At 71.2% G+C, this 115,343-nt stretch carries 92 protein-coding genes, 1 tRNA gene and 3 pseudogenes (2 of these 96 cut by a window edge); 59 read left to right on the plus strand and 37 right to left on the minus strand.

Going from position 1 to position 115,343, the window contains the following annotated elements; all coding sequences use genetic code 11:
- The 8 genes in view from KQY30_RS21470 to KQY30_RS21505 are tightly spaced (at most 32 nt apart) and all read left to right on the plus strand, a layout consistent with a single transcriptional unit that may run on beyond the window.
- On the plus strand, window positions 1–1,265 hold the 3' portion of the coding sequence (locus tag KQY30_RS21470; protein ID WP_254407261.1) for a glycosyltransferase. 40 nt of this gene lie to the left of the window's left edge; only the last 1,265 of its 1,305 coding nucleotides appear in the window; its start codon lies off the left edge, out of view; the stop codon is at window positions 1,263–1,265.
- Window positions 1,262–2,851, plus strand: coding sequence for a sugar transferase (locus KQY30_RS21475; RefSeq protein WP_217308238.1), 1,590 nt, complete (start codon window positions 1,262–1,264; stop codon window positions 2,849–2,851). The genes KQY30_RS21470 and KQY30_RS21475 overlap by 4 nt, the downstream gene beginning before the upstream one ends.
- Window positions 2,851–4,275, plus strand: a complete 1,425-nt coding sequence (locus KQY30_RS21480; RefSeq protein WP_217308239.1) for an O-antigen ligase — start codon at window positions 2,851–2,853, stop codon at window positions 4,273–4,275. The genes KQY30_RS21475 and KQY30_RS21480 overlap by 1 nt, the downstream gene beginning before the upstream one ends.
- Before the next feature lie 32 nt (window positions 4,276–4,307).
- A complete protein-coding gene (gene murJ, locus KQY30_RS21485) occupies window positions 4,308–5,936 on the plus strand; it encodes a murein biosynthesis integral membrane protein MurJ (RefSeq protein WP_254407645.1) in 1,629 nt (542 codons plus the stop codon).
- On the plus strand, window positions 5,926–6,711 hold the full coding sequence (locus KQY30_RS21490; RefSeq protein WP_217308241.1) for a polysaccharide deacetylase family protein: 786 nt from the start codon (window positions 5,926–5,928) through the stop codon (window positions 6,709–6,711). The genes murJ and KQY30_RS21490 overlap by 11 nt, the downstream gene beginning before the upstream one ends.
- A complete protein-coding gene (locus KQY30_RS21495; protein WP_217308242.1) occupies window positions 6,708–7,880 on the plus strand; it encodes a glycosyltransferase in 1,173 nt (390 codons plus the stop codon). The genes KQY30_RS21490 and KQY30_RS21495 overlap by 4 nt, the downstream gene beginning before the upstream one ends.
- A complete protein-coding gene (locus KQY30_RS21500) occupies window positions 7,877–8,605 on the plus strand; it encodes a lipopolysaccharide biosynthesis protein (RefSeq protein ID WP_254407262.1) in 729 nt (242 codons plus the stop codon). Before KQY30_RS21495 ends, KQY30_RS21500 begins: the two co-directional genes overlap by 4 nt.
- Window positions 8,605–9,957 (plus strand): GNAT family N-acetyltransferase, encoded by a 1,353-nt coding sequence (locus KQY30_RS21505; RefSeq protein ID WP_254407263.1) that lies wholly within the window; start codon window positions 8,605–8,607, stop codon window positions 9,955–9,957. Before KQY30_RS21500 ends, KQY30_RS21505 begins: the two co-directional genes overlap by 1 nt.
- Before the next feature lie 12 nt (window positions 9,958–9,969).
- On the opposite strand, the gene KQY30_RS21510 is transcribed toward KQY30_RS21505, so the two are convergent.
- Window positions 9,970–11,202, minus strand: a complete 1,233-nt coding sequence (locus KQY30_RS21510) for a glycoside hydrolase family 26 protein (RefSeq protein ID WP_217308243.1) — start codon at window positions 11,200–11,202, stop codon at window positions 9,970–9,972.
- 176 nt (window positions 11,203–11,378) lie between these two features.
- Here KQY30_RS21510 and KQY30_RS21515 point away from each other — a divergent pair, with 176 nt between their 5' ends.
- Entirely contained in the window at window positions 11,379–12,746 is a 1,368-nt protein-coding gene (locus KQY30_RS21515) for an ATP-grasp domain-containing protein (RefSeq protein WP_217308244.1), read from the plus strand.
- Window positions 12,747–12,950: 204 nt separating this feature from the next.
- Window positions 12,951–14,279 carry an NAD(P)-binding domain-containing protein gene (locus KQY30_RS21520; protein WP_217311219.1) on the plus strand — a complete coding sequence of 443 codons (1,329 nt, stop codon included), beginning with the start codon at window positions 12,951–12,953 and terminating at the stop codon, window positions 14,277–14,279.
- A gap of 117 nt (window positions 14,280–14,396) precedes the next feature.
- On the opposite strand, the gene KQY30_RS21525 is transcribed toward KQY30_RS21520, so the two are convergent.
- The 3 genes from KQY30_RS21525 to KQY30_RS21535 form a co-directional block, all read right to left on the minus strand.
- Window positions 14,397–15,467, minus strand: a complete 1,071-nt coding sequence (locus KQY30_RS21525; RefSeq protein WP_217308245.1) for a chaplin — start codon at window positions 15,465–15,467, stop codon at window positions 14,397–14,399.
- Window positions 15,468–15,560: 93 nt separating this feature from the next.
- Entirely contained in the window at window positions 15,561–15,797 is a 237-nt protein-coding gene (locus KQY30_RS21530) for a chaplin (protein ID WP_217308246.1), read from the minus strand.
- Between the two features lie 307 nt (window positions 15,798–16,104).
- Entirely contained in the window at window positions 16,105–16,512 is a 408-nt protein-coding gene (locus KQY30_RS21535; RefSeq protein WP_217311220.1) for a rodlin, read from the minus strand.
- 207 nt (window positions 16,513–16,719) lie between these two features.
- Here KQY30_RS21535 and KQY30_RS21540 point away from each other — a divergent pair, with 207 nt between their 5' ends.
- From KQY30_RS21540 to KQY30_RS21550, 3 genes are all read left to right on the plus strand, one after another.
- Window positions 16,720–17,130, plus strand: coding sequence for a rodlin (locus KQY30_RS21540; RefSeq protein ID WP_217311221.1), 411 nt, complete (start codon window positions 16,720–16,722; stop codon window positions 17,128–17,130).
- A 167-nt stretch (window positions 17,131–17,297) separates the two neighbouring features.
- Window positions 17,298–17,705: a rodlin gene (locus tag KQY30_RS21545; RefSeq protein WP_217308247.1), complete on the plus strand. Its 408-nt coding sequence runs from the start codon at window positions 17,298–17,300 to the stop codon at window positions 17,703–17,705.
- A 74-nt stretch (window positions 17,706–17,779) separates the two neighbouring features.
- Window positions 17,780–18,592: an exodeoxyribonuclease III gene (locus KQY30_RS21550; RefSeq protein WP_217308248.1), complete on the plus strand. Its 813-nt coding sequence runs from the start codon at window positions 17,780–17,782 to the stop codon at window positions 18,590–18,592.
- Between the two features lie 47 nt (window positions 18,593–18,639).
- Here KQY30_RS21550 and KQY30_RS21555 read toward each other — a convergent pair whose 3' ends face one another.
- Window positions 18,640–19,272: a MerR family transcriptional regulator gene (locus KQY30_RS21555; protein ID WP_217311222.1), complete on the minus strand. Its 633-nt coding sequence runs from the start codon at window positions 19,270–19,272 to the stop codon at window positions 18,640–18,642.
- A gap of 148 nt (window positions 19,273–19,420) precedes the next feature.
- On the opposite strand from KQY30_RS21555, the gene KQY30_RS21560 reads away from it, so the two are divergent.
- Genes KQY30_RS21560 through KQY30_RS21570 form a run of 3 tightly spaced genes read left to right on the plus strand, consistent with a single transcriptional unit; the run spans window position 19,421 to window position 22,766 of the window.
- On the plus strand, window positions 19,421–20,947 hold the full coding sequence (locus KQY30_RS21560) for an NAD(P)/FAD-dependent oxidoreductase (RefSeq protein ID WP_217308249.1): 1,527 nt from the start codon (window positions 19,421–19,423) through the stop codon (window positions 20,945–20,947).
- Window positions 20,944–21,873, plus strand: coding sequence for an alpha/beta fold hydrolase (locus tag KQY30_RS21565; protein WP_217308250.1), 930 nt, complete (start codon window positions 20,944–20,946; stop codon window positions 21,871–21,873). Before KQY30_RS21560 ends, KQY30_RS21565 begins: the two co-directional genes overlap by 4 nt.
- On the plus strand, window positions 21,870–22,766 hold the full coding sequence (locus KQY30_RS21570) for an SDR family oxidoreductase (RefSeq protein WP_217308251.1): 897 nt from the start codon (window positions 21,870–21,872) through the stop codon (window positions 22,764–22,766). Before KQY30_RS21565 ends, KQY30_RS21570 begins: the two co-directional genes overlap by 4 nt.
- 495 nt (window positions 22,767–23,261) lie before the next feature.
- Here KQY30_RS21570 and KQY30_RS21575 read toward each other — a convergent pair.
- Window positions 23,262–26,647: pseudogene (locus KQY30_RS21575) on the minus strand (S41 family peptidase); the annotation flags it as partial.
- 156 nt (window positions 26,648–26,803) lie between these two features.
- Here KQY30_RS21575 and KQY30_RS21580 point away from each other — a divergent pair.
- Window positions 26,804–27,376 (plus strand): TetR/AcrR family transcriptional regulator, encoded by a 573-nt coding sequence (locus KQY30_RS21580; protein WP_217308252.1) that lies wholly within the window; start codon window positions 26,804–26,806, stop codon window positions 27,374–27,376.
- A 140-nt stretch (window positions 27,377–27,516) separates the two neighbouring features.
- Window positions 27,517–29,730 carry an MMPL family transporter gene (locus KQY30_RS21585; RefSeq protein WP_217308253.1) on the plus strand — a complete coding sequence of 738 codons (2,214 nt, stop codon included), beginning with the start codon at window positions 27,517–27,519 and terminating at the stop codon, window positions 29,728–29,730.
- Between the two features lie 268 nt (window positions 29,731–29,998).
- Here the strand turns inward: KQY30_RS21585 and KQY30_RS21590 are convergent, their stop codons facing one another.
- Complete coding sequence (locus KQY30_RS21590; protein ID WP_217308254.1) at window positions 29,999–30,412, minus strand: SsgA family sporulation/cell division regulator; 414 nt, start codon at window positions 30,410–30,412, stop codon at window positions 29,999–30,001.
- Window positions 30,413–30,603: 191 nt separating this feature from the next.
- On the opposite strand from KQY30_RS21590, the gene KQY30_RS21595 reads away from it, so the two are divergent.
- From KQY30_RS21595 to KQY30_RS21610, 4 genes are read left to right on the plus strand one after another with little or no spacing between them, the layout of a single operon-like run.
- Window positions 30,604–31,662: an energy-coupling factor ABC transporter permease gene (locus KQY30_RS21595; protein WP_217308255.1), complete on the plus strand. Its 1,059-nt coding sequence runs from the start codon at window positions 30,604–30,606 to the stop codon at window positions 31,660–31,662.
- Between the two features lies 1 nt (window position 31,663).
- Window positions 31,664–32,425, plus strand: a complete 762-nt coding sequence (gene cbiQ / locus KQY30_RS21600) for a cobalt ECF transporter T component CbiQ (protein WP_217308256.1) — start codon at window positions 31,664–31,666, stop codon at window positions 32,423–32,425.
- Complete coding sequence (locus KQY30_RS21605) at window positions 32,422–33,216, plus strand: energy-coupling factor ABC transporter ATP-binding protein (protein ID WP_217308257.1); 795 nt, start codon at window positions 32,422–32,424, stop codon at window positions 33,214–33,216. Before cbiQ ends, KQY30_RS21605 begins: the two co-directional genes overlap by 4 nt.
- 53 nt (window positions 33,217–33,269) lie before the next feature.
- Complete coding sequence (locus KQY30_RS21610) at window positions 33,270–34,583, plus strand: serine hydrolase (protein WP_254407264.1); 1,314 nt, start codon at window positions 33,270–33,272, stop codon at window positions 34,581–34,583.
- Window positions 34,584–34,702: 119 nt separating this feature from the next.
- Here KQY30_RS21610 and KQY30_RS36620 read toward each other — a convergent pair whose 3' ends face one another.
- Window positions 34,703–34,984: a DUF1259 domain-containing protein gene (locus KQY30_RS36620; RefSeq protein ID WP_254407646.1), complete on the minus strand. Its 282-nt coding sequence runs from the start codon at window positions 34,982–34,984 to the stop codon at window positions 34,703–34,705.
- Window positions 34,882–35,826, minus strand: a complete 945-nt coding sequence (locus tag KQY30_RS21615) for a DUF1259 domain-containing protein (RefSeq protein WP_254407265.1) — start codon at window positions 35,824–35,826, stop codon at window positions 34,882–34,884. Before KQY30_RS21615 ends, KQY30_RS36620 begins: the two co-directional genes overlap by 103 nt.
- A gap of 169 nt (window positions 35,827–35,995) precedes the next feature.
- Between KQY30_RS21615 and KQY30_RS21620 the strand changes: the two genes are divergently transcribed.
- A complete protein-coding gene (locus KQY30_RS21620; RefSeq protein WP_217308259.1) occupies window positions 35,996–36,766 on the plus strand; it encodes an SDR family NAD(P)-dependent oxidoreductase in 771 nt (256 codons plus the stop codon).
- 84 nt (window positions 36,767–36,850) lie between these two features.
- Here KQY30_RS21620 and KQY30_RS21625 read toward each other — a convergent pair whose 3' ends face one another.
- The 3 genes from KQY30_RS21625 to KQY30_RS21635 form a co-directional block, all read right to left on the minus strand.
- Entirely contained in the window at window positions 36,851–37,726 is an 876-nt protein-coding gene (locus KQY30_RS21625) for a DMT family transporter (protein WP_217308260.1), read from the minus strand.
- Window positions 37,723–38,229, minus strand: coding sequence for a YbaK/EbsC family protein (locus tag KQY30_RS21630; protein ID WP_217308261.1), 507 nt, complete (start codon window positions 38,227–38,229; stop codon window positions 37,723–37,725). The genes KQY30_RS21625 and KQY30_RS21630 overlap by 4 nt, the downstream gene beginning before the upstream one ends.
- A 222-nt stretch (window positions 38,230–38,451) precedes the next feature.
- Window positions 38,452–40,719: a M4 family metallopeptidase gene (locus KQY30_RS21635; protein ID WP_217311223.1), complete on the minus strand. Its 2,268-nt coding sequence runs from the start codon at window positions 40,717–40,719 to the stop codon at window positions 38,452–38,454.
- 508 nt (window positions 40,720–41,227) lie between these two features.
- On the opposite strand from KQY30_RS21635, the gene KQY30_RS21640 reads away from it, so the two are divergent.
- Window positions 41,228–41,425, plus strand: coding sequence for a hypothetical protein (locus KQY30_RS21640; RefSeq protein WP_217308262.1), 198 nt, complete (start codon window positions 41,228–41,230; stop codon window positions 41,423–41,425).
- Window positions 41,406–41,942, plus strand: a complete 537-nt coding sequence (locus tag KQY30_RS21645) for a DUF6879 family protein (protein ID WP_254407266.1) — start codon at window positions 41,406–41,408, stop codon at window positions 41,940–41,942. Before KQY30_RS21640 ends, KQY30_RS21645 begins: the two co-directional genes overlap by 20 nt.
- A gap of 79 nt (window positions 41,943–42,021) precedes the next feature.
- Here the strand turns inward: KQY30_RS21645 and KQY30_RS21650 are convergent, their stop codons facing one another.
- A complete protein-coding gene (locus KQY30_RS21650; RefSeq protein ID WP_217308263.1) occupies window positions 42,022–42,540 on the minus strand; it encodes an NUDIX domain-containing protein in 519 nt (172 codons plus the stop codon).
- Between the two features lies 1 nt (window position 42,541).
- A complete protein-coding gene (locus KQY30_RS21655) occupies window positions 42,542–43,897 on the minus strand; it encodes a tetratricopeptide repeat protein (protein ID WP_217308264.1) in 1,356 nt (451 codons plus the stop codon).
- A gap of 304 nt (window positions 43,898–44,201) precedes the next feature.
- Here KQY30_RS21655 and KQY30_RS21660 point away from each other — a divergent pair, with 304 nt between their 5' ends.
- Together KQY30_RS21660 and KQY30_RS21665 are read left to right on the plus strand one after the other, a co-directional pair.
- Complete coding sequence (locus tag KQY30_RS21660; protein WP_217308265.1) at window positions 44,202–44,621, plus strand: ATP-binding protein; 420 nt, start codon at window positions 44,202–44,204, stop codon at window positions 44,619–44,621.
- A 27-nt stretch (window positions 44,622–44,648) separates the two neighbouring features.
- Complete coding sequence (locus KQY30_RS21665) at window positions 44,649–44,990, plus strand: hypothetical protein (protein ID WP_217308266.1); 342 nt, start codon at window positions 44,649–44,651, stop codon at window positions 44,988–44,990.
- A gap of 75 nt (window positions 44,991–45,065) precedes the next feature.
- On the opposite strand, the gene KQY30_RS21670 is transcribed toward KQY30_RS21665, so the two are convergent.
- From KQY30_RS21670 to KQY30_RS21680, 3 genes are all read right to left on the minus strand, one after another.
- The gene (locus KQY30_RS21670) at window positions 45,066–46,703 is read right to left on the minus strand and encodes a penicillin-binding transpeptidase domain-containing protein (protein ID WP_217308267.1); all 1,638 of its coding nucleotides are present in this window, start codon (window positions 46,701–46,703) and stop codon (window positions 45,066–45,068) included.
- 227 nt (window positions 46,704–46,930) lie between these two features.
- Window positions 46,931–48,913 carry a pentapeptide repeat-containing protein gene (locus tag KQY30_RS21675; RefSeq protein ID WP_217308268.1) on the minus strand — a complete coding sequence of 661 codons (1,983 nt, stop codon included), beginning with the start codon at window positions 48,911–48,913 and terminating at the stop codon, window positions 46,931–46,933.
- An 87-nt stretch (window positions 48,914–49,000) separates the two neighbouring features.
- Entirely contained in the window at window positions 49,001–50,722 is a 1,722-nt protein-coding gene (locus KQY30_RS21680; RefSeq protein ID WP_217308269.1) for a dolichyl-phosphate-mannose--protein mannosyltransferase, read from the minus strand.
- Between the two features lie 70 nt (window positions 50,723–50,792).
- On the opposite strand from KQY30_RS21680, the gene rsmI reads away from it, so the two are divergent.
- The 16 genes from rsmI to KQY30_RS21760 all read left to right on the plus strand — a co-directional run bounded on the left by rsmI (window position 50,793) and on the right by KQY30_RS21760 (window position 70,034).
- Window positions 50,793–51,668 (plus strand): 16S rRNA (cytidine(1402)-2'-O)-methyltransferase, encoded by an 876-nt coding sequence (rsmI, locus tag KQY30_RS21685; RefSeq protein WP_217311225.1) that lies wholly within the window; start codon window positions 50,793–50,795, stop codon window positions 51,666–51,668.
- A 236-nt stretch (window positions 51,669–51,904) separates the two neighbouring features.
- Entirely contained in the window at window positions 51,905–52,366 is a 462-nt protein-coding gene (locus tag KQY30_RS21690; RefSeq protein WP_217308270.1) for a hypothetical protein, read from the plus strand.
- 89 nt (window positions 52,367–52,455) lie between these two features.
- Entirely contained in the window at window positions 52,456–53,325 is an 870-nt protein-coding gene (locus KQY30_RS21695; protein WP_217308271.1) for a TatD family hydrolase, read from the plus strand.
- A gap of 219 nt (window positions 53,326–53,544) precedes the next feature.
- Entirely contained in the window at window positions 53,545–54,486 is a 942-nt protein-coding gene (locus tag KQY30_RS21700; protein ID WP_254407267.1) for a transglycosylase family protein, read from the plus strand.
- Window positions 54,487–54,581: 95 nt separating this feature from the next.
- A complete protein-coding gene (gene rsmA / locus KQY30_RS21705; protein WP_217311227.1) occupies window positions 54,582–55,463 on the plus strand; it encodes a 16S rRNA (adenine(1518)-N(6)/adenine(1519)-N(6))-dimethyltransferase RsmA in 882 nt (293 codons plus the stop codon).
- The gene (locus tag KQY30_RS21710) at window positions 55,460–56,488 is read left to right on the plus strand and encodes a 4-(cytidine 5'-diphospho)-2-C-methyl-D-erythritol kinase (RefSeq protein WP_217308272.1); all 1,029 of its coding nucleotides are present in this window, start codon (window positions 55,460–55,462) and stop codon (window positions 56,486–56,488) included. Before rsmA ends, KQY30_RS21710 begins: the two co-directional genes overlap by 4 nt.
- A gap of 64 nt (window positions 56,489–56,552) precedes the next feature.
- Entirely contained in the window at window positions 56,553–57,353 is an 801-nt protein-coding gene (locus KQY30_RS21715; protein WP_217308273.1) for a MerR family transcriptional regulator, read from the plus strand.
- The gene (locus KQY30_RS21720; RefSeq protein ID WP_254407268.1) at window positions 57,350–58,252 is read left to right on the plus strand and encodes a hypothetical protein; all 903 of its coding nucleotides are present in this window, start codon (window positions 57,350–57,352) and stop codon (window positions 58,250–58,252) included. The genes KQY30_RS21715 and KQY30_RS21720 overlap by 4 nt, the downstream gene beginning before the upstream one ends.
- 63 nt (window positions 58,253–58,315) lie before the next feature.
- On the plus strand, window positions 58,316–60,160 hold the full coding sequence (locus KQY30_RS21725; protein WP_217308274.1) for an ABC-F family ATP-binding cassette domain-containing protein: 1,845 nt from the start codon (window positions 58,316–58,318) through the stop codon (window positions 60,158–60,160).
- Window positions 60,161–60,416: 256 nt separating this feature from the next.
- Window positions 60,417–62,354, plus strand: a complete 1,938-nt coding sequence (locus KQY30_RS21730; RefSeq protein ID WP_217308275.1) for a PQQ-binding-like beta-propeller repeat protein — start codon at window positions 60,417–60,419, stop codon at window positions 62,352–62,354.
- Between the two features lies 1 nt (window position 62,355).
- Window positions 62,356–64,284, plus strand: coding sequence for a PQQ-binding-like beta-propeller repeat protein (locus tag KQY30_RS21735; protein WP_217311229.1), 1,929 nt, complete (start codon window positions 62,356–62,358; stop codon window positions 64,282–64,284).
- 295 nt (window positions 64,285–64,579) lie between these two features.
- Window positions 64,580–65,272, plus strand: a complete 693-nt coding sequence (locus KQY30_RS21740) for a LuxR C-terminal-related transcriptional regulator (protein ID WP_217308276.1) — start codon at window positions 64,580–64,582, stop codon at window positions 65,270–65,272.
- A 301-nt stretch (window positions 65,273–65,573) separates the two neighbouring features.
- Window positions 65,574–66,617: a galactose-1-phosphate uridylyltransferase gene (gene galT, locus KQY30_RS21745; RefSeq protein WP_217308277.1), complete on the plus strand. Its 1,044-nt coding sequence runs from the start codon at window positions 65,574–65,576 to the stop codon at window positions 66,615–66,617.
- Complete coding sequence (gene galE / locus KQY30_RS21750) at window positions 66,614–67,594, plus strand: UDP-glucose 4-epimerase GalE (protein WP_217308278.1); 981 nt, start codon at window positions 66,614–66,616, stop codon at window positions 67,592–67,594. The genes galT and galE overlap by 4 nt, the downstream gene beginning before the upstream one ends.
- Window positions 67,595–67,659: 65 nt before the next feature.
- A complete protein-coding gene (galK, locus tag KQY30_RS21755; RefSeq protein ID WP_217311230.1) occupies window positions 67,660–68,832 on the plus strand; it encodes a galactokinase in 1,173 nt (390 codons plus the stop codon).
- A gap of 380 nt (window positions 68,833–69,212) precedes the next feature.
- Entirely contained in the window at window positions 69,213–70,034 is an 822-nt protein-coding gene (locus KQY30_RS21760) for a response regulator transcription factor (RefSeq protein WP_217308279.1), read from the plus strand.
- A gap of 57 nt (window positions 70,035–70,091) precedes the next feature.
- On the opposite strand, the gene KQY30_RS21765 is transcribed toward KQY30_RS21760, so the two are convergent.
- Complete coding sequence (locus KQY30_RS21765; RefSeq protein WP_217308280.1) at window positions 70,092–70,589, minus strand: MarR family winged helix-turn-helix transcriptional regulator; 498 nt, start codon at window positions 70,587–70,589, stop codon at window positions 70,092–70,094.
- Between the two features lie 141 nt (window positions 70,590–70,730).
- Between KQY30_RS21765 and KQY30_RS21770 the strand changes: the two genes are divergently transcribed.
- Window positions 70,731–71,582, plus strand: coding sequence for a trans-aconitate 2-methyltransferase (locus KQY30_RS21770; RefSeq protein WP_217308281.1), 852 nt, complete (start codon window positions 70,731–70,733; stop codon window positions 71,580–71,582).
- Window positions 71,583–71,730: 148 nt separating this feature from the next.
- Here KQY30_RS21770 and KQY30_RS21775 read toward each other — a convergent pair whose 3' ends face one another.
- Both KQY30_RS21775 and KQY30_RS21780 read right to left on the minus strand, forming a co-directional pair.
- Window positions 71,731–72,417 carry a TetR/AcrR family transcriptional regulator gene (locus KQY30_RS21775; protein WP_217308282.1) on the minus strand — a complete coding sequence of 229 codons (687 nt, stop codon included), beginning with the start codon at window positions 72,415–72,417 and terminating at the stop codon, window positions 71,731–71,733.
- An 8-nt stretch (window positions 72,418–72,425) separates the two neighbouring features.
- A complete protein-coding gene (locus KQY30_RS21780; RefSeq protein WP_217308283.1) occupies window positions 72,426–73,418 on the minus strand; it encodes a fatty acid desaturase in 993 nt (330 codons plus the stop codon).
- Window positions 73,419–73,712: 294 nt separating this feature from the next.
- On the opposite strand from KQY30_RS21780, the gene ppc reads away from it, so the two are divergent.
- Entirely contained in the window at window positions 73,713–76,442 is a 2,730-nt protein-coding gene (ppc, locus tag KQY30_RS21785; protein WP_217308284.1) for a phosphoenolpyruvate carboxylase, read from the plus strand.
- A gap of 131 nt (window positions 76,443–76,573) precedes the next feature.
- On the opposite strand, the gene KQY30_RS21790 is transcribed toward ppc, so the two are convergent.
- The 7 genes from KQY30_RS21790 to KQY30_RS21820 all read right to left on the minus strand — a co-directional run bounded on the left by KQY30_RS21790 (window position 76,574) and on the right by KQY30_RS21820 (window position 82,482).
- On the minus strand, window positions 76,574–77,059 hold the full coding sequence (locus KQY30_RS21790) for a hypothetical protein (protein WP_217308285.1): 486 nt from the start codon (window positions 77,057–77,059) through the stop codon (window positions 76,574–76,576).
- 137 nt (window positions 77,060–77,196) lie between these two features.
- Entirely contained in the window at window positions 77,197–77,808 is a 612-nt protein-coding gene (gene pth / locus KQY30_RS21795) for an aminoacyl-tRNA hydrolase (protein ID WP_217308286.1), read from the minus strand.
- A gap of 100 nt (window positions 77,809–77,908) precedes the next feature.
- Entirely contained in the window at window positions 77,909–78,508 is a 600-nt protein-coding gene (locus KQY30_RS21800; protein ID WP_217308287.1) for a 50S ribosomal protein L25/general stress protein Ctc, read from the minus strand.
- 304 nt (window positions 78,509–78,812) lie between these two features.
- Complete coding sequence (locus KQY30_RS21805) at window positions 78,813–79,790, minus strand: ribose-phosphate diphosphokinase (RefSeq protein WP_217308288.1); 978 nt, start codon at window positions 79,788–79,790, stop codon at window positions 78,813–78,815.
- A gap of 111 nt (window positions 79,791–79,901) precedes the next feature.
- Window positions 79,902–81,356 (minus strand): bifunctional UDP-N-acetylglucosamine diphosphorylase/glucosamine-1-phosphate N-acetyltransferase GlmU, encoded by a 1,455-nt coding sequence (gene glmU, locus KQY30_RS21810; RefSeq protein WP_367997482.1) that lies wholly within the window; start codon window positions 81,354–81,356, stop codon window positions 79,902–79,904.
- 179 nt (window positions 81,357–81,535) lie between these two features.
- Window positions 81,536–81,607, minus strand: a tRNA-Gln gene (locus KQY30_RS21815).
- Between the two features lie 17 nt (window positions 81,608–81,624).
- Window positions 81,625–82,482: a hypothetical protein gene (locus KQY30_RS21820; RefSeq protein WP_217308290.1), complete on the minus strand. Its 858-nt coding sequence runs from the start codon at window positions 82,480–82,482 to the stop codon at window positions 81,625–81,627.
- 154 nt (window positions 82,483–82,636) lie between these two features.
- Between KQY30_RS21820 and KQY30_RS21825 the strand changes: the two genes are divergently transcribed.
- Window positions 82,637–84,043, plus strand: coding sequence for a sensor histidine kinase (locus tag KQY30_RS21825; protein ID WP_217308291.1), 1,407 nt, complete (start codon window positions 82,637–82,639; stop codon window positions 84,041–84,043).
- Window positions 84,044–84,208: 165 nt separating this feature from the next.
- Here the strand turns inward: KQY30_RS21825 and KQY30_RS21830 are convergent, their stop codons facing one another.
- Together KQY30_RS21830 and KQY30_RS21835 are read right to left on the minus strand one after the other, a co-directional pair.
- Window positions 84,209–84,700 carry an SUKH-3 domain-containing protein gene (locus tag KQY30_RS21830; RefSeq protein ID WP_217308292.1) on the minus strand — a complete coding sequence of 164 codons (492 nt, stop codon included), beginning with the start codon at window positions 84,698–84,700 and terminating at the stop codon, window positions 84,209–84,211.
- Window positions 84,701–84,702: 2 nt separating this feature from the next.
- Entirely contained in the window at window positions 84,703–85,203 is a 501-nt protein-coding gene (locus KQY30_RS21835; protein WP_217308293.1) for a YwqJ-related putative deaminase, read from the minus strand.
- 388 nt (window positions 85,204–85,591) lie between these two features.
- On the opposite strand from KQY30_RS21835, the gene KQY30_RS21840 reads away from it, so the two are divergent.
- A complete protein-coding gene (locus KQY30_RS21840; RefSeq protein WP_217308294.1) occupies window positions 85,592–86,569 on the plus strand; it encodes an SMI1/KNR4 family protein in 978 nt (325 codons plus the stop codon).
- Window positions 86,570–86,574: 5 nt separating this feature from the next.
- A pseudogene (locus KQY30_RS37165) lies at window positions 86,575–89,173 on the plus strand (SUKH-4 family immunity protein).
- Window positions 89,174–89,346: 173 nt separating this feature from the next.
- Here KQY30_RS37165 and KQY30_RS21850 read toward each other — a convergent pair.
- Entirely contained in the window at window positions 89,347–90,870 is a 1,524-nt protein-coding gene (locus KQY30_RS21850) for a short-chain fatty acid transporter (RefSeq protein ID WP_217308295.1), read from the minus strand.
- A 185-nt stretch (window positions 90,871–91,055) separates the two neighbouring features.
- Here KQY30_RS21850 and KQY30_RS21855 point away from each other — a divergent pair, with 185 nt between their 5' ends.
- A complete protein-coding gene (locus tag KQY30_RS21855) occupies window positions 91,056–93,134 on the plus strand; it encodes a GAF domain-containing protein (RefSeq protein ID WP_254407649.1) in 2,079 nt (692 codons plus the stop codon).
- Between the two features lie 42 nt (window positions 93,135–93,176).
- Here KQY30_RS21855 and KQY30_RS21860 read toward each other — a convergent pair whose 3' ends face one another.
- On the minus strand, window positions 93,177–94,685 hold the full coding sequence (locus KQY30_RS21860; protein WP_254407650.1) for an MFS transporter: 1,509 nt from the start codon (window positions 94,683–94,685) through the stop codon (window positions 93,177–93,179).
- A gap of 564 nt (window positions 94,686–95,249) precedes the next feature.
- On the opposite strand from KQY30_RS21860, the gene KQY30_RS21865 reads away from it, so the two are divergent.
- Complete coding sequence (locus tag KQY30_RS21865; RefSeq protein WP_217308298.1) at window positions 95,250–96,038, plus strand: ABC transporter ATP-binding protein; 789 nt, start codon at window positions 95,250–95,252, stop codon at window positions 96,036–96,038.
- Window positions 96,035–98,611, plus strand: coding sequence for an ABC transporter permease (locus KQY30_RS21870; RefSeq protein ID WP_217308299.1), 2,577 nt, complete (start codon window positions 96,035–96,037; stop codon window positions 98,609–98,611). Before KQY30_RS21865 ends, KQY30_RS21870 begins: the two co-directional genes overlap by 4 nt.
- 90 nt (window positions 98,612–98,701) lie before the next feature.
- Here the strand turns inward: KQY30_RS21870 and KQY30_RS21875 are convergent, their stop codons facing one another.
- Window positions 98,702–100,222: a putative glycoside hydrolase gene (locus tag KQY30_RS21875; RefSeq protein WP_254407270.1), complete on the minus strand. Its 1,521-nt coding sequence runs from the start codon at window positions 100,220–100,222 to the stop codon at window positions 98,702–98,704.
- A 308-nt stretch (window positions 100,223–100,530) separates the two neighbouring features.
- On the opposite strand from KQY30_RS21875, the gene KQY30_RS21880 reads away from it, so the two are divergent.
- The 4 genes from KQY30_RS21880 to mfd all read left to right on the plus strand — a co-directional run bounded on the left by KQY30_RS21880 (window position 100,531) and on the right by mfd (window position 106,127).
- Entirely contained in the window at window positions 100,531–101,526 is a 996-nt protein-coding gene (locus KQY30_RS21880; RefSeq protein ID WP_217308300.1) for a polysaccharide deacetylase family protein, read from the plus strand.
- A gap of 144 nt (window positions 101,527–101,670) precedes the next feature.
- A complete protein-coding gene (locus KQY30_RS21885) occupies window positions 101,671–102,240 on the plus strand; it encodes an RICIN domain-containing protein (protein ID WP_254407271.1) in 570 nt (189 codons plus the stop codon).
- Between the two features lie 105 nt (window positions 102,241–102,345).
- Window positions 102,346–102,537, plus strand: a complete 192-nt coding sequence (locus KQY30_RS21890) for a hypothetical protein (protein WP_217308301.1) — start codon at window positions 102,346–102,348, stop codon at window positions 102,535–102,537.
- Window positions 102,538–102,584: 47 nt separating this feature from the next.
- Window positions 102,585–106,127 carry a transcription-repair coupling factor gene (gene mfd, locus KQY30_RS21895; protein ID WP_217308302.1) on the plus strand — a complete coding sequence of 1,181 codons (3,543 nt, stop codon included), beginning with the start codon at window positions 102,585–102,587 and terminating at the stop codon, window positions 106,125–106,127.
- 31 nt (window positions 106,128–106,158) lie between these two features.
- On the opposite strand, the gene KQY30_RS21900 is transcribed toward mfd, so the two are convergent.
- Window positions 106,159–106,410, minus strand: a complete 252-nt coding sequence (locus KQY30_RS21900; RefSeq protein WP_217308303.1) for a type II toxin-antitoxin system RelE/ParE family toxin — start codon at window positions 106,408–106,410, stop codon at window positions 106,159–106,161.
- Window positions 106,407–106,682 (minus strand): type II toxin-antitoxin system Phd/YefM family antitoxin, encoded by a 276-nt coding sequence (locus tag KQY30_RS21905; RefSeq protein WP_217308304.1) that lies wholly within the window; start codon window positions 106,680–106,682, stop codon window positions 106,407–106,409. Before KQY30_RS21905 ends, KQY30_RS21900 begins: the two co-directional genes overlap by 4 nt.
- Before the next feature lie 180 nt (window positions 106,683–106,862).
- Here KQY30_RS21905 and KQY30_RS21910 point away from each other — a divergent pair, with 180 nt between their 5' ends.
- Window positions 106,863–107,537 (plus strand): HNH endonuclease family protein, encoded by a 675-nt coding sequence (locus KQY30_RS21910; protein ID WP_254407651.1) that lies wholly within the window; start codon window positions 106,863–106,865, stop codon window positions 107,535–107,537.
- A gap of 58 nt (window positions 107,538–107,595) precedes the next feature.
- Here the strand turns inward: KQY30_RS21910 and KQY30_RS21915 are convergent, their stop codons facing one another.
- Complete coding sequence (locus KQY30_RS21915; RefSeq protein WP_217308306.1) at window positions 107,596–108,465, minus strand: hypothetical protein; 870 nt, start codon at window positions 108,463–108,465, stop codon at window positions 107,596–107,598.
- A gap of 270 nt (window positions 108,466–108,735) precedes the next feature.
- On the opposite strand from KQY30_RS21915, the pseudogene KQY30_RS21920 reads away from it, so the two are divergent.
- From KQY30_RS21920 to KQY30_RS21930, 3 genes and pseudogenes are all read left to right on the plus strand, one after another.
- Window positions 108,736–110,858: pseudogene (locus KQY30_RS21920) on the plus strand (N-6 DNA methylase).
- 204 nt (window positions 110,859–111,062) lie between these two features.
- Window positions 111,063–111,656, plus strand: a complete 594-nt coding sequence (locus KQY30_RS21925; RefSeq protein ID WP_217308307.1) for a hypothetical protein — start codon at window positions 111,063–111,065, stop codon at window positions 111,654–111,656.
- On the plus strand, window positions 111,653–113,185 hold the full coding sequence (locus KQY30_RS21930) for a serine/threonine-protein kinase (RefSeq protein ID WP_217308308.1): 1,533 nt from the start codon (window positions 111,653–111,655) through the stop codon (window positions 113,183–113,185). Before KQY30_RS21925 ends, KQY30_RS21930 begins: the two co-directional genes overlap by 4 nt.
- Window positions 113,186–113,261: 76 nt before the next feature.
- On the opposite strand, the gene KQY30_RS21935 is transcribed toward KQY30_RS21930, so the two are convergent.
- Together KQY30_RS21935 and KQY30_RS21940 are read right to left on the minus strand one after the other, a co-directional pair.
- Complete coding sequence (locus KQY30_RS21935; RefSeq protein ID WP_217311233.1) at window positions 113,262–114,329, minus strand: chitinase; 1,068 nt, start codon at window positions 114,327–114,329, stop codon at window positions 113,262–113,264.
- Between the two features lie 307 nt (window positions 114,330–114,636).
- Window positions 114,637–115,343 carry the 3' portion of a class I SAM-dependent methyltransferase gene (locus KQY30_RS21940; RefSeq protein WP_217308309.1) on the minus strand. 232 nt of this gene lie beyond the right edge of the window, so the window shows 707 of its 939 coding nt (coding positions 233–939); its start codon lies beyond the right edge, outside the window; the stop codon is at window positions 114,637–114,639.

Here is a 115,343-nt window from a genome sequence, read left to right on the forward strand (position 1 = left end):
CACTCCATCTCGTTCAGCCGGTCGACGGCGGAGTGGCCCGGGTGGTTCTCGATCTGGTCGGCGCACAGCGGAGTGCCGGAGTCCGGGCCGTTGTCGCCTGCCCCGCCGAAGGCGCGCTCGCCGAGGAGGCGGCACGCCAGGGCGCCGAGGTCCATGTCTGGCACGCGACACGTGCCCCGGGGCGCGGACTGCTGGACGAGGTACGGCAGGTCGAGCGGCTGGTCGGGCTGATCCGCCCGGATCTGGTCCACGCCCACAGCGCCAAGGCCGGCCTCGCGGGGCGGCTCGCCGTCCGGGGCCGGGTGCCGACGGTCTTCCAGCCGCACGCCTGGTCGTTCGAGGCGGTCGGGGGAGTGACGGGCCGGCTGGCGCGGCACTGGGAGCGGTGGGCGGTCCGGTGGACCGACCGGGTCGTGTGCGTGAGCGAGGCCGAACGGCTCACCGGCGAGCGCGCCGGGATTCGCGCCTCCTGGTCCGTCGTCCACAACGGCGTGGACACCGGCCGGTTCGCGGGCGTGTACGACACCCCGGCCGGCACCGACAGCATCCCGACCGGCCCGGGCACCCGTACGGGCAGCGGCCCGACCGGCACCGACACCGGGTCGGGCACCACCACCCTCACACGCACCCCCCTCACGAACACCGCCGCCGGTCGCGCCGCCGCCCGTGCCTCCCTCCCGCTGCTCGCCACCCTGGAGCCGACCACTCCGCTGGTGGTCTGCGTCGGACGGCTGTGCAGGCAGAAGGGGCAGGACATCCTCCTGCGGGCCTGGCGGCCGGTCGTACGGCAGATGCCGCAGGCGCGGCTCGTACTCGTCGGGGACGGTCCCGACGCCGACGTCCTGCGCGCCATCGCCCCGCCCTCGGTGCTCTTCGCCGGGGCCGTGGCGGACACCGCGCCCTGGTACCGCGCGGCCGATCTCGTTGTCCTGCCGTCCCGTTGGGAGGGCATGGCGGTGGCCCCGCTGGAGGCCATGGCCAGCGGCAGGCCCGTCGTCCTCAGCGATGTGGACGGCGCGCGGGAGAGCCTGCCGCCCGGCCGCGAGAACCTCTGCCTCACCCCGCCCGAGGACCCGCCCGCGCTGGCCGCCGCCGTGAGCACCCTGCTCCGGGACGGGCCGCTGCGCGAAACCATCGGCCGCCAGGGCCGGCAGCACGTACTCAGCACCTATGACGTGCGGCAGACCGCGCGGGCCATCGCGGACGTGTACCGCCAAGTGGCCGCCGTGCCGCGCCCCGAGCACAGAGAGCCGATCGCCCAGTGACCACGGAAAGCACCAGCGTTCCCCCACCGTCCGGGCCCGCGAGGGCCACGGGACAGCGCCTCGCGCGTGTCCCGATCGCGCCGCCCCGGGACGCCCCCGACCGCGTGGCACTGCCGTCGCGCCGCCGCACCCGCGGCCCGCTGGGCTTCGGCCTGCCGCTGCTCCTGGCGGACGCGCTCGCCGCCGTACTGTCCACCGCCGTGCTCAGTGACGAGGAGCGGGAGGCGGTCCTGGCCGTGCAGCTCGTCGTCTGTGTGACCGTGCTGAACGCGCTCGGCGGGTTCTACCGGCCCGGTGTCGTACCGTCGGCGCTCGACCAACTGCCCGCGCTGGCCGCCCGTGTCGCCGCGTCGTGGTGCGCCGCCGCGGCCGTGCTCGCCGCGTTCCCGCCCGCCCGTACGCTGAGTGCCGCGGCGCTGCTCGGCGGCGCCGCCGTACAACTCGTCCTGGCCTGCTGCGGCCGTTCGCTGGTCCATGCACGGCGGCGGGCGGTGGCGCGGAACCGGCTGCGGTCCGCGCTGGTCGTCGGTACGGGCATGGCGGCGCGGCGGCTGGCCGCGCTGCTCGGACAGCATCCGGAGTACGGGCTGCGGCCTGTCGGGATCGTCGCGCCGCCGGGCGACGGCGGGCGCGGCGGCGGAGGCACGGACGCTCCGGCGCTGCCGGTGCTGACCTCGGCCGAGGAGATCCACCGGGCCGTCATCCAGAACGGTGTGCGGGAGGCGCTGTTCATCGGCTCGGGTGTCCCCGGTGCGGAATCCGCCGGCTTCCCCGAACCCGGCTTCCCGGACGCGGCTTTCCACGAGCCCGGTTTTCCCGACTCCGGTTTCCCCGGCTCCCGCGACCGTACGGACCGGACGGCGCTCATCGCGCTGTTCCACGAGTACGGCTGCGCCACCTCGTTTCTCGGCCCCGGCCCCTGGGACACCGGCGCCCCGGCCCCCGGCATGGCCCAGCACCTGTGGGGGTACGCCTGGCGCCGGGTGGAGCCGCCCGCCGCGCGCCGCCCCGGTACGGTCGCCAAGCGCCTGCTGGATGTGGTGATCACCGCGCCCGCGCTGCTGGCCATCTCCCCGGTGCTGCTGATCTGCGCGCTCGCCGTACGGTTCGGCGACGGCCCCGACGTGCTGTTCCGCCAGGAGCGTGTCGGCCAGAACGGCCGCCCGTTCACCCTGCTCAAGTTCCGTACGCTGCGCCCGGCCGACGACCATGAGGCGGCCACCCGCTGGAACATCGCCAACGATCTGCGGATGAGCCCGGTGGGCGGCTTTCTGCGCCGTACCTCCCTCGACGAACTGCCGCAGCTCTGGAACGTCCTGCGCGGCGACATGAGCCTGGTCGGGCCCCGGCCCGAACGCCCCTTCTTCGTCGCCAACTTCAGCAAGACCCACCCCGGTTACGCGACCAGGCACCGGATGCCCGTCGGCATCACAGGACTGGCGCAGGTCCACGGGCTGCGCGGGGACACCTCCATCGAGGACCGGTCCCGTTTCGACAACCACTACATCGACCACTGGTCGCTCTGGCAGGACGTCTGCATCCTGCTGCGGACCGCCGTCTCCCTGGTCCGTCCGGCGGGAAGCTGATGACCGCCGACACCGCCGCGGCCCTGCTGCCCGCCGCCCGCCGCCCGCACCAGGACGGCCGGGCGGCGGGCGGCGCGGCGGACCGGTGGCGGGGCGCGCTGCGCCGGTCGGCGCCGGTGCTGCCCGCCGTGGCGGTCGTCGCGCTGGTGGCCGTACCGGCGGCTCCCGCCGGGGACGGCTCCGCCGGTACGGGCAGCGTGGCCGACGCGGCCTCGGCGCTGCTCGTCGCGTACTGCCTCGTACGGCTGGCACGCGAGCGGGCCCGGCCGCTGACCCGTACCGCCGCGCTGGTGCTGGGACTTCCGGTGCTGGGCGTGACCGTCGCCGCGCTGACCTCCGGCGATCCTCCGGCGGCGCTTCCCGGGGTGGCACGCTATCTGCAGATCTTCGTGCTCGTACCGGCCGCGCTGCTGCTGCTGATCCGTGACCGGCGGGACTTCCGGCTGGTCGCGGGGGCGGTCGTGGCGCTCGCGCTGGTGGAGGGCTCGATCGGGGTGACGCAGTATCTGACCGGCACCGGCGCCTCGTACATGGGCGAGAACATCCGTGCCGTCGGCACCTTCGGGCCCACCGATGTGATGGGCATGGCCACGGTCGTCGCGTACGGACTGGTCATCTGCGTCGGGTACGCGCTGGCTCCGGTACGCGGGCCGGGCCCCCGGCGCCGTACCGTCGCACTCGTCTGTGCCGGGCTGCTGCTCGTACCCCTCGCGCTGTCCTTCAGCCGGGGTGCCTGGATCGCCACCGCCGTCGCGGTCCTGCTCCAACTCGTCATCTCCGGGCCGCGCAGGGCCGCGACGGTCGTACTGGCCGCGGGGGCGCTCGGGATCGTCCTCGTCGGCGGGCTCGGGATCGGCTCGCAGATGATCAGCGAGCGCCTCAGCAGCATCACCCGGGTCACCGAAGCGCCCGACCAGTCGGTCGCCGACCGGTACACGATGTGGGCCGCGGCCACCGACATGTGGCGGGAGCGGCCGGTCACCGGCGTTGGGCTGAAGGGCTTCCCCGCGCACCGCGACAGCCACGCGTCGCTGGGGCTCTCAGCCGCCAGTGACACCGCGGGCGCCGGGCTCGGCTTCCAGCGCCAGCCGCTGCTCTCGCCGCACAACATGTATCTGCTGGTGCTCAGCGAGCAGGGGCTGCTGGGGATCATGGCGCTGGCCGGAAGCTGGGCCGCGCTGCTCGTCCTCGCGCTGAGACGGCTGCCGCGGCACGGACGCGGCGGCAGCGGCTGCGCGTTCGTCGTGGCCGGGCTGCTGGTCTGGCAGTTGGTGGACTTCGGTTACGCGGACATCGGCGGCCCGTCCACCGTACTGATGGCCGTGATGTTCGGGCTGGCCGCGTGGTGGGCGCTGAGCCCGGACCCCGGCCGGCCCGGGCCGGGGCGGGGCCGCGAGACCGGGAGCGGGGCTGCCGCCGCGTGACCGGTACGAGTCAGTCGCCACGCCCGCCCACGGTGCCCCGGCAGGCCGGAGGGGACCGGGGTGACCGCGGTGCTTCCTCCTCCGGGGGGTTCCTGGCCAGGGCCGCCTTCCTCACCGCCCTGCTGACCGCCGTCGGTGCCCTGCTCGGTCTGGTACGCGACCAGACCATCGCCCATCTCTACGGCGCGGGCCCCGACACCGACGCCTTTCTCGTCGCCTGGACCGTGCCCGAGGTGGCCGCCACGCTCCTCATCGAGGACGCCATGGCCCTGATCCTCGTACCGGCCTTCAGCCTGGCCCTGGCCCGCAGGGCCGCCGGATCCGCACCGCCCGGGCAGGATCCCGTACGGCTGCTGCTCCGTACGACCCTGCCCCGGCTCTTCCTCGCCCTCAGCGCGGGCGCCGCGCTGCTGATCGCCGCCGCGCCGTGGGTGGTGGCGGTGCTCGCGCCGGGGCTGCCCGAACCGGGGCTGGCCGTCGACTGCACCCGGCTCACCGCCACCTGCGCCCTGACCTTCGGCATGGCCGGATACTGCAGCGCCGCGCTGCGCGCGCACGGCAGCTTTGTGGCGCCCGCGGTGATCTACGTCGTCTACAACGCCGGGATCATCGCGACCATGCTGGCGGCCGGGGGCCGGTGGGGGGTACGGGCCGCCGCCGCCGGGGTCGCGCTCGGCGGGGTGCTGATGGTGCTGATCCAAGTGCCTTCGCTCTGGCGGAAGCTGATGGAGCGTCAGGTACCGGCCGGCGGCGGGCCGAAAGTCACGCGGAGCGGACCGGCCGTCGCACTCGCGCTGCTCGCGCCCGTGATCGTCTTCGCGCTCAGCAGACAGTCGCAGGTCCTCATCGAACGGTTCCTGGCCGCACCGCTGCCCCCCGGCGCGATCTCGCATCTCAACTACGCGCAGAAGGTCGCGCAGATCCCGATGACCCTCTCCATGATGCTGTGCACGGTCACCTTCCCGGTGGTCGCCCGCGCCATGGCGGCGGGCGAGACCGGCCGGGCCCGCCGCCGGGTCGAGCGCGATCTCGCGCTGGCCGGGACGGTCGTCCTCGTCGGCGCCGCCACCGTCATCGCCTGTGCGCCGCAACTCATCGAAGTGCTGTTCCAGCGCGGCGCGTTCGACCCCGCCGACACGGCCGCGACCGCCGCCGTGATGCGGGTGTACGCGCTCGGACTGCTCGGCCACACCCTTGTCGGGGCACTGGTGCGCTGCTACTTCTCCGCCGCGCGCCCCCTCTGGTTCCCCGCCCTCGCCATGCTCACCGGCCTCGCGCTGACCACCGGCGCGGGCGCGCTGCTGGTACGGGTCTGGGGCGTGCTCGGCATCGCCGCGGCCAACGCCCTCGGCATCACCCTCACCGCCGCCCTGATGCTGCACGGCGTCGGCCGCCACAGCGTGCCCATCGCCCTCCGGGCCGTCGCCGGCGGACTGCTCAAGCTCAGCTCCGCGGCCGCCGCGGCCACCGGCTCCGGCTGGCTCTGCGCGGTCCTGATCCCCTCGCCCGTCCTGGGCACCGCGGCGGCCTGCGCGGCCGTCACCGCGGTGTTCCTCGTCATCGCGCGCGCCCTCGGGGCGCCCGGGACCGACACCGTCCTGCGCACCCTCACCCGCGTTCTTGTCCGCCCCCTCACACGAAAGCTCGCACATGCCCGCTGACACGGAGTCCCCAGGCCCCTTGTGGACAGCCATGTACCACTCCGTCGCCGACACCGCCGACGACCCCTACCAGGTGACGGTCTCCCCGGCCCGTCTCGAACGGCAGCTCGGCTGGCTGCGCCGGCGCGGACTGACCGGCGTCGGCATGGAGCGGCTGCTGCGCGCACGCGCCGAGGGCCGCGGCGCCGGACTCGTCGGGCTGACCTTCGACGACGGGTACACGGACTTCCTGGACCATGCCGTACCGCTGCTCAGGAAGCACGGGTTCACCGCCACGGTCTTCGTCCTGCCCGGCCGGCTCGGCGGTACGAACGAGTGGGACAGGCCCGGCCCCAGCAAGCCCCTCCTCACCGGGCCCGGCATCCGCGCCGCCGCCGCGGCCGGCATGGAGATCGGCTCGCACGGCCTGCACCACACCGATCTCACCCGGGCCGACGACGACCTGCTCGCCGCCGAGACCCTCCGGAGCAGGGAGATCCTCCGTACCCTCACCGGCGCGGAGGTGAGCGGCTTCTGCTATCCGTACGGCGCGGTCGACACCCGGGTGATCGGTGCCGTACGGGCCGCCGGTTACGCGTACGCCTGCGCCATCAGCCCCGGGCCGCTGACCGGGATGTTCGCGCTGCCCCGGGTCCATGTCGGCGAGAAGGACAACGGACCGCGGCTGCGCCTCAAACGCGGACTGCACCGCTGGCGCCGCGAACCCGTCCCGGCGGCGGACTACGCGGCATACGCCGGCGCACTGGCCGGACCTCGCGGAGGGACGGGCCGGTGAGGGTGCTGCACATCATCACCGGGCTCGGCATCGGCGGCGCCGAGCAGCAGCTCCGGCTCCTGCTCCGCAGACTGCCGACCGACAGCGAGGTCATCACCCTGACCAACCCCGGCCCGGTCGCCGAGGGCATCGTCGCCGACGGCGTGCCCGTCACGGACCTCGCCATGGCCGGCAACAAGGACCTCGGCGCGCTGCCCCGGCTGACCAAACTGGTCAAACAGGGGCGGTACGACGTGGTGCACACGCATCTCTACCGGGCCTGTCTGTACGGGCGGTTCGCCGCGCGGCTCGCGGGCGTACGGACCATCGTGGCCACCGAACACTCCCTGGGCGCCGTCCAGATCGAGGGCAGACAGCTCTCCACCAGCGCTCGCTCGCTCTATCTCGCGGGCGAACGCCTCGGCACCGCGACGGTCGCGGTCTCCGCCACCGTCGCCCGCCGCCTGGAGCGCTGGGGCGTGCGCCGCGACCGTATCCATGTCGTACCCAACGGCATCGACGTGGGGCGCTTCGCGTACGACGAGGACGCCCGCCGCGCCGCCCGGAGCCGGCTCGGGCTGCCGCAGGACGCCTTTGTGGTGGGCGGTGTCGGCCGGCTCACCGGCAGCAAGCGCTTCGACGCGCTCGTACGGGCCGTCGCCGAACTCCCGCGCGCCCGGCTGCTCCTGGTCGGCGACGGGCCGGAGCGGGAGCGGCTGCGGGGGCTCGCGGCGGAACAGGGGGCGGCCGGACGGGTGCTGCTGCACGGGGCGTGCGAGGACCCGCCGCGGTCCGGAACCGGCGGGGCCCCGGACCAGGGCAAGTCCCCGGGCCCCGATCTGCCTTCCCTGCTCGCCGCCATGGACGTCTTCGTCTCCACCTCCTACGACGAGGCCTTCGGGCTCGCCGTCGTCGAGGCTCTCGCCGCCGGGCTGCCGGTGCTCCATGTCACCTGCCCGGCCCTCCACGACCTGCCTGCCGAAGACGCCCCGGGAGCACGGCAGATCAGCGGCTCCGTACCCGAACTGGCCGCCGAGCTAAGACGGTTCGAGGACGCCCCGCCCCAACGGCTGCCGGTGCCCCGGGCAGCGCGCCACTACGACATCTCTCACAGCGCCGACCAGTTGATGGCGGTGTACGAGCACGCCGTCCGAGGTACGGCCCCCACCCGAGAAGCGAGTTGCTCATGAACCAGTCGCACCAGTCGAGTCCGCCGCCGCGCCGGGCCGCGAGGCGCAGCCCGGTGGCGGCGAGGCTGAAGGCGCTGCCGGCCTGGGGGATCGTGCCGGCGGCGGCGCTGGCAGGGGCGCTGGCCGGGGGCGCGTACGGGCTGCTCCGCACCCCCGAGTACTCCGCCACCAGCTATGTCCTCGTCGTACCGACCGAGAAGGCGGACCCGGCGGCGGCGCTCGGGTTCGCGACGGCGTACGGGCGGATCGCCTCGCATGTGGCACTGCTCGGGGACGCGCCGGTCTGGGCCGGGGTGTCGCCGCGGACCCTCAAGGAGAGCGTGCGGACCACGACTTCGCCGGACGCGCCGATGATCTCGGTGACGGCGACCTCGCCGGACGCGTCGACCGCGGTGGACATGGCGGACGGGGTGACGCGCTCGCTGGTCGTCAACGGCGCGCATTTGCAGAGCAGTACGAACGTACGGGTCATCCAGTTCTCGCGGGCGGTCGCGCCGATGAGTCCGGTCTCGGCGTCCGCGCCGCTGGCGGCCCTGGTGGGTGCCGGGGCGGGCGGGCTGCTCGGCGGGCTCGGGCTGCTGGTACGGCCGGGGCGGCGGACCGGGCAGCAGGTGCACGCGACCGTGCCGGCCCCGGCGGCGGCGCCCGAGCCGCAGCCCCAGCCACAGCCCAAGTCCAAGACACAGTCCAAGGCGCAGTCCAAGTCACGGACGGAGACGGTCTGATGGCAGCCGAGTCGAGGCCCGCAGCGGCCATGTCCCCGATCGCGGCCCGCCCGGGCCCCTCCGTACCCCCCGCGTCCCCTGGGCCGGCCAAGCAGGCCAACCGGGCCAAGTCCGTCAAGCCCGCGGGGCCGGTCAAGCCGGCCAACGTACCGGCCAGGCCGGCCCCAACGTCCCCCGCATCCCTTGTGCCGCCCAAGTCACCACCCGCGGCCTCCGCCCCGCCGATCTCCACCTCCCCCTCCGCGCCCGCCGCCTCGTCCGTCTCCGGCTCGGTCTTCACCACCGAGCTGTGCCGGGACATCGGCCGCTTCGGCGCGCTGGGGCCCGCCTGGCAGGAGCTGCACCGCCGGTCCCGTACCGCCACGCCCTTCCAGAGCCACGCCTGGCTGCACTCCTGGTGGCAGTCGTACGGCACACCGGGACGGCTGCGCATCGTGCTCGTACGCCGGGCGGGGCGGCTCGTCGCGGCGGCGCCGCTGATGCTCGTCCACCGCCCGGTCCCGGTCCTCGTACCGCTCGGCGGGACCATCTCCGACTTCTCCGACGTCCTGCTCGACGACGGCTGCCCCGACGCCGCCGCGTCCGCGCTGGCCAGAGCCCTCAGGAGCGTCGCGCGTACGGCGGTGATCGATCTGCGCGAGGTACGGCCGGGAGCCGCGGCCGAGCGGCTCTACTCCTGCTGGAACGGGCCGCGCCGGCAACTCGCCGACTCGCTCTGTCTGGAACTGCCCGCCGTCCCCATGGACGAGCTGCTCGGCAGGCTCGCCTCGTCACGCGCCCAGCGCTTCCGCGCGAAGCTGCGCAAGCTGGACTCGCTCGGGATCGAGGAACGGGTGGTGCCGGAGGGCGAGATCCCCGTCGCGGTCGCGCGGCTGCTGGAACTGCACCGGCGCCAGTGGCAGGGCCGCGGGGTCACCCCCGAGCATCTCTCCGCCCGGTTCGCGGACCACCTCACCCGCGCGGTCGGCGCGATGGCCGGCTGCGGGGACGCGCGGGTCACCGAGTTCCTGCTCGGCGGTGAGGTGGTGGCCGCCGATCTGACCCTGATGTCCGGGCAGCTCGCGGGCGGCTATCTGTACGGGGCCGATCCGGTGCTCCGCGCCAGGAAGGTCGATGTGGCGACGATGCTGCTGCGGAGCGGGGCGCGCTGGATCGGCGGGAGCGGGCGCACCGTGCTGAGCATGCTGCGCGGCAACGAGCCGTACAAGCACCACTGGCGCCCGGAGACCGTCCACAATCGGCGCTATCTGCTGTGCCGGACGTATCTGGAGCCGTCGCTGCGGCTGCTGACCGGGCGCGCGGCGGCCCGGGGACGGGCCGCCGCGCTGGTCAAGCGGCTGCGCAAGGAATGAGACCGCCGTGTTTCAGGAGCCCAGCCGCCGCCACCACTCCAGGGGAAGGCAGACCTTCCCGCCGAGCCATTTCTCGATCCACGGGCCGAGATCCATCGGTGTGCAGGCGGGCCGGCCGGGCGCGGGCGCCGGAGGCTGTGCCGGTGCCTGCGTGGGCCCCGGAGGCGGCGTCGGAGTGGGTGTGGGTGCCGGACTGGGTGTCGGCGCGGGTGTCGGCGCCGGTTCCGGCCCGCGGCCGTAGAGCATGGACCGGTACACCTTCGACGATTCGGGATTCTGGTCGCACTGCCATACGCCGTGCGGGCAGTAGTCGGTGACGGTGTTGTAGAGCGGCTTGTACGTGTCGAACCACCGGAGCATGCCCCTCATGTATTCGGGGTTGTCACCATTGCGGAAGAGACCCCACTCCGGATAGGAGATCACCTTTCCATGCGCGGCGGCGAAGTCCACCTGGTCCTGGAGTCCGTAGGGTTCCTCGACCTGTTCCCGGAAGGTCCGGCCGGGCGGCTGGTCGTACGAATCCATGCCGATGATGTCGACGAAGTCGTCGCCCGGATAACACGAGGTCCAGGGAATGTCGTCGCGGCCGCGGTTGGGTGCGAAATCGAACCGGAATTTCTGGCCCGGAACGGCGCGCATGACGGTGACGATGCGGCGCCAGTACATTTTCCACGCCGTCGGGGCGGGCCCGCAGCGATGGGTGTACATGGCTCCGTTCATCTCCCAGCCCAGCACGATCACCGTATCGGGCACACCGAGACCGACCAGCCGTCGCGCCAGGGTGCTGAAGTGCTCGTCGTACTGGCCTGCCGCGCCTTTGTACAGCTCACGGCGGACGACCGAGTCCTGGATGCGGCCCTCGTTGCGCTCCAGCATGGGAACGTTGAGTACGAACAGCCGGTCGTCCCGGGCCTTTCGCCACTCGGCCCAGTGCTCCATGAAGTCCGGGGCGCCCTCGATGTTGGACCACACGTCCCCGGGGAGATAGGTGTGCCCGACGCGGACATCCGCACCGCCGAGCCAGTTCTTGAGGGCGGGAATGCGCTCGATTCCTTTGCGGCCGTAGTCGAGATAGGCGCCCATCGCGGGCGAGGGTGCCTGCGGCGGTCTGTGTCCGCCCGACGTACGGTCAGGATCTGGCGCTCCGTCAGGATCGGCCGGTGCCGCGCCCGAGGAAAGGAGGGCGGCCGTGACCACACCCAGGCAAGTGACCGTCAGCCTTCTGCGACGGGGTCGTTGGAACATATATGCGCTCCTTGCGAGTCGGAACCACTTCCGCGGCCACGGATGGTCACGCTCGCTCAAAAGTATTTCTAATAAGCCGAATGGGAACCCGGTCTGGCACTCCAGTAGTCCGTCCGTGCGTTTCATCCCCCGCTTGGGCCATCGCATTGGGCCATCGAATTGAAGGACACACCACCGTGGCGAGCTTGGACACCCGCGTTCCCGCCGTACTGCTGAGGCTCGACCAGAACCCTTTCCACCACGGGACGCTGGGCGCCGTCCGGTCCCTCGGCCGGGCCGGGATCGAGGTGCACGCGGTGGTCGAGGCGGCGCGTGGCCCCGTGGGGCACTCCCGATATCTGCGCCATACGCATCCACGGCCCGACGGCTGCCGGGATCTGGCGGAGATTCAGCGACTGCTGCTCGATGTCTCGGACCGGCTCCGCACCCCGGCGGTGCTCATTCCCATGGACGATCTGAGCGCGATCGCCGTGGGACGCCTCCAGACCTGTCTGACCGGCCGCTATCTGCTGCCTGAGCAACCGTCAGGACTGCCCGAACGGGTCGCGGACAAGGCGGAGCTGGTGGAGATCTGCGCAGATCTCGGGATTCCCCACCCGCGAACGGTGATCCCCGGCTGCACGGCGGAGGCGGCGACGGCCGCGCGGACGCTGGGGCTGCCCGTGGTGGCGAAGTGGAGCCGACCGTGGCTGCTTCCGGAGGCGGGCGGGCTGCGCAGCACGCAGCTCGTACGCTCCGCGCGCGAGGCCGGCGAACTGTACGGGCGGAGCGCCGAGGCGGGCAGTCGGCTGCTGCTCCAGGAGTTCCTGCCGCACGGCCGGGGCCTCGACTGGTTCTTCCACGGATACAGCGGGGACGGCGGCGAGTGCCTGGTCGGGGCCGCGGGACGCAAGGAGCGGTCCTGGCCGGCCGGGGCGGGCCTGACCGCGGTGGGCACCTGGCTGCCCAATCCGGCGGTCGAGCGGACGGCCCGTCAGATGATCGCCGCACTCGGCTACCGGGGGATCCTCGATCTCGACTTCCGCCGTCACACCACGACCGGCGACTACCACCTGCTGGACTTCAACCCCCGGCCCGGCGCGCAGTTCCGGCTCTTCACGGACCGGGCGGGCACCGATGTCGTACGGGCGCTCCATCTCGACCTGACCGGCAGGCCCGTACCGGCCCAGGCCGCCGCGCACGGCAGGACGTTCATGGTGGAGAACTACGCGCTGCTGTCCGCGCTCACCGTCCTGCCCTCCGGCCGTGCGGACGGACCCCGCAGGACGGGGTCCGTGGAGACGGCGTGGTTCGCGCCGGACGACCCGTCACCCGCGTATGCCATGGCCGTCGCCTGGGGACTGCACGCGGTACGGCGGGGACAGCGCGGCCTCGGGCGCGGCCTGGAGCGGGCGCTCGGGCGCGCGACGGGCGGCCGGCGTACGGGCGAGGCGGGCCGGCCCGAGCCGGTCCTGCCGCGGACGAGCCCGGTGATCCGCGCGCCGCGGGGGCGCAGCCCGGACGGCACGGCCCCCGGCGCCGCGGTCCCGCACCGGTCCGGATGACCGACGGACGCGGCGCGGCGGACCGTACCCGCCGATTCCCACGACGGACCGACCGGACCGTCGGACCGGCCCGGCCATCGCTTCGGCAGACCGCCTGAGCGATCTGACCGACCGACCCGACTGACAGACCCGACTGACCACTCCGACACAGACCACTCCGGCCGACCCCGGCTACCGACCCCGGCACAGAGAGCGGGACACATGATGCACGACCTGGCAGTGGTGGGCGCAGGCCCCTATGGACTCTCCGTCGCCGCGCACGCCGCGGCGGCCGGACTCGATCTGCGCGTGTTCGGCAGGCCGATGGCCTCCTGGCGGGACCATATGCCGCCCGGGATGTTCCTCAAATCCGAACCCTGGGCGTCGAATCTCTCCGACCCGGTGGGCGCCTTCGGACTCGCCGACTACGCGGCGACGCAGGGGATGGAGGTCCGGCACGGCGTTCCGCTGCCGGTCGGCTTCTTCGCCTCGTACGGACTCTGGTTCGCGAAGCACGCGGCCCCGCCGGTCGACGAGCGGATGATCGCGTCCGTACGGCCCTGCCCCGGCGGATTCCGGCTCTCCACCGAGGACGGCGAGAACGTCCTCGCCCGTACGGTGGCGCTCGCGATCGGCGTGATGCCGTTCATCGACATCCCCGGGCCGCTGCTCGGGCTGCCCCGCGAGCAGGTCTCGCACAGCAGCCACCACGCGGATCTCACGCGCTTCAAAGGGCGGGACGTGACCGTCATCGGCGCGGGCCAGGCGGCCCTGGAGACCGCGGCGCTCCTCGCCGAACAGGGCACGTCCGTCAGGGTGGTGGCCCGGTCGGGGCAGTTGAACTGGAACACCCTGCCGCCGCCCCTGAGCCGCCCCTTCAGGGAGACGGTCCGTCAGCCGCACACCGGGCTGGGCTGCGGCTGGAAGAACTGGCTGTACGCGGAGTCGCCCGGCCTCTTCCGCCGGCTGCCCGCCGCGACCCGGGCACGCGTCTTCACCTCGGCACTCGGCCCGGCGGGCGCGTGGTGGCTGCGGGAGCGCTTCGAGCCCGTGGTGGAAACGGGTCTCGGCGAGAGCGTGGCGAACGCGGACCCGGTGGACGGCGGGCGCGTACGGCTCGAACTGGTCTCCACCGCGGGCCGGGTACGGGTCGTCGAGACGGACCATGTGATCGCGGCCACCGGATTCACCCCGGGGCTCGAACGGCTCGGTGTGCTCGACTCCGGTCTGCGGGCCACCCTCGCCACGGTCCGTCCCAGCAGCGCGCCCGAGGCGAGCCCGGTCTTCGAGTCCTCGCATCCGGGGCTCTTCCTGGCCGGGCTGCTGAGCGCGCCGTCGTTCGGCCCGTCGATGCGGTTCGTGTACGGAGCGGCCTACACGGCGGAGCGGCTGGTGGCGGGCGTACGGCGGCGGCTCGGGGCCCGGGGCGGAGCAGGCGGGGGAGCGGTCGGCGGCCCGGTGGGCGGATCGCTCGGTACGGTCCGGCAGCGGCAGGCGTCCGGGGCGGACCGCTCACCGGAACCGACAACAGCCGGGAAATCGCGGCTCTCCTGAGTGCTGCTCGGACGGTCCGTCAGTTCTGCTCGTCCGATTCGGATCGTCAATTCCCTTTGGAAACGCCTCGGCCGGGAGAATCCCCGTGATTCTCCCGGCCGGAGGGCGCTTCTCGGATCAGCGTCGGGCGGCGGTGCCGCGCCGGTAGAGGATCCCGCCTCCGAGCAGCAGGCTCGCGCTGATCGCCGCCATGGCGAACAGTCCGGTGTCGCTGCCGGTGGACGCGAGCATGGCGGTGCCGGAGGAGGCGCCCGCGCCCGGGTACCCGGCGGGGGTGCCCGCGTTCGGGGTGGTCCGGGTCACGCCGGGTCCGCCGGGTCCGCCGGGTCCGGTGGTCCGGCCGTCGGGGGGCGTGGATGCCTCGGGTGTGCCAGGCGTCCCGGGTGTTCCCGGGGCTTCGGGAGTGCCGGGCGTCCCGGGGTTCAGCGGCGTCACCTCGACGCCGGGGCCCTCATGCGCACCGGGGTTCTCATGGGTGCCGGGACCCCCCTCATGCGCGCCAGGACCTTCGTGGGCGCCGGGCCCCTCGTGGGAACCAGGGCCCTCATGCCCGCCGGGGATCTGTGGGCCCCCGTGGGCCGCCAGCGGCGGGTTGTTGGCGCAGCCGTTGCCGAAGGCCGGGTTGAGGACACCGACCAGATCGGCCGAGTTGCCGCAGGCGTTCACCGGGAGGTCGAGGGGCGCCTGAAGGACGTTGCCCGAGCCGACGCCCGGCGACCCCTTCGCGATGGCACTGGCACTGGAGCCGGAGGGCTTGCCGTACGAGCCGTGCGAGCCGTGCAGACCGTGCGAGGCGCCCGGACCGGACTGGCCGTGCGGACCCTGCGCCTCGTGGGAATCCCGTACGGGGGCGTGGGCGCCCGGCGGCGTACGGTCGTCGCCGTGCCCGGGGGCCGGGTGCTGGGCATGCGCCGGGGCCCCGTGCGGGGCCGCGTGTCTCGCGGCGCCCGACGCGTTGGCACAGGCGTTGCCGAAAGCGGGATTGCCCGCCCCGACGACATCCGCGGTGTTGCCGCAGACGTTGACAGGGACCTCGATGGGTACCTGAACACTGTTGCCCGACAGCACTCCCGGTGATCCGGCGGCCACCCCTTCGCTCTCCACCGCGATGGCGTAGCCACCGCCGATGGCCAGCACGCCCGACGCCGCCGCGGCGGTGAGCAGCCCCTTGCTGATGCGGTCTCGCATTTCTCTTTTCTCCTCCTGCTCTGACTTCGGGACCGACTGAGACCGGTCCCGAAGCAGGGGGAACCCCCATGCTCCGGGACCGGACGGGAAGCGTCAGCCGGCGTTGACGCAGGCGTTGCCGAAGGCCGGGTTCAGCAGAGCGAGGATGTCGACGGTGTTGCCGCACAGGTTGATCGGAACGTGGATGGGCACCTGGATGGCATTGCCCGAGAGGACGCCCGGGGAGCCGACCGCGGCCGCCTTGGCCTCGGAGTCGGCCGTGGCCGGGGCGGCGGCGCCCATCGTCATGAGCAGACCTGCGACGATGGTTGCGGCCTTCTTGCACTTCATCGTGAGCCCTTTCCGCAGCGGCGAATTCGTCCGTACGACTGTCGTGGCACGGGGGCATCGACTTCTCGGCCCTTACGTCCGCTGCTGGAACTCCAACGATGAGGCGCGCGGCAAGGAAACTGCCCTGTTTTATGGCTTCGCTGGTTCACCCGAATGCCGCGCGAAGCGATTCCGGGGCTTTTCCGTTTCCGCCCGGCAGGGGTCCGTACGGAACCGTCTGGAATACGGGACGGGCCGGCCGGGGCACCGTCGCCCCGGCCGGCCCGTCGGCCCGGAGCGCCGTCCGGGCGGTGGCAGGCGGTACCGGTCAGTGGTTGCCGGTGCCGTTCCCGGACAGGACCGGGATGTCGTCCAGGATGTGCGACAGCGGCTCGTCGCCCTTCGCCTGGGTGGAGTTCTCCGCGCACTGCTGGTTCTGCGGCGACGATAGGACGTTGACGTCCTGGACCGTGACCGGGATGAGGCCGACGAGGGAGCCGGCGTTGACCTTGACGGGCACACCGAGGCAGAGCTTGTTGAGCGAGCCCTGGATCAGTTCGAGCTGCGGGCTCATGTCGCCCTTGGTGGAGGAGTTCCCGAAGGCCTGCTTGGCGCCGTTGCCGCTGAACGACGTGGTGCCATGGTCGTCGCCGATGGCGAGCGCGGTGGGCGCCGCCGCAGCAGACATGCCGACCACGGAGGCGGCGACGGCGGCGCCGGCCATAATCTTCTTGATCACGATGGGTTCCTTTTCTCAGGAAATGCAGGTGGGGCGACTTGGACAACCGCATGTCAGCGGTTTGGTTCCGCTGCTTCACCCGATCGGCTAGTTGATCACCGGTAATAGACCATTGGGGTGAAGCGCCAGAACCAAACACACGGTGGGAAGTTGCTCAGGGGGCTCCGCAGTCTTGGGGCATCCGTCAGAAGGGGACTCATCGTGATGATCAAGAAGGTCATGGCCGGTGCGGCTGTCGCCGCCTCGGCCGTCGGCTTTTCCGCCGCCGCCGCTCCGCAGGCACTCGCCGTCGGCAACGACACCGGGACCACGTCGTTCAGCGGCAACGGCGCCTGGCAGGCCTACGGCAACTCGGCGACGTACGGCCACATGAGCCCGCAGATGGCGCTCATCCAGGGCTCGCTCAACAAGCCCTGCATCGGTCTGCCCGCCAAGCTGAACGCCGGCTCTCTCATCGGCCTCATCCCGGTCTCGGTCCAGGACATCAATGTCCTGTCCTCCCCGCAGAACCAGCAGTGTGTCGAGAACTCCACCCAGGCGAAGGGTGATGAGCCGCTGTCGCACATCCTGGACAACATCCCGATCCTGTCCGGCAATGGCACGGGCAACCACTGAGAAATCGGTCGGTCGGCCGGACCGTCGCTGAAATCCCGCGGCGGTCCGGTCTTTTCGCTGTTAATGCGATACGCCGTTCGAGGGAACGGCCGCAACTATTCCGTCCATCGGCGGGTTGAGCAATCGGACTCCACCGGTGGGGTCCGACTTTCCGGAAAGGCATTTACATGAAGAAGCTGTGGGCAACCGCCGCGGTAGCGGCCACGATCGTCGGGGCGTCCGCCGCGGCCGTGTCGCCGGCCCTGGCGATCGGTGACGACCATGGCACCACGTCGTTCAGCGGCAACGGTGCCGAGCAGGCCTTCGGAAACTCTTCCACCAAGGGCGACATGAGCCCGCAGCTCGGCCTGGTCCAGGGCTCGCTGAACAAGCCCTGCATCGGTCTGCCGCTCAAGGCCAATCTGGGCTCTCTCATCGGCGCCGTCCCGATCACGGTCCAGGACATCAATGTCCTGTCGTCGCCGCAGAACCAGCAGTGTGTCGAGAACTCGACCCAGGCCAAGGGCGACGAGCCGCTGTCGCACATCCTGGACGACATCCCGGTCCTGTCCGGGAACGGCGCCAACAACCGCTGACGCCCCCTCGCGGAGGCCCGGTCCGGCAGTACGCCGGACCGGGCCTCCGTTTTTCGGGTCGGTAGGGTGCCGGGGTGCTCACTGTGACGACCGTGAATGTGAATGGCCTCCGCGCCGCCGCCAAGAAGGGGTTCGTGGAGTGGCTGGCGGAGACCGCCGCCGATGTGGTCTGCCTCCAGGAGGTACGGGCCGAGCCGGAGCAGCTTCCCGAGTCCGTGCGGGCGCCCGAGGGCTGGCACGTGCTGCACGCCCCGGCCGCCGCCAAGGGCCGTGCCGGTGTCACGCTCCTCTCGCGCCGCGAGCCCGACCGTACCCGGATCGGCTTCGGCGGCACGGAAGCCGGGGGCGCCGAGTTCGACACGAGCGGGCGGTACGCCGAGATCGAGCTGCCCGGGGTCACGGTGGCCAGCCTCTACCTGCCGTCCGGCGAGGTGGGCACGGAGAGGCAGGACGAGAAGGTCCGTTTCATGGACGCGTTCCTGCCGTATCTGGAGCGGCTGAGGAAGAGCGCGGCGGCCGACGGGCGTGAGGTGCTGGTCTGCGGCGACTGGAACATCGCGCACCAGGAGGCCGACCTCAAGAACTGGCGCGCCAACCGCAAGTCCTCCGGGTTCCTGCCCGAGGAGCGCGCCTGGCTGACCCGGCTCTACGACGGGGCCGGCTATACGGATGTGATGCGCGCCCTGCACCCGGACCAGGAGGGGCCGTACTCGTGGTGGTCCTACCGGGGCCGTGCCTTCGACAACGACACGGGCTGGCGCATCGATCTGCATGTCGCGACCCCCGGTCTGGCCGGGCGCGCGGTCAAGGGGTGGGTCGAGCGGGCGGCGGCGCACGAGGAGCGGTGGAGCGACCACGCGCCGGTGACGGTGGTGTACGAGAGCTGAGTCCCACGGCTCGCACAGATCGCGGCAGCCGGATCCCGGGAGCGCTGTCAGGCGTCGTTCGGCGCGGGCTCGCGCAGCCGGCGGTCCAGTGCCATCGACAGCTCCGCCTCCACGACGCCCTTGGCCAGCGGCCGGAGTCCGGCGGTGTCCGGGGTGGTGATGTGGGCGGAGAGGACCGTGGCGAAGAGATCCGCCAGGGCCTCCGCGTGGACGCGGACCCGGCGGGCGGTCTCCAGGATGGTGGCGAGGGGAATCCCCGCGCGGACCAGGGCCGCCGAGGTGTCGAGCAGCCGGCGGCTGATGTGGACGATCTCGTCGCCGTCCGTGGCCAGATAGCCGAGTGAGAGGGCGGCGGCCAGATTCTCCGCGGTGGCCTCGCCCTCGAAGTAGTCCGCCAGTTCCTCGGGGGAGAGCCGGACCGGGGTCTCCTCGGTCGGTATGCCGAGGCCGAGCACTTCGCCGACATCGCGCCCGCTCTCGAAGGCGGTGGCGAGGTCGGCGATGCCGTTCAGGGTGTGGCCGCGTTCCAGCAGGGCCGCGATCGTACGGAGCCGGGCGAGATGGTGGTCGTCGTACCACGCGATCCTGCCCTCGCGGCGGGGCGGCCGTATCAGCCCGCGCTCGCGGTAGAAGCGCACGGTGCGGACCGTGATGCCCGCCTCGCGTGCCAGCTCCTCCATGCGGTACTCCATGCCGGGCAGCTTATGTCGTACCCCCGGTAACGTGTTTCGGCCCGCCCCCTACCCATGAGTACGGAGCTGCTCTACGCTCCGGATTGCGCCAGTGATCGCTGGCGTGGTTCGTGATGTTCCGGCGTCAGGAGGCGGTATGGGCCAGCACGTGCGCGTGGCGGTGGTCGGATCCGGATTCGGCGGCCTGGGGGCGGCCATACGGCTGCGCAGAGAGGGAATAACCGACTTCGTCGTCCTGGAGCGGGCCGGTTCGGTCGGCGGGACCTGGCGCGACAACAGCTATCCCGGGTGCGCCTGCGATGTGCCGTCGCATCTCTACTCGTTCTCCTTCGCGCCCAACCCCGACTGGCCGCGCGTCTTTTCGGGGCAGCGGCACATAAGGGCCTATCTGGAACGGATCACGGACGCCTTCGGGCTGCGGCCGCATCTGCGGACCCGTCACGAGGTCCGGCTGATGCGCTGGGACCCGGACGCCCTGCACTGGGAGCTGGAGACCTCGCGGGGGACTTTCACCGCCGATGTGGTGGTCTCCGCGGCCGGGCCGCTCTCCGATCCCCGGATCCCCGACATCCCCGGGCTCGACGGATTCCCCGGGAAGGTCTTCCACTCGGCGCGCTGGGACCACGACTACGAACTGCGCGGCAAGCGCGTCGCGGTGATCGGCACCGGTGCCTCCGCGATCCAGATCGTCCCCGCGATCCAGCCCGATGTGCGCAGGCTGACACTGTTCCAGCGGACCCCGCCCTGGGTGATGCCACGCGCCGACCGCGCGATATCCGCGGCCGAGCGCCGACTGCACCGCGCGCTGCCCTTCACGGCGGCCGCCCGGCGCAAACTGCTCTGGGGCATAAGGGAGTTGCAGGTCCAGGCGTTCACCAAGCGGCCCAACGAACTCGGGCTCGTCGAGTCGCTCGCCAAGGCCAATATCGCCAGGGCCATCCAAGACCCCGCGCTCCGCGCCGCGTTGACACCTTCGTACCGCATCGGGTGCAAGCGGATCCTGCTCTCCAGCTCGTACTATCCGGCGCTCGCGCAGCCCAATGTCGATGTGGTGGCCTCGGGTCTCGCCGAGGTGCGCGGCTCCACGCTGGTCGCGGCCGACGGTACGGAGTGCGAGGCGGACGCGGTCGTCTTCGGGACCGGCTTCCATGTGACGGACATGCCGATCGCCGAACGGGTCGTCGGCGCGGAGGGCAGCACGCTCGCCGAGACCTGGCGGAACGGTATGGAGTCGCTGCGCGGCGCGACCACGGCCGGCTTTCCCAACTGGATGACGATCATCGGCCCCAACACCGGTCTCGGGAACTCCTCGATGATCCTGATGATCGAGTCCCAGCTCAACTACATGGCGGACTTCCTGCGGCAGTTGGACGGCCTGGACGCCTTCGGCGGGCGCGTGGCACTCGCGCCGCGGCCCGCTGCCGTCCGTACCTGGAACCACCGGGTGCAGGAGCGGATGAAGCGGACCGTGTGGAACACCGGCGGCTGCACGAGCTGGTATCTGGACGCGAACGGCCGCAACACCACCATCTGGCCTGGTACGACAGCCGAGTTCCGCCGCGCCACGCGCCGCGTCGATCTCTCGGAGTACGAGGTGATCCGCGCCGCCGGGCCGGGCCAAGGTGTGCGGTCGGCGGCGGGCGAGCGGGAAACGGTCCGGTGAGCGGGCTGCCCAGGGGCGGTGAACGGCGTGAGCTGACCGCCGTCTCCGCCGACGGATCCCGTATCCACACCGAGGTGTACGGCCGCGCCGGCCGGCCCGCGGTCGTCCTGGCCCATGGCTGGACCTGCCGTATCGGCTTCTGGGCGGACCAGATCGAGGACCTGGCCGCGGACCACCGGGTGATCGCCTACGACCAGCGCGGGCACGGCCGTACGGCGCTGCCGGGCCGGGGCGGGTACTCGGCCGGGGCGCTCGCCGACGATCTGGAAGCTGTGCTCGCCGCCACGCTGGAGCCGGGCGAGAAGGCCGTACTGGCGGGGCATTCGATGGGCGGGATGGCACTGATGGCCGCCGCGCGCAGGCCCGCGTTCCGTGAGCACGCGGCGGCCGTTCTGCTGTGCAGTACGGGCAGTTCGCGGCTGGTCGCCGAGGCGCGCGTGGTGCCGATGCGCGCCGGACGGGTACGGACCCGTCTCACCCGGCTCGTACTCGGCGCCCGCGCACCGCTCGGCCCGGTCACACCGCTGTCCCGACGGATCCTGCGCTACGGGACGATGGGCCGGGGAGCCGCGCCGGAGCGGGTCGCCCGGTGCGCGCGGATCGTGCACGCCTGCCCGCGGCGCTCCCGGGTGGGCTGGTCGCATGTGCTCGGCGGGCTCGATCTCGACGCGGAGGTACGGGAGTTGAGGTTGCCCGCCGCCGTGCTCGTGGGGACGGCCGACCGGCTGACCCCGCCCGTCCAGGCGCGGGCGCTGGCCGCCGCGCTGCCCGACTGCGCCGGGCTGACCGAACTCCGCGGGATCGGCCACATGACCCCGGTGGAGGCCCCGGACACCGTCACGGCCAGGATCCGTGAGCTGGTGTGCGTCCACCTGAGCGGCAGGAGTACGAAGGGTCCGAAGGGCGCGAAGGAGGGTGCCGCGTGAGGGGCTTTCCGAAGCGGCGCGCACCGCTCGACGGGCAGGTCGCGGTCGTCACGGGCGCGGCGCGCGGTGTCGGTGAACTCCTGGCCCGCAAACTCTCGGCACGCGGCGCCAGGGTGGCGCTCGTCGGTCTGGAGGAGGAAGAGCTGAAGCGCGTCGCCGCCCGGCTGCACTCCGACCGCGCGCACTGGTACGCGGACGTCACCGACCACACGGCGATGGCCGGGGTGGCGGCGGAGGTCGAGGAGTGTTTCGGGGCGGTGGACATCGTCGTCGCCAACGCGGGCGTCGCGTCCGGCGGGCCGTTCGCCGACTCGGATCCGGAGGTGTGGCGGCGGGTCGTCGAGGTCAATCTGCTGGGCGGCGCGGTCACGGCGCGGGCGTTCCTGCCGGCGCTCATGGAGAGCCGCGGCTACTTCCTCCAGATCGCGTCGCTGGCCGCGCTCGTCCCCGCGCCGATGATGACCGCGTACTGCGCGTCAAAGTCGGGTGCCGAGGCCTTCGCGCACAGCCTGCGCGCCGAGGTCGCGCACCACGGAGTGCGGGTCGGTGTCGGCTATCTGTCCTGGACGGACACGGACATGGTGCGCGGCGCCGACCAGGACGAGGTGATGCGGGAGCTGCGCGGACGGCTGCCCTGGCCGGCGAACCGCACCTATGCGCCCGGTCCCGCGGCGGAACGGATCGTCGCGGGGATCGAGCGGCGCTCCGCGCAGGTGTACGCGCAGGGATGGCTGCGCGCGATACGGCCGGTACGGGGCTGTCTGCCGGGCCTTGTCGCCATGGCCGGGACGCGTGAGATGCGGCGTGCGGAACCCCGTATGGCGGGCGTGCGCAAGGGACTTGTGGGGGCGGGCGGGGCCGCGGACGAGAGGGAGCGCACACAGCGTAACTGATCGAAATGCGCGGAATGTCGGGGCGTGTAAGTCTGGTCGAGGCCCCACCCCCCACCTCTTCCAGGAGTGAAATTCCATGGGTATTTCCGACCAGTTCAAGGACAAGGCGCAAGAGCTCGGCGACCGGGCGAAGTCTCAGATGGGCGACAACCAGCGCGACGAGCAGTCGCAGCGCGGGCAGCAGAACCGTCAGGGCCAGCACGGCCAGCAGGGCCAGGGCAGCCAGGGTCAGCAGAACCGCCAGCACGGCCAGCCGGGGCAGCACGGGCAGCAGGGCCAGCGTTCCCCGCAGGGCAATGACCGTGCGCAGGAGGGCCGCGACCCCGGGGCGCGCAGGACGCAGGACGCGCGTGACGAGTTCGACGACCACTTCGACGCCTGATCGAAGCGCTTGAGGGCCTGACAGGAGGCGCACCCGGTTCGCCGGGTGCGCCTTTTGTCCGCCCGCGGGCCGTGCCGCTCGGAAACGGCGACAGCGCTAGTCGGTGGCGCGCGGGGGAGTTTCGGCCGGCGCAGGTCGGGGACGGCCTCGTACCCCGGCGGTGTCGACGCCGGATGCCCGGCCAGCAGATCCAGCGCCACCCACACCGCGTCGTCGAGCTGGGCGTGCCGCCCCTCCGCCCAGTCGAGCGGGGTGCGCAGGGCCTCGATGTCCGGCTCGACGCCGTGGTTCTCTATGGACCAGCCGTACGCGTCGAACCAGGCCGCGTTCATCGGCACCGTGATGACCGTACCGTCGCCGAGGCGGTGGCGGCCGGTGATGCCGACCACCCCGCCCCAGGTCCGCTGGCCCACCACCGGGCCCAGATTGAGCAGCCGGAACGCCGCGGTGATCATGTCGCCGTCGGAGGAGGTCGCCTCGTCGGCGAGCGCGACGACCGGGCCGCGCGGGGCGTTGGAGGCGTACGAGACGGGCTGGGCGTCACGCGTCAGGTCCCAGCCGATGATCCTGCGGGTCAGCTTCTCCACGACCAGCTCACTGATATGGCCGCCCGCGTTGCCCCGTACGTCCACGATCAGCGCGGGACGTGAGACCTCCAGACGCAGGTCGCGGTTGAACTGCGCCCAGCCGGAGCCGCCCATGTCGGGGATGTGCAGATAGCCGCACTTGCCGCCGCTGATCTCCCGTACCACCTCACGGCGTTTGGCCACCCAGTCCTGGTAGCGCAGCGGGCGTTCGTCGATCAGCGGGACGACCGCGACCCGGCGGGGAGCGCTGTCGCGCCCGGCGGGTCTGAAGGTCAGCTCGACCGTGGTGCCTCCGGCGGCGGCCAGCAGCGGATAGGGACCCGCCACCGGGTCGACGGGCCGGCCGTCGACATGGGTGAGGACCGCGCCCGCGCGGATGCCCGTACCGGCCAGCGGGGAGCGGGCCTTGGAGTCCGAGGAGTCGCCCGGCAGGATCCGTTTGATCATCCAGGCGCCGTCCCGGGGGACCAGATTGGCGCCGAGCAGGCCGATCGGGCGCTGGTAGTGCGGCGGGCCCTCGTTGCGGCGGGCGGGGGTGACATAGGCATGGGAGGTGCCCAGCTCGCCGAGGACCTCGCGGAGCAGATCCGCGAACTCGTCGGGGGAGGCGACCCGTTCGACCAGCGGACGGTATTGGGCGAGGACCCCGTCCCAGTCGATGCCGCACATCCGCGGCTCCCAGAAGTACGCGCGGATCAACCGCCCCGCCTCCTCGAAGGCCTGGCGCCACTCGGCGCCCGGATCGACGTCGTGCAGTATGCGGCGCAGATCGAGCAGGACCGTCGAGTCGCCGTCACCGGGCTCGGTGGCGGGTACGGCGCGCAGCTCGCCGTCGTCCACGACCACCAGCCTGCTGCCGTCGCCGCTGACCGCGAACCAGTCCAGATGGCCCACGAGTTCGCTCTTACGGGCCTTCGCGATGTCGAAGTGTTCGAGGGTGGGGCGGCCCGACATGTCCGCGGGGTTGGCGAAGGTCTCGCCGAGCGCGCCGGAGATCGGCCAGCGCAGCCAGACCAGACCGCCGCCGCTGACCGGGTGCAGCGCCGAGTACTTGGACGCGGTGACCGGGAAGGGGGTGACCCGGTCGGCCAGGCCTTCGACCTCGACCGTGACCGTCCCGCCCCCGGCGCCCGTCTGTGCCGCTGCCTCCTCCGGCTCGCTGTCCAGCGGATCGAGCCCGCCCGCCGCGGGCCGGCCGTCCGGCGACAGCGCGAAGGGCGACGGGGTCGCGGAGGACAGCGGTACGAGATAGGGGCGGCAGCCCAGCGGGAAGGAGAGGTCGCCGGTGTGCACGTCGTACACCGGGTCGAAGCCGCGCCAGGACAGGAAGGCGAGATAGCGGCCGTCGCTGGTGAAGACCGGATTCTCGTCCTCGAAGCGGCCGTTGGTGACATCGACGACCGTACGCGCGAAGCTGCCGGAGATCTTGGCGAGCTTGATCTGGCGCAGGGAGCGGCCGATACCGGGATGGGACCAGGTGAGCCAGCCGCCGTCGGGGGAGAAGGCCAGGTCGGCGACGGGGCCGTTGACGGAGTGGATGAGTTCGGTGACGGTGGCGGGAGTGTCCTTGGCGGTCTCGCCCGGAGCCCCGTCGGCGGACCCGGCCGGTCCGGGACGCGCCGCCGGTTCGGCGGGCTCCTCCGGTATGTCCTCCGTGTCCTCCGGGACATCGATCAGCAGCAGCCGGCCGTCGTGCGAGGCGATCGCTATCCGCTCGCCCTCCGGGTCGGCGACCATCTCCCGGACCCGGCCGAGCCGGCCCGACGCCAGCCGGAGCGGCTCCCGGTCGCCGCTCGCACGCGGCAGATACGCGATCTCTATGGCGTCCTCGCCGTCCGCGTCGGTGATGTACGCGACCTTGCCGCCGCTGCCGAGCATCTCGGGGAGCCGTACCCGTACGCCATGGGTGTCGGCGATCGTACGGGCCGGGCCGTCGCGGTGCGTGAGCCAGTACAGGCTGCCGCGTACGGACACGGCGCTTGCCCGGCCCGTGGTGTCCACGGAGATCCCGTTGACATGGCTGGCGGCGGGGACCTGGTAGGGGCGCCGTCCCGCGCGCTGCCCGCCGAGCCGTACGTCCAGCCTGCGCGGCACCGAGCCGGCGGTCAGGTCGTCGACCAGCCAGAGTTCGCCCGCGCACTGGTAGACGACCCGGCGGCCGTCGGAGGAGGCGTGGCGGGCGTAGAAGGCGTCGTGGTCGGTGTGGCGCAGCAGACCGGTGCCGTCGGGGAGGCAGGAGTACAGATTGCCGATGCCCTCGTGGTCGGAGAGGAACGCGATGCGTCCGCCGACGAACATCGGGCAGTCGAGGTGGCCCCCGAGGTCCGGGAGCAGCCGCTTGCCGTGCAGCCAGAGCCGTCCCATGGCCCCGCCGCGGTAGCGCTTCCAGGCGGCCGGCTCGTGCGGGGGTTTGCCGGTGAGCAGGAGCGTACGGTGCTCGCCGCTGATGTCCGCGACGGCGATGTCGTTGACCGGGCCCCAGGGCAGCGCACCGCCGGGGGAACCGTCGGTGGGCAGGCTGTAGGCCCAGGCGAAGTAGGAGAAAGGCTGGCCGTGCGAGGAGACCGCGAGGATCTGGGGCTCGCCGCCGGTGCCCGGGGCGGGGGTGTCCAGCCGCAGACGCGGGTGTCGGTGGCGCCCCAGTAGGTCAGCCGGCGGGCCGGGCCGCCGTCCACCGGGGCGAGATGGATCTCGGGATCGAGGCTGCGCCAGGTCGTATAGGCGATGTGGCGGCCGTCGGGCGAGAAGCGGGGATGACCGACTCTGGTCCGGTCGACGGTCAGCCGCCAGGCGCGTTCGGGCCGGTGCCCGGCCGGCACGAGGGGCGCGACCCAGAGGTCGTCCTCGGCGGCGAAGCACAGCAAGTCGTCGTGGAGGTGCGGGAAGCGTAGATACGCGACGTCGTCACTCACCCCCCAATGCTGCCCTTTTTGAGCGCGAAGCGCCTCTGACAGGTGTTATGCGGCCACTGGACAGGTGTGGTGCAAGCCACAAGCGAAACGGGGTCGTTTCGCTTGGCGGCCGGGTTATCTTCGTACTGTACGAAACCGTTTCGTTCGGAGGTTGGCATGGCACGCAGCAGGCTCACGCCGGAGCGCGAGGCCGAGCTGTACGGTGCCGTGCTCGATCTGCTGCGCGAGGTCGGTTATGACGCCCTCACCATGGACGCCATCGCCGCCCGTACCCGGTCCAGCAAGGCGACCCTCTACCGCCAGTGGGGGAGCAAGCCCGAGCTGGTCGTCCGGGCGATGCGGTACAACAAACCCGTCCACACCGACCAGATCGACACCGGCTCGCTGCGCGGCGACTTCCATGCGATCGTGGGCCGCACCGACGACTGCCGGGTGGAGAAGGACTCCGCGCTGATGCGGGGCCTGATGCATGCCGTCCATGACAATCCCGACCTCTACCAGGCGTTCCACGAGCTGCTGATCGAGCCCGAGATGCAGGGGCTCCAGGAACTGCTCCAGCGCGCGGTGGACCGCGGCGAAGTGGCCGCGGACAATCCGGCGCTGCAATACATCATGCACATGCTGGTCGGCGCCTTTGTGGCCCGCCAGTTGATCGAGGACCGGTTGGTCGACCGCGCTTTCCTCGCCTCCTATTTCGACGCCGTGGTCCTCCCCGCGCTCGGCGTCTGACCACCCCCCCGCAGTCCCCAGTCCCCTCCGCCTCGGCGGGACTCTCCCCAGCAGTACCCCTGTACCTGACGCGTGCCGCTCTCTCGTCGTCGGGCCGGCTCCCCATGCCCTTTCCGTCGACAGACCGGGAGTACGCCCTCGTGGCCACGTTCCTCTACAAGATCGGAAGGCTCGCCTTCCGGCGCCGCCGTTTCGTCGCCCTGCTGTGGGTGGCCCTGCTGGCGCTCGCCGGGGTCGGCGCGGCCTCCGCGTCCGCCCCCGCGGCCAGTTCCTTCTCCATTCCGGGAACGGAGGCCCAGAAGGCCTTCGACCTGCTTGAACAGCGCTTCCCAGGAGCGAGCGCCGATGGCGCGACCGCCCGGGTCGTCTTCAAGGCGCCCGCGGGCGAGAAGATGACCGACGCCGCCAACAAGGCCGAGGTCCGCTCGGTCGTGGACGAGCTGTCCGCGGGCTCGCCGCAGGTCTCCTCGGTGTCCGACCCGTACACCGCCAACGCCGTCTCCAAGGACGGTACGACGGCCTACGTCTCGGTCGCGTACAAGGTCAGCGGGATGGAGCTGACCGACGAGACCCGCGGCGCGCTCGAAGAGACGGGTGCGGACGCGCGGGCGCAGGGGCTGTCGGTGGAGATCGGCGGAGACGCGCTCCAGGCGGCACCTGAGACCGGGGCCACCGAGATCATCGGGGTGGCCGTCGCCGCGGTGGTGCTCGTGATCACCTTCGGATCGCTGATCGCGGCCGGGCTTCCGCTGCTCACCGCGCTGATCGGGGTCGGTGTCGGGATCTCCACGATCACCGCGCTCGCCAATGTCCTGGACCTGGGCTCCACCACCTCCACCCTGGCGATGATGATCGGCCTCGCGGTCGGAATCGACTACGCGCTGTTCATCGTGTCCCGCTACCGGGCCGAGCTGACCGAGGGACGCGAACGGGAGGAGGCCGCCGGGAGGGCGGTCGGCACCGCCGGGTCCGCGGTGGTCTTCGCCGGGCTGACGGTCGTCGTCGCGCTGGTCGGGCTGGCCGTGGTCAATATCCCGATGCTCACCAAGATGGGCTTCGCCGCCGCCGGTACGGTCGTGATCGCCGTCCTCATCGCGCTCACCCTCATCCCGGCGCTGCTCGGTTTCGCGGGCAAGCGGGTGCACGGCCGTAAGGCCCGTACCGCGCTGGAGAACGGTACGCACCACCACAAGGCCAACATGGGCACCCGCTGGGCGCGGTTCGTGCTGCGCCGGCCGGTCGCCGTCCTGGTCACGGCGGTCGTGGGGCTGGGAGCGATCGCCGTTCCCGCCGCGTCGCTGGAGCTGGGCCTGCCCGACGACGGGTCGCAGCCGGTGAGCACCACCCAGCGCAAGGCGTACGACCTGCTGTCCGACGGCTTCGGCCCCGGCTTCAACGGGCCGCTGATGGTCGTGGTGGACGGCAAGGCCAATGACAACGCCAAGGCCGCGGCCACCGAGGTCGCGGACACCGTACGGGAGATGGACGGGGTGGCCGCCGTCACCCCGTCCACGGTCAACAAGGCGGGCGACACCGCGACCATCACGGTGATCCCCGAGGACCGCCCGTCCTCGGTCGACACCGAGAACCTGGTCCACTCCATCCGTGACACCGGCGGGGAGATCAAGGCGGACAACGGCGCCGAGGTCCTGGTCACCGGTGCCACGGCGATGAACATCGACTTCTCGGAGAAGATGAACGCGGCGCTGGTCCCGTATCTGGCGCTGGTCGTCGGGCTGGCCTTCCTGCTGCTGATGCTGGTCTTCCGGTCCGTACTCGTACCGCTGAAGGCGGCCCTCGGCTTCCTGCTCTCCGTCGTCGCGGCGCTCGGCGCGGTGGTCGCGGTCTTCCAGTGGGGCTGGCTGGGGAGCCTGTTCGGGGTCGAGCAGACCGGGCCCGTGATGTCGATGATGCCGATCTTCATGGTGGGCGTGGTGTTCGGCCTGGCCATGGACTACGAGGTGTTCCTGGTCACGCGGATGCGCGAGGCGTACGTCCACGGGGAGCGGCCCGGTGAGGCGGTCGTCACCGGCTTCCGGCACGGGGCGCGGGTCGTCTCGGCCGCGGCGGTGATCATGATCGCGGTCTTCGCGGGCTTCATCGGCTCCAGCGAGGCGATGATCAAGATGATCGGCTTCGGGCTGGCGATCGCCGTCTTCTTCGACGCCTTCGTGGTGCGGATGGCGATCGTGCCCGCGGTGCTCGCGCTGCTCGGCAGGAAGGCCTGGTGGCTGCCGCGCTGGCTGGACCGGGTGCTGCCCAACGTGGACGTGGAGGGTGAGGCGCTGCGCAAGCGGCTGGAGACGGCGCCGGAGGGCGGTCCCGAGCCGGAGCGCGAACTGGTGGGTGTCTGAGCCGGTATCCGACGGCTGGGACAGGGCCCAGCCCGAGGCACGGTTCTCCGGGGGCGCTGGAGAACACGCCTCACCTGAAGACGCCGGGGCCGACGCGTGAGCGGCGCGCGGACCCGGTACGCGCCGGCAGCCGTGGGGACGGGAGCCGGAGCGGTGCACGCGGCCCGGTCGCACACCTCTGGGAGGTGCGGGACCGGGCCGCCGTGCTGTGCGTGCCGGTGTCGGCCGCGACGCGCGCGCCAATACGCGCCGGTGTCCGGGCGCGGGCTCAGGTCCGGTGGAGGAGCCTGCCCAGCTCGTTCTCCACCTGGACGTCGTGCCGCTCCTCGCCCGCGGGCACCATCGCGTACGAACTCTTCAGGAACCGGCGCAGCGGCATGGCGTCGAACTGCACCATCGCCACCCCCTCCGGCGAGTGGAATTCGAGGATGGTCTGAGCCCGGCCGCAGGGCCACACCTGTACGTCGCCGGTCCCCGAGGGCATGCGCAGCCCCTGGTCGAGGAGGTCGCGCGCGAACGCCCACACCACCTCTTTGCCGTCGAGGGAGACCGTGGCGGGGAAGACGATGCGCATGGCGAGTGGATCGGCACCGTCATAGCGGAGGGTGACGGAGACGGCCTTGGAGTGGGGGGCGTCCGTGATGAGACGGCACTTTGCGGGCTGCTCGACGACGGGTGACATCGGCTGTCTCCTCTGCGGCTCATGCTGCTCGACTGCTCGTGCTGCGCACAGGACATTTAGTACTTAATTGTACAAACATTCTGAATTAGTCCGCAGTTTTACCGTCGGCTCATTCGGCGAGCACTAGTGCGGCAACTCGCGTACAACCTGCTCTTGCGAACTGTTCGCAACAGGTGCCTACTATCACGTCCATGCATGTACCTGATGGATTCATCGATGTCCCCGTCTCCGTCGCCACCGGTGTCGTCGCCGCGGGCGCCGTGGCCGTCAGTCTGCGTGGCGCGCGCCGTGAGCTGGACGAGCGCACCGCGCCGCTCGCCGGACTGGTCGCCGCCTTCATCTTCGCCGTACAGATGCTCAACTTCCCCGTGGCGGCCGGGACGAGCGGCCATCTGCTGGGCGGGGCGCTGGCGGCGATACTCGTCGGCCCCTATACCGGCGTCCTCTGTATCTCCGTCGTCCTGCTGATGCAGGGCATCCTCTTCGCGGACGGCGGGCTCACCGCGCTCGGCGTGAACATCACGGACATGGCCGTGGTGACCACCGTCGTCGCGTACGCGCTCTTCCGCGGCCTGGTCAAGGTGCTGCCCCGCACCCGCCGCTCGGTGACCATCTCCTCCTTCGCCGCCGCGCTGGTGTCCGTACCGGCCGCGGCCCTCGCCTTCACCGCCCTCTACGCCGTCGGCGGGACGACGGACGTACCGCTCGGCAAGGTGCTGACCGCGATGGTCGGCGTCCATGTGCTCATCGGGATCGGCGAGGCCGCGATCACCGCGCTGACGGTCGGCGCGGTCATCGCCGTACGGCCCGACCTGGTGTACGGCGCGCGGGGGCTGTCCGCGCCGCTGAAGCTGCGGGTGGGCGGGGAACTGGTCGACGCGGCGCCCGCCGCCCCGGCCCCGGTCGCCGCCCGCTCGGGCGCCTCGCCCCGTACGCTCTGGGCCACCGGCCTGGTCACCGCCCTCGTGCTGGCCGGCTTCGTCTCCTTCTACGCCTCCGCCAGCCCCGACGGCCTGGAGAAGGTCGCCGCGGACCACGGCATCGACAAGAAGACCGAGGAGCACGCCACGGCCGACTCGCCGCTCGCCGACTACGGGGTCAAGGACATCTCCGACGCCCGGATCTCCGGCGGTCTCGCCGGGGTGATCGGGGTCGGCGCCACGGTGGCCGTGGGCAGCGGGATCTTCTGGACGGTACGCCGCCGCCGTACCGCCGCCGGTGCCGGCACCGTACCGGCGGGGAACGCCTGACATGGGCGCGGGCCATGCCCACAAGCTCTACCGGCACGGGCACTCCCCCGTCCATGAACTGCCCCCGCACTGCAAGCTCGCCGCGGTCTTCTGCTTCGTCATCGTGGTGGTCTCCACCCCGCGCGAGGCGGTCTGGTCCTTCGCGCTGTACGGGGTGCTGCTCGCGGCGGTCGCGTCGGTGGCCCGGATCCCCGTCGGGTTCCTGCTGCGCCGGCTGCTGATCGAGATCCCGTTCGTGGCCTTCGCGCTGCTGATGCCGTTCGTGGTGCCGGGCCATCAAGTCCGGTACCTGGGGCTGTCGTTGAGCGTGCCCGGACTCTGGGGCGCCTGGAACGTGCTGGCCAAGGGGACGCTGGGGGTCGGTGCCTCCGTGATCCTCGCCTCCACCACCGAACTGCGCTCGCTGCTGCTCGGCCTCCAGCGGCTGCGGCTGCCGTCCCTGCTCGTACAGATCGCGTCCTTCATGATCCGGTACGGCGATGTCATCACCGACGAGATGCGCCGGATGTCGATCGCCCGGCGCTCGCGCGGCTTCGAGGCGCGGGGCGTACGGCACTGGGGCGTCCTCGCCAAGTCGGCGGACGCGCTCTTCATCCGTTCCTACGAGCGGGGCGAGCGGGTCCATCTGGCGATGGTGAGCCGGGGGTACGCGGGCACCATGCCGGTCATCGACGAGGTGACCGCGTCCCGGGCGCAGTGGACGCGTGCGGCGGCCCTCCCGCTGTCGGCGCTCGCGGTGTGTCTGCTTGGCTGGACCCTATGACCGTATCCTCCGTTTCTCCCGCAGAACCGGCGCCGCCGCCGTCCCTTGAGGTCAGCGGGCTCGCGTACGCCTATCCGGACGGGCATCAGGCCCTCTTCGGTGTCGATCTGACCGTCGGGCGCGGCGAGCGGGTGGCGCTGCTCGGCCCCAACGGCGCCGGAAAGACCACCCTCGTCCTCCACCTCAACGGGATCCTCACCGCCGGGGCCGGCACCGTCGCGGTCGCCGGGCTGCCGGTCGCCAAGCGGAATCTGGGCGAGATCCGGCGCCGCGTCGGCATCGTCTTCCAGGACCCGGACGACCAGCTCTTCATGCCGACGGTGCGGGAGGACGTGGCGTTCGGCCCGGCCGCCGCCGGGCTGCGCGGGTCCGAGCTGGACGCGCGCGTCGTCACCGCGCTCGGCCAGGTCGGGATGTCGGAGTACGCGGACCGGCCGCCGCACCATCTCTCCTTCGGGCAGCGGCGCCGGGTGGCCGTCGCGACCGTGCTGGCGATGCATCCGGAGATCCTGGTCCTCGACGAGCCCTCGTCCAATCTGGACCCGGCGTCCCGGCGTGAACTGGCGGACATCCTGCGCATGCTGGACATCACCGTGCTCATGGTCACGCACGATCTGCCGTACGCGCTCGAACTCTGCCCGCGCGCGGTGATCCTCAGCCAGGGCGTCATCGTGGCTGACGGGCCGACCGGGAGTCTGCTCGGCGACCAGGACCTGATGGCGGCCCACCGGCTGGAGCTGCCCTTCGGATTCGACCCGCGTTCCGTGTCGCCGGGGCACGTTGCACCATAGAGGGGGTCGCGCCGCAGGGGCGTGGCGGTATGCGGTGCGACGGGGTGGATGGCGTGGGCGTGGACGTCCAGGGCACGGTGGCGGCGGGCTTCGAGCCGGTCAGGGACGCTTTCGTACGGAACTTCGAGCGGCTCGGCGAACAGGGCGCGGCGGTCGCCGTGTTCCAGGACGGGCGGAAGGTCGTCGACCTGTGGGCGGGGACACGGGACGTCGACGGAGCGAGGCCACGGGACGCGGACGGAGCGGCGGTGCCGGACCCGGCCGCGGACCGGGCGCCGGGGGCCGGTGCGGGTTCCGGCCCGGGGACCGTGCAGGGCTTTCCGGGTGCCGCCACCGAACGGGCGCCGGGGGCCGCGCCCTGGGCCGTGGACACCGCCCAGATCGTGCGCTCGGCGACCAAGGGGGTCACCGCCGCCGTACCCCTCCTGCTCCACCAGCGCGGCCAGATCGATCTCGACGCCCCGGTCGGCACCTACTGGCCGGAGTTCAAGGCCGCGGGCAAGGAGCGGGTGCTCGTACGGCATCTCCTCTCGCACCGCGCCGGGGTGCCCGTACTCGACCGGCCGCTGACCCCGGCCGAGGCGCTCGACGGGGAGTCGGGGGCGCGGGCGATGGCCGCCCAGCGGCCCGTCTGGGAGCCGGGCACCGACCACGGCTACCACGCGCACACCTATAGCTGGCTGATCGCCGAACTGGTCAGGCGGGTGACCGGCCGGGGCGTCGGCCGGTGGATCGCCGAGGAGATCGCCCGGCCGCTGGGGCTGGACTTCTGGGTCGGGCTGCCCGCCGAGGAGGCACACCGGGTCGGCCGGATCGGACGGCTGGGCGAGCCGACCGCCGTCGGGGGCGAGCTGCGGCTGCGGCCGAAGCGGTCGGTCTCGGAGGCGTACCGCGACTCGGGATCGCTCACCCGGCGCGCCTTCGGGGTGATCGACCCGCGGCCCGACGAGAACGACCCGGCGTACCGGGCCGCCGTACTCCCCGGCTCGGGCGGTATCTCCACGGCGCGGGCGCTGGCCCGTTGCTACGCCGCGATGATCGGGCCCGTCGACGGGCACCGGCTGTTCGCGCCCGCCACGCTGACCCTCGCGCGTACGGAGGAGTCGGCGGGCCCGGACCGGGTCCTGGTCGTCTCCACCCGCTTCGGCCTGGGCTTCATGCTGCACGGCCCGGCGGCGCCGCTGCTCGGTCCCGGCTCCTTCGGACACCCCGGGCGCGGCGGCTCGCTGGGGTTCGCGGACCCCGAGTCGGGGATCGCGTTCGGCTATGTGACAAACGGGATGCGCAAGGGGGTCACGGCGGACCCCCGCGCACAGGCGCTGGTACGGGCGGTGCGGTCCGTACCGTCGGTGGCGTCGGCGCTCTGAGGACGGTCGCGGCGCGCTTGGCCGGCGTCGTGGGTGGTCGCGTCGCTGCCGTAGGTGGTACGTGGTTCCGCCGGTGTCGTGCGTGGTCGCGCCGGTGCCGTACGGTCGCGTTGCTCGCGTTACTCGCGCTCCGAGTTGACCGGGACCACATTGGTGACGTCCAGCGCGGGGCGCAGGGCCCTGGCGAGCTTGACGGCGTCGTCCACGGCCCACAAGTGGGTGAAGAACAGACGCGGTTCCTCGTACAGGCCGTGGTTGTGCACCTCGACGAGCTGGATCCCGCCCTTGCGCAGGATCGTCAGGACCTCCTGGACCTCGTCGGCGACCATGGCGAAGTCGCCGTTGAGCGCGGCCCGGCCGCGCCCCAGGGGCTGGAAGTTGAAGGCCGAGGTCGCGCCCAGACCGGGGGCAGCAACCGGCCACGCTCGATGATGGGCTCGCGGCGGGCGAAGATGCACTTGTAGATCCCGCCGTCGTTGGAACCCTTGACCCCCAGCACCTTCTCGACCTCCGGGACGTCCAGATCGGGGCGCGGCGGTGTGCCCGGCGGCCTGCCCGGTGCCCTGGCGGGCGGGCTCGCCGTCCGGTCCATCGCCACCCGAAGACCGCGGGCGAGCTCCGCCACGTCGTGTCCGTGCCCGTGGATGTGGCACCACCAGACGTCGGGGGAGTGGGAGAGCAGGTGCTTGTGCAGGGCGGTCACGGCGATGCCGTGCTGCGTCAAGGCGTCCAGCACGCCCTGGAGTTCCTTCTCGGTGACATTCAGATCACCCATGACCAGGTGGCTGTGGTCGGCGTACCGGACGAAGCCCATGTGCGAACCCAGGGCGAGTCCGGGGCTGACCTTGACCCCGTACGAGACCACCTTCAGGTCGCTGCGCGGGAACCGGGTGTGGTAGAAGACGCCGCGTACGAGTTCGCCCGTGCGGCCGAGCGCGTCGGACACGCCCTTCCAGTCCGCCAGCGTGGTGGGCACCGGTTTGAGGAGTTCCTTTCCGCCGTCTCCGTCCCCGTCGTCGTCCCCGTCCCCGTCCCCGCCGTTCTCCCCGGGGACCGCGGTCACTTTCGCCGCCTCGGCCCTCTTGGGGGGCTCGGTGAGGGCGATGACGGTTCCCGCCCCGGCCAGTACCGGAGCCAGTGCGGCCGCGATCACGAGGCGCCGGCGCGGCGGGGTGGCCGCGTCATCGGCGCGCGTACCGGTATCGGTGCGTCTGTCGGGTTCATACCGCGATTCTCGGCTCATCACATTTGCACCTCCGTGACGAGATGAAAGCATGATCCGCCGGAGCGCGCGATCCATGGAACGGCGCTTGGGGGAGGAGGGGGACGGAGCCCGGGGCACGGGAGTTCGGCCGGGGCGGACCGGCCGTCGGACCCTGGTGCGGGCGGTGCGCCGGCGACATGATCGCCCGATGAGACGTTTCGAGGGATACGGCGTACTGATCACCGGAGCGGGCCGCGGCATCGGCGAGGCCACCGCGCGCCGGCTGGCCCAGGAGGGAGCGCGCGTCCTGGTCACCGACCTGGACGAGGAACGGGCGGCGCGGGCGGCCGGGGCCATCCCGGGCGCCGTACCGTACGGCTGCGACGTGGCCGACCGTACCTCCGTGGACGCGGCCGTCGCGTACGCCGTCGAGCGCTTCGGCGCGCTGGACGTCCTGGTCAACAACGCCTACTCGTGCGCGCTGGACGCCCCGCTCTTCGAGGACGAGCCGGACGAGTCCTGGGCACGGGATCTGGACATCACCCTGACGGGCGCGTTCCGCTGCGCCCGCGCGGCGCTTCCGCACCTGGTGGCGTCGGGCCGGGGCGCGATCGTCACGATCGGTTCCGTCAACGGCGAGCAGGACTTCGGCAACCACGCCTACAGCGCCGCCAAGGCGGGCCTCGCCGCGCTCACCCGTACCCTCTCCGGCCATGCGGCCCGACGGGGCGTCCGCGTCAACCTCGTGGCCCCCGGAACGATTCACACAGACGCCTGGGCGGGCCGCGAGGAACGCCTCGAACGCGCGGCGGCCCACTACCCGATGGGCAGGGTCGGCACCCCGGACGACGTGGCGTCGGCGGTCGCGTTCCTGGCGTCGGCGGACTCCGCGTGGATCACGGGGGTGACACTCCCGGTGGACGGCGGGCTGCTGACGAGCAATGTGGGACTGAGACGGGCACTGGGCGCGGAGGTATGAGGGGCGAGTAGCGAGGAGCGCACGTACGGGTACGTGCCGCCGCGCCCGGTCGGGTCGGCCGGGCGCGGCTCGCGCGCCCGGCCCTCAGTCGGCAAGCAGCATCAGGCCGATGCCCACCACCATCAGGCCCGCCGCCGCGATCCTGGGGGTGCCGAAGCGTTCCTTGAAGAAGACCGTCCCGATGGCCGCGCCCACGATGATGGAGGATTCGCGCAGTGCCGCGACCGGGGCGAGAGGCGCGCGGGTCTGAGCCCACAGGACCAGACCGTAGGCCAGCATGGAGAGGGCCGCGCCGAGAAGGCCGAGAAGGGCGTGGGGGCGGAGTTGGGTGAGGAGCAGGGCGCGGCGGGTGTACACGGCGTACGCCGGGATCAGCAGGCCCTCCAGCACCATCAGCCAGGCGATGTAGCCGATCGGTGAGCCCGCGTTCCGTACGCCCACGCCGTCCACGACCGTGTACAGGGCGATGGACAGGCCTGTCGCGAGAGCGGCCAGCACCGCGGACCAGTCGGGTCCGGTCCGGGGGACCCCCGTGCGACCGCCGTACGACCCCCGTATCCCCCAGAGCGCGAGGCCCAGCAGCCCCGCCGAGGCGACCGCGACGCCCGTCGCCTGCCAGACGTCCAGCGACTCGCCGACGAACACCGCCGCCAGCACGGTGACCACCAGGGGCGCCGTGCCCCGCGCGATCGGATACATCTGGCCGAAGTCCCCGAGGCTGAACGACCGCATCAGCAGGAGCAGATAGCCGACATGCAGCAGCGCCGAGACGATCAGATACGGCCAGGCCGCCGCGTCCGGCAGTGGCGCGAAGCACGCGACGACCGCACCGAGCACCGTCGCGCCCCCGGCGATCAGGGTGCAGGCGACGAGCTGGTCCTTCATGGAATGCGCGATGGCGTTCCAGCTCGCGTGGGTGAGGGCGGAGACCAGGACCGCGACGGCGACGAGCGGTGTCACGCCTCGCGCTCGCGTACGTCCACGAGAGTGCCGCCCGCGTGCGTGACCAGGGACACCGGGTCCATGGGGAACACCGTGTGCGGGGTGCCCGCCGCCGCCCACACCACGGCGTGTGCCAGCAGCCCCCGGTCGGCGAGCACACGGGTCTTCGTACGGTGGCCGAAGGGCGGGACGCCGCCGATTGCGTATCCGGTGGTCTCCCGTACGGCGTCGGCGCCGGCCCGCTTCACGCCGGCCGCTCCCAACTCCCGCCGTACCCGCTCCACATCGACCCGTGAGGCGCCGTCCACCAGGACCACTACGGGTACCCCGTCGGCATCGAAGACCAGCGACTTGACGATCTCGCCGAGACCGCAGCCGATCGCGGCGGCGGCCTCAGCGGCGGTACGGGTGGCATCGGGGAAGCGGCGGATCCGCGTTGTGACTTCGTCCAGGCCCAACTCGCCCAGGGCTTTGGCGAACCGGGGGTGTGCGGCTGACGGATCGGTGCCGGGAGTGCTCATGCGCCGCACGCTAGCGGTCACGGTACGCCCCGTACCACCGCCTTTACCCGGAGACGGGGGCGAGGCGCGGTGCCGGGGCACGCGGCGCCACCGTGCGGGCGACCACGGAGGCGACGGGCGCCGCCACTGCCGACTCCGTGCCGCCGCGCCCGGTCGGGTCGGCCGGGCGCGGCGGGTGTGGCGCTGAACGCGGGGCGGGTCAGGTCGCCGGCTGCCGGGCGGTCAGAAGGTCATGCTCCAGCGGTCCAGGTAGCCCGGCGGAACGGTGAAGATACCCGGGGTGTCGTCCTCGACCCGCAGGGTCCAGGTGCCGTTGGCGGGGACGGCCGAGGCGTCGACGGTGTAGGTCGCGTCCAGCTCGGGACCCGGGCCGTAGACGAAGTCCTTGACCCGGATCACCGTGCCGTTCTCGCTGATCAGGTCGATCACCTGGCCGCCCGCGAAGGCGTGGAAGAGATGGACCGAGACCTTGAGGTCGCCGGAGGCGTTGCCCTCGCGGCCGGTGACCGTGATCGGGGAGGTCGCGACGCCCCAGTTGGGGATGTCGTACCGCGCGGGGTTGACGAAGAAGTCGCCGCCGGACGCCAGGACGGTCCAGGTGAAGGGGACCTTCAGAGTCTCCGCCGCGGAGTTCCTGATCGCGATGACGGGCGTGAACTCGCCGGCCGTCGTCGGGGTGCCGGAGATCAGGCCCGTACCCGGGGCGATCGACAGGCCGCTGGGGAGACCGGTCGCGGAGTACGTCAGACTGCCCGGCCGGGAGGTCGTCGCCTCGATCTGCCGGGTGGTCGGCTGGCCGACCGCCGCGTCCCGGGTGGAGGGCGCCACGACCGCGATGTGGTTGACGTAACGGGGACCGACATTGACGGCGGCCCAGGCGTTGCCGACGGCCTCGTACGCCTCGCTGGACCGGCCGAACAGATCCGCCGCGGCCTGGAGGGTGGCGGTGCGGGCGCCCGCGTAGTCGGTGTCGCTGGTCATGTACAGGGTCAGGGCGCGGTACCAGACGTTGGTGGCGTTGTGCAGACCGAGACCGGCGACGGGCTTGTTGTCGTAGGTCGGGCTGTCGTAGCCGACGCCGTTGACGGTCTTCTTCCCGCTGCCCTCGGCGAGCAGATAGAAGAAGTGGTTGCCGACGCCGGAGCTGAAGTGCGGGTCCAGCGAGTCGGTTTCGGGGGTCCAGTAGTCCTGGGACGTGCCCTTGGCCGAGGCGTCCCGGGACGGGTGGTCCATATAGCGCAGGGGCCCGCCCGTACCGCGGACGTCGTCCAGTTCGCCGACCTGGTAGTCGGGTACGTCGGTGGCGCTGTCGGCGTAGAACTCCACGGCGGCGGCCATGATGTCGCTGGTCGCCTCGTTCAGGCCGCCGGACTCGCCCTCGTAGTCGAGGTCGGCGGTGGCGTAGGTGACGCCGTGGGTCATCTCGTGGGCGGCGATGTCGAGGGAGGTCAGCGGGCGGGCGTTGTTGAGGCCGTCCCCGTACGTCATGCAGAAGCAGCCGTCGTCCCAGAAGGCGTTGGCGTATCCGTTGCCGTAGTGCACGCGGGAGTACGCGCCGACGCCGTCGCCGGCTATGCCGTTGCGGCCGAACCGGTCGTGGTAGAAGTCCCACGTCTTCTGTGCGCCGTAGGCGGCGTCGACGGCCGCGGTCTGGCGGTCGGCGGCGGTGCCGTCGCCCCAGATGTCGTCGGCGTCGGTGAGCAGGGTGCCGTACCCGCCCTGGGTCAGGTCGTAGGTCTTGTGGCCGCCGCGCTGGGTGTCGGTCAGCTCGTACACATCGCCGTCGCGGACCGAGCCGAGCTGCACCTTGCCGCTGTACTGGCTGTTGCCCGTACCGGCGTGGATCTGCTCACGGCTCTGGAGCCGGGCGCCGGTCGTGGCGTCGGTCACGACGCGCAGCTCGCTGGGGGTGCCGTCCGGCTGGACACCGGTGACGACGGACTCCCAGGCGAGGGCGGGCTTGTCGTCGGTCATGTGGACGACGAGTTCGGGGGAGCCTTCGGGGGCGGCCTCGCCGGTCTGCTCCGCCTGCGCGGCGGCGAGGGCGGACTTCTTCGCGGCGGTGGAGGTGAGGGCGGCCTTGGTGGTGGGGAGCGTGACCTTGGCGTCGGAGGCTTTGGTGACGGTGGGGGCGTTGCCCGGGCGGTCATGGACGACCAAGTCGCCGCCGAGGACGGGGAGTCCGGCGTACGTACGCTCGTAGCGGGTGTGCAGAGTGCCGTCGGCGTCCTGGACGACGTCCTTCGGTATGAGCTTCTCCTGGTCCCCCAGCTTGAGTGAACGGGCAGTCGCGGCGGCCGAGTCGGCGGCGGCCTTGAGCAACTGGGCGCGCCGGGCGGGAGACAGCGCGACGACGGCGGCGCCGGGTCTTGGCTCGGCCGTGATCCGCGGCGGTGCCTGATCGGCGTTGCTGGTCGCTGTTCCCGGGGCTCCCGGGGCTGCTGCCGTGGCTCCCGAGGCGGGGAGCGCGGAGACGAGGAGCGCGGCCATGGCGAGCGCCGAGGTCACCGCTGTTACTGCCGTGCGCCGACGTGCGGGGGCGCCGTGCGACAACGTTGTCCGGGTACGGAAGATATTCGTCACTCCTGCTGCTTCCTTCGGTCCGGCCCTGTGGCGGGGGCTGGTGGGGAGGGGGCGATGCGACGTCCGTGCGGTGTGCAGATAGTTTCAGCGGGAGATCCGAAAGTCATCACAGCGGAGACCGTTGTCCGAAAGCCGGTCAGCAGCCCGCGCACTGATCCTTTGTCATATGCCAGGACCCACAAGGCCCCTTTACCCCCCGGCAACACAGCGCTTACCAGTCACTTTGGCTTGTTCCAACGCAACGCGTCCGCTCATGTGACGCGTTCGGCGCCCCTGGCCCGCGGCCGGGACACCGCGCCCGCCCGCACCGGCTCGCCGCCGGAATTATGCGAGTACGTGACTGGACACCTGACCGTGCTTGCCGGGCGGGTAGTTCCTTCGTAGCTTGCTGGCCACAGAGGATTGGAGGGGCCACATGGAACTGGTCTTGATTGCTGGCGGCGATGACAAGTGCGGCAATGGGGACTGTCCGACCGTGTACGCCACGGAGCGGCCTGACATGCTTGCCGTACAGGGCTATGACGTGGCTCATCGGACGCCCGAAGGCGAGTCGGTTGTGCTGATCCCGGAAGAGACCTTGAAGGAGGCCGCCCGTGCCCGTGGATGGCTCTAGCCCCGTGCTGTTGGACGGGGACGAATGGCAGTCGTACTTCAGGGACTTCAAACGTTCGGCATTCCGGCTTGAGGCGCATCAGATCTACACCATGCCCGGTGAGACCGAGACGGTCCGGGCGTTTCTCGCCGGAGACCAAAAGCCAGGTGACTTCAACTCCGACTGGCACAAGCTGATAAGCGACCATGCCGCTGCCGGCCGCACCATGACGCGCGCCAAACTGGTCCGCAGGCCGCTCACGGACTACAGCCGCTACTTGTTCGAATGGTGCATCCCGGGGAACGTCGCGGCCGGCGAGAACTACCAGATCGTTGATCTTACGGACAAGGAAAACCCGGGGCTTCCCGAGCAGGACTTCTGGATGTTCGACGAAACGACCATCGTGCATCTGAACTATCGTCCTGACGGGACACAGGTGAACCGCGAGCTGATCCAGGACCCCGACCTGGGAAAGTATCTCGCCTGGCGGGACCTGGCTCTGGAGAACGCGGTCCCCTTCAGTGGCTATCGAACCTGAGCGCCAGGCATCGGAACGCAGGAGTCTGGCGGAGGCTCTTCGGGGCCTTCGCCGTGCTTTCGGTCGGCGCGACAGCTCGTCAACGCCAGCCGTCGAGTGAGACCTCCGACCCGCCGGTGAGGTAACGCCGGAGCGCACCGGCGGTGGTGTCCACGAACTCCTCCGGGATGGCATCGGCGTCGACCCAGCGGACTTGGGCGTGCTTGTGCGGTTCGCGATTCTTGAGTTCACCGGCCCATTCGTGTGCGGCGAAGACGACGGTGAGGAAGCCATTGGGGGCTTCGACGCCCCAGGCACTGTGGATGATGTGAGCGACCTTCAGGGCCTCCGGCTTCACGGTCAGGCCCGTCTCTTCGCACAACTCGCGCACGGCCGTCTCGGTGATGGGCTCGCCGGGCTCGCTCTTACCTACGGGGAGATCCCACATGCCGCGGGCGAACTTGGCGTACTCGCCGCGCTGGAGAAGAACGACGCGGTTGGTGGCCTTGTCATGGACGATGACCGCGGCAACCAGGAGAGTCATGGATCCGATGGCGGGCTTGAGGGCTGGTGAGCGGTCATCGGTCTGCTGAGCCACAGCGTTCCCTTCGTCGGGCATATTAGGCGAGGGCCTCTCGGGCACGGCGGGCGAGATCAGCGGCGCCGGGGACACGGCGGCGCTGATAGACCGCAAGGGTGGAACGGATCGAGGAGACGGCCTTGTGGGTACGGTGGGAGGTCATGCCCTTCATGAGAGTCAGTGCCTGGGACCAGGCGGCGACGGCCTCATCGGCGCGGGCCTGGGCGGCGAGGCCGTCTCCGAGGTCGGCGTAGGTGAGGGCGTGGACGCGCTTGTACCTCTCTCGGTCCCAGCAGGTCAGGGCGTCACGGTGTTGCTGTTCGGTGCCGACGTGGTCGGCGAGGTCGGTCAAAGTGCGGGCAGTGTGGCTGGCCACGGTGCCCGCGGCCGGGCCGCTGACCCGCGAGTAGCTGGGCTGAGGGCCGTCGTCTCGGAGCAGGGAGTCTTCGGCCGCGAGGAGGGCTCGGGCTGCGGAGGGTTTCTCTCCGACTGCGGCGTAGGCACGGGCGTGGGTGATGTGGAGCAGAGCTTCTGTCCGGCCATCGACGTGACCGAGACCCCGGGTGAGAGCGCCCTCGACGAGGCCGACGCAGTGGTGGGGCTGCTTGAGGCTCAGGGCCTGGTGGGCCAGGGCTCGCATCATCCAGGCGGCATGGCCGTGCGGGTCGGCTTCGCAGGCAAGCTGGTAGCCGACCTGGTAGTAGCGTTGGGCAGCGCCTTCCTGGCCAAGGTCATGGTGTTTCCAGCCTGCCAGGTAGGCAAGTTCGGCCACCGCGCCGAAGGCGGCTCGCCGTAAGGCTTCGTTCGGGAAGCGCCCCCGGAGCATGGGCGCTGCGGTGTCGGCGAGGTAGGCGGTGACGGTGGTCAGCCCGTGGCCGCCGCCGAGAAGTTCGTCGGCTGCGCTGAAGGCGGCGCTGATCTGGCGTACGACGTCCACGTCCTCCGTGCCGACCACGGATTTGCCGGTGCGGGCGCGGAGCATCCGGGCGGTGGCCCCATGGTCGTAGGCGAGCGGCATGGTGACGCCGGCGGTGGTGAAGGCGGCGACCGCGAGAAAGCGGCTGCGTTCTACGTCGGCGCGGCCCAGATCGGTAGCGGCGAGGACAGGGTCGGGCTCGTCCGGCCCTTCGGCGTGGGGTGCACACAGGCCGATCTCGGTCTGCGTGACCGTACGGCCTGCTCGACGCGACAGCGCCTCGGCGAGGTACTGTCCGGTCCGGCCGCTGGGTCGACGCGTGCCATTCACCCAGTGGGAGACGGCCGACTTGTTGGTGCGGGCGATCTCGCCGTTCTCGGCGGCGACGCGCCGGACGTCCTTGGCCAGGGTCTCGTACGTACAGCCGATCGCGTCGACGGTCTCACGCAGGCGGGAGTTGGGTTCTCTCTGCGCTGCCATGATCTTCTCCACCTCGGGGCTGTAAACCGCGTATACCGCTTCAATTGTCTCTCACCGTACCCACTGTGCGTAATGACCTGTTCACTGAAATGGAGCCGCCCGGAACGGTCCGACCTGATCCAGGCTTCCCCGGTTGGTCCGGTCGGCCTCCTCAAGTTCCGCAATGCTTAGTAAGGAGCGTCGACGTGGTGCGTCACCGGTCAATTGCAGATTGTTCGCTCCCGGCCGAGGCGGTCTTACGGCCCTGTGCACAGGCTGAGTTCGACGGCCGGTCGTGTGGCGCCAGCAGGGCGGGGGTGGCCTGATGGAGCAGCGGCAAGGCAGCCGTGCCGTGGTGCTGCGATGGAGTCGGCATCCCAGTTGTGTGGGGCTCGCGCGGGTGGAGTTGCGCAAGGCGCTGGTGAGTTGGGGGCTGACCTCACTGGAGGACTCGGCGGCGCTCGTACTCGCCGAGTTGCTGACCAACGCCGGGCGGCACGCCCATGTATCTCTGGGGCAGGCGATCGAGACTTGTTACGTGCCCATGACCTGTGGGCTGCGTATTGAGGTGCACGATCCGTCGGCCGTACAACCGGAGCTGCGATCGGCCGACGTTGACGCGTGCGGCGGGCGCGGGCTCGTTCTGGTGGCCGCCCTCGCTGATGCGTGGGGTGTGGGTGAGCGCGACGGCGGCCGTCCGGGCAAGGTGGTCTGGGCGGAACTGTTCGCCGGGGGTGCTCGCTGATCGCACGCGCAAGGTGCGCTGTGGCTGGTGGGCCAGAACGCGGGTGACCGCAAAACATGGGGTACGGCGCTGACCAGCGCCCACCCGCCGGTCTGCCTGCCCTGCGCGGTTACATCCGTACAGGCGTGCCCCCACCTGCGCAAGCGATATACCGCCCTGCGTGTCGGGCTGGTCACGGTGGCCGGGGTTCAGGGCGAGTTGTACCGGCCCGGCAGCCTCTTTCCGCGGCCGTACGACGCCGGAGGGGTCGCGTTCGACGACTGGCGTGTGCGGTGGACTCTGGCCGCGCAACTCCTTGTGGAGTTACGGCATTTCACCATTGTGGACCTGGAAGAGGAGTGCTCCGCTTACGCGGGACAAGCGGGGTAGGCCGTGCTCGCCCGGAGGCGATCGGCTCCGGGGCGGCGGCCCGTACCGTATCCGCCGCCCCCGGCCGGAGCCCGGTCAGCCCGCTCGTAGTACCGCTGCCACCACCGGGCCCGCCGCGTCGCCTCCGTGGCCGCCGGACTGGACCACTGCTGCCGCGGCCACGTCGTTCTGGAAGCCGGTGAACCAACTGTTCGAGGTGGCCTGGCCGTCGACCTCCGCCGAGCCGGTCTTCGCGCCCTTGTCGCCGCCCAGGCCCGACATCGCGTTCGCGGCCGTACCGCTCGTCGCCGTCAGCCGCATCATGTCGCGGAGCTGCCGGCCGACGGAGTCCGGGAGCGGGCGCGAGGCTGTCGCCAGGGTGCGGTCGTCCAGTGAACGGGACACGATGATCGGCTGCTTGAAGCTGCCGTTCTTGGCGGTGGCGGTGATGGACGCCATGTTGAGGACGTTCATCTGGACCGTGCCCTGCCCGATGTACTGCGCCGCCGCCTCGCCGCCCGTCGCCGCCGGCACGCTTCCGTCGAAGGACGCGACGCCCGTCTTCCAGTTGTCGAGGCCGATGCCGAAGACTTCCTCGGCCTCGCTCTTGAGCGCCGAGTCGTCCTGGGTGTCGTCGATCAGCTTGATGAAGGCGGTGTTGCAGGAGCGGGCGAAGCTCTGCGCGAAGGTGCCGTTCTCGATGGAGAACCCGTCCAGGTTCTGGAACGTACGGCCCTCGTACATCACAGTCTTCGGGCACTCCGCCGGCCGGTCGGGCGCGGCCAGGTCCTTCTCCAGCAGCATCGCCGCCGTCACGATCTTCATCGTGGAACCGGGCGCCTGCTTGCCGAGCATCGCCGCGTTGAAGCCGTCCTTGCGGTTGTTGGCGACCGCCAGGATCTCGCCCGTACTGGGCTTGACCGCCGCGACCGACGCCTCGCTGAACTTCCGTACGGCCTCCTCCGCGGCCGCCTGTACGTCCGCGTCCAGCGTGGTGTGCAGCGTGCCCGCCTTGCCCTTGGCGAGGGTGAGCAGGGTCTGCCCCGGCACGCTGTCGCCGTCGCTCCGCAGCGACAGCTCGATGCCCGGCGAACCGCCCGCGTCCGCGCCGTACCGCTCCCGGAGCTGGTCCAGGACGGAGCCGAGCGACGGGTACTTCTCCTTCGTCAGCTCGGTGCCGTTGCGGTCCACCGCCTTGATCGGCGGGACCGCCGCCTCGGAGGTCACGAGGTTGGTGGTCGCGGTCAGTTGGGGGTGGATCACGGACGGAGCCCAGTCGACCAGCGGGCGCCCGGTGGTCAGTCCGCGCACCACCGTCAGCTCCGAGCTGTACGACCAGGGCTTGCTCTTCCCGTCGAACGCCACCGTCGCCCTGACGGTGAACGGCACCTTCGCCCCGACCGCCCGGCCCGGCGTGATCACCGCGTCGGTGACACGGGCCTCGTCGCGGTAGGCCTCGATGACGGGCGCGGCGGCGGTGGGGTCATTGGTGAGCTGCGCGACCTCCGCCGCCTCGCCCCCGTCGGCCCACCCGGCGAGAAACGCCTTGGCCGCCTTGTCGATCTCCTCGGCGCTCAGCGGCCCGGTCTTGACCTCCTGGGTCGCGGAGGTCGTGGTGCTGCCGGAGTCCCCGCCGGTGATTCCGTTGTAGACGTTGTACGCCCCGTACCCCACGCCGCCGGCGACCACGGCGAACACCCCGCCGACTATGGCGACCTTCGCTCCACTGCGCATGGTGCAGTCCCCCTCCCCAGGAGCCCCCGGAACATCCGAACCGCGGAACATCTGAACATGTTCAACGCGGTACCGGACGGCACTCTACGGGACGGACGAGGCAAGAGCGGAAGGCGTTATCGGACTGCGACGCTGAGTTTCCTTCGCGGCCTCGGCGGCGGTCGCCTGCGGGCTGTCAGCGGCTCGGGCCTCACAGGACACGTACCGCAAGACCCGCCGGACACCCCCTAGGGCAGAATCGCCCCGTCCCAGACGGCCCTCCGCCGGTCGGTGCCGTCGAGCGACGCGCCCGTGAGGTCCGCGTCCGTGAAGTTCGTACCGGTGAGCTTCGCGGCGGGGAGTTTCTGCTCACTGTCTTTGCCGAGATCAGCCTCCATGAGGTAGGCGCCCGTCAGATCGGCATTGGTCAGGTCCGCGCCGGAGAGTTCCGCGTACCTGAGGTCGATGACCGCCACGTCCTCCCGCTCGGCGAGGCTCGCGCCGACGAGGTCGGCGTCTGTGAGATCGGCGTTCTCGAAGTCCGCTCCGTCCCACTGGACATCCCTGAGATGTGTTCCGATGAAATCGCAGTCTTCGAAATCCCCGTCGCTCAGAACGGCTCCTGACATCTGGGCTTCGTCGAACCAGACGTCCTCGAACTCCCCGCCTTGCAGAAACGCGTGAGTCAGGTCGACTCCACTCAGATCCGCGTTCACGAAGTTCACATAGCTCAGATCGGCCCCGACGAGAAAGGTGTCGCGAAGGTTGATGATCGGGTCCGATTCTGTGTTCACTTCGCGTCCCCCCAGGACGGTCAGTGCTGCCTGCACATCATCGGCAGGTCTCGTTTTTGCGTTCTTCCGAAGTTGCTCGGCCTTCTTCTTTTCGGGCATCTTGGCATGCTCGCGAATATAGGAACTCAGCACTTCCATGAGTGCCGGCTGTTCTTTCGGGGATTCCCGCATGATCCGCTGAATTGCGTAGATGGTGCTGATTCTGACGTTGATGGACTCGTCGCCCAGTTGTGCCACGGTCTCGTTGTAGGTGGAGCCGACCTGACCCCGCTCGGTAAGTTTCAGCATGTCGTTGGCCTGGCTGATCGTCACCGTGGTGAAGGCCAGCGCGAGCAGTGCCGGAACCGTGGGCAACGCCGTCGCTATGGCCGTATACCGTTGCCAGCGGCCGGAGTCGGCGACCGGCGGGGGCGGTGCGGACCCCGGGGCGGGAGCTGGTCCCGGGCCGGGCGTGCCGGTGAGCATCGATTGGTCCAGCAACGCCAGCCACCGCGAGTCGGCGAGCCGGTCCTGAATGACTGCGAGCAGCTCTATGAGCGTGGGCAGGGCCGCGGTGCCGTCTCTCAGGACCTGGCCCATCGCGTTGTGAAGTGCTCCGGCCGCCTGCGCGGCGTGCTCTTCCAGATCGGCGCGGCGATCCGGATCGGCCGGCGGGCCCTGCCGGGCAAAGTCCCGCAATGCCGCACGCAACTCGGCGATACACATGTCGAGAATCGACGCTTCCGGAGCCAAGGGGCGCAAAGCGTCACGGCAGGCGACCAGGGCGCGCAGGCAGCCAAGGATGGGAGGTTCGTCCTTTTCCCAGGAATTGAATCGCCGGGTGGCTGCCCAACGGAGCGTCAACGCGCCGAGAAGCCATGCTACGGCAATTCCGAAGGCCAATCCCGATTCGGTGCCGCTCCACCACGGGGCCGGCCAGGATTCGCATCCCCGCAGAACGGTCCACGAGGGACATTCGCTGTCGCCCTCTACGTACCATCCGTCCGAACCCAGCGTGTCATAAAGTATGTCGTCCAGGTCCAACAATTCCGAGGCAGGGCCGTCGTCGGCAACGAGAAGCCATAGGGCCAGAGCCGCGCCGCAGAGGAACAGCAGGAACGGGATGACCTGGGCCCATACCCGACGGCCCGCCTGTAACACGCGTTCTGAGCGATCCAGTTCGACAAGGCGGTTCACGAACCGGGCCGTGGGGCGCGTGCCGTTCAGTCCTTGGTGCCGCCGCAGGGCCATGGAAACGCGAAGCAGGCGCCCGACCGTCTCGGTACGTGGGCGTATGAGCCGGCGCGGAACCAGAACGACATGGCGTCCCGTGCGTCGGTGCGGGTCACTGAAGGCGGCGGCCTTCACCACCACTCGCCATATCAGCACCAGTGCCGCGGACATGACTGTCGCGCCCACCAGAGCGCGTGCCCAGTCGCCCCAGGAAGTGAAGTCCACCGTTCCCGCTCCCCCTGCGGTCCCCATCCCCTGAGCGGACCGCCCCCGTGGAGTATGCCTCCCCGCTCGCGGCCGCGGATCCGGATCTCACACCCAGGTGTCGAACCACATCCGGGAGCGCCACGCGTCGATCGGGATCGGGGAGCCCGTGTACAGCGGCCAGAAATAGATGAAGTTCCAGATGATCAGCAGGACCAGCACGCCCGCGCCCACCGCGCCGATCGTTCTGCGGCGTTCGTCCGAGCCCGGGGGGCCGACCAGCGCGCCGACCATCATCGCGACCGCCAGGCAGAGGTACGGGACGAAGACGACCGCGTAGAAGAGGAAGATCGTCCGCTCCTGGTAGAAGAACCAGGGGACCCAGCCCGCGGCGACACCGCAGGCGATGGCGCCCGCGCGCCAGTCGCGGCGGAAGAACCAGCGCCACAGGACGTAACAGAGCGCCAGCCCCGCCGCCCACCAGAGCAGCGGCGTCCCGATCGCCAGCACTTCGCGGGCGCAATTGCCGGCCGTGCCCGCCGGGCAGCCGTCGGCGCCGGCCTTCGGGTCCTCGTAGAAGTACGAGACCGGGCGGCCCAGGACGATCCAGCTCCAGGGGTTCGACTGGTACGTGTGGCCCGAGGTCAGATTGACATGGAACTGGTAGACCTCGTTCTCGTAGTGCCACAGGCTGCGCAGCCAGTCCGGCAGCCAGGTGAAGTGGCCGCCCTTGCCCTGGGTCGTCGCCCAGTTTCTGAAGTACCCCTTGTCGGTGACGATCCAGCCGGTCCAGGAGGCGATGTACGTTGCGATCGCGACCGGCACCGTCGAGAAGAAGGCCGGCACGATGTCCCGGCGGAGCACTGTCAGATACGGCCGTACCGCACCCGCCGTGCGGCGCGCGCCCACGTCCCACAGGACGGCCATGACCGCGAAGGCGGCCAGGATGTAGAGCCCGTTCCACTTCGTCGCGAAGGCCAGGCCCAGCATCAGTCCGGCCGCGATCCGCCAGGGCCGCCAGCCGAGCCGCAGCCGTTCGGCGATCTCGGTGTCCGGGCGCAGCAGGCCCTCGTCGTCGACCGGGAGCGCCGAGGCCAGCCGCCGCCGCGCCCAGTCGCGGTCGATCACCAGACACCCGAAGGCGGCCAGCACGAAGAACATCAGCACCAGGTCGAGCAGCGCGGTCCGGCTCATCACGAAGTGCAGCCCGTCGACCGCCAGCAGCGCGCCCGCCAGACACCCCAGGAAGGTGGAACGGAACAGCCGCCGCCCGATCCGGCACAGCATCAGCACCGAGAGCGTCCCGAGCACCGCCACCATGAAGCGCCAGCCGAACGGTGTGAACCCGAAGAGCTGCTCACCGAGCCCGATGATCCACTTGCCCACCGGCGGATGGACGACATAGCCGGGGTCGGTCGGCAGCGGCACCGACGACGGGTCGGCCAGGATCTTCTTGTCGATGTCCTTGGGCCAGCTCCCCTCGTACCCCTGGTTGACGAGCGCCCAGGCGTCCTTGGCGTAGTACGTCTCGTCGAATATCACCGCCTTGGGGCTGCCCAGATGCCAGAACCGCAGCACTCCCGCCACGGCCGCCACCAGCAGCGGCCCGCCCCACGCGGCCCAGCGGAGCAGCCGCTCGGCCGTCGCGGGCGGCACCGCGAGCACGGCCCAGAGCCGGTCGGAGGGCCGGGTGTACGGGGGTACCAGCCGCTCGCGCAGCCCGGTCACCGGCCGGGGCACATGGCCGAATCGGCGCAGCCGCTGAGGCCATGAGGGCGGCGTTTCGCCGGCGTCGTGCCCCTGGAGGGCTTCTGGCGCAGTACTGGTCACCGCGCCATCGTAGGGAACGCCGCTGTGCGAGGGGTGCTCCATGCCCTGCGAGGATGGCGGGATGGCGGATGTGAATGGAACGCTGGTACTCGCGGGGACGCCGATCGGTGAGGTCACGGACGCGCCGCCCCGGCTCGCGGCCGAGCTGGAGACCGCGGATGTGATCGCCGCCGAGGACACCCGGCGGCTGCGCCGGCTCACCCAGGCGCTGGGCGTGCAGCCGCGTGGCCGGATCGTGTCGTACTTCGAGGGCAACGAGTCCGCGCGGACGCCCGAGCTGGTCGAGGCGCTGGCCGGCGGGGCGCGGGTGCTGCTGGTGACGGACGCGGGCATGCCGTCCGTCTCCGATCCCGGGTACCGGCTGGTGGCGGCGGCCGTCGAGCGCGGGATCAGGGTCACCGCCGTACCGGGACCGTCCGCCGTCCTGACCGCGCTGGCGCTCTCCGGGCTGCGGGTGGACCGTTTCTGCTTCGAGGGCTTCCTGCCGCGCAAGGCGGGTGAGCGGCTCGGCAGGCTCCGGGAGACCGCGGACGAGCGGCGCACGCTCGTCTACTTCGAGGCGCCGCACCGGCTCGACGACACCCTCGCCGCGATGGCCGAGGTCTTCGGTCCGGAGCGCAGGGCCGCGGTCTGCCGCGAACTGACCAAGACGTACGAGGAGGTCAGGCGCGGCGGTCTGGGCGAACTGGCGGCCTGGGCGGCCGAGGGGGTACGGGGCGAGATCACCGTCGTCGTGGCGGGCGCGCCGGAACCGGGGCCCGGGGACGTCGACGCGGAGGAACTGGTGCGGCGGGTGCGGGTGCGGGAGGAGGCGGGGGAGCGGCGCAAGGAGGCGATCGCGGCCGTCGCGGCCGCGGCCGGGGTGCCGAAGCGCGAGGTGTTCGACGCGGTGGTGGCGGCGAAGAACGCCGGGGCACCTGGTGACGCGCGCCGGGGCATCTCGTGACGCGCACCGAGGGATCTCGTAACGCATGCCGAGGGGCGCGCGCGGTCTGTTGTAAACAGCGCTCACGCCCCGGCGCACGCCCCCTTCGAAGGCAAAGGACTATCGTGAAATGTAAAGCACGGACCGTGAGTCGAGCGTTTTGGGCATGAGAAGGCCAAGACCAATCCATTAATCGACAGGGGCTGATGCGCTCCCGCCGTCAAAGGCGTCCACTGGGTCAGTGGAGAGGAGCCGGCATGAGTGACATCACGGGCACCGCCGTAGCCCACGAGGCATATGCCTTTTGTTGTATGCGCTGTGGACACGGCTGGGAGCAGGCGTACGACATAGAGCATCACGTCGATGGCTCGGGACAGAATTACGTCGTCTACAAGACGGACGGGGCACGGGTTCCCTCGCCGCTGTCCAGCCCGAATTGCGTCAACTGCGGCGGGCATGTCGTCCGCATCATGCGTTCCGGACAGGTCTCGTCCGTACGGGCGCTGATGGCGGGACAGCTTCCCGGACAGGCGACCGCACGGTCCGGGCGCTCCGGCGAGGCGATACCCGGGGGATCCGCGGAGCAGATATCCGCCGGATCCACGCGGGCCGCCTCCGCGCCGGACGGTACGGCGCCGGGGCACGACCACGGGCACCACTGGAACTGGGGCCACTGGCACCTTTCGGACCTGCTGCACCCGTTCCACCACCGCAAGTGAGCCACCCGAGCCGGTGAGCGGCCTGAGCCGCCTGCTCCGGCGCTGAACCGGTACGGGCCCGCGGGTGCGGCCCTCGTAGGATCGCGCCCATGAGTTCGAAGCATGCTCCGCCACCGTTGCCCGAACCCCTCCGGGTGCCGGTCGCGGATTCGCACACCCACCTGGACATGCAGGACGGCACCGTCGAGGAGGGCCTGGGCAGGGCCGCCTCGGTCGGGGTGACGACCGTGGTCCAGGTGGGGTGCGACCTCAAGGGTTCCCGCTGGGCCGCCGAGACGGCCGCGGCATACGAGAACGTCCACGCGGCGGTCGCCCTGCACCCCAATGAGGCGCCCCGGATCGTGCACGGCGACCCCGACGGATGGTCGCGGCAGGGAGCGCGTGAGGGCGGCGGGGAAGCGGCGCTCGACGATGCCCTGGCCGAGATCGACCGGCTGGCCGCACTGCCGCAGGTACGCGCCGTCGGCGAGACCGGGCTCGACTATTTCCGGACAGGGCCCGAGGGCATGGCCGCCCAGGAGCGCTCCTTCCGCGCCCATGTGGAGATCGCCAAACGCCATGGAAAGGCGCTGGTCATCCATGACCGGGAAGCGCATGCCGATGTGCTGCGCATCCTCGCGGAGGAAGGGGCGCCTGAGCGTACGGTGTTCCATTGTTATTCCGGTGACGCGGAAATGGCCGAAGTGTGTGCTGCGGCCGGTTACTTCATGTCCTTTGCAGGCAATGTCACTTTCAAAAACGCTCAACCGTTGCGTGACGCGCTCACCATAGCGCCGCTGGAGCTTGTCCTGATCGAGACGGACGCGCCGTTTCTTACCCCTGCGCCCTACCGTGGACGGCCCAATGCGCCCTATCTGATCCCGGTCACGCTGCGGGCGATGGCCGATGTGCGGGGGATCGGCGAGGACGCCATGGCGGAAGCGATTTCGGCCAATACGGCGCGGGCGTTCGGTTACTGATTCGCCTGCGGATCCGGCCGCGGAACGGGCTGCGGAACAGGCGGCGGACGCCGGCCTTTTGCGGGACACCGCGGGAGGTGGTAGGCGGAGTGGTGTCGCGACGCCCTGTAGTCGCGTCGCTTTGGAGAGTAACCGTCACTCCGCTAATGTCCGGGCCCTCCGCGCCTCGATGGCGGGACCCGCCCTCGGGGCGGAGCGGACCGGACCTTGTGGAGCGTCGTGAGCAATGCGCAGGGCAGTCACCGTGCGGCACGCGGCGGGCGCCGCGGCGCCCGGGGAGGCCGAGACACCCAGGAACCCCAGCAGTCCCAGGCATCCCAGGGACACCGGCGGCTGCTTCCCAAGGCTCTGCCCCGGGTTCTTCCCAAGGCCCTGGTCGTCGCCTTCCTGGCCGGCGGTACCTCCGCCTTCGCCGGCGACATGGCGGAGCTGTCGGCCGACGAGGAGGTGGCCGTCGGTACGCACGACATCGTCGCCCCCGCGCCCGGCGCCGCCCTTGTCACCGCGATGCGCGCGGAGGGCGCGCACCTCTCCGCCTCGCGTTCCTCCGTACGGCGCGACGGCCTCACCCGGGACGGCCGCACGCATCACAGCCTGGCCCGCGGCGGCCTGACGCCCGACGGTCTCACCGGCGACGGCCTGACCCGCGACGGCCTTCACCGTGACCCGGCGAGCGATCGGGTGAGCGAGGAGGCCATCCCGTACGACACCGTCCGCACGGAGGACCCCTCGGTCTTCCGGGGGACCGAGATCGTCGACCAGCAGGGCAGTCCGGGGGCCCGCCGGGTCGTCTACGGGCTGCGCACGGTCGACGGCGTCAAGAAGGAGCCGCACCGGGTCCACGAAGAGGTGGTGCGCGCGCCCGTCACCCAGCGGGTCAGGGTCGGTACGAAGGAGCTTCCGCGCACCGCGGCCGGGGTGGACGATCTGAACTGGAAGGCGCTGGCGGAGTGCGAGTCGGGCGGCAGGCCCAATGTCGTCGACCGGTCGGGCACCTATGGCGGGCTCTACCAGTTCGACCTGCCGACCTGGCGTTCCGTCGGCGGCAAGGGCCGCCCGCAGGACGCCACGGAGACGGAGCAGACGTACCGTGCGAAGAAGCTGTACATGCAGCGGGGGGCGAGTCCGTGGCCGCACTGCGGCCGTAGGCTGACCGGGTGAGCACCACTGAGCCCGACGCCCCGGACGCACCGGACACCCCAGCGGTCCCCGGCACCACCCAGGCCGTTCCCGACGCCGACACCGATGCCGATGCCGTGGACACCGCGGACGCCTCCGGCGCATCCGACGCCCTGCTGGGACCTGCGGACATTCGCGAGCTGGCCGCCGCCCTGGGCGTACGCCCCACCAAGCAGCGCGGACAGAACTTCGTCATCGACGCCAACACCGTCCGCCGTATCGTCCGCACCGCGGACGTGCGCCCCGACGACACCGTCGTGGAGGTCGGCCCCGGGCTCGGCTCGCTGACCCTGGCGCTGCTGGAGGCCGCGGACCGGGTCACCGCCGTCGAGATCGACGATGTCCTGGCCGCCGCGCTGCCCGCGACGATCGAGGCCAGGATGCCCGCCCGCGCCGCGCGCTTCTCGCTGGTGCACTCGGACGCGCTGCGGGTGACGGAGCTGCCGGGCCCCGCGCCGACCGCGCTGGTCGCGAACCTCCCGTACAACGTCGCCGTACCGGTCCTGCTGCACATGCTGGAGCGCTTCCCCACCATCGAGCGGACCCTCGTGATGGTTCAGGCCGAGGTCGCCGACCGGCTGGCCGCGGTGCCGGGGAACAAGGTGTACGGGGTGCCGTCGGTGAAGGCGAACTGGTACGCCGAGGTCAGACGGGCCGGCGCGATCGGCCGTACGGTTTTCTGGCCCGCGCCCAATGTGGACTCCGGCCTGGTCTCACTGGTACGCAGGGCCGAGCCGGTGAAGACGACGGCCTCCAGGACCGAGGTCTTCGCGGTCGTCGACGCGGCCTTCGCGCAGCGCCGCAAGACCCTGCGCGCGGCCCTCGCCGGGTGGGCCGGCTCGGCCCCGGCGGCGGAGGCGGCGCTGGTCGCGGCCGGGATATCGCCGCAGGCGCGCGGCGAGGCACTGACAGTGGAAGAGTTCGCGCGGATCGCGGAATCGAAGGGGGCGGGCGCGTGAGCGTCGAGGAACGGACACAGGCACCGGCACCGGGACGGACACCGGCGCAGGCACCGGCATGGACATCGGCACCGGTACGGGCAGGCGCTGAGGCACCGGTACCGGCAGGGGCTCGGGCGTCGGTACGGGTACGGGTGCCCGCCAAGGTCAACGCGCAGCTCGCCGTGGGCGTCGCCCGGGCCGACGGCTTCCACGACCTGGCGAATGTCTTCCTGGCCGTGGGCCTGTACGACGAGATCACGGTGACGCCCGCCGACGAGCTGCGTATCACCTGCGAGGGCCCCGACGCGGCCCAGGTCCCGCTGGACACCGGCAACCTCGCGGCGCGGGCGGCCCTCGCGCTGGGCGAGCGGCACGGCATCGATCCGCGTGTGCATATCCATATCGCCAAGGACATCCCCGTCGCGGGCGGGATGGCGGGCGGCAGCGCGGACGGCGCGGGCGCCCTGCTGGCCTGCGACACACTCTGGTCGCTGGGCTCCTCGCGGGACGAACTCCTCGCGATCTGCGCCGAGCTGGGCAGCGATGTGCCGTTCAGCCTGATCGGCGGCGCGGCGCTCGGCACGGGCCGGGGCGAGCGGCTCACCCCGCTCGCGGTCGGCGGTGAGTTCCACTGGGTGTTCGCGGTGGCGGACGGCGGGCTGTCGACGCCGACGGTGTTCCGTGAGTTCGACCGGCTCACCGCGCACACGTCCGTACCGGAACCGGAGGCCGACCCCGTCCTGCTGGAGGCCCTGCGTACGGGCGATGCCGTCGCGCTGGCGGGCGCCCTGGCCAACGACCTCCAGCCCGCGGCTCTCGCTCTGCGCCCCTCCCTGGCCGACACCCTGACCGCGGGCACGGAGGCCGGAGCCCTGGCTGGCCTGGTCTCCGGCTCGGGCCCGACGACGGCGTTCCTCGCGAAGGACGCGGAGGCGGCGACCCGTATCGCGGACACCCTGCTCACCTCGGGCACCTGCCGTACGGCCAGGGTCGCCAAGGCCCCGGCCGCGGGCGCGACGGTGGTGGACCACACGGCTTCCTGACCGGGGCCCGGGCGGTCGACCGGACGCTTGACCTTGTCGCAGCGGCAACGTTTCTACTGGTGCCATGCGAATCGGAGAGCTGGCCGGCGTCGCCGGTGTCACGACCCGTGCCGTGCGCCACTACCACCGCATCGGGCTGCTGCCCGAGCCGTCACGGCAGTCCAACGGGTACCGCGACTACTCGCTGCGCGACGCGGTCGAGCTGGCGCGGATCCGTCGGCTGACCGAGCTGGGCCTGAGCCTGGACGAGGTGCGGGCCGTGCTGGCGGACGACGCGGGCAAGGATCTCGTCGAGATCCTCGGCGAGCTGGATGCCGACCTGGCCCGTCAGGAGGAGGCCATCCGGCGGCGCCGTGCCCGTCTGGGGCAGTTGCTCGAACAGGCCGGGCGGACCGGACGGCTGCCGGCCGAGGCCCCGGTCTCCCCGGAACTCGCCGCGATCTTCGAGGACATGGCCCGTCTTTCGGAACAGTTGCCGGGGCCGGAGCCGGTGTCGGCGGCGAAGGAGCGGGAGCTGCTGGCCCTGCTGGAGACCGGCTCGCCGGACGGCGGCCGCGGCTGGCTCGACATCCTGATGCGGAGCCTCCGGGCCGACCCGCAGGCCATGCGGCGCGCCTACGAGGTCTATGCCCGGCTGGACGAGCTGGCGGAGGCCGGCGAGGACGACCCGCGCGTGGAGGAGACCGCCCGGGCCGTCGTCGGCAGCATTCCGGAGGAGGCGGTGCGGGTGATGGCCGTCCCGGACGACGACGGCGGCTCGGGCGAGGACGGCGGGTTCGCGGAGGTCTTCTACGCGGACTTCGCCCCCGCCCAGGCCGCGGCCGTACGCCGGGCCATCGAGCTGCTGAGGGGGCGTGCCGGGTGACGGACCTGAGAAAGGGAAAGGCGGACCCGGTGACGGACCTGGGAACAGCGCGCCCGCTGACGCGCCTGAGAAAGACCGTGCGCTGGTCCTTCGCCGCACTCGTACCCGGAGAACTCGTGCTCGTCCTGTGCGTGGCCGGCGGGGTGCGGATCGCCCCGGCCGTCCTGCTCGCCGTGGAGCTGGCCGTGCTCGCGCTCATGGCCGCGGCGGCCGTCCTGATCACCCTCGACCACCGCCGGCACCGCCGTGACGGTCTCGGCTCCCGCCCCGCGCTCCTGGCCGCCGTCGCCGACACCGTCCCGGCGCCCGTGCGCAGGCTGACCGTCCACGAGGCCCTTCTCACCACCAGCTTCCTGCGCTGGGTGACGCGCCGGGGCCCGCACGGGGTGCCCGACGGCGGTCTGCCCGTCCCGTACGCCCCGGGGCAGACGGCGATCATGTACGGCTTCTTCTTCGTCTGCGTCGTCGAGACCGTGGCCCTCGCCCTTGTGATCCCGTGGCCGGTGGTGCACGCCGTCACTCTCGTCGTCGACATCTGGGGCTGCTATTTCGTCGTCGCCCTGCACGCCTCCTGCGTGGTGCGCCCGCATGTGATCGGGGCCGACGGCTCGCTGCGGCTGCGCTACGGCGCCCTGCTGGACATCCGTATCCCGGCCGGCCGCATAGCCTCCGTCCGCCTGGAGCGGAAGTTCCCGGACGGCAAGCTTGCCGCCGTCGACGGGAACGGCGTCGCCGACATGGCGGTGGCCGGCCAGACGACGGTCACCGTCGAGCTCAGCGAGCCGGTGCGGTACGAACGAGCCCTGGGCAGGCCCGCCGAGGCCCGCGTCTTCCGCTTCTACGCCGACGACCCCGGGACCGCCGTCGCCGCGCTGAGGGCCCTCGCCGGTCCGGCCTGACCCCGGTCCCGGCGCGGCGACTACGCTGGAGCGTCGATCGATCCGCCCGTACGCAGGAGTGAAATGGCCGTCAATCTGGTCAATGTCGAGGCAGTCACCAAGGTGTACGGCACCCGTGCGCTGCTCGACGGTGTCTCCCTCGGGGTCTCCGAAGGGGACCGGATCGGGGTCGTGGGGCGCAACGGCGACGGGAAGACGACCCTCATCCGGGTGCTGAGCAAGCTGGAGGAGACCGACACCGGGCGGGTCACCCACAGTGGCGGGCTGCGGCTCGGGGTGCTCACGCAGCACGACTCGCTCGATCCCGCCGCCACCGTACGGCACGAGGTGATCGGCGATCTCGCGGACCACGAGTGGGCCGGTGACGCGAAGATCAGGGATGTGCTCACCGGGCTGTTCGGCGGGCTCGACCTGCCCGGTTTCCCGCAGGGGCTCGATACGGTCATCGCCCCGCTCTCCGGCGGTGAGCGGCGCCGGATCGCGCTCGCCAAGCTGCTCATCGGCGAGCCCGAGCTGATCGTGCTCGACGAGCCCACCAACCATCTCGACGTCGAGGGCATCGCCTGGCTCGCGGAGCATCTGCGCAACCGGCGCTCCGCACTCGTCTGCGTCACCCACGACCGGTGGTTCCTCGACCAGGTCTGTACGCGGATGTGGGACGTCCAGCGCGGCACGGTGCACGAGTACGAGGGCGGCTACTCCGACTATGTCTTCGCCCGCGCCGAGCGCGAGCGCATCGCGGCGACGGAGGAGGCCAAGCGGCAGAACCTGGTCCGCAAGGAGCTGGCCTGGCTGCGCCGCGGCGCCCCCGCCCGTACGTCCAAGCCGCGCTTCCGGGTCGAGGCGGCCAATGAGCTGATCGCGGACGTACCGCCGCCCCGGGACACCTCGGAGCTGATGAAGTTCGCCAACGCCCGGCTCGGCAAGACCGTCTTCGACCTGGAGGACGTGACGGTCCAGGCGGGTCCCAAGGTGCTGCTCGCCCGTCTCACCTGGCAGCTCGGGCCCGGCGACCGGATCGGGCTGGTCGGCGTGAACGGCGCGGGCAAGACCTCGCTGCTGCGCGCGCTCGCCGAGGCCGCCCGCAGTCAGGGCGATGTGCAGCCGGCCGCCGGGAAGATCGTGGTCGGCAGGACCGTCAAGCTGGCGTATCTCTCCCAGGAGGTCACCGAACTCGCGCCCACGCTGCGGGTGCTGGAGGCGGTCCAGCAGGTACGGGACCGGGTCGACCTGGGCAAGGGCCGGGAGATGACGGCGGGTCAGCTCTGCGAGCAGTTCGGTTTCGGCAAGGAGAAGCAGTGGACGCCGGTCGGGGATCTCTCCGGCGGTGAGCGGCGCAGGCTCCAGCTTCTGCGGCTGCTGATGGACGAGCCGAATGTGCTCTTCCTCGACGAGCCCACCAACGACCTCGACATCGAGACCCTCAACCAGTTGGAGGACCTGCTCGACGGCTGGCCCGGGTCGATGGTGGTCATCTCGCACGACCGGTTCTTCATCGAGCGGACCACCGACAAGGTGATGGCGCTGCTCGGCGACACGACGCTGCGGATGCTGCCGCGCGGGATCGACGAGTATCTGGAACGGCGGCGCAGGCTGGCCGAGTCGGAGTCGCAGCGGCCCGCCGCCGCGGCCCAGAAGCCCGCGGCGAGTGCCGCCGCGCCCGCCGCCGAGGAGCGCCCGGCCGCGCCGGTCTCGGCGAAGGACAGCCGCGCGGCGAAGAAGGAACTCCAGCGGATCGAGCGGCAGCTCGACAAGCTCTCCGGCCGTGAGACCACGCTCCATCAGCAGATCGCCGACAATCCCACGGACTTCGAGAAAGTGGCGAAACTGGACGCCGAGTTGCGTGAACTCCGTGACGAACGTGACGAGTTGGAAATGCGCTGGCTGGAGCTCGCGGAAGACGCGTAGAAAATGCGCGGAATCGGTGCGCGGGAGTGGTGCGGGAGCGCGTAACAGGCGCATCACGGGCCGGTTGTCCCTTGGGAACAGGGGAGGGACCGGCCCGGTCCGTTCGGCTGTCCGGGTGATAGAAAGAAGCCCCGCTCGACCGATGTGACGATGCGGAATCCACGCCCGGACCGCCCCGTCGACGGGGCCGGCCACCAGAATCGCGGGGGAGACCGACACGGGTGGCGGACCGTATGAAAAAAGGGGGAAAGCGCTGATGAGCCAGCCACCCGGCCAGCAGCCGCCGCAGGGAGGCTTCGGCGCTCCGGGGGATCCGCAGCAGGGAGTTCCGGCGCAGGGACCGCCCCAGCCGCCCGTACCGCCGTCGGCACAGCCGCCCGCGCAGCCGCCCCAGATGCCGCAGACACCGCCGTCCGCGCACACCCCGCCTTCCGCACCACCTTCTGCGCCTCCCGGTCCGCCGCCCGGCCAGCCCTCCGCGCCGCCTTTCGTGCCTCCCGGCCAGCCCGGTTACGGCTATCCGCAGGGCCCGGGCCCGTACAACCCCGGCCCCGGGGCCTACGGCCAGCAGCCCGGCCCGTATCAGCAGCCCCCCGGTCCGTACGGCCGGCAGCCGGGACCGTACGGTCAGCAGCCCGGCCCCTACGGAGGCCAGCCGGGGCCCTACGGGGGGCAGCCCGGCCCCTACGGTGGCTATCCGCCCCAGCAGTTCCCCGGCGCGCCCACCCCGCCGCCCGGCGGTGGCGGCCCGAAGAACTTCCTCAAGTCGACGCCCGGCATCATCACCGCGGCCGCCGTCGCGCTGGTGCTCATAGCCGGCGGCTCCTGGTTCGCGCTCAGCGGTGGCGACGACGGCGGCAAGCCGACGGCGGACGCGAGCGGCGACGCCAACCCGACCGGTTCGCCCGGCGTCGACCAGGGCGACGGCACCGGCGGGGGCCGCGAGGCGCAGGACGATCTCAACGCCGGGCGCAAGGACGGCGAGTCCAAGGTGCTCTGGCTCCAGACCAACGATGTGGACCTGCCGCGCAACGGCGCGGACGTGTACGGCCCGTGGTTCGTCGGCGACACCGTCGTCAAGGCCATGTACCGCCAGGTCGTGGGGTATTCGGCCGCCGACGGCAAGAAGAAGTGGGCGCTTCCGCTGCCCACCGAGGTGTGCGCGGCGCCCGTCGCCCCCACCGCCGACGGCAAGATCGTCATCGGGATCAAGGACGGCACCACCGACAAGGCCCTCTGCAACCAGCTCCAGATGATCGACCTCACCACCGGCAAGGGCGGCTGGAAGAAGGAGGTCGCCGAGTCCGGGGCCTTCGACATCCTCACCGACATCACGCTGGCCATCAGCGGCGACACCGTCACCGCCGCGCGCACCGGCAATTCGAACGCCTACCGCGTGAGTGACGGCAAGGACCTGTTCGGCAAGCTGCCGGGCAACTGCCAGCCGTACGCGTTCGCCGGCGGCGCCAAGCTGATCGCCGCGGAGAGCTGTCCGACGAGCGACTACGAGACCACCCAGAACCAGATCCAGGAGCTGGACCCGGTCACCGGCGCGGCCAAGTGGACGTACCAGCTCGCGAAGAACTGGGAGGTCGACAAGGTCTATTCGATCGACCCCCTGGTCGTCTCCGCGACGAACGACGACGAGAAGTCCTGGAGCATCTTCAACCTCAACGCGAACGGCACCCTGCGCTCGCAAATCGAAGGCGGCAAGGACAAGTTCGCGCCGCGGTGCGGAGGCAGCTTCGTGGTCTTCGGCAGCAATCTGGAGGGCTGCGTCGGAGTCGCCGCGGACGCCAGTACGTTCTACATGTCGACCGAGCCGGACACGGGCGGCACCGCGCGCACCAATGAGGTCGTCGCCTTCAGCCTGCTCACCGGAAAGGCCGTCTGGCGGTCCAAGGCGCCCGCGGAGCGGGTGATGACGCCGCTGCGCACGGAGGGCGGCAAGGTCGTGGTCTATCTGGACCCGACGTACGACAAGGGCGGCGCGGTCGCGACCATTCCGGCGACGGGTGGCGCGCCCACGATGGTCCAGCAGCACCCGGCGTCCACGGCCGAGATCGAGAACTCCTTGTACTCGCCGAAACTGTCCTATGTGGACGGCCGGTGCTACGTGACCAGCGGCCGGGTCAGCGCGAGCAACGACGAAGAGGAAATGAAGAAGTCGACCATGATGGCGTTCGGTGACTGAGATGACCCAGCCGCCCCAGCCTCCGCAGCAGCCGCCCCAGCAACCCCAGCCCCAGCAACCTCAGTCTCCGCAGCAGCCGCCTCAGCAGGCCGCGCAGCAGCCGCCCCATGAGCCGCCGCAGGGTGTGTTCGGGGCCCCGCAGGAGCCGCCGCCCGGTGGTTTCGGCGCTCCGCAGGACCCGCCGCCGGGCGGTTACGGGTACGGCGCGCCGACACCGCCCGCGCAGGGTGTCCCGTACGGATATCCGCAGACGCCCCCGCCTCCGCCGGGCGCGCCGGGCGCGCCCGGCGGTCCCGTCGCTCCGGGCGCTCCAGGTGTGCAGCCCGGGTACGGGTATCCCGCGCAGCCGGGTTACGGCTACCCGGGGCAGCCCGGTCAGCCCGGCCAGCCGCCGTACGGTTATCCGACCCAGCCCATGCCACCGCAGGGCGTCGGCGCCGGCCCGGGCGGCGGTCCCGGCGGCACCGGCAAGAAGCTGTCCGCCCAGACCCAGATCATCATCGCCGCGGCCGTCGCCGTGGTCCTGATCGTCGGCGGCGGCATCTGGTTCTCCTCCGCCGGCGACGACAAGGCCGACGAGTCCAAGGGCACCTCCTCCGGCGCCACCGAGGGCGGCACCGGCGGCAAGGACGGCGACAAGGGCATCGGTGGCGGCGGTACGGAGGAAGTGCCGTCCAACACCAGGTCCAAGGCCGCTTTCCAGCTCCCGACCCCCAAGGTCACCGATGTCACCGGGGTCAGCGGCTCCTGGATCACTGACACCGCCTATGTGAAGACGGGCATCAACCAGATCGTCGGCTACGACCTCGACAAGGGCACCCAGCTCTGGTCGGTCCCGCTGCCCGGACAGGTCTGCGCGGCGAGCCGGCATGTGACCGAGGACGGCAGGACCGCGGTCGCCTTCGAGGCCGCCAAGCGCACCGCCGCCGACAAGTACCAGTCCTGCACGGAGATCGGCGCGCTCGACCTGAAGTCCGGAAAGCTCCTGTGGACCAAGTCCGTCACGGGTTCCAACGCGGGTGACGAGAAGGTCCGGTTCGACGAGATCACCGTCAGCGGTACGACGGTCGCGGCCGGCGGCACGGACGGTGGCGCGGCCTTCGACCTCGCGACGGGCGACGTCCGCTGGAAGCCCGAGGTCAGCGCCGAGGGCTGCTACGACATGGGGTACGGCGGCGGCGCCGGTCTGGTAGCGGCCCGCAAGTGCGGTTCGTACGACGACCCGCAGATCTCCATCGAGACCCTCAACCCGCTCACGGGCGCCCCGGTCTCGTCGTTCAAGATGCCGGCCGGTGTCGCCTACGCGAGCGTCGTCTCCACCGATCCGCTGGTCGTGGCCGCCGATGTCGGCGACACCGCGGGCGACGGCAGCGGTATCTCGGACTTCTTCTCGATCGACCGGAAGACCGGCAAGCTGCTCGCGAAGATCCCGGCCGACGCCGACAAGTACGCGGCCCGGTGCGGGTCCACCGAGGTCGAGTCCTGCCAGAAGCTCGCGGTGGGCAACGGCCGGCTCTATCTGCCGACCGAGGGCCACGAGGGCGGCGGGGAGTACGGCGACACCAACGAGATCGTCTCCTTCGACCTCGCCACCGGCAAGAACACCTCGGACCGCGCCGACGCGGGCGACCGCTACACGATGTTCCCGCTGCGCATGGACGGCGGCAACATCATCGCGTACAAGGTGCCTCCGTACGACAAGGGCGGCCAGATCATCTCCATCGACGGCGCCTCCTTCAAGGAGACGGTGCTGATGGACAATCCGGCCGACGAGGCGATCAGGGACATGGAGACCAGCTTCTCCTCGGACTACGCCGAGATCCGCTACGCGGGCGGGCGGATGTTCATCTCCGAGACCATGCTGAGCAAGCCGTCGACGTCGTCCCTGGACGACAAGTCGTATCTCGCTGTCTCGTTCAGTACGAAGTAGCGCGCCGACGCGGTGAGTTGGGCCCCAGGGGGTGTCCTGCCGATCAGTCCGGATCGGCGGGACACCCCCGGCCCGTGGGCGGTACACGCCTCGGGCTCGGGGCCTGCCCTGTAGTGCCCCGGGCCGGGGCCCGTCCTGTAGCGCCTCGGGCCTCCGACTAGTCCTGAATGGACGGGAATTCGGCAATCCGGGGGGCTTCTCAGGAGTAGGGGGCGCGCGATGTCGAACAAGCGTGTAGCTTGCCGGGTCAGGAGGCCGGGGGGCCAGTTTTCCGTGGTGATGGGGGCTTTCGTTTATGGGCGTTCGGCTCATGGTGGTCGATGACCACCGACTGCTCGCGGAGGCGCTCGCCTCGGCACTGAAGCTGCGCGGGCACCGGGTGCTGGCGGCGGCGGCGCCCACGGCGGGCGTGGCCGAACTGGTGGTGAGCAGGGCGCCGGAGGTGTGCCTGCTGGGCACCGCGGCGCCGGCCGAACCGGGCGCGTTCGACCCGATCGTACGGATCAAGCGGGACCGGCCGCAGGTGGCCGTGGTGGTGCTCGGACCGGTGCCGAGCCCGCGCGGGATCGCCGCGGCCTTCGCGGCCGGCGCTTCCGGCTATGTGCGCCACGACGAGCGCATAGAGGGCGTGGAGCGGGCCATGATCAAGGCGCGGGCCGGCGAGACGGCGGTGGCGCCGCAGCTCCTCCAGGGCGCCTTCACCGAGCTGCTTAACCCGGCGGCCCAGCCGGACGACGAGGCGCAGCGGCTGCTGCGGATGCTGACCCCGCGCGAGATCGAGGTGCTGGTGCGGGTCGCGGAGGGCGAGGACACCCGGCTGATCGCGGCGGGGATGGGGATCGCGCCGAGTACGGCCAGGACGCATGTGCAGCGGGTCCTGATGAAGCTGGGGGTCGGCTCCCGGCTGGAGGCTGCGGCACTGGCGGCCCGTACGGGGCTGCTGGACCGGGCCGTCCCCGTCGACCCGCAGGGCCCGGACGGGCACTGATCACTTCTTGAGGCGCGACTTGACGCGCGTCTTTGGGGCACCCGCGGTCCAGTCTGCCGGCAGGCCTGTAGCCAGGTCTGCCGGCAGACCTGCCGTCAGTCTGTGACCTGTCTGCGGCCTGTCTGTTGTCTTTTGTGGCGTATCTCCGTGTGGCTTGTTGCCGTCAACATCCGTATGACCCGCTCACCCTGCCTGCGTTAACCTGCACTTTTGCCGCCGACCGGCGGCACGTTGACGCGACTGTTGGTTTGTGATTTGTTGTGTTGGGTTCTGTTGGGCGGGGTGTGGTGGAGGGCGAGCGATGAAGAAGACGGTGACCAGGCTCGCCGACGGCCGTGAGCTGATCTACTACGACTCCCGCGACGACGCCGTGCACGACGCCGTCGACCTCAGGCCCCTCGGGCCCGTCGCGACCTCCTCGGAGATCCGCCACGACCCGCTGCTCGGCGACTCGGTCGCGATCGCCTCGCACCGCCAGGCCCGTACGTACCACCCGCCGGCCGACGAGTGCCCGCTCTGCCCCTCCCGGGACGGCCGGCTCAGCGAGATCCCCGATTCGGCCTATGACGTCGCCGTGTTCGAGAACCGTTTCCCCTCCCTCGCGGGGGACTCGGGCCGCTGCGAGGTCGTCTGCTTCACCTCCGACCACAACGCCTCCTTCGCGGACCTCGGCGAGGAGCGCGCCGCTCTGGTGCTGGACGCCTGGACCGACCGCACGGCGGAACTGGCCGGTCTGCCGCAGGTCGAGCAGGTCTTCGCGTTCGAGAACCGGGGCGTCGAGATCGGCGTGACGCTCGGCCATCCGCACGGGCAGATCTACGCGTACCCCTTCGTCACCCCGCGCTCCACCCTGATGCTCCGCTCGGCGGAGGAGCACCGGGCCCGTACCGGCCGCAATCTCTTCGACGACCTCGTCGAACGCGAGCGGACCGGGGGCGGCCGGGTGGTGCTGACCGGCGAGCACTGGCTCGCGTTCGTCCCGTACGCCGCGCACTGGCCGTACGAAGTGCACCTCTACCCCACGCGCCGGGTCCCCGACCTGCGGGAGCTGGACGACGCGGCCCGCGCGGAGTTCCCACGGGTCTATCTGGAACTCCTGAAGCGCTTCGACCGGATCTTCGGCGAGGGCGAACCGCCGACGCCGTACATCGCCGCCTGGCACCAGGCTCCGTTCCGGGCCGCCGGGCGCCACGACTTCGCACTTCACCTTGAGCTTTTCACTGTTCGCCGCACTTCCGGCAAGCTGAAGTTCCTCGCGGGTTCCGAATCCGGCATGAGTGTGTTCATCAACGACGTGCCGCCGGAGGCCGCGGCCGAGCGACTGCGAGAGGTAGCGAGCGAGTGAACAAGAAGTACCTGGTCACAGGCGGTGCGGGATATGTGGGCAGCGTGGTTGCCGCACATCTGCTGGAGGCCGGGCACGAGGTGACCGTGCTGGACGATCTCTCCACCGGGTTCCGGGAGGGCGTCCCGGCCGGCGCCGCATTCATCGAGGGCCGGATCCAGGACGCCGCCAAGTGGCTGGACTCCTCGTACGACGCGGTGCTGCACTTCGCCGCGTCCTCGCAGGTCGGCGAGTCCGTCGCAAAGCCCGAGAAGTACTGGGACAACAATGTCGGCGGCTCCATGGCGCTGCTCGCCGCGATGCGCTCCGCCGGGGTGCGCAAGCTGGTCTTCTCCTCCACCGCCGCGACCTACGGCGAGCCGGTCTCCACACCGATCACCGAGTCCGACCCGACGGCCCCGACCAGCCCGTACGGCGCGACCAAGCTTGCCGTCGACCACATGATCGGCGGGGAGTGCACGGCGCACGGTCTCGCGGCGGTATCGCTGCGCTACTTCAACGTCGCGGGCGCGTACGGCAGTTGCGGCGAGCGGCACGACCCCGAGTCGCATCTGATCCCGCTGGTCCTCCAGGTGGCGCTCGGTCGGCGCGAGTCGATCTCCGTGTACGGCGACGACTATCCGACGCCGGACGGCACCTGCGTACGCGACTACATCCATGTCGCGGACCTCGCCGAGGCGCATCTGCGCGCACTGGACGCGGCCGTCGAGGGCGAACACCTCATCTGCAATCTCGGCAACGGCAACGGGTTCTCGGTCCGCGAGGTCATCGAGACCGTACGGAAGGTCACCGGGCACCCGGTCCCCGAGGTCATGGCCGCGCGCCGCGGCGGCGACCCGGCCGTCCTGGTCGCGTCCGCCGAGGCGGCGCACGAGCGTCTGGGCTGGACCCCGAGCCGCGCCGATCTGGCGGGCATCGTCGCGGACGCGTGGGCGTTCGCGCGGCGCGGGGACACCGACGGGGGCTCCGCGGAGTGAGCGACGACCGGGCGTGAGAGCGCGCCACGAGTGAGGGAGACCGAGTGAAGCAGAGCGGTGGCGCCGTGGGCGCCGACGGTGTCGTCGGCGTCGTCGACGAATTCCGGCGGCTGTACGGGGCCGGGCCCGAGGGCGTGTGGGCGGCCCCGGGCCGGGTGAACCTGATCGGGGAGTACACCGACTTCAACGACGGTTTCGTCATGCCCCTGGCGCTGCCGCACCGCGCGGTCGCCGCGGTCTCCCGCCGTACGGACCGGATCCTGCGGCTGCACTCGGCCGATGTCGCCGAGGGCGTGGTCCAGCTCGACATCGCCGCTCTCGAACCCCGCTCCGACACCGGCTGGGCCGCGTACCCGGCCGGTGTCGTCTGGGCGCTACGCGCGGCCGGACACCCGGTGACCGGCGCCGATGTCCATCTCGCCTCGACCGTGCCGACCGGCGCGGGGCTGTCGTCCTCGGCGGCGCTGGAGGTCGTGACGGCGCTGGCCCTGAACGATCTGTACGGGCTCGGTCTGACGGGACCCGAACTGGCGGTGCTCGCACAGCGCGCCGAGAACGAGTTCGTCGGGGTGCCCTGCGGAATCATGGACCAGATGGCGTCGGCGTGCTGCACCGAGGGACACGCGCTCCACCTGGACACCCGCGATCTCTCCCAGCGCCAGGTGCCGTTCGACCTGGCGGCCCAGGGGCTCCGGCTGCTGGTCGTCGACACCCGGGTCAAGCACGCGCTCGGGGACGGCGCGTACGCGGCCCGGCGCGCCGCGTGCGAGGCGGGCGCGCGGGCGCTCGGAGTGCGCGCCCTGCGCGACATCCCGTACGCGCGACTGCCCGCGGCGCTGGACCGGCTGGCAGGGGCCGGGGAGAGCGAGGAGGTACGCCGCTGTGTCCGCCATGTCGTGAGCGACGACCACCGGGTCGAGCGGACCATCGCGCTGCTGGACGCCGGTGACCTCCGCGCGGCCGGCCCGGTGCTGACCGAGGGCCACGCCTCGCTCCGCGACGACCTGCGGGTCTCCTGCCCCGAACTCGACCTGACGGTCACCACCGCCCTCGCCGCCGGCGCCCTGGGCGCCCGTATGACGGGCGGCGGCTTCGGCGGCTCGGCGATCGTCCTGACGGAGGAGCCGGCGGCGGACCAGATCGCGAAGTCGATCACGGAAGCCTTCGAATCGGCGTCCTTCACCCCGCCCCGGATCTTCCCGGCCACCCCGTCCACGGGCGCGCGACGGCTGGCCTGAGGCTCTTCAGGCTCTTCGGCCGGGCCGGGGCCACCGCGTGCTCCGATGCTCGGTCCGGCACTCGGCCCGGCACTCGGCCCGGCACTCGGTCCGGCGTTCGGTCCGACGCTCGCCGCCGGGCACCGGGGGTGCCCCCGTGTGTGCCCCGTCACGCCGATTCGCCTCAAGTTCTGCGAAATTCCTTCCGCTCCGGGCCCACGCCCGTACGCTGATGCACAGCACCGGTGGGGGCCGGTGCTGATCAGGGGTGGAGTCAAGTCGGGTACGACGCCCGGGGCGGGGTAGTGGTCATCACACGGCGGCGGCCGTGCCACTGACGTACCTCCGCACACCGGGCGCCGTGCCCGCGCTGTCCGCTCCCCGCCTTCAGGGGGTGTCCATTGGTACGTATCCGGGTTCTGGTGGTGGACGACCACCGCATCTTCGCCGAGTCGCTCGCCGCCGCTCTCGCGGCCGAGCCCGATGTGGACGTCGCGGCGGCGGGCAGTGGGCCCGCCGCGCTGCGCTGTCTCGACCGGGCGGCGGCCGAGGGGCGCAGATTCGATGTGATGCTCGTCGACGCCGACCTCGGCACGGTCGCGGGAGCGGCCGGAAGCATGGCGTCGGCCGGCGCCACGGCGAGCGGCGGCACGGCGGGCGGACCGGTTCAGGTGCCGGTCCCGCGCGCGGTGCCGGACGGCGGCGAGGCGGTGCCGGTCGACGGCATCTCGCTGGTCGCCGGGGTCCGTTCCGGTCAGCCGTCCGTCCGTACGGTCGTGCTCGCCGAGCGGGACGATCCGCGCCGCGCGGCGCTCGCGCTCCAGGCGGGCGCGTCAGGCTGGGTCGCGAAGGACTGCTCGCTCCAGCGGCTGCTCGCCGTGATGCGGGGCGTGCTGCGCGACGAGACGCATCTGCCGCCCGCCCTGCTCACGGGCGTGCTGCGGGAGCTGACGGCCGCGCGCAAGCACCGTACGGAGAGCGAGCGGCTGGTCGAGTCGCTGACGCCGCGCGAGCGGGAGGTGCTGCGGTGCATGGTCGCGGGCCTGGGGCGCAAGGCCGTCGCCGAGCGGCTCTTCCTCTCCCCGCACACGGTCCGCACGCATATGCAGAACGTGCTGGGGAAGCTGGGCGTGCACTCGACCCTGGCCGCGGTGGCGCTGGCACGCCGGGCCGGAGTGGGCCCGGTGAGCCTGGCGGCCCAGCCCGCCACCTCGACGGGCTGACCGGGAGTAGCCGGACGGGCTGAGACGTATAGCGGCGTCCCGTCCGGCGCCCAGGCCCTAGGTCGGTACGTTGTCGAAGGGTGCCGTCAACTGCCGTAGCAGGCCCGCCAGTTCGTGCCGCTGTGTACGGGACAGCTCGCCCAGGATCGCGCGTTCCTGGGCCAGCAGGCCGGCGAGTGCCTGGTCCGCGCGGTCGCGGCCCTCCGCAGTGAGGCGTACGAGCACCCCACGCCGGTCGCTGGGGTCCGGCAGCCGCTCGACCAGGCCCTTCTTCGCCAGCCGGTCGATCCGGTTCGTCATCGTGCCCGAGGTGACCAGCGTCTGGGTCAGAAGCTGCCCGGGGGAGAGCTGGTACGGTGCCCCCGCGCGCCGCAGCGAGGTCAGTACGTCGAACTCCCACGGCTCCAACTGGTGCTCGGAGAACGCGATCCGGCGCGCCCGGTCGAGATGGCGGGCCAGCCTGCTGACACGGCTGAGGACCTCGAGCGGTTCCACGTCGAGGTCGGGGCGCTCCCGGCGCCATGCCGCTACCAGTCGGTCGACCTCGTCCTCCATGACGATCAGTGTAGAGGGTCCCTCGATGTGAAGTCTCTTGACGTCAAGAGATGTGCCGGTGCAGGCTGGGGTACGACCGCCGAGGGCAGCCCGCGAGCCGGCTCCGGCGGGCCGTTCCGCGACCGTGACAGGGGCCCGACCATGCACTCCGCACCGTCCGCACCGATCTGGGACCCGGCCCAGTACCTCCGCCACTCCGGCCTCCGCGGCCGCCCGTTCCTGGACCTGCTGGCCCGTGTCCCCGACCTGCCGGGCGGCGACGACGGGCCGGGAACCGGGCCGCTCGCCATCGCAGACCTCGGCTGCGGCCCCGGCAATGTCACCGCGCTGATCGCCGAACGCTGGCCGGCCGCCCGTATCACCGGCTTCGACAACTCGCCCGAGATGCTCGACCGGGCCCGCGAGGAGTACGCGGGGCCCACCGCGGGCGGCGGGGCGATGGACTTCCGGGCCGCCGACCTCACGCGCTGGGCACCCGGCGAACCGTACGGACTGATCGTCTCCAACGCCGCCCTCCAGTGGGTGCCCGGCCACGCCGACTCCTTCGCGGCCTGGATCGACGGACTCGCGCCCGGTGGCACCTTCGCCTTCCAGGTCCCCGGCAACTTCACCTCGCCGAGCCACGCCCTGCTCGCGGACCTCTGCGCGTCCCCGCGCTGGCGCGACCGCCTGGGCGGCGGCCCCGACCGCCCCGCCAACACCGTGCTGGACCCCGCCGACTACCTCGCGCGCCTGACCGCCCTCGGCTGCGCGGCGGACGTCTGGGAAACGACATACATCCAGCAGCTCACCGGCGAGGACCCGGTCTTCGACTGGGTCAAGGGCACGGCACTCCGCCCGGTTCTCACCGCGCTAGCCGACGACGACCGGGCGACAGAGGAGTTCACCACCGAATACCGAGCGCTACTCCGCCAGGCCTACCCTCCGACCCTCCACGGCACGGTCTTCCCGTTCCGCCGCATCTTCGCCGTGGCCCACAAGCCCACGGGCTGAGTCAGGACCGGGGACGGTGCCTCGGGCCATGCTTCGTGCAAAGGTTCTTCCATGGGCCACATGCTCGGCCCCTCGGCCTCGCCGCACGGCGGAATCCGCCGACCTCATCACAATGAGTGACCGCGCCCACAAGCGCTGACCCGCCCCCTCACGCCTTCCGGTGGCCTATCAGCCGCGGCCTCGGTTCCAGGTTCTCCAAGCCGTGCCACGCCAGGTTCACCAAGTGCGCCGCGACCTCCGACTTCTTCGGGCGGCGCGCGTCCACCCACCACTGGCCGGTCAGGGCCACCATGCCCACCAGGGCCTGCGCGTACAGCGGGGCGAGCTTGGGGTCGAAGCCGCGGGCCTTGAACTCCATGCCGAGGATGTCCTCGACCTGCGTGGCGATATCGCTGATCAGCGACGCGAACGTGCCCGTGGACTGCGCGACCGGGGAGTCGCGCACCAGGATGCGGAAGCCGTCCGTATACGTCTCGATGTAGTCGAGCAGCGCGAACGCGGCCTGCTCCAGCAGCTCACGCGGATGCCCGGCGGTCAGCGCGCCCGTCACCATGTCCAGCAACTGGCGCATCTCGCGGTCCACGACCACCGCGTACAGCCCCTCCTTGCCGCCGAAGTGCTCGTACACGACGGGCTTGGAGACCCCGGCCTTCGCCGCGATCTCCTCCACCGACGTCGCCTCGAAACCCTTCTCCGCGAAGACCGTACGGCCGATGTCCAGCAGTTGCTCGCGGCGTTCCGCACCGGTCATCCGGACCCTGCGGGCGCGCCGGGCGCCGGTCGTCCGGCCCTGCTCGGTGCTGCCCTTGCCGCTGGTACTGCCGTCGGTCGCCACGCTGCCCATCATGCCTTGGCGACTGCGCTCTTGCGTCGGGAGTCCACACGGGACGCGGAGGGCCAGCGCACGTCGGAGGCCCAGCCCAGCAGCTCGAACCAGCGGATGATCCTGGCACTCGAATCGACCTGTCCCCTGAGCACTCCGTGCCGCGCGCTCGTCGGGTCCGCGTGGTGCAGGTTGTGCCACGACTCGCCGCAGGAGAGGACCGCCAGCCACCACACATTGCCCGAGCGGTCACGGGACTTGAAGGGCCGCTTGCCGACCGCGTGGCAGATCGAGTTGATCGACCACGTCACATGGTGCAGCAGCGCCACCCGGACCAGCGAACCCCAGAAGAACGCGGTGAAGGCGCCCCACCAGGACATCGTCACCAGCCCGCCGACCAGCGGCGGAAACGCCAGCGAGACGACCGTCCACAGCACGAACTGCCGCGAGATCGTACGGATCGCCGGGTCCTTGATCAGATCCGGCGCGTACTTGTGCTGCGGCGTCTGCTCCTCGTCGAACAGCCAGCCGATGTGCGCCCACCACAGCCCCTTCAGCAGGGCCGGCAGCGTCTCGCCGAACCGCCAGGGCGAGTGCGGATCGCCCTCCGCGTCCGAGAACTTGTGGTGCTTGCGGTGGTCCGCCACCCAGCGCACCAGCGGGCCCTCCACGGCCAGCGAACCGGCCACGGCCAGCGCGATCCGCAGCGGGCGCCGGGCCTTGAACGAACCATGTGTGAAATAGCGGTGGAAGCCGATCGTGACGCCATGGCAGCCGATGTAGTACATGACCACCATCAGCGTCAGATCGAGCCAGCTCACCCCTCCCCACATCCAGGCCAGCGGCACCGCCGCCAGCAGGGCGAGGAAGGGAATGACGATGAAGAGCAGGAGAGCGACCTGCTCGATGGATCCCTTGCTGTCCCCGCCGAGCGTGGCGGAGGGCAGCGGGGCGCCGTCGGCGGACTGGGGAGGAAGGGAGGAATCTTCGATCACATCGGGGGGTGTGGTCATTGGGGTCCCCTGGGGTGAGGAATGGGCCTGGGGTGAGGAACTGGCAGTTACTGGGAGAAACTGGAGCGGAAACCTCGATACGGGTGCGTAACCTACGGCATCGTAAGTATGGCAGCGCCGAACGCCGCGACAAGAGGGCTGTGGATAACACCAGGCGAAGGGCACCTATCCTGGTGGACGTCGGACAGCGCGGTCCGCCAGACCGACACCGCCGATCGCCGGACGGTCATCGCCGGGCGGTCTGAGTCTCCAGAACCCTCCAGACGTGCTCAAACACTGCAAGGAGCCGCACCTGTGAGCAGTGCCGACCAGACCCCATCCGCCAGCGCGGAACTCCGCTCGGACATCCGCCGTCTGGGTGACCTGCTGGGCGAGACCCTCGTACGGCAGGAAGGCCCCGAGCTCCTGGAGCTCGTAGAGCGTGTACGCGCGTTGACGCGCGAGAACGGCGAAGCCGCCGCCGAACTCCTCGGCGACACCGACCTGGAGACCGCGGCCAGGCTGGTGCGCGCCTTCTCCACCTACTTCCACCTCGCCAATGTCACCGAACAGGTCCACCGCGGCCGGGAGATGCGCGAGCGGCGTGCCGCCGAGGGCGGACTCCTGGCCCGTACCGCCGACCGGCTCAAGGACGCCGATCCCGAGCACCTCCGCGAGACCGTCAGGAACCTGAACGTACGGCCCGTCTTCACCGCCCACCCCACCGAGGCGGCCCGCCGCTCCGTCCTCAACAAGCTCCGCCGTGTCGCCGAACTCCTCGAAGCACCCGTCATCGCCTCGGACCGGCGCCGCCACGACCTGCGGCTCGCCGAGGCCATCGACCTGATCTGGCAGACCGACGAACTCCGTGTCGTACGGCCCGAGCCCGTCGACGAGGCCCGTAACGCCATCTACTACCTGGACGAACTCCACGCCGGCGCCGTCGGCGACGTACTGGAGGACCTCGTCGGCGAACTGGACCGCGTCGGTGTCGAACTGCCGCCCGGCACCCGGCCGCTCACCTTCGGCACCTGGATCGGCGGCGACCGCGACGGCAACCCCAACGTCACCCCCGAGGTCACCCGTGAGGTGCTGATCCTCCAGCACGAGCACGGCATCGGCGACGCCCTCGAACTCGTCGACCAGCTCCGCGGCCAGCTCTCCAACTCCATCCGGTACACCGGCGCCACCGAGGAACTGCTCGGCTCGCTCCGCACCGACCTGGAGCGGCTCCCGGAGATCAGCCCCCGCTACAAGCGGCTCAACGCCGAGGAGCCGTACCGCCTCAAGGCGACCTGCATCCGCCAGAAGCTCGTCAACACCCGCGAGCGCCTCGCCAAGGGCACCCCGCACCAGGCCGGCCGCGACTACCTCGGCACCGCCGAGCTGCTCGACGACCTCACCCTCATCCAGACCTCCCTGCGCGAGCACCGCGGAGGGCTCTTCGCCGACGGCCGCCTCGACCGTACGATCCGTACGCTCGCCGCCTTCGGACTCCAGCTCGCCACCATGGACGTACGGGAACACGCCGACGCCCACCACCACGCCCTCGGACAGCTCTTCGACCGCCTCGGCGAGGAGTCCTGGCGCTACACCGACATGCCGCGCGACTACCGGCGCAAGCTCCTCGCCAAGGAACTCCGCTCGCGCCGGCCCCTCGCGCCCACCCCGGCACCGCTCGACGCCGCCGGACAGAAGACCCTCGGTGTCTTCCACACCGTCAAGGAAGCCTTCGAGCGCTTCGGCCCCGAGGTCATCGAGTCGTACATCATCTCCATGTGCCAGGGCGCCGACGACGTCTTCGCGGCGGCCGTCCTGGCGCGCGAGGCCGGTCTGATCGATCTGCACGGCGGCTGGGCGAAGATCGGCATCGTCCCGCTGCTGGAGACCACCGACGAACTGCGCGCCGCCGACGTCATCCTCGACGAGATGCTCGCCGACCCCTCCTACCGCAGGCTCGTCTCGCTCCGCGGCGATGTCCAGGAGGTCATGCTCGGCTACTCGGACTCGTCGAAGTTCGGTGGCATCACCACCTCCCAGTGGGAGATCCACCGGGCCCAGCGCCGACTGCGCGACGTCGCCCACCGCCATGGCGTACGGCTGCGGCTCTTCCACGGCCGCGGCGGTACGGTCGGGCGCGGCGGCGGCCCCTCGCACGACGCGATCCTCGCCCAGCCCTGGGGCACGCTGGAGGGCGAGATCAAGGTGACCGAGCAGGGCGAGGTCATCTCCGACAAGTATCTGATCCCCTCCCTGGCCAGGGAGAACCTGGAACTCACCGTCGCCGCCACCCTCCAGGCCTCCGCCCTGCACACCGCGCCCCGCCAGTCCGGCGAGGCACTGGCCCGCTGGGACGCGGCGATGGACACCGTCTCGGACGCCGCGCACGCCGCGTACCGCAGACTGGTCGAGGACCCGGACCTGCCCGCGTACTTCTTCGCCTCCACCCCCGTCGACCAGCTCGCCGACCTCCACCTCGGCTCCCGCCCCTCCCGGCGGCCCGACTCGGGCGCCGGCCTGGACGGGCTGCGGGCCATCCCCTGGGTCTTCGGCTGGACCCAGTCACGGCAGATCGTGCCGGGCTGGTACGGCGTGGGCTCCGGGCTGAAGGCACTGCGCGAGGCCGGACCGGCCACGGTGCTCGACGAGATGTACGAGCAGTGGCACTTCTTCCGGAACTTCCTCGCCAATGTCGAGATGACCCTCGCCAAGACCGATCTGCGGATCGCCCGGCACTATGTCGACACGCTGGTGCCGGACGAACTGAAGCACGTCTTCGCGGACATCGAGACCGAGCACGCGCTGACCGTGCGGGAAGTCCTGCGGATCACCGGGGGCGAGCAGCTCCTCGACTCGAACCAGGTCCTTCAGCAGACCTTCGCGATCCGGGACGCCTATCTCGACCCGATCTCCTACCTCCAGGTGTCGCTGCTGGCCCGCCAGCGCGCGGCGGCGGAGCGGCAGGAGACCCCGGACCCGCTGCTCGCGCGGGCGCTGCTGCTGACGGTCAACGGGGTCGCGGCCGGACTGCGCAACACCGGCTGACGGGCCTGTACCGTACGCGTCGTGCCGTATGACCGTACGGCTGTACGTGTCGAGACCGCCCCGCTCCGGGCTTCCGGAGCGGGGCGGTTCTCGTACGACTGAAGAGTGCGATACGGGTACGGGGGCACCGCTCAGACCGCGAAGAACGCGGCCACCAGCAGCGCGCCGCCCGCCAGCGCCGACCCCCAGGCCGTCCGGGTCAGCCCCATCCCGCCGCCGATCACCAGCGAGGCCAGCAGCAGCGCCCCGCCCAGCGGGACCCACGCGTACAGCAGCCCGGGCGTGCCCGTGCGCACCAGCTCGTCCGTACCGGGCTTCACCACCACCGGGAACTCGCCGCCCTTCTTGACGGCCACCGACTGCCCGATCGTCATCCCGGTCCGCGGTCCCTGCGGTCCCTCGGGGTCATAGCGCCCGGTGCAGCTCTCGTCCGCGCAGGCCGTGACCGTCAGCGTGCCGTGCTCACGGCCCTTGGCGAGCACCACATGCTGGGCCGAGCCCCAGGACGACCAGACGCCCGCGACAAGGAGCAGCAGGGCGACACAGGCCATCCCCGCCTGGCGGCCGAACGACAGCACGCGGTCGGAGTTGCTCCGCTTCCGCTTCTTAGGGCGCATAGGGCCGGATCCTTGGCCATGGGCACGCGCTCGGTCAACTCACGGCCGGGGAACGTCCGGGAATGCGGGACTTGTCGGGAGTCGTGCGGGAGTCGTCGGGAGTCGGATGACCGTTGACCGGTCCTGAGAGGCCGTGATCAGGAGTTGTACGTGCTCTGGGCGCGCTCCAGCCCCTCCAGTACCAGCGCCTCCACCGCGTCCGCCGCCCGGTCCACGAAGTAGTCCAGCTCCTTGCGCTCCGCCGCCGAGAAGTCCTTCAGCACGAAGTCCGCCACCTGCATCCGGCCCGGCGGCCGGCCGATCCCGAACCGCACCCGGTGATAGCCGGGACCCATGGCCTTCGTCATGGACTTGAGCCCGTTGTGGCCGTTGTCACCGCCGCCGAGCTTCAGCCGGAGCGTGCCGTAGTCGATGTCCAGCTCGTCATGGACCGCGACGATCCGCTCCGTGGGCACCTTGTAGAAGTCCCGCAGCGCGTTGACCGGACCACCGGAGAGATTCATGTACGAGGAGGGCTTGGCCAGCACCACCCGGCGGCCCGCCGGACCCGGCGGGCCGATCCGGCCCTCGATCACCGTGGCCTGGGCCTTCTGCGCCCGCCGGAACGAGCCGCCGATCCGGTCCGCCAGCAGATCGGCCACCATGAACCCGACATTGTGCCGGTTGGCCGCGTACCCCGGCCCCGGATTCCCCAGGCCCACGATCAGCCACGGGGCATTGGCATCGGTCGCATCGGCACCAGTCGTCATCGCGGCTGCGTCTCCTCGTACACGTACACGGATCCGGGGGCGTATGAGTACGGGGTGGCCGGGCTTGTGGCCCGCCACCCCGTGGGGAACAGCGTACGGATCAGGCCTCCGCGCCCTCGCCGGCGCCCTCACCCTCGGCACCCTCGGCCGCCGGCTCCTCCGCCTGCGCGGCCAGCACCTGGAGCACCACCGTGTCCTCGTCGACGGCCAGCGTCGTGCCCGACGGCAGCGGGATGTCCTTCGCCAGCACCGACGCGCCCGCGTCCAGGCCCGCGATGGAGACCGTCACGGAGTCCGGGATGTGCGTGGCCTCGGCCTCGACGGGCAGCGTGCTGAGGACGTGCTCCAGCAGGTTCGCGCCCGGCGCCAGGTCACCCTCGGTGTGCACGGCCACCTCGACGGTGACCTTCTCGCCGCGCTTCACCGCGAGCAGGTCGACGTGCTCGATGAAGCCCTTGAGCGGGTTGCGCTGCACGGCCTTCGGGATCACCAGCTCCTTGCGGCCCTCGATGTCCAGACCGATCAGGGCGTTCGCCGTCTTCAGCGCCATCATCAGGTCGTGGCCCGGCAGGGTCACATGGACGGTGTCCGCGCCGTGGCCGTAGATGACCGCGGGGACCTTGTTGGCGCGACGCGTACGGCGGGCGGCGCCCTTGCCGAACTCGGTACGGATCTCGGCGCTGATCTTCACTTCAGCCATGGCTGCACTCCTCGTAGGGGATGAACACAAGGTGGCCGGAAATCGACCGTCACCCGGCCACAACAGGCCTGCTACGAAGAGCGCGCCGATAACGGATCGCCGCACCGAAAACAGTGCGGCCTCCCTCGCCGAGCAACTCCGTGAGTCTACCCGGCGGGGAGGCCGCCCCAGAAATCGATCTACCGGCCCGAAAGCCACCGGCCCCGGAACTACCGGCCCGGAAGCCGCCGGCCTGAAAGCCAATGGCCCGGAAGCTGCCGGCCCGGAAGTCACCCGTCCCGTCGGCCGGGCCGCTCCGGAGGTGTTACGCCTGCTCCTCGAAGAGGCTGGTCACCGAACCGTCCTCGAAGACCTCACGGACCGCCCGCGCGATCGTCGGCGCGATCGACAGAACCGTGATCTTGTCCAGATCCAGATTGCCCGGATCCGGCAGCGAGTTCGTGAACACGAACTCGCTCACCATCGAGTTCTTCAGCCGGTCGGCGGCCGGACCCGACAGCACACCGTGCGTCGCCGTCACGATCACGTCCTCGGCGCCATGGGCGAACAGCGCCTCCGCCGCCGCGCAGATCGTGCCGCCCGTGTCGATCATGTCGTCCACCAGGACACACACCCGGCCGTTCACATTGCCGACCACCTCGTGGACCGTCACCTGGTTCGCGACATCCTTGTCACGCCGCTTGTGGACGATCGCCAGTGGTGCCCCCAGCCGGTCGCACCAGCGGTCCGCGACCCGTACCCGGCCCGCGTCCGGCGACACCACCGTCAGCTTCGACCGGTCCACCTTCCCCGCCACATAGTCCGCCAGCACCGGCAGCGCGAACAGGTGGTCCACCGGACCGTCGAAGAAACCCTGGATCTGGTCCGTGTGCAGATCCACCGTCAGAATCCGGTCGGCACCCGCCGTCTTCATCAGATCCGCCACCAGCCTGGCCGAGATCGGCTCCCGGCCCCGGTGCTTCTTGTCCTGGCGGGCATACCCGTAGAACGGGACGATCACCGTGATGCTCCGCGCCGAAGCCCGCTTCAGCGCGTCGATCATGATGAGCTGCTCCATGATCCACTTATTGATCGGAGCCGTGTGGCTCTGGATCAGAAAGCAGTCCGCGCCACGAGCCGACTCCTGATAGCGGACATAGATCTCACCGTTGGCGAAATCGAATGCCTTGGTGGGGACGATCCCCACCCCCAGTTGATGGGCTACCTCCTCGGCCAGCTCGGGGTGGGCGCGGCCGGAAAAGAGCATCAGCTTCTTCTCGCCGGTCGTCTTGATCCCGGTCACAGCACTGTCTCCTCAGACGTGTTGATGGCCGCTGCACCCGCGCGAAACCATGCGAGCCAGCCGAATCGTGCAGATATCACGGTACGCCGAGAACGGCGCCTCTGTTTCCGGTCAGCTTTCGCTCTCAGCGTCACCCGACGCGTCACCCGATGCCGAACGAGCCGCCTCGGCAGCCTTGGCCGCCGCGCTCCCGGGCCACTTCCGGGCCACCCAGCCCTCGATATTCCGCTGCTGGCCCCGGGCGACGGCCAGCGAACCGGCCGGCACGTCCTTGGTGATCACCGACCCCGCGGCGGTGTACACACCGTCCTCGACCGTGACAGGCGCCACAAACATATTGTCCGCCCCCGTCCGGCAGTGAGACCCGACCGTCGTGTGGTGCTTCCGCATCCCGTCGTAGTTCACAAAGACACTCGCGGCACCGATGTTCGTGAAGTTGCCGATCGTCGCGTCCCCCACATACGAGAGATGCGGCACCTTCGTGCCCTCGCCGATCGTCGCGTTCTTCATCTCCACATAGGTGCCGGCCTTTGACCGCACCCCGAGCCGGGTGCCCGGCCGCAGATACGCGTACGGACCGACGAGCGCGTCCTCGCCCACCACCGCGCCGTCCGCGACCGTGTTGTCCACCCGCGCACCCGCGCCCACCCGCGTGTCCCGCAGCCGCGAGTTCGGCCCCACCTCGGCACCCTCGCCGAGATGCGTGGACCCCAGAAGCTGCGTACCGGGATGCACCACCGCGTCCTGCTCGTACGTCACCGTCACATCCACGAACACCGACGCCGGGTCGACCACCGTCACCCCCGCCAGCATCGCCCGCTCCAGCAGCCGCGCGTTCAGCAGCCGGCGCGCCTCGGCGAGCTGCACCCGGTTGTTGATCCCCACGATCTCCTGGTGGTCGGCCGCCACCGACGCCCCCACCCGGTGCCCGGCCTCGCGCAGGATCCCCAGCACATCGGTCAGATACTCCTCGCCCTGGCTGTTGTCCGTACGGACCTTCCCCAGCGCGTCCGCCAGCAGCTTCCCGTCGAACGCGAACACCCCCGAGTTGATCTCCCGGATCGCGCGCTGCGTCTCGGTGGCGTCCTTGTGCTCCACGATCGCCGTGACCGCGCCGCTCGCGCCGTCCCGGACGATCCGCCCGTACCCGGCCGCGTCCGGCACCTCGGCGGTCAGCACCGTCACGGCATTGCCGTCGGCGGCATGGGCCGCGGCGAGCGCGTTGAGGGTCGCGCCGGTGAGCAGCGGGGTGTCGCCGCAGACCACGACCACGGTCCCGTCGAGCACCCCCCCGAGCTCCTGAAGCCCGATCCGCACGGCGTGCCCGGTGCCGTGCTGCTCGGCCTGATAGGCGGTACGGACACCCTCGTACGCGGCGGCGAGGTGCCCCTCCACCTGCTCCCGGGCATGCCCGACGACAACAACAAGCTGCTCGGGCCCCAGCTCACGGGCCGCGGACACGACATGTCCGACGAGCGACCGCCCGCAGACCTCATGCAGGACCTTGGGAGTCCTCGACTTCATGCGGGTCCCTTCACCCGCTGCGAGAACGACGACGGCTGCCAGCGGGGTCTCCCCTGTTCGAGCGGAGCCGAGAACTCGGGGATGGTTGGCGCTCACGGGAATGCCCTTCGGCTTCGAGTGGTGGACAACCGCAGGATACCGGGGGGTTTCAGCACAGAAACGAGGACGGGTCCCGACCGGTGGGGTCGGGACCCGGAACTCATGAACAAAGAGGGGTGCGGCTCCCCCGTCAGGACTCGAACCCGAACAGATGGCACCAAAAGCCACAGTGCTGCCAATTACACCACGGGGGACCAAATTGGACATTTGGCTACGGTGTCCAATCGGCACCCAACACTATGCCGTACCAGGTGCCCTCCACGCGACGGTAGAGATCGGCGCTCTTGGTGACGTAGATGACGAGGCAGCCTCTGTATGCCTCGGCGGTGTTCTTCCTCGTGGTCTTCGGGTTGTGCTTCTTGAGTGTCGCCTTCTGGAGTGCAGAAGGGGTGACGCCGACCAGATCGGCCCAGAACTTCTCGGCCTCGGCAACGTCGGCCGATTCGTGGATGCTGACCCGGAAGCGCAGCCGCTCGCGAGGGATCTCCAGGAGATCGAGCCAGCGCAGGTACAGCCTGATCACGTTGGGGTCGCTGTTGATGAACTGGAGCACTTCGCAGCGACGGTAAGGCTTGTCCTTGGCGCCTTCGGCCCAATACAGGGTGACACCTGCGATGAAAAGCTCCCGATCGGAGAGTTGCCCGACCTCTTCGCGTGCCGCCCGCTTCGTCTCCCGTCGTTCCACGTCCTGCGCTGCACGCAGGTGGTCCAGTCCCGCGTTCATGCGAGCGCGACGTTCCTCGTTCGTGTACCGAGGCTCCGGCTTCGGCAGATCCCGTACCCACAGTGAGATCGAACTCTTCGAGCAGCCCAGCTCAAGCTGTATCTGGTCGTACGTGAGGCCCTTCAGGCGCAGCTCTCGGGCCTTCTCGCGCAGGTCGTCCTTGGCGTTCGGGCGCTTCGTCCAGGCCGGGGGCGGCTCGCCCTTGACCAGGCGGTTGAGGATGTCGTTGTTGTGGATCCGCAGCCGGTCGCGGATCTGCCGCAGGCTCAGGCCCTGTCGGCGCAGGGCGATCGCCTGTGCGCGGAGTTCTTCGAAGTCAGCATATTTGCTGTGGATCACTGTCATGTGGTGATTCTCATGCGTTATGCGGACACGGATCTCGAATACGCGGGCGATTCATCAGTTCGGGGGCCGGGGCAGGTTTGCCGGGTGTTGCGGGGTGTTCTGTGCGTCGGAGGTCACCGGAAAATGGGGTGCGGGCGACCGTAGGGTGGGAGGCATGACCACATCGGGGGCACAGCAGCAGGCCGCGGGAGTGACTTCCCGCGGTTTGTGGTGGTGGGGGCGGTGGCGGAGTGTCGTGCTGGACGCGGGGCTCGCTGTCGTATCGGCGCTGGAGTGCGCGCTGGAGGGGGTCCGGTTCGCGGACACTGCTGTGCTGCCGGTGCCGGTGGGGGTGGTCTTCGGGCTGCTCGCCGGGGCGGTGCTGCTGGTGCGGCGGCGCTGGCCGTTCGCCGTGGTCCTCGTCTCGATCGCGATCACGCCCGCGGAGATGGGCTATCTGATGGGGCTGGTCGGGCTGTACACGCTCGCCGCCTCGGAGGCGCCGCGCCGGATCATCGGCGCGCTGGCCGGGATGTCGCTGGTGGGGACGTTGATCGTCGCCTTCGTGCGGACCCGGCAGAACGTCGTCGACACGAACTTCGACTCGGCGCGCTGGTATGTGCCCGTGGTCGCGGTGCTGATGTCGGTGGGGCTGACCGCGCCGCCAGTGCTGTTCGGGCTGTACGTCGGCGCGAGACGGCGGCTGATGGAGAGCCTGCGCGAGCGTGCGGACAGCCTGGAGCAGGAGCTGTCCCTGCTGGCCGACCGCGCGGAGCAGCGCGCGGAGTGGGCGCGTACGGAGGAGCGGACGCGGATCGCCCGCGAGATGCATGACGTGGTGGCGCACCGGGTGAGTCTGATGGTGGTGCACGCGGCGGCGTTGCAGGCGGTGGCGCTGAAGGATCCCCAGAAGGCGGTGAAGAACGCCGCGCTGGTGGGTGACATGGGGCGGCAGGCGCTCACGGAGCTGCGCGAGATGCTCGGGGTCCTGCGGGCGGGCGAGCAGGTGGCGGCGCGCAAGGCGGTGGCGGGGCAACGCCCGGCCGGTGCTGACGGTGCGGCTGGTGCGAATGGTTCGGCGGAGGAGTTCTCCCCGGCGGTTCCGCTGGCGGCGGTGGCGCGCGCGGCTGCCGCTGCCGCCGCGGCGGCAGCCGAGGACGGTCCCGGTATGGGGGACATAGAGGCGCTGGTGGGGCAGTCCCGGGAGACCGGGATGGTGGTGGAACTGTCGGTGCAGGGGGAGTCGCGCCCGTACGCGCCGGAGGTGGAGCAGACGGCGTACCGCGTGGTGCAGGAGGCGCTGACCAATGTGCTGAAGCACGCGGCGGGCGCGAAGGTGATGGTCCGGCTGGCGCACCGTGAGTCGGAGATCGCGATGCAGGTGGAGAACGGGCCTTCGGACGGCGGCGCGCAGGACGCGGGGCTGCCGAGCGGGGGCAACGGGCTGGTGGGGATGCGGGAGCGGGTGACCGCGCTGGGCGGGGTGTTCGTGTCGGGGGAGACGGACGCGGGGGGTTTCCGGGTGTCGGCGGTGCTGCCGGATCGGACCCCGGCGGCGGAGGCGGGCCGCGCGTCGGCATAGGGCCGGGTCTCTCCGTACGGCTCCGTCGGCTCTGTACGGCTCTGTTCCGACCCGAGCCGGCGGCCGGGCGCTGCTCGTACGGTACGAGTCCGATGGCCGAGGCCGCTCGTACGCCGATGAGTCGGTTCTACGGGTCCGCCTTACGGGTCCGTCTTATGGCCCGTGTTACGCGCCCGACGTCAGCCGTGCCGGTTCCATTCCCGTGAGCAGCGTCCCCAGGGCGTGGTCGACGTCCGGGCCCAGGTACCAGTCGCCCGTGTGGTCGATGCTGAACACGCGCCCGGTGATGTCGATGGCGAGGACCGCCTGCCCGTGGTTCTCCTCCCCCAGTGGCGCGATCTCCGTGTCCAGGGACCGCCCGAGGTCCGCGAGTGTACGGGCAAGATGGATGCCCGCCATGGGGTCGATCAGCACCGAGGCGGGCGCGATTTGGCGGCCGGGCCCCGGCGCGCTGAGGCGCAGCCCGCCGAACTCCGCCCATGCCTCGACGGCCGAGGGGAAGACATTGAGCCGGTGTCCCGCGGGCGTGATGTGGGCGCGCAGGGCGTCGGCCCACTCCTCGGCCTGCCGGATGTCCCGGCGCCCCGGCTGCCAGCCCGCCTCGCGCAGCGCGGCGTCGACGGGCACGGGAAAGCGGGTGGTGTTGAGGTCGGGCATGCTCAGCCGTTCTGGGTGGGGTCGACGGGGCGTACGCCGAAGTGGGCGAGCAGCGCCGTACAGGAGCGGCAGGGCGGGGCGTAACTGCCGTGCAGCGGGTCGCCGTCCTCGCGGATACGACGGGCCGTCAGTTTGGAGTGCTTGAGGGCACGGCGCGCCTCGCCGTGGCTCAGGGGCTTGCGCCGGGCGCGTTTGGAGCGGGCTTCCTCGGCGGCGGTGAGGTGGCGGGAGAGCAGGATCGCCTCGGGGCAGCGCCCGGTGAAACGTTCCCTTTGGCCACTCGTGAGGGTGTCGAGGAAGTCCTGTACGAGGGGGTGCAGCGTCGGCGGCTGGTCGGCCTTGCCCCCGGTGCAGGTGAGGGTCTCGCCCCGGACGGAGAGCGCGGCGGCGACGGCGGGCAGGATGCCGTCGCGGCGGCGCTGGAGCGCGGGCGGACGGTGCGGTTCCGCGCTGCTCCAGGTGAGGCGTGGGTCGCCGGATGCGTCTGTTGGTGCGGTGTGCACGTGCTGTCCCCTTCCCCCCTGCGCGGCTGGTGGCCGCTGGTCTCACGCCCCAGACTGTGTGGACAGCCTGCCAAATGCCCACTGCGATCGGGAAGCTGGGGCGTGAATCAAGGTGTGGCGTCGGCGCTGGGTCACGCCGATGTGACCGATGGTCACCGGTTCCGATGTGGTATGGGGCGGGCATGCGGCCGGTACGGGGCAGGGCGTCCGGCCGGTACGGGCGAGGGGCGCGGCCGGTCCCGCGTGCTCGGATTGCGGGCGCGACGAACGGGGGGAGGATTATCGGATCGGCCCTGTGGAGGAGCGTCGGTGCCCCTCTGGCCCCACCGCATAGGCTGTGCGGCATCAGGGCTGTGGAACCAGCCGCAAGCAGCAGGGGGCAACCGCCATGACGACAGGTCGGCTCGGGCACCAAGCCGCGCCACCGAACGCGGCCTACGCCGGGCAGGTCGTGCATTTCCCGGACCCGGTCCGGGCCTCCCGGCACCCCAGAGGGGTGCGGGTGGATGACGCCGGCCATCCGGATTTCGCGCCGTACGCGCGGGCGGCGGTGGAGATAGCCGAGCCCCCCGAGGGGTTCGGCGTGGACGAGCTGCGGCTCACGGACTATGTGTCGGCCAATGCCGCGCTGCACGCCGCGGGGCACGAGCTGTGGGACACGGTTCCCCCGGTGGCGACTCCGCACGGCTGGACCTGGCACCATCTGCCGGGCTCGCGGCGGCTGGTGCTGGTGCCGGTCGAGGTGAAGGCGCTGCTGCGGCACCACGGCGGGCTCGCCACGACGGCGGTGGACCACGGCAAGCGGGGCACGCGTCCGCTCCAGGAGACCCGGCCGGTGCACTTCGGGCTGCCGAAGGGCGCGGTGTCGGTGGGCGAGCAGCAGCTCCAGGGCGTGGAGGAGGATCTCGGCTATCGGCTGCCGGGCGCCTACCGCGCGTTCCTGAAGGCGGCGGGCGGCTGCGCGCCGGTGGGCGTGGCGCTCGATCCGGAGCTCGGACTGCTGGTGGACCAGCCGTTCTTCACGGTGCGCGACGAGGCCGCGGTCAATGACCTGGTCTATGTCAACAAGTGCCTGCGGGACCATCTGACCAAGGATTACCTGGGTGTTGCCTTTGTGCAGGGCGGCATCCTGGCGGTGCAGGTACGGGGCGCCCGGACGGGTTCGGTCTGGTTCTGCGCGTACGACGACGCCAGGGACCGGGACGGCTGGAGCGTGCAGGAGCGGGTGGAGCGGCTGCTGCTGCCCTGCGGGGAGGACTTCGACGCGTTTCTGCTGCGGCTGGCGGGCAGTCCGCCGGAGCTGGAGACCGTGGCGAACCTGATGGTGGACGGCGGCTTCGCGCGCGCCGTCCCGGTGGAGGGATGAGCGCGATGGTGACCTTCGCGCAGGCGCAGGAGCGCGCGGAAGAGTGGGTCAACGGCGATCTGCCCGGTTATCAGCACCGGGAGGTGCGGGTAAGGGAGTTCGAGCTGGGCTTCGTGGTGTGGGCGGAGGACCGCGAGTCCGGGCCCATATCGGACGGCGGCCGGCAGCGGCTGGTCATCGCGAGGGACAGCGGCGAGGCGACGCTCTGGCCGGGGCTGCCGGTGGGCGAGGTGATCCGGCGGTACGAGGAGGAGTACGGCGTACCGGACGCGCCGCCGAGCGCACCGGAGCCGCCGCAGCGGATCGATCTGAACCAGACGTCGTTCCTGCTGAGCCCGCCCGAGTGGCTCCAGGACGCGGCGGACAGACTGGGGATCCCGGACGGACGGGCGTCGTCTGGTCCGGGACCCGCGGCGGGACCGGGCTCGGCAGGGCCGGGCGCGGGCTCGCTGGGTGCGGGCGCTGGGGCTCCACCGGGCAGCGGCCACGCGGGTGTTGGCCATGTGCCGGAGCACCGTGCTCCGGAAGGGGCGGCCGTTGCCGCTCCGGGGCCGGGGGCGCCCGGCGGGGCGACTCCCTGGGCCGGGACGGACACCAATGGCGCGGGTTCGGGGGACGACGGTTCCGTACCGCTGCCCGCGACGGTCTTCGCGCCGCCGCTCTCCGGGGCCGACGACGATGACACCCCGCCGCCGATGGTGGCCGCCGATGCGCCGACCGCGCTGATGTCGGGCGGCAGCCAGCTTCCGCGTACGGCGGTGTCGGCGATGCCGGGCAGGGACGGCGCGGGTACGGGCACGGGTCCCGGTGCGGGCCAGGGAGGCGGCCCGAGTGCCGCTCCCGGTGCGGGCGTTGCGGGTACGGCGGGAAGCGGCGCGGCCGTACCGTCTCCTGGCGCTCCCGGTGCTCCTGGTGTGCACGGCGGGCTTCCGCCGCAGTCGGGGCCGGGTGCGCCCGGTGCTCCGGCGGGCGGTTATCTGCCGACGCAGTTGGTGTCGAACTCCGGCCCCGAGGCGCCACAGCCGCCGGGTCCTCCCGGCCCGCCCGGCCCTCCGGGTACGCCGCCGCCTCCCGGTGGAGCGGCTCACGCGGAGACCATGCTCGCGAACCCGGGCCCGTCGGGACCCGCCGGTCCGCGCCCGCCGGGTCCCCCCGGGCCTCCCGGCCCGCCGGGTCCTCCCGGCCCTCCCGGGGCGCCGGGTACGCCTCCGGGCGGGGTGCATCACGCGGCGACGATGCTCGCGGATCCGGGGGGCCAGAGCGGTCCGGGCGGTCCGGCGGCGCCTCAGCCGCCCCGGCCGCCGGGTGCTCCGGGTGCGCCGGGCGCTCCCGTACAGCCTCCTGGTCCGCCCGGCCCCCCCTGGACCTCCCGGTCCGCCCGGGGCTCCTCCGGGTGCGGTGCACCATGCCGCGACGATGCTCGCTGGATCCGGCCAGGGCGGACCCGTACCACCGGGGGCCCCGCAGCCGCCCGGTCCTCCTGGTCCGCCCGGCCCGCCCGGAATGCCGCACGGGGCTCCTGGTGTGCCCCCGGGCGCGCCCGGTGCGGTACCGCCGCCGGGTGCTGCCGGTGCCGTACCGCCGTCGGGGCCGCCGCCCGCGTACGGCTATCCGCAGCAGCCGGCCGGTCTGCCGACCGTCGGCCCCGGCTATCAGGCCGTGCTGCGCTATCGCGCGCCCGACGGTTCCGAGGCCCGGCTCATCCGGCGGTCCGCGCCCGGCACCCCGCACCCCGAGTGGCAGATCCTGCATGAGCTGCGCGCGCTGAACGTACCGCCGCAGCAGGTGCTCGAACTGCACACGGAGCTGGAGTCGTGCGAGCTGCCAGGCGGGTACTGCGCGCGGATGATCCGGGAGACCTGGCCGCAGGTCCGGATCACCAGCGTCGCGCCGTACGGGCAGGATCACGCGAGCCGGCAGCAGGGCATGCGCCATCTCCTCACCCACCAGGGCGAGTTGCACCAGGTCGCGGACGGGCCCGCACGGCCCGCGCCGGTCCGGGCGCCGCTGCCCCAGATGGCGCCCGCGCCCCCCGTACCGCCGGAGGGGATCGCGCAGGAGCTGATGGGGGCGTTCGGGCCGCAGGGCATCTGCCGGTTCGACCAGCGGGCGGTGTCCCGGCAGGGCGTGCCGGAGATCGTGGCGCGCACGCTGGTGTGGGCGGGGCTGCCGGCCGACTTCGGGCCGTTCTTCTGGGCGCAGCCTCCGCAGCCGGTGGTGCCGACGCTCGCCGAGCTGGCCGCGCAGCGGCAGGTTCAGGGGGCGCCGGACGCCGGTTCGTATCTGGTCGTGGGCAGCGACTTCGGGCGGGCGCTGTGCGTGCAGTACGGCACGGCGCACATCATGGCGGTGCCGGTGGAGGCGGGCCCGGGCGGGCAGTCCGTGCCGCCGCAGTTCGTCAACACCGGACTGCCGGAATTCACCCGGTCGTTGGCGCTGCTGGGCCGGATGTGGCGGCTGCGCTTCGGTCTCAACCCGGAGCAGGCGGGCCGCTGGACCGTCGACTTCCAGGCGCAGCTTCTGGCGCTGGACGCGGCGGCGCTGTCGTCGCCGGAGAACTGGTGGTCGGTCCTGCTGGAGCAGATGTGGGACGGACTGCTGTGACGCCCGCCCGGACGCCGACGAGCTGACAGAAGTGCGCTGAGGCACGCCGGCAGAGATGCTGTCGGCGGAGGTGCTTCTGACAGAGATGCGCCGAGGCGCGGGGGCCGGAGCCCCGTAAAGGACTCCGGCCCCGCGCCTCGGGTGATTCCGGTACCGCGGACGTGACTTCGCTCCTACGGGAAGGAGAGCGTCTGGGCGAACAGGGTGACCAGGATCAGCACCACCGGGAAGCACACCAGGAACATCGCGAACGTATAGCCCATGATGTCCCGCGCCTTCAGGCCCAGGATCGTCAGCGTGGGCAGCATCCAGAACGGCTGGAGCAGATTGGCGCTGGCCTCCCCCAGGTCGTACACCACGACCATCCAGCCCTGGTGCACCTGGAGCTGGTTGGCCGCCTCCAGCACGTACGGCGCCTCGATGACCCACTTGCTGCCGCCGCTGGGCACGAAGACCCCGAGGACGGCGCTGTAGATGGCGATGAAGGCCGGGTAGAAGAACTCGTTCGAGACCGACACCAGCCAGCCCGCGATGGTCTTGCTCAGCCCGGTGAAGGCGATCATCCCGAAGATCCCGCCGTACAGCGGGAATTGGAGCAGCACACCCGAGGCCGCGGGGGTCCCGTCCTTGACGGCCTGGGCCAGGCGCACCGGCCGCCAGTGCAGGATGAGCGCCAGCAGGATGAGAATGAGGTTGACGGTGTTCAGGTCGAGGGCGTTGAGCGCACTGCCCTCCGCGCGGGCGAAGTGCCGCGCCAGATACCAGACTCCGAGCGCGAAGAGCAGGATCGCGAAGACCGGGCTGTACTCGATCCACTCGCCGGGCCTGCTGCGGCGGGTGTCCGCGCGCTTCTCGGCCACGCTCGGCCCCAGCTCGATCCCGAGCTGTGCGGCCGTCTTGGCGCGCTCCGGCGAGGGCGACAGGAACCAGGCCGTACCGACCGCGATCACGAAGACGATCGCGGTGGCCGCCATGCCCTGCCACAGGAAGATCGTCTCCGTGAGGGGGATGAGCCCGCTGCCGCGCCCCTCCTCGATGACCTTCTGCACGGCGGGCGGGCTCGACGCGGCACTGGCCACCTGGAGCGCCGCCGACCCGGACAGCCCCTGCGCCCATACGGTGCCGAGCCCGAGGAAGGCCATCGCGCCCAGCGCCCGGTAGTCCACCCCGCTCACCCTGCGGGCGATCTCCTTGGCGAGGATCGCCGTGAAGATCAGGCTGAAGGCCCAGTTCAGATACGAGGTCGCCATGGCGACGGCCGCGGTGAACGCGATGGCGCCGCGCGGGGTACGCGGCACCCGCGCGATCCGGGCGATCAGCCGGCCGACCGGCGGTGAGACCGCGACCGCGTATCCGGCGATAATGATCATCGCCATTTGCAGGGTGAAGGTGATGAGGGACCAGAAGCCCTGGCCCCACGCGTCCACCAGCCCGTATCCCGTGGTCGCGGTCGGGTCGGCGGGAGCGCCGAGCAGGGGTTCGCCGGTCGCCAGGCCGAGGGCGAAGATCCCGAAGGTGCCGACGAGGACAAAGCCGAGCGCGTCGGGCAGCCACTTCTCGGAGAAGGCGGTGAACCGCAGCGCCATCCGCGCCGGCCAGGGTTCCCTGCCACCGGTCGCGCCCGCCGAGCCCGCATCTCCCGCGGTCACACCCGGTTCTGGATCCGGCTCCGGCTTGTGCGGGGGCGCCGTGGTCATCGCATGTCCTCACTGTCGGGCTTCCCCGGGACCGGGGACCCGGCCCAGGTGTGCGGTGCCGAGGATCCTCGGCCGCCCACCCCCGGAGTGCAATGGAGACGGTCCACACAGACCGTGGCCCTCCTATGTGGATCACCCACTTCCGGTGGTTGGGCGGAATGGGTACGGTCTGCTCCGTGACCTCGATGAACAGCGGCCGGATGTTTCTGGAGCTCCTCGCGCGGGACGCGCCGGCGGCCGAGTTCGAGGAACCGGTCATCGCGGCGCGGGCGGACGGCGGGAGCGCGGCGAACGCCGGGACCGTCGCCGAGCTGGAGCGCTCGAAGCTGCTGGCGCTGCGGGTACGGGCGGCGCTCGACAGGAGCCGCCGCCGGGAGGCCGAACTGTCCGCGCTGTACGAGACGGTGGCCGATCTGGTCGCCCTGCGCGATGTGGACTCCGTACTCCAGGCGATCGTCGCGAGAGCGCGCAAACTGCTCGGCACGGACACCGCCTACCTCGCGCTGTACGACCCGGAGCGCGGCTGCGCGTACATGCGCGAGACGAACGGCTCGGTCTCGGCGAAGTTCCAGCAGCTCCTCATGCCGCTGGGCGCGGGACTCGGCGGTCTGGTGGTGCAGACCGCGTCGCCGTACTTCAGCAGCAGTTATCTGGGCGACGCCCAGTTCAGGCACACACGGGACATCGACGAGGCGGTGACGGAGGAGGGTCTGGTCGCGATCCTCGGTGTCCCGCTGCGGCTCGGCGGCGATGTCATCGGCGTGCTGTACGCGGCGGACCGCAGCGAACGCGGTTTCGCCCGCGACGAGGTCACCCTGCTCGGTTCGCTGGCCGCCCACGCGGCCGTCGCGCTCGACAACGCGCGGCTGCTCCAGGAGACCAACACCGCGCTGGCCGACCTGAACGCGGCGAACCGTCTCGTACAGACCCGCAGCGCTTCGGTGGAGCGGGCGGCCGCGGCGTACGAGCGGTTCACCGGGCTGGTCGTGCGCGGCGGGGGCGTCGACGACATCGCGCACGCGGTCGGCGAGGCGCTGAACGGTTCGGTGGTGGTGGTCGGACCCGACGGCCGCCCGCTGAGCCGGGTCGCCGAACCGCGCCGCCCCGACGGCGACTTCGGCCGCGACACCCACGCCGGTGCCGAGAGCCACGCCGGTACGGACGGCCGTGCCGCTGGCCGTCCCGGCACCCAAGGCCGTTTCGACGGTGGTCCCGGCACCGAAGGTCGTCCCGAAGGCCGTCCCGAAGTCGGTCCCGGTCCCGGTCCCGAGGACTGGCCCGACGCGGAGGCGCTGGCCGATGCCATGGCCCGCTCCCGGGCCCAGGGCCGGGCCGTGACCTGCGGGAACTGTACGGTCGCGGCCGTCGTCGCCGATCAGGAACCGCTCGGTGCCCTGGTGATCTCCGGAGCCGGCGGGTTCGACGACACCGACCGGGTGATCCTCGAACGCGGGGTGACGGTGACCGCCCTGCTGCTGCTCTTCCGTACCTCGCTCGCCCAGGCCGAGGAGCGGGTGCGCGGCGAGCTGCTCACCGATCTGCTCAGCCAGCGGCTCGGCGGCGGTCGCCACGGCGGCGGTTCGCTCGCCGTACGGGAGAGGGCCCGCCGCCTCGGCACCGATCTCGACAAGCCGCATGTCGTGGCGGTCGTCGCCGCCGACGACGTACCGACACAGCGCGTGTCGGCCGCCGCCGGTGCCTGGGCGGGCGCGCGGCGCGGTCTCGCCGGCCGCCACGAGGGCCGTACGGTCCTGCTCGTCCCCGGCGACGACCCCTCAGCGGTCGCCCGCGCCGTGGAGGCGGGGCTGCGGACCGCGCTGGCCCGGCCGGTGACGGTCGGCGCGGCCGGTCCGCCGGACGGGACGGCGGTGGCGGACGCCTATGCCGAGGCGCTCCAGTGTCTCGGCGCGCTCCAGGCGCTGGGGCGCACCGGTTCGGCCGGGGCCATGGACGACCTGGGCTTCCTGGGCCTGGTCCTCGGGCGGAACGCCGATACGGACGGATTCGTACGGCGCACCCTCGGCCCGCTGGTCGAGTACGACGAGCGCCGGGGTACGAGCCTGCTGGACACGGTCGAGTCGTACTTCCAGCACGGGCAGAGCCTGGCCCGTACCGGTGCGGCACTGCACGTACACGTCAATACGGTCAGCCAGCGGCTGGAGCGGGTCGGACAGATACTTGGCGAGGACTGGAACACTCCGCAGTACGCCCTGGAGGCTCAACTGGCGCTGCGGCTCAGGCGCGTGCTCACCACCACGGCCTGAGCCCCCCGGCCGCCGCCGTACTCACGTCGGCCCTCCAAGGGCTCAGGAGTCGTCCTTCTCGGCGAGGACCGGGAAGCGTCTCGGGGCCAGCACCAGCAGTACGAGAAGCGAGAGCGCCGCCGCGAACGCCGCGCCGACATAGACGTGTTCCACCGCCGCGTCCACCGCGCGGCGCAGATAGTCCGCGGCTTCGGCGGTGAGGGAGGACGGTTTCTCCAGGGCGCGTGCGACGGAGTCGAGGTCGCGGGGAAGGCCGGGGGCGGGCGGGGCGGCGAGCCGGGAGGCCAGCACCGTATTGGCCACCGCGCCGAACACCGCCGCGCCCACGCTCTGGCCGACCTGGCGGCAGAAGAGGATGGACGCGGTCGCCGTGCCCCGCTCCGACCAGCCGACGGTCGCCTGCACCCCGATGATCAGGGGGAGTTGGAACAGCCCGAGCGCCGCGCCGAGCAGCAGCATGATCAGCGCGGGCTGCCAGGCCTGCCCGGGGAAGGGGAGCAGGGGGAAGGCCAGCAGGACCAGCAGGGCGAGGGAGATCCCGATGACGGCGGTCTGGCGGAAGCCGATGCGGTTGTAGACGCGGTTGGAGAAGGCGGCGCTGACCGGCCAGCTCAGGGTCATCGCGGAGAGCACGAAGCCGGCCGCGATCGGCCCGAGGCCGAGCACGGACTGCGCGTACGTCGGGAGGAAGACGGTCGGGGCGACCATCAGCAGCCCGAGCGCGCCGAGCGCGAGATTGACGGCCGCGATGGTGCGGCGGCGCCAGACCCAGCCGGGAATGATCGGTTCCGCGGCCCGGCGTTCGATGACGACCGTGGCCGCGGCGAGGACGGCGGCGCCGCCGAGGAAGGCGAGGGAAGGGGCGGAGAGCCAGGGCCAGGCGACGCCGCCCTGGACGAGAGCGGTGATGAGGAGGGCGCCGGTCGCGAAGACGGCGAGGGCACCGGCCCAGTCGACGCGGTGGCGTTCGGCGGACGGCGTGCGGGCCGAGCGGCTGGTATCCGTACCGGTTGCGACGGTACGGCGCGTACGGCCCGGTTCGCGGAGGTACTTGCCCACCAGCCAGAGCGCCACCGCGCCCACCGGCAGGTTGATCAGGAAGATCCAGCGCCAGTCCGCGTACCCCGCGAGCAGCCCGCCCAGCGCCGGTCCCGCCACCGACGAGGTGGCCCAGACCGATGACAGCTTGGCCTGGATCCTGGGGCGTTCCTTGAGCGGGTAGAGGTCGGCGGCGATGGTCTGCACCGTGCCCTGGAGCGCGCCTCCGCCGAGCCCCTGGACGACGCGGAAGGCGATCAGCGAGCCCATGCTCCAGGCGGTCGCGCAGAGCAGTGAGCCGACGAGGAAGAGGGCGATGCCCGCGATCAGGACGGGCTTGCGGCCGAAGGTGTCGGAGAGCTTTCCGTACACCGGCAGGGTGACCGTCACGGCGAGCAGATAGCCGGAGAACAGCCAGGAGAAGACGGCGAATCCGCCGAGGTCGCCGACGATCTGCGGGACGGCCGTGGAGACGATGGTGCCGTCGAGGGCGGCGAGCGCCATGCCCATCATCAGAGCGGCGACCACCGGGCCTCTGGGGGACGGCTTTGGAACGGACGACGGCCCCGGCGGGGGAGCGGCTCCCGCCGACGGGGCGTCGGGTATCGCTTCGGTACGTCCGGTGTCCTCGGTACTTCCGCCGGCGCCGCTCACGGCATTCCTTTCCCTATGCATGTATCTCCTTGGGGGACACCTTCTCACCGCACCCTCCCGCGGCGGGAGGGTACGGGGCGTGCCACGGACCCCGAGGCGGGCTGCGCCGAAGGGTCCACCCGGAGGCTCCTCCCGAGGGTGGAGACCCCTAGGGGGTTCTCCTTACTCCTGCCCGGGGGCGGTTCGTCCCGGTGGAGGAGGAGAAGGCGGGACCCCGTTCTTTACCTTGGTCTTACGGCTGGGGAGGGCGTGCGAGGGGGGCTCTCCGTAGCAGAGGGGTGGGGAAAACCCCAGGCGAAGTCTGCGCTGCGCACCAGCGCGCGGCGCCCGTGAAGCCAGCAGACTCAGAGCAGGAAATCACCGGTGAACCGACCTGTCTCACCGGAGCCTTGCCCAACGATGAACCGACTTAGGAGACATACCGTGACAACGGCTGTAACGATCCCCAAGCAGGGGGGCACGGGAGGGCGTACGGCCGTCGCGGCGCGAGCGCGGCAGGTCGTCAAGGCGTACGGCTCCGGGGAGACCCGGGTCGTCGCACTGGACCATGTCGACGTGGACATCGCCCGCGGCCAGTTCACCGCGATCATGGGCCCGTCCGGCTCGGGCAAGTCGACGCTGATGCACTGCCTCGCCGGGCTGGACACCGTCACCTCGGGCGAGATCCATCTCGACGAGACCGAGATCACCAAGCTCAAGGACAAGCACCTCACCCGGCTCCGGCGGGACCGGATCGGCTTCATCTTCCAGGCGTTCAACCTGCTGCCCACGCTCAACGCCCTGGAGAACATCACGCTGCCCATGGACATCGCGGGCCGCAGGCCGGACGGTCCCTGGCTCCAGCGGGTCGTGGAGACGGTGGGGCTGGCCGACCGGCTCAAGCACCGGCCGACGCAGCTCTCCGGCGGCCAGCAGCAGCGGGTCGCGGTGGCCAGGGCGCTCGCCGCCCGGCCGGAGATCATCTTCGGTGACGAGCCGACCGGCAATCTGGACTCGCGGGCGGGCGCCGAGGTGCTGGGCTTCCTGCGCAGGTCCGTCGACGAACTGGGCCAGACGATCGTGATGGTCACCCACGACCCGGTCGCCGCGTCGTACGCGGACCGTGTGCTGTATCTGGCGGACGGCAGGATCGTGGACGAGATGTTCCGGCCGACGGCCGATGCCGTACTCGACCGTATGAAGGACTTCGACGCGCGGGGGCGTACGTCGTGACCGTGTTCAGAACCTCGATGCGCAACTTCCTCGCGCACAAGGGGCGGATGGCGCTCTCCGCCGTCGCGGTCCTGCTGTCGGTGGCCTTCGTCTCGGGCACCCTGGTGTTCACGGACACGATGAACACGACGTTCGACAAGCTCTTCGCCGCGACCTCCTCGGATGTCACGGTCAGCCCCAAGTCGGCCCAGGGCGCAGACGAGATCTCCCAGACCGGCAGGCCCGAGTCGCTGCCCGCCTCGCTCGTCGCGACCGTGAAGAAGGCGGACGGAGTCGAATCGGCCGAGGGCGCGGTCAGCAGCACGAGCGTGACCGTCGTCGACGCCGACAACGAGAACGTGGGCGCGACCAGCGGTGCTCCGACGATCGCGGGCAACTGGACGCGCAACGACCTCCGTTCGATGGAGATCACCTCGGGCCATGCCCCGCGCGGCCCCACCGAGGTGATGGTCGACGCCGACACCGCCGAGAAGCACCATCTCGCGATCGGTGACGAGCTGCGCACCATAGCCGTCACGGGCGACCTCACGGCGAAGATCTCCGGGATCGCCACCTTCACCGTCACCAACCCGGGCGCGGCCGTCGTCTACTTCGACACGGCGACCGCCCAGCGCCAACTGCTCGGCGGCTCCGGCCGGTTCACACACATCAATGTCACGGCCGCGCCGGGCGTCAGCGACAGCACGCTCAAGCGGGACGTCGCGACCGCGATCGGCGCCGGACCGTACAAGCTCCAGACCCAGCAGGAGACCGCGGACGCCAACCGCGCGGATGTCGGCTCTTTCCTCGATGTGCTGAAGTACGCGATGCTCGGCTTCGCCGGGATCGCCTTCCTGGTCGGGATCTTCCTGATCGTCAACACCTTCTCGATGCTGGTCGCGCAGCGGACCCGGGAGATCGGGCTGATGCGGGCGCTGGGATCGAGCCGTAAGCAGGTCAACCGCTCGGTGCTGCTGGAGGCCGTGCTGCTCGGCGCGGTCGGCTCGGTGGCCGGGGTCGCCGCCGGGGTGGGGCTCGCGGTAGGCCTGATGAAGCTGATGGGCGCCGTGGGGATGGAACTGTCCACGGACGATCTGACCGTGAAGTGGACGACCCCGGTGGTCGGGCTGGTGCTCGGCGTCGTGGTCACCGTCGTCTCGGCGTACATACCCGCCCGGCGGGCCGGGAAGATCTCGCCGATGGCCGCGCTGCGCGACGCGGGCACGCCCGCCGACGCACGGGCCGGCTGGGTCAGGGCGATCATCGGGCTGGTGCTCACGGGCGCCGGCGGAGCCGCTCTGCTGGCGGCGACGCGCGCCGAGGAGGCGGGCCAGGGCTCGCTGCTCCTCGGACTGGGCGTGGTCTGCACGCTGGTCGGCTTCGTCGTGATCGGTCCGCTGCTCGCGGGCGGGCTGGTACGGGTGCTCAGCGCGGTCGTCCTGCGGATGTTCGGCCCGGTCGGGCGGCTGGCCGAGCGCAACGCGCTGCGCAATCCGCGGCGTACGGGAGCGACGGGTGCGGCCCTGATGATCGGGCTCGCACTGGTGGCCTGCCTGTCGGTGGTCGGTTCCTCGATGGTCGCCTCGGCGACGGACGAACTCGACAAGTCGGTCGGCGCGGACTTCATCATCCAGTCGGGCAACGGCCAGCCGATCATGCCGCAGGCCCAGGCGGCGCTGGAGAAGGCGCCGGACATCGAGCATGTCACCGAGTACAAGTGGGTCGACGTCAAGCTGACCGCCCCGGACGGCAGGACGGACTCGGACGGCATCGTCGCCGCGGACCCGACGTACGCGCAGGACCTGCGCCGCGAGACCGTCGAGGGCGAGCTGTCCGGGGCGTACGGCAAGGACGCGATCTCGGTCGGCGACGCCTATGCCACCGAGCACGGTGTACATGTCGGCGACGCGATCTCGGTCGCCTTCCCCGGCGGCAGGACCGCGAAGCTGAAGGTCGCGGCGATCACCTCGGACGACACGAGCGTCGACAAGGGCGCGATGTACACGAACATCACGACCGTCGAGCAGTATGTGCCGGCCGAGAAGATGCCCAAGAACATGATCATGTTCGCGGCGGCGGTGGACGGCAAGGAGAAGGAGGCATACGCGGCGCTCAAGGATTCGCTGGCCGCCTATCCCCAGTACAAGGTGCAGGACCAGACCGACTTCAAGCAGGACCTGAAGGACCAGATCGGCCAGCTCCTGAACATCGTGTACGGCCTGCTGGCCCTGGCGATCATCGTCGCGGTGCTGGGCGTGGTGAACACCCTGGCCCTGTCGGTGGTGGAGCGCACCCGCGAGATAGGCCTGCTCCGCGCGATCGGCCTCTCCCGCCGCCAGTTGCGCCGCATGATCCGCCTGGAGTCGGTGGTCATCGCCCTCTTCGGCGCCCTGCTCGGTCTGGGCCTCGGCATGGGCTGGGGCACGGCGGCCCAGAAACTCCTGGCCCTGGAGGGCCTGGGGGTACTGGACATCCCCTGGCCGACGATCATCACGGTCTTTGTCGCCTCGGCCTTCGTGGGTCTGTTCGCCGCCCTGATACCGGCCTTCCGCGCGGGCCGGATGAACGTACTGAACGCGATCGCGACGGAGTAGGGCGATAAGGTCTACATGTCCCGGCCCCGGTGGGCGACCTCCAACACCCACCGGGGCCGGGCCTGTTGCCATGTGTCCAGCCGGGCCGCGTCAGTGTGCGGCGATCTGCTGGAGTGCCGCGCCCTGGTAGCGGGCTCCGGCGTTCCACAGGATGAACGAGTTCATCTTGTTGGCCGCCGCGGCCTTGATCTGTTCGGCCACCTGTTTCGGACCGTAGGTGCTGCCCATCGAGAAGTCCTGGAGCCACGGGACGACCTCGACCTGCGTGCCCTTCGTCAGGCGGGCGAAGTCGGCGAGCGAGCGCTGCACGATCGCGTACGGGGCGGTGTCGGGGTTGGCGACCCCGTACTCCCCGGGACCCCAGTGGGACGGGTAGACCATCGGCGCGATGTAGTCGCTCACCTTGGCCAGGCCCCCGATGTCCTGAGCGATCTCGGTGGGCCGGGTGGCGGCGATGCCGAAGACCGAGACACCGAGGAACTTGGCGTGCGGGCGCATCGCGGTCCGGGTGTCGGCGACGAACGAGACGATGGACTGCTCGGGCGTCGCGGACCCGATGCCGGGGAAGCGCATCTTCGACAGCGGGCCGTCGGGACGGCGGACATAGTCGTAGAGGATGTCGTCGAAACCGAGCTTGGACGCCTCGACGGCGAGGTCCTGGTTGTACTTGCGGACGGTCGGGTCGGCGAAGTTGGTGAAGGCCAGCTTTCCGTAGTGGCCGCCGCCGGCGTACGCCTGTCCGTCGGGGGTCTGCACCACCTGGTTGCGCTTGCCGGACTTCCAGGCGGCCGTGGCGAGCTTGGGGTCGCGGAAGGCGACGATGCGGCCGATGACCTGGGCGCCGGCCTTGTGGATCTCGGCGATCGCCTTGCGAGCGTCGTAGTAGCCCTTCGCCGCGCCGATCTGACGGGCCAGCGGCACCTCGGAGGCGTAACCGACCTCGCCGTCCTCGTCCTTGACGTCCAGTTGCACGGCGTTGAGCTTGCCGCTCCGGACGAGGGCCATGACGTGGGTGCGGAGGGCGTCGTTGCCCCAGCCGATGGCGGTGATGTGCGCGGCACGGATCATGGGACGGCGGCCCCGGGCGTTCACGTCCTTGGTAGTGGTGTTCCCGGCGCGGTCCGCGGCGGTGACGTTCACAACAGGTGTGCCCTTGGGCACCGTGATCTTGAATGCCCCGGACTTGTCGACGGAGACCTCCTTGCCGTCGGCGGTCACCTTCGCGTCGGTGCTGGTCTTGCCGATGATGGTCACCGATTTGGCGGTGCTCTTGATCTCGGGGTCGGCCACCTTCAGTTCGGGCGCGGTGGAGTCCACGGTGAAGTTCACGGTCTCGCGGTACGACACGAGGGGGAGGCTGCTGGCGCCCTTCACCACCAGGGTGTGCTTGCCCTCGGGCAGCAGGCGGGGGAGGGCGATCCTCAGACGGGAGCCCTGGGCGACGACGGGGATCGCCGCGCCGTCGAGGGTGGCGCGCACCTTGTTCCGGCTGCCGGCCGCTTCGGCGTCGAGGTAGGCGCTGAGCTGTGCGACCTTGCCGCCGTTGAGCACGGAGCCGTCGCCGATGCCCTGCACGCTCGGTCCCAGTGCCAGGAAAGTCGTCCAGCCCACTCCGGCCAGTGTGATTGCCCCGGCCGTCGCTATCAGGGCCCGCCGACGGGTCGGACGGCGCTGACCGTAGGAGAAAGCGGAGTTCGATATATGTCTCGTGCCCATCATGACGTCCTTCGTGCAGTGGTCGGGGGTGGTCCCTCCATTGATTGCCCCACGGCGTGTCGTTCCTCGTTTTCTGGCCGTATTTCACACGAAAGGCCGCTTCCGGCCCCGGCGTGGTGACTGCGCCATCCAGGGGACTGTGCGGTACAGGGGCTCCCGTCGCCGGTAGGGATGGCGCGACACATTCGCCTTGGAGGTCCGTCATGCGCCACCCGCTCGTCCCGCTCTGCGCCCTGGCAGGCGCCGCACTGCTCGTCTCGGGCTGTTCCTCGGGATCCTCATCGGCCGGCGAGGGGGCCGCCTCACACGCGGCCAGCCCCGTCGCCGTGGACCCTGCGAAGGTCGGCGCCGACGAACTCGGCCAGGTGCCGGTGCTGATGTACCACCAGCTCACCGCGAAACCGGCCAGCGTCTACGACCGCACGCCGGCCGATTTCCGGGCCGAGCTGGAACGCCTCGCCCGGGAGAAGTACGTACCGGTCACCGCCCGGGACTTCCAGACGGGACGCATCGACATCCCGGCCGGGACGCACCCGGTGGTTCTCACGTTCGACGACTCGACCAACAGTCAGGTGCGCCTCGGCCAGGACGGCAATCCGGCGCCCGACACGGCCATCGCCATCCTGGCGGAGACGGCGAAGAAGTACCCCGCGTTCAAGCCGGTGGGGACCTTCTTCGTCAACGCGGACGCCTTCTCGGCCACCGGTCCGGCCAGGGCGCTGACCTGGCTGAAGGATCACGGGCACGAGATCGGCAACCACACCGACCGCCACCAGAACCTGCGTTCCCTGGACCAGGCGGGCGCCACGAAGGCCATCGCGGGCGGACAGCAGGCGATCGTGAAGGCCGCGCCCGGGACCAGGGTCACGTCCCTCGCCCTGCCCTTCGGAGCCATGCCCCAGCAGGCCGGGGTCGCCGCACGGGGAACGGGCTACCGCTACGACGGCGTGTACCTCGTGGGCGCCAACCCCTCGGTCTCGCCGTTCGCCAAGAACTTCACCCCCCAGGCCATCCCGCGAATCCGCTCGGCCGGCCCCAAGGACGCGGACGCCGAGTTCGGTTCGTCGCGCTGGCTGGACAAGATCGCCGCTGCGAAGAGCTGGTACGTCTCGGACGGCGACCCCAACACCGTCGCCTTCCCCCGCGCCTCCCAGGACCAGGTGGCCCCGGCCTTCGCTTCCCGCGCCCGGCCGTACTAAACCGCTGTCCGCCGCATCCTGCGTGTCAGGTCTCGGACATCAGTGCCCGTCCTCTCTGTCTGTCTTGGGGGCAAATCCCTCTATTACGCTGCGGTCAAGATTCGCTACGAACGGTAGTGGACCGAGAACGTGGGAGGACGCGTCATGGTCAAGGGCATGCGCAGGACGCTGGGGACGGGGGCCGCCGTGGTGGCCGGGTGTGCGGCGCTGGCGGCGGGGGCGCTGAGCCCGGCCGCCGCCAGCGATGCGGCCGGGCAGTCGTCGGCGCGCGCGGTCAGGGTAGAGCAGGTCACCATCCGGCTGGCCAGTGATCCGGGGCAGGTCGCGAACGTACGCGGGAACTCCTCGCAGAACGGGGCCGCCATCATCCAGTGGCCCCTGTCCCGTGCGGCCAACGAGCGCTGGAGGCCCGAGAGCACGGGCGGCGGGTACTACCGTTTCCGGTCCGTCAGCAGCGGCAAGTGCATCAACGTCAGGGGCGGCGGCAGCGCCGACGGCACGGCGGTCATCCAGTACACCTGCGGCACCGCGGCCAACGAGCAGTGGCGGATGGTTCCCAAGGGCAAGGGGTACCAGCTCGTGGCGCGGTCCAGCGGCAAGTGTCTGAACGTCAGGGGCGGGGTCGGCCGGGGCAACCCGCTCATCCAGTACCGGTGCACGGCCGCCGGTGCCGCCAATGACGTATGGCTGCTCTCGTGGGAGACCCGCCTCTGACCCGACCTGATCGGGTCGACCTGACCTGGTCGACCTGATCGGGCCGGCTCACTCCGGCCGGTCGGAGTGAGCCGGCCCACCGGCCCCGAGCGGGGGCGTCCTCCTGTGGACGCCCCCGCTCACGCGTTCCCCGGCCCGGCCGGCCCCGCCGTCCCGGCTCTCGCCCGCTCCCGGCCCCGGCAGGCTCAGCTCTCGGCCCCGGCCGCTCCGTCCCGTACCCCGGACCGGTGGACCACCCCCGAGGCGCCCCCGCTGTCCGAGGCGCGTCGTAGGCTGGAGGACTCCCGGCCCGTCTGACGTGTCGGGTGCTCCGCGTTGCCCACCGCCTGGATGGAACCCCCTTCATGAGCCTGCACGGTCTGCTGGACGCCGTAGTACGTGACCCGGCGCTCGCCGAAGCGGTGAAGGCCGCCACCGCCGGTCACCGTACGCATGTCGACCTGGTCGGACCGCCCGCCGCGCGGCCCTTCGCGGTGGCCGCGCTGGCGCGCGAGGCGGGGCGGCCCGTGCTGGCCGTGACCGCCACCGGGCGGGAGGCCGAGGACCTGGCGGCGGCCCTGCGTTCGCTGCTGGACCCGGACACCGTCGTCGAGTACCCCTCCTGGGAGACGCTGCCGCACGAGCGGCTCTCGCCCCGCTCCGACACCGTGGGCCGCCGTCTCGCCGTGCTGCGCCGCCTCGCGCACCCGTCGGCGGACGATCCGACGGCCGGCCCGGTCAGCGTGGTCGTCGCGCCCGTACGGTCGGTGCTCCAGCCGCAGGTCAAGGGGCTCGGCGACCTGGAGCCCGTGGCCCTGCGCTCCGGGCAGAGCGCCGATCTGAACGAGGTGACGGAAGCGCTGGCGGCAGCCGCGTACGCCCGCGTCGAGCTGGTCGAGAAGCGCGGCGAGTTCGCGGTGCGCGGCGGCATCCTGGATGTCTTCCCGCCCACCGAGGAGCACCCCCTGCGGGTGGAGTTCTGGGGCGACGACGTCGAGGAGATCCGGTATTTCAAGGTCGCCGACCAGCGGTCCCTGGAAGTCGCCGAGCACGGACTGTGGGCGCCGCCCTGCCGTGAGCTGCTGCTCACACCGGAGGTGCGGGAGCGGGCCGCCGCGCTTGCCGAGGCCCACCCCGAGCTGGGCGAACTGCTCGGCAGGATCGCCGAGGGGATCGCGGTCGAGGGCATGGAGTCCCTGGCTCCTGTCCTCGTCGACGACATGGAGCTGCTGCTCGACGTCCTGCCCGCCGGCTCGATGGCCCTGGTCTGCGACCCGGAGCGGGTCAGGACGCGGGCGGCGGACCTGGTGGCGACCAGCCAGGAGTTCCTCCAGGCGTCCTGGGCCGCCAGCGCGGCCGGCGGCGAGGCCCCGATCGATGTCGGCGCGGCCTCGCTGCGGGGTATCGCGGACGTCCGGGACCGGGCGCGTGAGCTGGGCATGATGTGGTGGTCGGTGTCCCCGTTCGCGGTGGACGAGGACCTCACCGAGGAGTCCATCACGCTCGGGATGCACGCCCCCGAGTCGTACCGCGGGGACACGGCCCGCGCGCTCGCCGACACCAAGGGGTGGCTGGCCGACGGCTGGCGCACCGTGTTCGTCACGGAGGGGCACGGCACGGCGTCCCGTACGGTCGAGGTGCTCGGCGGCGAGGGCATCCCCGCCCGGCTCGACACCCCCGGCGCGAGCGGGCCGGCCGGGATCACGCCGTCGGTGGTCCATGTCGCGTGCGGCTCGATCGACTACGGATTCGTCGCCCCGGGCCTCAAGCTGGCCGTCCTCACCGAGACCGACCTCTCCGGCCAGAAGGCGGCCGGCAAGGACGGCGCCCGGATGCCGGCCAAGCGCCGCAAGACCATCGACCCGCTCACCCTGGAGCCGGGCGACTACATCGTGCACGAGCAGCACGGCGTGGGGCGCTATGTGGAGATGGTGCAGCGTACGGTGCAGGGCGCGACCAGGGAGTATCTGCTCGTCGAGTACGCCCCGGCCAAGCGCGGCCAGCCCGGCGACCGGCTCTACATCCCCACCGACCAGTTGGAACAGGTCACGAAGTACGTCGGCGGCGAGGCCCCGACACTGCACCGCCTGGGCGGCGCGGACTGGACGAAGACGAAGGCCCGCGCCAAGAAGGCCGTCAAGGAGATCGCCGCCGACCTGATCAAGCTGTACTCGGCGCGGATGGCGGCCCCCGGCCATGCCTTCGGCCCCGACACGCCCTGGCAGCGGGAGCTGGAGGACGCCTTCCCGTACGTGGAGACGCCCGACCAGCTCTCGACGATCGCCGAGGTCAAGGAGGACATGGAGAAGACGGTCCCGATGGACCGGCTGATCTGCGGCGACGTCGGGTACGGCAAGACGGAGATCGCGGTACGGGCGGCCTTCAAGGCGGTCCAGGACGGCAAGCAGGTCGCGGTCCTCGTACCGACGACGCTGCTGGTGCAGCAGCACTTCGGGACGTTCTCCGAGCGGTACGCGCAGTTCCCGGTGTCCGTGAAGGCGCTGTCCCGATTCCAGACGGACGCGGAGGCGAAGGCGACGCTCCAGGGGCTGCGGGAGGGGGCGGTCGACGTGGTGATCGGTACGCACCGGCTGTTCTCGTCCGAGACGAAGTTCAAGGACCTGGGCCTGGTCATCGTGGACGAGGAGCAGCGCTTCGGCGTCGAGCACAAGGAGCAGCTCAAGAAGCTGCGGGCCAACGTGGATGTCCTCACCATGTCGGCGACGCCGATTCCGCGGACGCTGGAGATGGCGGTCACCGGGATCCGTGAGATGTCGACGATCACCACGCCGCCGGAGGAGCGGCATCCGGTGCTGACGTTCGTCGGGCCGTACGAGGAGAAGCAGATCGGTGCGGCCGTCCGGCGCGAGCTGCTGCGCGAGGGCCAGGTCTTCTACATCCACAACCGGGTGGAGTCGATCGACCGGGCCGCGGCGCGGCTGCGCGAGATCGTCCCCGAGGCACGGATCGCGACGGCGCACGGGCAGATGTCGGAGAGCGTGCTGGAGCAGGTGGTGGTCGACTTCTGGGAGAAGAAGTTCGATGTGCTGGTCTCCACGACGATCGTCGAGTCGGGCATCGACATCTCGAACGCCAATACGCTGATCGTGGAGCGCGGTGACAACTTCGGTCTGTCACAGCTCCATCAGCTCCGTGGCCGGGTGGGGCGGGGGCGGGAGCGGGGGTATTCGTACTTCCTGTACCCGCCGGAGAAGCCGCTGACGGAGACGGCGCACGAGCGGCTCGCGACGATCGCCCAGCACACGGAGATGGGCGCGGGCATGTACGTGGCGATGAAGGACCTGGAGATCCGCGGCGCGGGCAACCTGCTCGGCGGCGAGCAGTCCGGGCATATCGCGGGCGTCGGCTTCGACCTGTACGTACGGATGGTGGGGGAGGCGGTCGCGGACTACCGGGCGTCCGTGGACGGCTCGGTGGAGGAGGAGCCGCCGCTGGAGGTCAAGATCGAGCTTCCGGTCGACGCGCATGTCCCGCATGACTACGCGCCGGGCGAGCGGCTGCGGCTGCAGGCGTACCGGGCGATCGCCTCGGCGAACACGGAGGCGGACATCACGGCGGTCCGCGAGGAACTCACCGACCGCTACGGCAAGCTCCCGGAGCCGGTCGAGAACCTCCTCCTGGTGGCGGGCCTCCGCATGCTCGCCCGCGCCTGCGGCGTGGCCGAGATCGTCCTCCAGGGCCCGAACATCCGCTTCGCCCCGGTGGACCTGCGCGAGTCCCAGCAACTCCGCCTGAAGCGCCTCCACCCCCGCACGGTCATCAAACCGACGGCCCACCAGATCCTGGTCCCCCGCCCGACAACGGGCAAGATCGGCGGCAAACCGGTGGTGGGACGGGAACTGCTGGCGTGGACGGGGGAGTTCCTGACGACGATCCTGGGGTCGTAGGGGCGCTGCGGCGCCGCGCCGGGCGACCGGGTCAGGTGACGCGGCCCACCTTGAGGACGTGCACGGTGACGGTGTCGCCGTCCGGGCGGTAGAGCACTCGCCAGTTTCCGGCGGAGAGGCGCCAGTAACCGGAGTCCCCCAGCGCACGGGCCGACGGCGGAGAGGGGTTGTCGGCGAGAGCCCGCACGGAGGCCGCGCACTCCTTCGCGCCGACCGGCTCGATCGCGCGGAGCCGGCGGAACTCCGCCATGGCTTGGTGCTGCCACACCACGGTGTGGCTCATGAGGCGGCTGCGCGCAGGTCTTCGGCTTCCAGCTCGGCCATGAAGTCGTCGTGGGCCATCGGCGGGCCGCTGGGGGCCGCTTCGCGGGCGGCGGCTTCGGCGATGTCCGCGGCGTCCCTCAGCCGACGCAGCTCCTCCAGCTCCTCTATCGGGATCAGCGCGGCCGCGGGCCTGCCGTACTCGCTGATCACGATGTGCTCATGGCCGTGGCGCACCCGCCCGACAAGCTGACCGAGCTGATTACGGGCTTCCACGAGTGGATACGTCTCCATGCCGGAACTGTACACACCCGCAGGTGTGGCGGGTTCGTACAGACCTGATCGGGTGAACCCCGAGGGGGCGGGGCGTAGGCTGCGTGGGTGGGCGGACTTGGTGGGTGGGTGGCGCGGACGTCGGTCCGGGGGGCGGGGGTTGCTCTCCTGGGGCTTGTGCTGGGTGGCTGTACGGGGGAGTTGGGGACCGGTCCCGCGGAGCCGTCGGCATCCGTTGGCGGTGGGGCCGGGCCGCTGGGGAATCCCGGGGGGACGGAGCCGGGGCTCGGGGTGATCGGTTCCGAGGCCGACAGGGCGACCGCGCGGCAGCTCATCGGCGCGCTGCGGACCGCCGGGCGCGGGCCCAAGACCGGGTACGAACGGGACAAGTTCGGCTATGCCTGGATGGACACGGCGGACGGCGTCCCCCTCGCGCGGAACGGATGCGACACCAGGAACGACATCCTGGCCAGGGACGGGCAGGACGTCCGACTGCGGTCCGGTTCCGACTGCGTCGTCGTGTCGATGACGCTGCACGATCCGTACACCGGCAAGGACATCGACTGGACGAAGCAGAAGGCGGCGGCCGTCCAGATAGACCACATGGTCCCGTTGTCGTACGCCTGGCAGATGGGCGCGGCCCGCTGGGACAAGGACAAGCGCGAGCAGCTCGCGAACGACCCCCTCAACCTCATCCCGGTCGACGGCCCGTCCAACAGCTCCAAGGGCGACTCCGGCCCCGCCTCCTGGCTCCCCCCGGACCGCGGTGTCCGCTGTTCGTACGCGGTGCGCTTCGCCCAAGTGGCCACCAAGTACGAACTCCCGGTGACGGCCCCGGACAAGAGGACGATGCTGGCCCAGTGCGGCGGCCAGTAGTGGCGGTGTACCACCTCGGAGCAGGCCGCCATGCGGCCGTCCCCGGGGTCGGCGACCGTCAGTTGGTCAGGCTGTCCAGGTCGACTATGTCCTTGTCGGCGGGGACCTCCGCCGGGACCGGCTTGTCGTAGTCCGTGAAGATCAGGGTGCCGGGGTCCTCGCCCGTGGTGACGACCTTCAGGAGGTACGGCTCGCCCTCGGTGGCGACGTAGACCGTGTAGTCGGACGTGCCGTCGGTCTCGGTGAGCGTGATCGCCTGACGGCCGTTCACCGTGGTGAGCGGGCCCTTTCGGGCCACGGTGTCGCCCTCCTCGAAGCCGGACAGCAGTTCGTCGAGGTCGCAGAACCCGACCAGGTCCTTGGCGTCGGGGTCCTTGGTGTCGGTCTTCACCCAACGGTCGGCCAGCATGTCGACCACCGCGTCGGTCTCGCTCTTGGGCGACCCCTTGCCCTGGGCCCGCAGCAGTTCCTCGTCGTACTTCATGTAGACGGTCGCGCCGAGCTTGGACAGCGTCACCGTGCCCTCGTCGTTCAGCGACATGGTGCCCGCGCAGTCGCCCTTCTTGCTGAGGGCCATGTCCGTGACGACATGGTCCCCGGCGTCCTTCGTGTCGGCCTTGAGGGTCAGGGAGGAGGCGGCGCGGACCGCGGCGAAGGACTTGTCGGCGATCTCGGGGCCCGACAGGTCCGCGAACGGCTCGGCTTTCTTGGCGGTGTTCTGGCCGGAGCCGGAGCCGGAGCCGGTACCCGTGCCGGAGTCGGTGTTCGAGCCGCCCGAGCCCTTCGCGTCGGACGGTCCGCACGCCGCGAGGGCCAGGACGGTGGCCGCGCAGACCACGGCGAACGCGCCTCGGCGGAATCGGGGTGCGGTGGTGACAGTCATGAGGTTCTCCGGGAGCTGCTGATACGGCTGAGCGGACTGCGACATGGGTGGGCCTCCGGGACGGGCGTGACGAGGTGAAGCGCGTACGGCGTGTGTACGGCGAGCCGGTAGCCCGGCAGATGTGACCAGGACTTCAGGATGTCCCCGGCGGCCATGGGTCAATGAAAACAGAAGCTGTGAACCGAGTCAACGGCATTCATGCTTGCGGGGTAGGTCTACGCTGTGAACGGCAGTGTCCGTCCACGCCGCTATGCTCGACGCCACAGCAGAGCCCAAGAGCCCCACACAGCCCTACGGTGAGAGGGAGGCAGCCAGGTGCCGGAGAACGCAGCAGAGGTCACGGCCGCGGGAATCGCCCGGCTCGCGGGGGTGGGGCGGGCCGCCGTCAGCAACTGGCGGCGGCGGCACAGCGACTTCCCCCAGCCCGTCGGCGGCACCGAGACCAGCCCCTCCTTCGCCCTGACCGAGGTCGAGCGATGGCTGCGTGACCAGGGGAAACTCGCCGAAGTACCGCTGCGTGAACGGGTCTGGCAGGAACTCTCCGGCGACAGCGCGGGCACCGCCACCGCCCTGGTCCGCGCGGGCTGCGTCCTGCTGCTCGTACGGGACAGGCCGACGCGCTGGCGGTATCTGGCCGCGGCCCCTGACGACCGGCTCGCCGAACTGCTGCCGACTGCCCTCGGCGAGGTGCTCGCCCCCGCTTCGGCGACAGGATGGAGAGCGCTGTTCACAGCCCAAGTGCCCGTGAGGTGCTCTCGTCCGTACCGCTGCTGCGCAATGTCGGTGAACTCGCGGCGGAGCTGGGTGCTCGCGAGGCCTTCGAGTTCCTGCTCGGCCGCCATCTCGACGCCAATCCGCGCCAGTACACGCTCACCCCGCCCGAGGCCGCCGCGCTGATGGCCGCCCTGGCCGATCCGGTCGCGCCCGACGGTGCCCCGGCCAGGAAGGCGACTGTCCTCGACCCCGCCGCCGGTGCCGGTGCCCTCCTGTGCGCCGTACCGGACGCCGGTGTCCTCCACGCCCAGGACGCCGTCCCCGAACTCGCCGCGCTCGCCGGGCTGCGCCTCGCCCTCCACACCGACGCGGAGGTCCGGGCGCGCGCCGGGGACACGCTGCGCGCCGACGCCTTCCCGCGTCTCGCCGTCGACGCCGTGCTCTGCCACCCGCCGTTCAACGAGCGCAATTGGGGCCATGACGAACTGGCCTACGATCCGCGCTGGGAGTACGGCTTCCCGGCCCGTACGGAGTCGGAACTCGCCTGGGTCCAGCATGCGCTGGCCCGGCTGAGGCCCGGCGGCACGGCCGTCCTGCTCATGCCGCCCGCTGCCGCGTCCCGCCGCTCGGGCCGCCGGGTACGCGCCGATCTGCTGCGCCGGGGCGCGCTGCGCGCCGTGGTCGCCCTGCCCGCCGGGGCGGCGCCCCCGTACGGCATCCCGCTCCACCTCTGGGTCCTGCGCAAACCGGTCGCGGGGGAGCGGCCCTCGCCCGAACTGCTGCTGGTCGACACGGCCGAACTCTCGGCGGGGGGCGGCCGGGACAGTGTCGACTGGGCGACCGTCCACAGCACCGTCCTCGACGCCTGGCAGCCCTTCGACCGGCGGGGCACGGCCGAGGAGCGGCCGGGCGTCAGCCGGGCGCTGCCCGTCGTCGAACTTCTCGACGACGATGTGGACCTGGCGCCCGCACGCCATCTCCCGCCCCCGGCCGCCGCGAACGGTACGGCCGAACTCGCCCTTGTACGTGAGCGGCTGGCCGGCACGCTGACGCTGACGGCCGAACTCACCCCGCCCGACGCGCTGTTCACGACGGGCGGCGAAGCGGCCGGGGCCGCGCCCGCCCACCGGCTCACCACCACCGTCGGTGAACTCGCCCGCGCGGGAGCGCTCGTGCTGTACACGGGCGGCTCAGGCGCCACCGCGGAGGCCACGAGCGCCGTGCCCGGCGCGGACGGCACCCCCGTACCCGTACCGGTCCTCACCGAGCACGACCTGCTCACGGGCCGCGCTCCCTCGGGCGTGCTCCCCGACGGGGCGCCCGAGGAGCCCGTACGGATCGAGGAGGGCGACGTCGTGGTGCCCGTCCTCGGCGGCGGCGCGGTCGCACGGGTCATGGACGGCGCCATGGCCGGCGCGGCGCTCGGCCGCAACCTCCAGTTGCTGCGGCCCGATCCGGCCGCACTCGACCCCTGGTTCCTGGCCGGTTTCCTGCGCGGCACCGCCAACACCCGGCAGGCCAGCAGTTATGCCTCCACCGCGACCCGGCTCGACGCCCGCAGGCTCCAGCTCCCCCGGCTCCCGCTCGCCGACCAGCGTCGGTACGGGGAGCGTTTCCGGGCGCTGGCCGCGTTCGAGGACGCGTTGAGGCTGGCGGGACAGCTCGGGGAGCAGCTCGTACAGGGGATGTACGACGGTCTGGCGGACGGCAGCGTCGGGATGTGACGGCAGTGCGGTGACGCGATCAGCTCGGCAACTGATCAGCTCGGCAACGGTTGTGCACAACCCCGACCCGTTGTCCGCGCCGGTGTATACGCTCAGATCAGCACCGCATTCGTATCCGTTTTCGCATGGTGTCCCTGGCCGGATGCCGCCGGACGCGCCGCGGTGTGCGAGCCCAGTCCACCAGGCATCCAGGAGCAAGCAGTCATGTTCGGCCCCGGCTTCGCGCCGACGCCCCCTCGGCGACCGCACATCGCCACGCTCATCACCCTGCGGGTGGTGTTCGTGGGTCTCACGGTGCTGAGCTTCGGATTCCTCGGCTGGGCGGCGATGCTGAGGATCGCGGTCATGCGGCGCCGGGTGGTCGACTGGGTGCTCTGCTGCGTCGCGTTCGGCTGGGAGCTGGGACTTTTCATATACATCGCGACGAGCGGGAACGCGGAGCCGACGAACGGGGACATCGCTCTGCTGGGCGTGCTCGTTCTGTCGGCGATCGCGATCACGGCCTACTTCCTGGTCTTTGACATCGGGCACTACTCCCGGGCCGGCCGAATACCGGCGGTCCCGTACGCGCCACAGTCGGCGCAGGCGACGCCTCCGCCGTACGGGTACGGCTACCAGCCCCCGTACGCCGCTCCCGCCCGGCCCCAGCCCCCGGTCCAGGCCCAGGTGCCCGTACAGCCCTCGCCCACGCCGCCGCGCACCGCGCCCCGTATCGATCAGGTCCGTGCCGAGCTGGACGAGCTGAGCGACATCCTGCGCCAGAGCCAGGGCGGCCGGGAAGGCCGGGACGGCCGGTGAACGGACGGGTCATCGCCGGCCGTTACGAGCTGTCGACCCTGATCGGGCAGGGCGGCATGGGCCAGGTCTGGACCGCGTACGACCAGCGGCTCGACCGCCGGGTCGCGGTGAAGCTGCTCCGTCCCGACCGGATGGCCGCCGCCACCGCCGCCGACGAGATGCGCCGGCGCTTCGTCCGGGAGTGCCGGGTCACCGCGCGGGTCGACCATCCCGGTCTGGTCACGGTCCATGACGCGGGCAGCGACGACGACGATCTCTACCTCGTCATGCAGTACGTCGAGGGCGCCGACCTCGCCGACCATCTCGCGGAGCACGACCCGTACCCCTGGCCGTGGGCGGTCTCGGTCGCCGCGCAGCTCTGCGCCGTTCTGGCCGCCGTGCACGCCGTTCCGATCGTCCACCGCGACCTCAAGCCGCGGAACGTCATGGTCAGACCGGACGGTACGGTCATCGTCCTCGACCTGGGCGTCGCCTCCGTCATCGACTCCGACACCACCCGTCTCACCCACACCGGATCGCCCATCGGCAGCCCCGCCTACATGGCCCCCGAGCAGGCCATGGGCGGCGCGGTCGGCCCGTACACCGATCTGTACGCGCTCGGGGTGCTTCTGCACGAACTGCTCAGCGGGGGCGTCCCGTTCGCGGGCACCACCGTTCTCGGGGTGCTGCACCGGCATCTGTACGAGGCGCCCGTGCCGGTCCGCAGGATCAGGCCCGAGATTCCCGAGGCGCTGGAGCTGATCGTGCTGCGGCTGCTCGCCAAGGACCCGCAGCACCGCCCCTCCGGAGCGCAGGAGGTGTACGAACAGCTCACCCCGCTGCTGCCGTTGCGCGGCGGCCGTGCGGCGGGACCGCTCGACCCGACGCGCCCCTTTCTGCGCCCGCACGCCCCCTGGCCCGACCGGGCCACCACCCCGCCGACCGCGCCCGCGCCGCAGCAGCAGCCCGTACCGGCGGGGCGGCCGGATGTCGCCGCCGCCGTCGACGAGGTGAAACGGCTGCTCGGCGAGGGCAGCATCACCCGGGCCGTGGACATCCTCGGCGGCATCCTCCCGGCCGCCGCGGTGGAGCACGGCGAGCACTCCCCGGTCGTCCGCATCCTCCGCAAGCAGTACGCCTCGACGCTGATGGACGACGGGCAGTACCGCCGCGCGCTGCCCGAGCTGCGCAGGCTCGCCGAGGACCGGACGGCGGAGGCGGGGCCGGGCGATCCGCAGGCGCTCCAGTTCCGCTACGACGCCGCGCAGTGCCTGGAGCAGCTCGGCGAGGCGTCCGCCGCGCTGGCCGAGTACCGCGCGGTCCTGCCGTACTACGAGAACGGGCAGCCGGGTGTCGTCAGCGACCCGGCCCGTGCCTTCGACATCCGGCACCGGGTGGCCCATCTGCTCCTGGCGGTGGGCGATCACGCGGCGGCCCAGCAGCAGTTGCAGAGCCTGCTCTGGGACTCGGAGCGCGCCTACGGGGCGTACCACGCGCTCCCGGTCGAACTGCGCCGGACCCTGGAGCGCCAGCAGCGGTTCAGGGCCTGAGCGCGCCGCGACGGCGAAGGGGCCCGAGCGCGTTCAACGCCCGGGCCCCGCAACCGCTTTGACCGTGTGCCTGCTATCAGCGGCCCTGGAGCGACTTGACGTTGTTCCCGAAGGTCCAGTTCTTCGAGCCGTCCCAGTTGGCCGACCAGGTCATCAGGCCCTTCAGGCCGCCGTTGTAGTTGTTCCAGGCCTGCGCGACCAGGTTCGGCGCCATGTAGCCGCCCCCGGCGCCCGGCTGCGCCGGAAGTCCCGGGACCTGCTTGTCGTACGGGACCCGGATCGTGGTGCCCTGGATGACGAGTCCCCGGTTCAGGCAGTCGGTCTGCGCGGTGAACCCCGCGACGGTACCGGCGGAGTACGAGTCGCCCGAGCACCCGTACATGCTGCCGTTGTAGTACTGCATGTTCAGCCACCACAGCCGGCCGTTGTCCGCGTACTTCTTCACGATGGGCAGGTACGCGCCCCAGATCGAGCCGTACGCCACGCTGCCCCCGGTGACGTACGCCGTCTCGGGCGCCATCGTCAGGCCGAAGTTCGAGGGCATCCGGGCGAGCACACCGTCGATGATGCGGATGAGGTTGGCCTGCGAGGTGGAGAGCGTGTTGATGTTGCCGCTGCCGACGAGGCCGGTCTCGATGTCGATGTCGATCCCGTCGAAGTTGTAGGTCTTCAGGATCGGCACGACCGTTGCCACGAACCGGTCGGCGACGGCGCTGGAACTGAGGTCGATACCGGCCGTGGCGCCGCCGATCGAGAGGAGCGTGGTGAGGCCGGAGGCCTTGGCCTGGCACATCTCGGCCGGGGTCGCGACCTTGACCGTCGCGTCCATCCCGTCCTCCCAGAGGACGGTGCCGTCCGAGCGGATGACCGGGAAGGCCGCGTTGATCACGTTGTAGCCGTGCTCACGGATACGGCTGTCGGTGATCGGGATCCAGCCGAGCGGCGGGTGGACGCCATTGGCCGCGCCGTCCCAGTTCTCCCAGTACCCCTGGAGCACCTTGCCGGTGGGCTTCGACTTGACCGCGCAGGTCACGTCCTGCGCCGCGGCCTCGGCCCGGGGCGCGGCCGGCGCGGCGGCGACCAGGCCCTGCATGACGAAGGCCAGGGCGAGGCCGGCCCCCAGCAGACGTACCGTCCGAGCGATCACACCGTGCTCCCTTCTCGCCACGGCCGGCCGCCACCACCCTGGGGTCGGTGGAGGTGTCCATGACAATCAACACTGGCTGAGTGGGCGGAAATCACCGCTCAACGTAAGTTGGTCCAGACCTTTCGTCAATAGGTCTGGACCAACGAGGGTTCACGCGCGTGCAGGGGCGTGCGCGGGCGCCAGGCGCCCAGGTGTCAGCGCTCCGGTGTCAGCTCCGGTGTTGTCGGTGCTCCGGCGAGTGCTCCGGTGTCAGTGCTCGATGCCGGTGCTCCGGTGTCAGCGCTCCGGTGCCGGTGCTCCGGTGTCAGGCGCGCGCCCGCAGGAACGCCGACGTGGAGACCCGGCCCAGCAGCTCCAGCCGGGAGGTGCCGCTCGCCAGGTGCTTCTCCGCGGCCTCCTGCACGCCGGGCCAGCTCCGGTCGCCGAAGTCGTCGAGGACGACGATCCCGCCCGGGGCGACGATCTCCTCGACCCATTCGAGGTCGCTGGCGACACCCTCCGCGGAGTGGTCACCGTCGACGATGATCACGCCGTACTTCCGGTCGGAGACCGCGGCGCGCACCTTGGGGTCGCCGGAGAAGCCCTGCTGGACGCGCGCCTCGATGCCCGCGCGCCCGCCGAGCGCCAGATTCGCGCGGACGACGTCCTCCCGTACCGGCGTACCGGTCGGCTCGGCGCCCATCCCCGCACCCGGCTGGAGCTGGCTGCCCACCAGAGGGTCGACGATCGTCAGCTCCGCCTCCACACCGGCGCGGTGCAGCATCCGCATCAGCGTGGCCGCGAAGAGGCCGTGCAGGGTGCCGATCTCAAGGACGTTCTCGTTCGGCGGCTTGAGCAGCGGGACGGTCGACAGCTTGCCCAGAATGTTGGACGTGGAGCCGGCCAGCCGCCCCACGGCCAGGGACTCCAGGGCGATCACATTGCGGAAGGCGATGGTCACATTCCGTCGTGCGAGTCCGCCGTCCTCCCCCGAGACGGCGGCGATCTCACGGACAAGACCGTTGATCTCCG

The organism is Streptomyces sp. GMY02 (assembly GCF_019056675.1).
GTDB lineage: Bacteria > Actinomycetota > Actinomycetes > Streptomycetales > Streptomycetaceae > Streptomyces > Streptomyces odonnellii.

Excerpts from the sequence above, each read along its gene's own strand:
- KQY30_RS21480 (WP_217308239.1), top strand. The coding sequence starts at position 2,851 with ATGACCGCCGACACCGCCGCGGCCCTGCTGCCCGCCGCCCGCCGCCCG.
- KQY30_RS21490 (WP_217308241.1), top strand. The coding sequence starts at position 5,926 with ATGCCCGCTGACACGGAGTCCCCAGGCCCCTTGTGGACAGCCATGTAC.
- KQY30_RS21500 (WP_254407262.1), top strand. The coding sequence starts at position 7,877 with ATGAACCAGTCGCACCAGTCGAGTCCGCCGCCGCGCCGGGCCGCGAGG.
- KQY30_RS21505 (WP_254407263.1), top strand. The coding sequence starts at position 8,605 with ATGGCAGCCGAGTCGAGGCCCGCAGCGGCCATGTCCCCGATCGCGGCC.
- KQY30_RS21510 (WP_217308243.1), bottom strand. The coding sequence starts at position 11,202 with ATGTTCCAACGACCCCGTCGCAGAAGGCTGACGGTCACTTGCCTGGGT.
- KQY30_RS21520 (WP_217311219.1), top strand. The coding sequence starts at position 12,951 with ATGCACGACCTGGCAGTGGTGGGCGCAGGCCCCTATGGACTCTCCGTC.
- KQY30_RS21525 (WP_217308245.1), bottom strand. The coding sequence starts at position 15,467 with ATGCGAGACCGCATCAGCAAGGGGCTGCTCACCGCCGCGGCGGCGTCG.
- KQY30_RS21530 (WP_217308246.1), bottom strand. The coding sequence starts at position 15,797 with ATGAAGTGCAAGAAGGCCGCAACCATCGTCGCAGGTCTGCTCATGACG.
- KQY30_RS21540 (WP_217311221.1), top strand. The coding sequence starts at position 16,720 with ATGATCAAGAAGGTCATGGCCGGTGCGGCTGTCGCCGCCTCGGCCGTC.
- KQY30_RS21545 (WP_217308247.1), top strand. The coding sequence starts at position 17,298 with ATGAAGAAGCTGTGGGCAACCGCCGCGGTAGCGGCCACGATCGTCGGG.
- KQY30_RS21555 (WP_217311222.1), bottom strand. The coding sequence starts at position 19,272 with ATGGAGGAGCTGGCACGCGAGGCGGGCATCACGGTCCGCACCGTGCGC.
- KQY30_RS21560 (WP_217308249.1), top strand. The coding sequence starts at position 19,421 with ATGGGCCAGCACGTGCGCGTGGCGGTGGTCGGATCCGGATTCGGCGGC.
- KQY30_RS21580 (WP_217308252.1), top strand. The coding sequence starts at position 26,804 with ATGGCACGCAGCAGGCTCACGCCGGAGCGCGAGGCCGAGCTGTACGGT.
- KQY30_RS21590 (WP_217308254.1), bottom strand. The coding sequence starts at position 30,412 with ATGTCACCCGTCGTCGAGCAGCCCGCAAAGTGCCGTCTCATCACGGAC.
- KQY30_RS21595 (WP_217308255.1), top strand. The coding sequence starts at position 30,604 with ATGCATGTACCTGATGGATTCATCGATGTCCCCGTCTCCGTCGCCACC.
- cbiQ (WP_217308256.1), top strand. The coding sequence starts at position 31,664 with ATGGGCGCGGGCCATGCCCACAAGCTCTACCGGCACGGGCACTCCCCC.
- KQY30_RS21605 (WP_217308257.1), top strand. The coding sequence starts at position 32,422 with ATGACCGTATCCTCCGTTTCTCCCGCAGAACCGGCGCCGCCGCCGTCC.
- KQY30_RS21615 (WP_254407265.1), bottom strand. The coding sequence starts at position 35,826 with ATGAGCCGAGAATCGCGGTATGAACCCGACAGACGCACCGATACCGGT.
- KQY30_RS21620 (WP_217308259.1), top strand. The coding sequence starts at position 35,996 with ATGAGACGTTTCGAGGGATACGGCGTACTGATCACCGGAGCGGGCCGC.
- KQY30_RS21630 (WP_217308261.1), bottom strand. The coding sequence starts at position 38,229 with ATGAGCACTCCCGGCACCGATCCGTCAGCCGCACACCCCCGGTTCGCC.
- KQY30_RS21635 (WP_217311223.1), bottom strand. The coding sequence starts at position 40,719 with ATGGCCGCGCTCCTCGTCTCCGCGCTCCCCGCCTCGGGAGCCACGGCA.
- KQY30_RS21640 (WP_217308262.1), top strand. The coding sequence starts at position 41,228 with ATGGAACTGGTCTTGATTGCTGGCGGCGATGACAAGTGCGGCAATGGG.
- KQY30_RS21650 (WP_217308263.1), bottom strand. The coding sequence starts at position 42,540 with ATGCCCGACGAAGGGAACGCTGTGGCTCAGCAGACCGATGACCGCTCA.
- KQY30_RS21655 (WP_217308264.1), bottom strand. The coding sequence starts at position 43,897 with ATGGCAGCGCAGAGAGAACCCAACTCCCGCCTGCGTGAGACCGTCGAC.
- KQY30_RS21660 (WP_217308265.1), top strand. The coding sequence starts at position 44,202 with ATGGAGCAGCGGCAAGGCAGCCGTGCCGTGGTGCTGCGATGGAGTCGG.
- KQY30_RS21670 (WP_217308267.1), bottom strand. The coding sequence starts at position 46,703 with ATGCGCAGTGGAGCGAAGGTCGCCATAGTCGGCGGGGTGTTCGCCGTG.
- KQY30_RS21690 (WP_217308270.1), top strand. The coding sequence starts at position 51,905 with ATGAGTGACATCACGGGCACCGCCGTAGCCCACGAGGCATATGCCTTT.
- KQY30_RS21695 (WP_217308271.1), top strand. The coding sequence starts at position 52,456 with ATGAGTTCGAAGCATGCTCCGCCACCGTTGCCCGAACCCCTCCGGGTG.
- KQY30_RS21715 (WP_217308273.1), top strand. The coding sequence starts at position 56,553 with ATGCGAATCGGAGAGCTGGCCGGCGTCGCCGGTGTCACGACCCGTGCC.
- KQY30_RS21725 (WP_217308274.1), top strand. The coding sequence starts at position 58,316 with ATGGCCGTCAATCTGGTCAATGTCGAGGCAGTCACCAAGGTGTACGGC.
- KQY30_RS21730 (WP_217308275.1), top strand. The coding sequence starts at position 60,417 with ATGAGCCAGCCACCCGGCCAGCAGCCGCCGCAGGGAGGCTTCGGCGCT.
- KQY30_RS21735 (WP_217311229.1), top strand. The coding sequence starts at position 62,356 with ATGACCCAGCCGCCCCAGCCTCCGCAGCAGCCGCCCCAGCAACCCCAG.
- KQY30_RS21740 (WP_217308276.1), top strand. The coding sequence starts at position 64,580 with ATGGGCGTTCGGCTCATGGTGGTCGATGACCACCGACTGCTCGCGGAG.
- galT (WP_217308277.1), top strand. The coding sequence starts at position 65,574 with ATGAAGAAGACGGTGACCAGGCTCGCCGACGGCCGTGAGCTGATCTAC.
- KQY30_RS21765 (WP_217308280.1), bottom strand. The coding sequence starts at position 70,589 with ATGGAGGACGAGGTCGACCGACTGGTAGCGGCATGGCGCCGGGAGCGC.
- KQY30_RS21770 (WP_217308281.1), top strand. The coding sequence starts at position 70,731 with ATGCACTCCGCACCGTCCGCACCGATCTGGGACCCGGCCCAGTACCTC.
- KQY30_RS21780 (WP_217308283.1), bottom strand. The coding sequence starts at position 73,418 with ATGACCACACCCCCCGATGTGATCGAAGATTCCTCCCTTCCTCCCCAG.
- KQY30_RS21790 (WP_217308285.1), bottom strand. The coding sequence starts at position 77,059 with ATGCGCCCTAAGAAGCGGAAGCGGAGCAACTCCGACCGCGTGCTGTCG.
- pth (WP_217308286.1), bottom strand. The coding sequence starts at position 77,808 with ATGACGACTGGTGCCGATGCGACCGATGCCAATGCCCCGTGGCTGATC.
- KQY30_RS21800 (WP_217308287.1), bottom strand. The coding sequence starts at position 78,508 with ATGGCTGAAGTGAAGATCAGCGCCGAGATCCGTACCGAGTTCGGCAAG.
- KQY30_RS21820 (WP_217308290.1), bottom strand. The coding sequence starts at position 82,482 with ATGACAGTGATCCACAGCAAATATGCTGACTTCGAAGAACTCCGCGCA.
- KQY30_RS21825 (WP_217308291.1), top strand. The coding sequence starts at position 82,637 with ATGACCACATCGGGGGCACAGCAGCAGGCCGCGGGAGTGACTTCCCGC.
- KQY30_RS21830 (WP_217308292.1), bottom strand. The coding sequence starts at position 84,700 with ATGCCCGACCTCAACACCACCCGCTTTCCCGTGCCCGTCGACGCCGCG.
- KQY30_RS21840 (WP_217308294.1), top strand. The coding sequence starts at position 85,592 with ATGACGACAGGTCGGCTCGGGCACCAAGCCGCGCCACCGAACGCGGCC.
- KQY30_RS21850 (WP_217308295.1), bottom strand. The coding sequence starts at position 90,870 with ATGACCACGGCGCCCCCGCACAAGCCGGAGCCGGATCCAGAACCGGGT.
- KQY30_RS21855 (WP_254407649.1), top strand. The coding sequence starts at position 91,056 with ATGAACAGCGGCCGGATGTTTCTGGAGCTCCTCGCGCGGGACGCGCCG.
- KQY30_RS21860 (WP_254407650.1), bottom strand. The coding sequence starts at position 94,685 with ATGATGGGCATGGCGCTCGCCGCCCTCGACGGCACCATCGTCTCCACG.
- KQY30_RS21880 (WP_217308300.1), top strand. The coding sequence starts at position 100,531 with ATGCGCCACCCGCTCGTCCCGCTCTGCGCCCTGGCAGGCGCCGCACTG.
- KQY30_RS21885 (WP_254407271.1), top strand. The coding sequence starts at position 101,671 with ATGGTCAAGGGCATGCGCAGGACGCTGGGGACGGGGGCCGCCGTGGTG.
- mfd (WP_217308302.1), top strand. The coding sequence starts at position 102,585 with ATGAGCCTGCACGGTCTGCTGGACGCCGTAGTACGTGACCCGGCGCTC.
- KQY30_RS21900 (WP_217308303.1), bottom strand. The coding sequence starts at position 106,410 with ATGAGCCACACCGTGGTGTGGCAGCACCAAGCCATGGCGGAGTTCCGC.
- KQY30_RS21905 (WP_217308304.1), bottom strand. The coding sequence starts at position 106,682 with ATGGAGACGTATCCACTCGTGGAAGCCCGTAATCAGCTCGGTCAGCTT.
- KQY30_RS21915 (WP_217308306.1), bottom strand. The coding sequence starts at position 108,465 with ATGTCGCAGTCCGCTCAGCCGTATCAGCAGCTCCCGGAGAACCTCATG.
- KQY30_RS21925 (WP_217308307.1), top strand. The coding sequence starts at position 111,063 with ATGTTCGGCCCCGGCTTCGCGCCGACGCCCCCTCGGCGACCGCACATC.